Origin of the sequence: Spirosoma luteum DSM 19990, from assembly GCF_000374065.1 — a bacterium.
In the GTDB taxonomy this organism is placed as follows: Bacteria; Bacteroidota; Bacteroidia; order Cytophagales; family Spirosomataceae; genus Spirosoma; species Spirosoma luteum.
Genome location: NZ_KB893313.1, coordinates 1 through 115,343 on the forward strand (window position 1 = coordinate 1; position 115,343 = coordinate 115,343).

A 115,343-nucleotide genomic window follows, 5' to 3' on the forward strand; every position below is an offset into this window, starting at 1 on the left:
GTTACCCCGCCAACTAGCTAATCAGACGCAAGCCCCTCTTCTACCCATGAATGTTTACCCACCAGACCAGGTGATTCGGTGGGACCGTGCGGGTTTACCCCAGCTTTCGCCGGGCTATCCCCCAGTAGAAGGCAGGTTGCTTACGCGTTACGCACCCGTTTGCCACTAAAGCAGCCCGAGGGCTACTTCCGTTCGACTTGCATGTATTAGGCCTGCCGCTAGCGTTCATCCTGAGCCAGGATCAAACTCTCCATCGTAAATAATTGTGTCCCGCCCGAAAGCGGGACTATGTTGTTCAACCGGTGATCGAAATCACAAAGTTGCGTTTTTTGTTGTGCTGTCCGTTTGTCAAAGAACTTTTCGGGTGGCCCGTTGGCCGGCCCGAAGTGAGAAAGTGAAACCGTTGTTTCTGTGTTTCTCTGTGATTGGGAGTGCAAAGGTACGCTTTGTTTCCCGGATGTCAAGCAAAATCTGAAATTTATTTTTGGTACTGATTCTCAGATTGTTACCCTTAACTGCTTGACAGCCAGACTACTATCCGACCATTTCCCTCTACCTCCCCCGATTTCAGAATGCAAAGGTAGCCACTTTATACCCCTTTGTCAAGAGCCCTACCAAAAATAAATTTAACCACCCCAAAGATTAGTTAGTAAGTGGCCAATAATCAGCCACTTACTTCAACTACAAAAATTAAATTTTTTTCAGCAGGTGATTTTTCTTTCCTTTCGACACAAGTACATACTTCCCCTGAAGCCATTCCAGCTCAGCTGAAGAAGCAGGGTCAGCTACTTTTATTTTGTTGATACTAACTGCATTTTGGGTAATTGCCCGTCGGGCTTCTCCCTTAGATGCATACACTTCTCCCCTGCTGGCTATTGAAAGGAGGTCGGTTATGTCTTTACTGGTTGCCAATTCCTCCGGGGAAATCTCCGTTTGCGGTACGCCTTCGAAAATAATATCAAACTCATTGGCTTGAATGGAGCGTAGAGTTTCCAGCGTTGCTTTGCCAAATAGCACGTCTGATGCTTTAACGGCCAGTTCGTAGCCCGCCAGTGTGTGAACACGGGTAGTCACTTCTTTAGCAATGGCCTTCTGTAGAATACGCAGGTGGGGTGCTTCGGCATGCTGGCTTTCCAGTTCTTCAATCTCCTCGCGGGGCAATAACGTAAACACCCGAATCAGGCGGGGACAGTCAGCATCGGTCGTGTTGAGCCAGAATTGATAAAACTGGTAGGGTGACGTCATAGTTGGATCGAGCCAAACATTACCGCTCTCCGATTTACCAAACTTGGTACCATCTGCTTTAGTAACGAGGGGCGTTGTGAGGGCAAACGCCAGGTGGTCCTCCTGGCTGGCACTCTCGCCGGCTTCCTTCCGTCGGATTAATTCGGTACCGGTTGTGATATTGCCCCATTGGTCGGAACCTCCCATCTGAAGGCGAACACCTTTATTCTTATAAAGCCAGTAGAAATCGTAGCCCTGTAATAACTGGTACGAGAATTCGGTGAAGGAAATGCCTGTTTCAAGCCGCTTTTTCACCGAATCCTTCGCCATCATATAATTGACGGTTATGTGTTTACCTGCTTCACGAAGAAAGCCCAGGAACGAAATTTCCTTGAACCAGTCGTAGTTGTTGACCATTTCGGCGGAGTTACTCCCACCACTGAAGTCAAGAAACCGGCTAAGTTGCTGACGAATTCCGTCCTGATTACGCCGGAGTGTCTCCTCAGACAGGAATTCCCGTTCGGCGGCTTTGCCGGATGGGTCACCAATCATTCCGGTAGCCCCCCCCACCAAAGCAAACGGCTTATGACCGGCCCGCTGTAGGTGAACCAGTAACATGATGGTAGCCAGGTTACCAATATGGAGTGATGCGGCCGTTGGGTCGAATCCAATGTAACCCGCTGTCATTTCCTTCTGTAGTTGTTCTTCAGTGCCGGGGGTCATGTCATTCAACATGCCACGCCAGCGCAGTTCTTCGATAAAGTTCATATGTAGTGAAAGAGCAAAAAGGTGTAAAACCGATTGGCTTCACTCCGCTTCGGCTAACTCTTATTAAGTTGCAAACTTAGTGGTTTATGATAAAAGCAGTGATGAGTCGCCATAACTTAGGAAGCGATAGTCATGATCCAGGGCTTCTGCGTAAATCCGCTTCCAGTCGTCACCCAGCAACGCGGCAATCAACAGAATCAGCGTTGAACCAGGTTGATGAAAGTTAGTAATAATGCCTTTGCACAGCTTAAATTGATAGCCGGGCGTGATGTAAATACCCGTTCTAACAGCAACAGACTCTTTTTCTGTAGCCAGTAAGTAATCTAGAACTGCTGTTATTGACTCCCCTGCCGTTGGTTGCCTATTCAGTGGGCATTGATAAGCGTACTGTTGGTCCAGATAAAACGGATTGGTCTCCTTGTATACTAATTTGACGCCTATCCAGTACAGACTTTCCAGTGCCCGCATGGATGTTGTCCCAACGGCTATAAGCCTATCCAGGTTATTAAGCAGATTTTGCAGGTTTGTTTTTGTGTAAACGACCTGCTCGGTATGCATCTCATGCTGCCGAACGTCATTTGCCTTTATGGGTTGAAACGTACCAGCCCCTACGTGTAATGTTAAATAATCGTATGTTATGCCGTGCCTATCCAGTGCATCAAATATGGCAGGAGTAAAATGCAAACCGGCGGTGGGTGCGGCTACGGCCCCTTCCTGGGTTGAATAAATAGTTTGGTAGCTTTCCTTATCAGCATCCGTCGCATCCCGCTTTAGGTAGGGTGGCAACGGAATTTCGCCCGCGTACTGGATTAGCTGCGCAAACGTGAGATCGGCGGGTTCCCAGCTCAACTGAACGACGGACTTATCGTAATCATACCAAGTCGCCGATAGTAAGACTTCACCCCGGCCCATTGGCACTACCGCCTGCACTTCTTCACCGGGCTTCCATCGTTTTCTATTACCAATCATTCCCTGCCAGATGGACGAGCCAGTACCTTCCATTGCCTGACTAATGGGCAGGTCATTCGGAAAGGGATTTAGCAGGAACAGCTCAATTACGGCTCCGGTTGATCTGGTAAAATGCAACCTCGCCGGGATAACCTTCGTGTTGTTAAACACCAGAAAACTGGCAGAAGGAAGAAAATCAGGAAGGTTCCGAAATTGCTCATGACGAATTACCCCGTTTTGATAGATGAGCAGTTTTGACGCATCGCGCTGGGGCAATGGGTATCGGGCAATCCGCTCATCGGGCAGCTTGTACTGAAACTCACTCAGTAGTAATTCATCTGTTTTAGGCATCCTCACTGGGTTTCTGGAGCAAACGGATGGGCAGAGAAACCAGGACAGCCATGAAAATAGCCATCGTAACGGGCAGCAACCAGGCATAATCGTACGGCTGCATACTGCGGTCGCCCCGATTGAGTGACGACAACACGAACAACCCGAGTGCCGCCACGGTATTCACTGCGGAGGCAAGCGCGCTAAACCAATTGGTTATAATCTCGTTTAATTCCGAACGATGTACAGCCCATCGCTCCTGGACAAATGAAGGAAGGCTATTTATCGGAACCCGCACGAACAGTTTTGCCACGGCTCTCAGTAATGTATTATTGATGATGAACATAGCCGTTGCCAGATAGAATATCAGTTCACGGTCAATGGTTTGTACCGCGCGGTTCAATTCATCGAACCGAACCGCTACCGATTCAGGATAAGCGATGTAACTGATGAAGAGCGACAGTATAAATCCGAGAATTGACACGATGCGCCATACGCGGACAAAAAAAGTACCTGTTTTCATTAATGCGATAAGCGAATGAGTGACCCCGGGAGACCGACCAGGGGTTGTTCCTGCCGGGGAGTCCGTTTCACTTTATAAGAATTACTACTGGGTTTTCAAATCAGGGCGCAAAGGTACGGCCCGATTGCCTTAAATCCGTTAGCTTAGCCAATTGTTGAGCATTTTGGTTTAAAAACACGATGAAGATTTACACAAAAACGGGGGACAAAGGACAAACGGCACTCATTGGTGGAAGGAGAGTCAGCAAGGCCGATTTGCGCATTGATACCTATGGAACGGTCGATGAGTTGAACGCCTGGATTGGGCTGGTGCGCGACCAGCCAGCGAATGCGGGACGCAGAAATCTGCTGAAAGCAATTCAGGACCGGCTGTTTACGATTGGCTCTGAATTAGCCACTGACCCGAACCAGAGCGACGGAGCAATGGGAATGCCCGAAAAAACGACAAAAAGAGTCTTTCCTGCTATCAAACCAGACGATGTGTTCCTGCTTGAACAGGCCATGGACACAATGGATGCGGATTTACCTGGACTTCGGGCATTTGTGTTGCCCGGTGGGCATCAGTCCGTATCCTTCTGCCACCTGGCCCGAACGGTTTGCCGTCGGGCCGAGCGACTGGTTATTTTGCTGAATAATCAATCGCCCGTAGATGAACTGGTTATCCAGTACCTTAACCGGCTTTCCGACTACCTGTTTGTACTCAGCAGGATGATGGCTCAGGAATTAACGGCTGAAGAGGTAATCTGGAAGCCAGAAATATAATCTTGAAAAAAAGTTGTCTTGACAACTAAACTTACTCACGCTTATTCTTTAGCTTTGTCCCAGCCTGTTATTCCACGGGCTGACTCATTAAATTATACGCTGTTATGACGACGGACGCATTGCAAATTGAACTGCGGAAAGCGGAACGCTCCCGCCTTCAGGAGGTGGACTTTAATCATCTGCCTTTCGGAAAACATTTCTCGGACCACATGTTTGTAGCCGATTTCGTGGATGGCGAATGGCGGAATCAAATGGTGATGCCGTTTGAGGATTTCACCTTTAGCCCTGCTCTATCGTCACTACATTATGGCCAGTCTATTTTTGAAGGCATGAAAGCCTACAAAAACGAAACGGGTGAAGTACTGCTGTTTCGTCCGCAGGCCAACTTTGAACGGATGAACGAGTCAGCACGCCGGATGTGCATGGCTACGCTGCCCGAAGATGTATTTATGGGTGGACTGGATGCGCTGCTACGCGTGGATGCCAACTGGGTTCCGAGTACTCCCGATAGTTCCCTGTACATCCGTCCTTACATGTTCGCTACGGATACATTTTTAGGTGTGGCTCCTTCCAAAACGTATCGGTTCTGCATTTTCACCTGCCCGGTGGGTGCCTACTATACCAACCCGCCTAAACTAAAGGTAGAAACCGAGTACATCCGCTCGGCTCCGGGAGGAGTAGGCTACGCTAAATGTGCGGGTAATTATGGCGGTTCGCTATACCCTACCCTGATGGCCCAGCAACAGGGGTACGATCAGCTTATCTGGACGGATGCCATTGAACATAAGTACATTGAGGAGTCGGGAACAATGAACATACTGTTCGTCATTGACGGTAAATTAGTGACCCCCGCCACATCCGATTCGATTTTGAAAGGCGTTACCCGTGATTCAATTTTGACAATTGCCCGCAGTTGGGGCATGGAGGTTGAAGAGCGTAAGGTCTCCATCGAAGAAATTATTACTGGTATAGAAACGGGTCGGGTTACCGAAGCGTTCGGGGCCGGAACGGCCGTTGGCTCATCGCCCTACTCACTCATTGGGTATGAGGGAAAAGATTATATGCTACCTGAATTTGCCCCCGAAGAATCGGTTGCTATTCGGGTTAGAGATTACCTCAGCGATTTGCGTACGGGCAAGATTGCCGATGAATTTGGCTGGATGTACACCGTGTAGGGTTGCATTAATAGTTCTAAAAGCAAAAATCCCGACTCGTGAGTCGGGATTTTTGCTTTTAGGGTACAGGCTGACTTATTGACTAATGATACGTCTTACGCTTCACGGCATTACCCTTAAAATAACTCGCGGGCAATCTTCATAACGTTATCGGCCTTGCCCATCGTGTAAAAGTGAAGCACCGGTGCGCCAGCCGCCACTAACTCGCGGCCCTGTTGAATACACCACTCCACCCCAACCTGCCGGGCCTGCTGGTCATTCTCGCAGGCTTCTACTGCCCGAACGAGGTCGGCAGGCATTTCGAGGTGGAATAATTTGGGGAGTATCTGGAGTTGCTTACGAGTGCTAAGGGGTTTCAGACCAGGGATGATGGGTACGGTGATACCCTCCTGCCGACAGCGGTCTACAAAGTCGAGGTACTTTTTATTGTCAAAAAACATCTGCGTCACGATGTAGTCCGCTCCTTTGTCAATTTTCTGTTTCAGGTACTGAAAATCTATTTCGTGGTCGGCAGCTTCGAAGTGTTTTTCGGGATAGGCCGCTACGCCGATGCAGAACGCACTTGGTGCGAGTGCCGTGTCTTCTTCGTGCAGATAAACACCCCGGTTCATGTTGGCCACTTGCTCCACCAGTTCGCTGGCGTAGGTGTAGCCGTTTTCTTTCGCTTTGAAGGTGGTGAAGGGTTTGGCGGGGTCACCCCGTAATACCAGGGCATTGTCGATACCGAGGTAGTGCAGGTCGATAAGAAAATCTTCCGTTTCCTCGCGGCTGAATCCTCCGCACAGCACGTGCGGTACCGCATCAACGCCGAAACGATGCATGATGGCAGCACAAATACCCACTGTGCCGGGCCGTTTGCGGGTCACAATTTTTTGAATCGTTCCATCGGGCATTGGCCGTTCGATGTATTCTTCGCGGTGGTAGGTAACGTCAATAAATGGCGGCTTGAAGTCCATCAGCGGCTCGATATTGTCGAGCAAGCTTTTCAGGTTGTCCCCTTTAATGGGTGGAATCACTTCAATGGAGAAAATAGGTTTGCCGTTTGCGGCCTTGATATGCTCGGTAATTTTGGTCATTACTCAGATAAATACAGGCTGAATTAGCCGCCAAAGTTAACGTGAAAACACGGCCAGACTCAGGTAAATTCCATTGGCCTGCCCGGTACTCCACGGCTGCACGTCGAGCCGGCGGCCCAACTCGGTTTTGTTTTTTACTTCGTGCAGTTTCGGGATTCCCCAACCCACCAGCGAGCCGAACGCGGCTCCCGCCAGTAAATCCGTTGGGTAATGCTTACCAGCTTCGTAGCGTAAAACCGCCGTAGCCGTGGCCAGCCCCAGCGAACCAATCCAAACGACGGGCTTTAATTTCGATCGGGGGAAATAGTGGCGGAACACTTCACCCGTGAATACCGCCGTGGCAAACGCATTAGCCGCATGACCCGAAAAAAAAGATAGCCGGGCATCCCGATTCAGTTTGTCTGCCAGGGGCACGGCAGGATTATATACGAATGGGCGGACGCGCTGGGTAAGGCCCTTTGTTGTGCCTTCTACCCCATTAGCCAGAAAAACCGTTTCGATGTACATAACGGCAATCGTTTTGATGTCCTGCCGCATGGGACTGGCAACGAGCGTTAGCACACCCAGGATACCGGCATTCCCAACCGCCGTTGCATCACTCAGATGGGCGGCCCCCGCTGAAAAACGCTCGGTTGCTGTCCGGTCTAATGCATTGATACTAGCCGGACTTAGCGCCAGTACGTCGGTCGGCGTGAGCGGATCAGTGTTGTTTCGCAGCACGGCCGAGGTGCCTAAGGTAACAGCCCCAACACCCAGCCAGGTTAATTCCCGACCCGTTTTTAGGGCGTAGGGCGACTGGGCGTTGCCGGTAATGAACGAGGAATGATAAATGATGAATAGTAAAACAAGTTTCAATTTTCCTGCATTTACTAACCGCTTACCTGAGCGTTGCATACCTGTTCCAACAATCCATTTATCATTCATCATCGCTCCGGCGACCCGGTTTTCATTCATAATTTATTAACCCACCCGAACTACGTCCGGCTCGTCAGTCAGGTAGACAAGGTATCCCTCTACTTCATGATAACCCATTTCCCGGTACAGATTGTTAAAATATTTCAACGAGTCCGATGCGTCGGCCATGGGTGGAGACACCGGAACGGCCAGCGGCACCGACTCGTACTGCACCAGAACGATGTTTCCTTCCGGGTAATGCACCACCCGATGGGGGGCACCGTGTATGCGTTTCCGACTTAAAATACTGCGGTCGGTATCAATCCGAAGTGCGGGGTCAAACAGAGGTAACAGCGTTGGGTGATGCACGATGGATAACAATCGCTGCCTCAATTCAGCCCATTCTACTTTCCGAACCAGCCCCTCGCTCACCAGTTGCTGCAACACCCGGTCGATGCTGTCGGGGCCTTTGATTAAACTCAGGGCGGCCATCAGTTTCCGATCCCGTTCGCGGGTGCGTTCAAACGTCGCCACATCGAACATCCGGTCCGCCTGTCGGCGCAGTTGCAAATCCTGCCCCCGGCTGCCACTCACAATGTCGTCCAGAATGATTTCCTCCGGGGCATCATCCATTTTACGGTGTGTAAACGAGTCAGCACACAGGCTTATCTCGTAACTCAGACGGCCATCCTCCCAGGCGCAACCGCAGTTACGGGCCACCTCACTGTCCCGCAGGAATGCGTGCAGCCAGTAGCTGACATCTTTCTGATTACCCGGTTTTTCGAATGGAGATGCCTTAGCTATGACATACAGCCGGTCAGACGGGCGGGTGAAGGCCACGTACAGCAGGTTCATGTTTTCGATGAACGTGCGGGTCAGTTCCTCTTCGTACTGCGCCTTTATCGGAGCCGGTGTATTTTTTAGTGTGCCTGTTGTATTGGCCGGGGCCGACAGCAGCCGGGTCAGTTTCCCCGCGCTGTTTTCGTGTGAGAGCAGATCCGTACGGATACCACTGAGGTCGAGCCAGATGGTACTGTCGTTGATTGGTTCCACGCGCCAGTTGGCAAAAGGAATGATGACCACCGGAAACTCCAGCCCTTTCGATTTGTGAATCGTCTGGATATTAACGGCATTTCGGGCACTTCCTTCCACCGAAATCTTTTCCCGAACGCCATCCCAGTATACCAGAAAATCGCTCAGATGACCACTTCGTTTCTGGTTGAACGTCAGCACTTCATCCAGAAACCGGAACAGGAAAGGGTTATGTTCAGCCTGATTGAATAATCCAAACTGAGCCGTCAGCCGCTCGGCCAGTTCGTACGGGTTTAGTTGACCCAGTTCGTACGGATTGAGCGAATAACCTGCTTCTGTAAGGTGGTTGTAGGTATCCAGCACATCACCTTCTGCTACCTCCTGTAGTTTTTCCGTCAGGTTTTCATCGGGGAAAATGCCCTTTACAACCCGGTAAAACAGGTACAGCAGTTCGTAGCGAAGCAGTTGAAGGTCGGGCCGCTGGAGCAAACGCATGAGAGTGACGAGCCATTTTACTGGGTCAGAAAATTCCAGTGATAGTGAGTCGGCCGACACCAGTGGGATCCCCAGCGCATTCAATTCGTTGGCCAGTATCCGGGCGTGGGATTTCTTGCGGCACAGAATAGCCACATCACCGTAGCGATAGCCATCAGCGATGGCTTTATTCAAATGCGCAATGGTCGTTTCGAGCATCCGGGCCGTCAGATCTTTGTCGGCCTCTTCATCCTTGGCCACGAAGTCGATCTGGACGTGTCCCGCTACATTTGTTTTGGGCTGCGTTTTCTGATGGAACTGCTGTTCGGCATCGAACACGTCGGCCAGTTTAGGATGGTCGGCTTCAAACTTCCGGGCGGTAAAATCGAAGAACGTATTGTTGAATCGGATGATGGGTTCCGCGCTACGCCAGTTGGTATCCAGCAATTCCGGTTCCAGATGACCATCCAGCATGTCGATGCGGTCGGCCGTCCAGGAACCGGGGTTATGCGTCCCTTTCAGCGTTTCCAGGTCCTGCCGGTGCAGGGACACAATCTGATCCATGTCGCCACCCCGAAACCGGTAAATTGCCTGCTTGCCATCACCCACCGCCAGGTTAAAATGAGCGCCACCCAGCGAGTTCTCAATGAGGGGCAACAGGTTGGCAAACTGAAGGCGCGAGGTATCCTGAAACTCATCGATCAGGATATGATTGTATTTGGTTCCCAGCCGCTCGTACAGAAACGGTACCGGTTCTGAGGCCACGATAGCCAGGATTTTTTTGTTAAATTCCGAGATGTGGACCCGGCCATCCTTACGTAGCAGGTCGTCAAATTCCAGCCGCATCTGCTTGAGCAGGGATAGTTTCTGAAGGTGGGGCAACAGGCAGTTAAACAGTACCACCTGGTGACTGCTCTCCCCCCGGATGACCTCGATCTGATCCAAGCAGTTGCCCAGTTCATCCGTCAGGCTATTGATCAGGGACTGAACAGGGAGGGGCGTTTTTTTCGTGTACCATTCTCCTTTGTTCAGGGCATTGTATACCCGCGTGCCGGCTTCTTTTCCAGCGTTTCCTTCCGCAATACCTTTTAAATAGCCACCTACCCCACTCGCTCCGTAACTGAAGTCGGTCTCGTCCAGACCGGCATCGGCAATCAGTTTCCAGGCCCGCTTCCCCTGGTCGACGATGGTTGTTTCAATTCCTCGGTTATGTTCCATCAACTGCAACCGAATGGCGCGCAAGTCGTGCGGAGAGAGTTCCTGAGCAGCATTGACGGCCTCATAAAACTGGTCGGAGGTTAGGTTACGACCAAACTCTTTGAGCAGTTCAGGCAGTTGCGTCCAGCTTTTTCCTTCGCTGGCGACGTGGTTATAGTACTCGCTCAAAATGGTCGTAATCTCCCCCATCTCGTCGGTACCGGCTTTCTCAATCAGGTTGTCGATGGCCAGTTCAAGCACCTCATCAGTTTCCAGTTCTACCTCAAAGGAGTACGGCAAGCCAAGTTCATCGGTGAAGGCCATCACCACCCGTTGCGTGAATGAGTCGATGGTGGTTACGCTAAAATCGGCGTAGCGGTGCAGGATAGTTTTAAAAACAGCTTCGGCTTTACGCTGTAGTTCCGCTTTTCGGGCATCAAACAACGCGTCACCCGGTGTTACGCCGTACAGTTCCATGAGCAGGTCGTTCAGTAAAGCACTTTCCTCCCGATTAGCCAGTTCAGACAGCTTTTCCAGAATCCGGTTCTTCATTTCGTTGGCCGCTGCGTTGGTGAACGTAACGGCCAGGATATGCTGAAAATAATCGTCCTTCCTCCCCTCACCCGGCCCCAGGGCCAGTTTCAGGTATTCTTTCGTGAGCGTGTAGGTTTTACCCGACCCCGCCGAAGAACTGTATATCTTGAACATAGTACGGAGACCTGGTAGTCAGTATATGGTTTACGGTATTCCGCAAACCCTCTCTTAAAAGTTATACCTCAGCCCTAGGCCCGAATTTAGACTGAGAAAAAATGGTGCCTGCAGCAGTTCGACGTATCCGCCGGTTTCCAGGAAAAATGAATAGGGTTTACCCACCGGAAACACTTCCAGACCGGCAACACCCGACCCACCCAGGGACAGGGCATTTTCGTAATCACCATTGAGCCGGGGGGGATAATACCGGCGATTATTAACCTGACCCCCAAAGCCGTAATAACCCCGGATACTTTCGCTTTTAGTCAGGGCTTTGTGCCACAAATAATGACCCTGTATCGTTAATCCAACGCTTTTGTACTCGCCCGTCCGGTAACTGCGTTTCGTCCCGTACAAGCCTCCGTAGGTACCGATATTCAGGTCGAACGCGTGATTGGTGCCGAAATACTTGCGCACATTGATGCCCGATGGTTCTCCCAGCCGGAAACCAACTGACCAGTTATTGTACTGAGCTACAGCCGTGGTCGACAACTCGAAACAGGCCAGCACCGTCAAAAACAAAAGCATAAACAGTTTTCTCATGGGGCAAATTTATACTCTTCCCGTCAAAGTACGCTGGTTTGGCTGACCAAACGCCACATTCTGGAAAAATCAGGCGTTGGAAACCAGTTCGGGCTTGGTAGCTTCTCCGCCCGTTCCAAGTGGCAAATCAGTTGTTACCGGTGCGTTGTTCATGTGCCTGAGCACCGTCAGCAGTCGTTCATTCTCGACGCGGGTTCCTACCGAAATACGCAGACACCCCGCACACAAGGTCACCTTCGACCGGTCACGGACAATGACCTGCTGGTCAATCAGGTGCTCGAAAACGATCTTTGCATCGGGCTCTATATTACTCCCACCCGTTCCAAACTGAACGAGCAGAAAATTGGCATCGGACGGGTGAACGACCTGAACGCCGGGTAGTGTCCGTAAGTTTTCGGCCAGATATTGCCGTTCGGCCAGAATCTGACGGACCATGTCATTCTTCTCCACTTCGTGGTCGAGGGCTTCTAGCGCCAGTGCCTGGGTGGGTGCCGAAATGTTGTAGGGTGGCTTTATTTTATTGAGCACCTGAATTAACTCCACCGACGCAAAACACATGCCCAGTCGCAGACCCGCCAGTCCCCATGCTTTAGAGAAAGTTTGCAGCACAACCAGATTCGGATAATCGGCCAGTTTTCCCGTCCAGGAAAGTGTGTCGGCAAAATCGATGTAAGCTTCGTCCACAATAACCAGCGACTGCGTAGCTGCTTCCAGAATCGTCTGGATCGCACCGGCCTGAAGCAGATTCCCCGATGGATTGTTTGGGGAACATAACCATATTAGTTTGGTGTGTTCGGTAATAGCAGCCAGCACAGCATCCGTATCTACCTGAAAATCAGCCGTAAGCGGCACCTTAACAATGGGCACATCGTTCACAGCTGCCGATACTTCGTACATACCATAGGTGGGTGGCATGATCAGGATGTTATCGGAACCCGGTTTGCAGGTAGCCCGAACGAGCAAGTCGATGGGTTCATCGGAGCCATTGCCCAGAAAAATCTGCTCGGGTTGAACGCCCTTTATTGGGGCCAGTTTTTCTTTTATGGCCCACTGATGCGGGTCGGGATAACGATTATAGGCGTCCGCTTCGGTAGTTGACCCGAGAGGGTTCTCGTTTGCGTCCAGAAACACACCTTCCTTACCCGTGTACTCATCGCGGGCAGACGAGTAAGGCGTTAGTGACTGAATGTGGGGCCGAAGGATGGTTTGAAGATTAAAATAATTCATTCGTGTAATTTCTGAAAAAACCGGGTATCAAATTCGATAGGTTCTACGTCGATGACTTTTATTTCTGTAAATAGTTCGTGGGCCGGGTTCAGGAGGTAATTATACTCTGAGCGAACGATAACGGATGGTATGCGTAACAGTAGCGATGCTTTGGCAAGCAACCATTGGCTACCTGTTTGCTGGGTGCAAATTTCATTTTGTTTCCAGTCGTCGGGCAACTGCCGTTCCGTCATCAGCACGGCAGGCAGGGTATCGGGCACGTACAGTACAACCGCCCGATAGTCTGTTGGGGGCTGTGGCTGACGTAGATGAACCAATGTTTCCAGAATAGCCAGCGACCGACTACCAGCGGCATACAGGGCCGGGTATCCCAGTTCGTTCCATCGCCCTCCATTGATAGCCGCTCCGTTGCCCGATAGGTCATTTTGGTATTTCTGACGGGTAACCCGGTAAAGCTCCATCAAGCAAAAATTCCGTGTTCAATCCGCCCTAACTCCCGGTCGATGATGCCAATACCTTTATGCGTTTTTAGGAAATCAACGGGCCGTCGATTTCCTAGTGCCACGATTGACCCGCGCAACCAGTCGCGAAAATAGGCTTTGCCCAGTGCGTCTTCGCCATGCTCAAACAGTTCGGCTAAAGCAACGATATGGTCTGACACAGTGTCGCTGAGCCGGTCGCTGTCTTCATACCGTTGCAGGTTTCGGGGGGTAACGGGCAAATACTGCATTAGTTCTTTCGGCTCAATACCCAGCGATTCGGCCAGGTAACGAATCGTGGCCTTCGGAATCCCCTGCTCGATGAGTTGCATCATGTCCGCTTCCGTACGAACAGAACGCCCTAATACCTCTGCCCCCCCCATCCGGTCGGCAACCGCTATAATTGTCATACGTGGAATCATTTCCTTAAAGATACGGACATTTTTCTCAACCCCCAATTTATCAAGATAGGCACGATCCTATTCCCGCTGCCCTGCTTCCGGCGTTGGTCGCCACCGAAACGCTCGTTCGTCAACAGCCCGCATCGTGCAAAGTACCCCGTTCAGGTGATCGTATTCATGCTGAATCAGTTCGGATAGATTCCAGTCCGTGATAATCCAGTTTTGCGGTTGCCAGTGTTCATCCCGGTAGGTCAGCGTCAGGTGGCAATGTCGGCGAACACGTACCAGCAGGTTCGGAAAACTCATGCAATCGTCCCAGAGTTCATCCGTTTCGTCACTCACCGACACTAGTTCGGGATTGATGATGACCCTGGGGCTGTCGACATTCAGGTAGATGAGCCGTTTCATGATCCCAAGCTGGGGAGCGGCAATCCCCCGCCCGAACTGGTACTTCGCCCGGATCTCCTCCATCACATTATGCAGATCGGTCACCCAGCCCGGCACCAGTGGCAACTCCGATTCCAGCACCGGTTTGCAGGGTTGGTACAGGCGAGGATCGCCCAAAAGAAGCAGGTCGGCGAGGTGTTTCATGAGCTTATACTATCAAACTTTGAACTACTCAGACGTTTGCAGGTTGACTAAATTGTACACCTTAAACCGGAACAGTTATGAAGATGAACACCCAATCCCTCATAAACCTACAGATAAGCCTTGATGAGTTAGTGGATGCATTCGGGAAACTTCCCGACAACAAGGATAATCAACTTCATCATTTTTCTGTCAAATTCTCCGTCATTGATGATTTTGGTAAGGACTGCGAGCAGGATCTATTGTTTCAGTGGAATGAAGCAAATAAAGACTGGGAGTTAAATACAAAAGGTCACGATTTACTGATAACCGCTTCCAGCCGATAAGCGCTTCCCATTCGTTTTCTGACACGTACAAAAAAGAACGGTAGATTTTTTTCAGACTGGATTTGTCTAGTTTAAACTTGCCAGCCGCAGACTGACAGCCCGCTTGTGTGCCTCGAGCGATTCGGCTTCGGCCATCGCTTCAACCACGGGTCCAAGTTGCCGTATCCCTTCGGGGGTGATATGCTGCACGGTAATTTTCTTAACGAAACTGTCGAGTGACACGCCACTATACGCTCTGGCAAATCCGTTTGTCGGCAGGGTATGGTTGGTTCCCGATGCGTAGTCACCGGCTGATTCGGGGGTGTAGTTACCCAGAAAAATAGATCCGGCATTGATGATTTTATCCGATACCGATTCGGCGTCTTCAACACTCAGAATAAGGTGTTCGGCCGCGTAGGCATTCAGCAGCTCAATGGCATCCTGCTGACTGTCAACGAGTATCATCTTACTGTTTCCGAGTGCTTTTGCTGCCATAGATGACCGGGGTAATCGGCCCAGCTGACTGGACAGCGTCAGATTGACACAGTTGAGCAGCTTCTTGCTGGTCGAAACCAGTAATACCTGACTGTCGGCACCGTGTTCTGCCTGCGAGAGTAAATCGGCGGCTACGAAAGCGGGAATTGCCGAGTCATCTGCATACACGGCTACCTCGCTGGGGCCGGCGGGCATATCGATGGCCATACCCTCTTTGGCTACCAGCATTTTAGCCGCGGTAACGTACTGGTTCCCCGGCCCAAATAGTTTGTATACCTGTGGCACCGACTCTGTTCCGTAGGCCATGGCGGCTATGGCCTGAGCACCCCCGATGCGAAAAACCTTCGTTACGCCCACCAGGCGGGCGGCAAAATAGATGGCGGGATGGTTACTGGGCGTACACAAGATTACCTCCCGACAGCCAGCCAGCTGCGCCGGAATACCCAGCATCAGCACCGTACTAAACAGCGGAGCCGTACCACCCGGAATGTACAGACCTACTTTTTCGATACCCACGCTTTTGCGCCAGCAGGTAACGCCCGGCATGGTTTCAATTTTTTCAACTGGCTGTTTCTGACGTTCGTGAAAAAGCCGGATGTTTTGATAGGCCTGCCGGATAGCGGCTTTCAGTTCAGGACTGAGCTTCGCTTCGGCGTTATCCAGTTCATCATCGCCAACAACCAACTGACTGGCAGTTAAGTCAAGGTGATCGAACTTTTTAGCCAACTCGACCAGTGCGGCATCGCCCCCGGCACGTACCTGCGCCAGGATGGGCACTACGGCCGCTTCAATTTGCTGTGTCGATTGCACAGGCCGGGCCAGCAAGGCAGGCCACTCGGCACGGTCGGGAAATGGGATGATGTTCATGAACGATGACCGGGTCGCCGGTGCGATGATGAATGATAAATGGCTGTCCAGGTCAATCGCCAATGCGTCAGCCCGTTCATAATTCATCATTTATAATTAATTTAGTAGATCATTTTTTCAATGGGGATTACCAGAATACCTTCCGCACCAGCGGCCCGGATGGCTTCGATGTTTTCCCAAAACTCGTTCTCGTTCAATACCGAATAGACCGAACTCCAGCCTTCGGTAGCCAGTGGCGTTACGGTGGGGCTTTTCATGCCGGGCAACAAAGCCACAATCTTATCCAGGGCATGGTTGGGGGCATTCAGTACGATGTATTTGTTGTTCTTGGCAACCTGTACCGATTTGATCCGGAACAGCAGTTTATCCACCAATGCCTGCTTATCGGGGGCGAGTTCCGGGGGAGAAATAAGGATGGCTTCAGAACGAAATATCGTTTCAACTTCCTGCAACCCATTGCTCATCAGGGTACTACCTGAACTAACAATATCACACACTGCCTCGGCCAGCCCGATACTGGGGGCAATCTCCACCGAGCCACTAATCTCGTGAATGTTGGCCTGCACACCCCGTCCGGCCAGGTAATTACCCAGCAGATTCGGGTAGGATGTGGCAATATTTTTTCCGTTCAGGCTTTCAACCCCTGTCCACTCGTTGCCACGCGGAATAGCAATGGACAGGCGACATTTGGAGAAGCCGAGTTTATGGATCGTCTGCACGGGTCGCCCCGTTTCTACCGCAACGTTCTCGCCAACGATACCCAGATCCGCCACGCCGTCTTCCACGTACCCGGGAATGTCGTCGTCGCGCAGGAATAGAAATTCGGCGGGGAAATTAGAGGATACAGATTTGAGTTTGCCGGTTCCGTAGTCGAAGCGGATACCACACTCTTTAAAAAGCTGGTACGAATCTTCGCTCAGTCGACCGGACTTCTGCAGGGCAATACGTAATACTGAAGACATTGGTAGTTATATGATGTATGGCATAGGATGTATTCATTGCATCCTGACCTGATCGAAATTTGGCAAATTAGGGGCAAAAGTACGCGAAAAACAGAAAGCATTCGACGCATGGGCTTCAGCAATCGCACGAAGGGCGACAATGTCGGAGGGGAGAATGAGTGGCCCAGTGGGAAATCATGGCGCAAAGGTAATCACGAGTCAGGATTGGGGCAAATCAACTTGGCAGAATCCTTATCCTGCGAATGGTTCGTATCTTTGCCCCATGCTTCTGGAACAACAAACGACCGATACAACTACCCTGCCCGTTATGGAGGCTTTTTATACGCTTCAGGGCGAGGGGGCACACACGGGCCGGGCGGCTTATTTTATCCGGCTCGGGGGTTGCGATGTGGGCTGTTTCTGGTGTGACGTAAAAGAATCCTGGGATATTGACGCCCACCCAAAACGTACTATCGATTCGCTGGTAAGCGAAGCATTACAGTATCCGGGCCGAATGGCGGTCATTACGGGTGGCGAACCCCTTATGCACGACCTCAGCAAACTGACAGCAGCTTTGCAGCAGGCTGGTTTCCAGACAAACATCGAAACATCGGGTGTATGTCAGACCGTTACGGGGTCGTGGGACTGGATTTGTTTCTCACCTAAAAAGTTTAAAACCCCCAATCCTGAGATTTACAAACGGGCCGATGAACTGAAAGTTATCATTTATAATCAGTCAGACTTTGCCTTTGCTGAGTCATTCGTGCCTTTTCTACGACCCGATTGTAAACTCTTTTTGCAATCGGAATGGAGTCGTTCCAATGAAATGCTGCCTTTTATCGTTGATTACGTAAAAAATAATCCGCAATGGCAAATCTCGTTGCAGACGCACAAATTCCTGGCTATTCCGTAGGTGTGGCGCAGGGGAAAGGGGGTATAGGGCACAGGGCCCGCAAACTCGTTGCCTCTATCCCACTATTATTTATTTTATTCCAAGCCCTCTGCCCCGTGCTCCACGCTCAATCGGGTAAGGCGCAGGAGTTGTACGCCCAATCTATCAAACTGTTTGGCGAACGACGGGCCACCGATGCGATTCCGTACATGGAACAGGCGCTGAAAGAAGACCCCAGGTTTTTGGATGCGCACCTCAAGCTGGGTCAGTTGTATGAGTTTACGAAACGCTACGAACCAGCATTAGCCGCTTACCGAAACGCCATCAACTTACAACCCGATAGTCCGGCTTCCGGGGCTGCTTATCAGGCATTGAGCAATACCCTTCTCCGGCTGGGTCGCTACAGTGAGGCACTGCCTTATCTCTCAACATACCAGACGATGTTTGCACCGGAATCGTCGCAGGGGAAACGGATTGCCCGACAAATTGAAACCGCCCGCTTTGGTGAGGAAGCCGTAAAACACCCGCAGGCTGTCGATCCCAAGCCCATCTCGTCGGTATTGCAAACGACACCGTCGCAGTACTTCCCCGTTTTAACCGCCGATGAGCAGACGCTGGTCTTTACCGCGCTAAAACCCGAAGGTGACGAAGACCTGATGACGGCCACCTTCAATGGCGAAACCTGGTCACCCCCGGTTTCCCTGTCGCCTAACATTAATACCCCGGAAAATGAAGGAACAGCCAGCCTCTCGGCCGATGGACGTACCCTGGTATTTACAGCCTGTCAGGGGCGTAAAGGATTTGGCAGTTGTGATTTGTACATGAGCAGCAAAACGGGCAGCGACTGGTCGAAACCGGAAAACCTTGGACCAACAATCAACACCCGTTTTTATGAGTCACAGCCGGCCTTGTCTGCCGATGGCCGTCAACTCTACTTTGTTTCGGACCGGCCGGGTGGCAAAGGCCGGCGCGACATCTGGCGGAGCGCACTAAGCACCGATGGTGCCTGGAGCGAGCCGGTTAATCTGGGTGCACCGATTAATACACCCTCAAATGAGGCATCACCGTTTATTCACCCAAACGGACAAAGTTTATTTTTTGCGTCGGAAGGGCATATCGGTTTGGGTGGATACGACCTGTTCGTTTCGGACAATGAGCCAGCCAATGGCCAACAGTCTGGCTGGTCTGCGCCAACCAATTTAGGCTACCCTATCAATAATTCAGAGGATCAGGCATCGCTGTTTGTGTCACCAAATGGCAGCCGGGCTTATTACTCCTACGAAGAGCAGAAAGATGGCGTATCGCAAAAATCACGGCTGTATACGTTCGATTTGCCGGAATCCCTGCGCGAGCGGGTTAAACCAGTAAGTTATTTGAAAGGTATAGTAGCTGATGCAAAGACCAAAACCCCCTTGGCAGCCACGGTTGAGTTGATTGACCTGAAAACCAATCAGATGATTTCGCGTGTTCAGGCCGATGCCCAGACCGGTGCCTACACTGCCATTTTGCCCAGTGGTGGCGAATACGCCTTATATGTGAGTGTGCCGGGGTATCTGTTCAAAAGCCTGTCGTTCGATTTCACGCAGAAACCCAAAGAAGGGCAGCCTATCGGCACGGGAATGACGCTAAGCGTTTCGCTGGAACCGTTTGTTGATGGCACTTCGGCCAACGAAACCCTGAGCAACCTCTTCTTTGAATCCGGGCAATACACCCTGGCCGACAAATCGCGTACGGAACTGGACCGGCTGGCTGCGTTCATGCAGGCTAATCCAACCGTTAAAATCGACATATCGGGCCACACCGACGATACGGGAGAGGCAGCCGCCAATCTGGTTCTTTCGCAGAAACGGGCGCAATCCGTCGTAACCTACCTCACCAAAGCTGGTGTGGCTACCGACCGAATCCGGGCTATTGGCTACGGCAAAACCCGCCCGCTGGTACCAAACACAACGGAAGAAAACCGGCAGCTCAACCGGCGAATCGAGTGGAAGATAAGGTGAACGGGTTTACGGTTTGAGGTTTACGGTTTATGGTGGCTGACGCAACATAATTCTTCTGGCGTCAGCCACCATAAACCGTAAACCCCTTTGTTTGGACAATTCCATTGCCTTACACGGGATTTTTTTCAATTTTGTGTACGTTGTCCAGATATCCTCGCTTTTAGGGCGGGGGTATTTTTCATTTTTACGGCAATTCTTTTCCATTGCAATGACTCCTGAACACATAAAGTGCTTAATTATAGGGTCCGGCCCAGCGGGCTATACAGCCGCCATCTACGCTGCCCGGGCTAATATGAAACCCGTTTTATATCAGGGCGCACAACCTGGCGGGCAACTCACGATTACCACCGAAGTCGATAATTTTCCGGGCTACCCCGATGGGGTACAGGGGCCGCAGATGATGCAGGACCTGGAAGCACAGGCCCGGCGTTTTGGCACCGATATCCGTTACGGAATGGTTACCAGCGTACAGTTCACCAGCCTTCCGGGACCGGAAAATCCCCATCGCGTTGTTGTTGACGACAAACACGAGCTAACGGCCGACTCGGTTCTTATCTCGACGGGGGCATCGGCCAAGTGGCTCGGACTCCCCTCCGAAATGCGACTCAATGGTCGGGGAGTGTCGGCCTGTGCGGTTTGCGACGGATTCTTTTTCCGGGGGCAGGATGTTGCTATTGTGGGCGCGGGTGACACTGCCGCCGAAGAAGCCAGCTATCTCGCAAATCTTTGCCGCAAGGTCTACATGCTGGTTCGGCGCGACGAGATGCGGGCCTCCAAATTCATGCAGCACCGGGTCAAAACAGCGCAGAATATTGAAATTCTCTATAATACAACCACGGAAGAAGTGCTCGGCGATGAAGATGTGTCGGGTGTACGGGTAAAAAATACGGAAACGAATGAGGAGCGCGTTTTAGACGTGACAGGTTTTTTTGTGGCCATTGGTCACAAACCCAATACCGATATATTTGCGGAATACCTTGACTTGGACTCCAACGGGTATATACTGACGGAGAAGGGAAGTACCCGCACCAATGTGCCCGGCGTTTTTGCCTGCGGTGACGCGCAGGATAACATCTATCGGCAGGCAGTCACGGCGGCCGGAACTGGCTGTATGGCAGCCCTGGATGCCGAACGGTACTTGGTTACGCTGGAGATGCAGGATGAAGAAGTTGTCCATTAACTGACTAGTTTTCGGTTTATAATTACAGTTGGCTAACGCTAGACGGATGTTTTAGCCGGTCTGCCGATGCGGTCAGCCAGCCGTAAACCATAAACCGAAAACTCATTTTTTACGATAAATGAGAGAAACCGCTACACAATGGCTAATGGCCATTGGGTGCCTGTTTTTTACCGTAACGGTACAGGCCCAGGAGCGCGGGCGATTTAAAAATAACCTGCGTATTACCCCAAAAAATGGAGCAACACCCAATGCTCCGGTCGTTGATCAGCCGCAAAAAGCGGACGACCCGTTTGAACAGGAAACAACTCAGTTACGATTCAACAGCCAGTTTGAACCGAAGAAAGAACTAAATCCCGTTGCCAGCGAGGATACCAGTCAAATTGATTTAGGCGAAACCAGTGTTGTTGAAGTCATTGATTCAGCACTGATTGGTAACGAATGGGTCAAAATCGCCGATTATTATGCCGTCTGGGATTCGCATACCATCAACCCTTATAGCATTGACCCCCTTCAGTTCAACGAAGCTATTGATATTAAGCTCTACGATCCGCCCGCCAATCACTTCTGGTCGGCCCCGCTGGACGAAGGCAAAATGACCTCTAACTTTGGGTACCGATGGGGTCGCTGGCACACGGGTGCCGACCTTGACCTCAACACGGGGGAGCCAATTTATGTGGCCTTCGATGGCGTTGTTCGGGTGGTAGGCTGGGATGGGAATGGCTACGGACGTTACGTGCTGGTTCGGCATTATAATGGCCTTGAAACGCTGTACGGCCACATGTCGAAGCAAACCGTTGAAACCGGGCAGTTGGTAAAAGCGGGCGACCAGCTTGGATTGGGCGGCAGCACGGGCCGAAGTTCCGGCCCACACCTTCACTTCGAAACCCGGTTTGAAGGTAACCCATTCAGTCCCCTCAACATTTATTCGTTCCCGGAAAACACCATCAACTCCGACCATTTTCTGCTAACGGGTTCCGTTTGGGATTACCTGCGTGGCGGTGGTTCTTCGTCTTCGTCAGAATCCAGTGCCAAACCGCGCTTCAAACGAACGGTCATACACCGGGTTCGGTCCGGCGAAACGCTGGGTACCATTGCCGAAAAATACGGCGTATCGGTTTCCACCCTGAGTCGGCGAAACCATATTTCCTCCCGCTCCCGCATTCGGCCGGGTCAAAAACTGAGAGTACACTAAAAAAGTAGTGGCAGAGCTAAAATTTGCCGACCCGGGGTTTGAGGTTTATGGTAAAAACAGTACCTTTGCACCCTCATTTTCAATATATAACCAATACACATGTACGCAATCGTAGAGATCGCAGGGCAGCAATTCAAGATCCAGAAGGGTCGTTCCATCTATACCCACCGGTTAGAGGGCGATGTGGACGCTGCACTTGCCTCCGACAAGGTGAAAGTTCTCCTTGTTGATAACGAAGGGAGCATCACCATCGGAGCTCCAACCGTCGCCGGTGCGACGATATCGGCAAAAATTGTCGAGCATCTGAAAGGTGAAAAAGTACTCATCTTCAAGAAAAAGCGTCGGAAAGGCTACAAAAAGAAAAACGGCCACCGTCAATACCTGACGAAGGTCCTGATCGAAGACATAACTCTTTAACTGTTCATAGTTTTGGATTTGAGGTTTTCGGTCAGCTGACGCGTCATGATTTATGCGTCAGCTAACCGAAAACCTCAAACCCAAAACCGAAAACTTTCAAAAAAATGGCACACAAGAAAGGTGTAGGTAGTTCCAAAAACGGTCGTGATTCGCACAGCAAACGTCTGGGCGTAAAATTATTCGGCGGTGAGTCGGCTATTGCCGGCAATATTATTATCCGCCAGCGCGGCACAAAGCATCATCCCGGCAAAAACGTTGGTCTTGGTAAAGACTACACGATTTTCGCGCTGGTTGACGGTACCGTAAAATTCCGTCCCGGCCGCGATAGCCGCTCGTACGTAGATATTATTCCAACTGGGTCATCGGTGGTTGAAGCATCATCACCCGTTGTGACCACATCGACCAAAAAAGTAACCACTCCCGTACAAAAGCCAGCCGCTGAGGCAACTGCTCCCGCAGAGAAGCCAGCCGTTGAGGCAACTGCTGCGGATGACGATAGTGTTGTTTCAAAAGTGGCTGGTACTGTTGGAGCTGCTGCCGGTGTGGTAGCAGGGGTCACATCCGGCGCCATTGATGCGCTAAAAAGTATCATAGGCTCTGATGCTCCAGCGTCCGAGGAAACGAAAGCAGAGTAATTGATGCACTTTTGCAAAAAAAACCGCCTGGCCTAAGCCGGACGGTTTTTTTTTGAGCAAAAACTTAAAAAGTCTCCCGGTTGTTACTTATCAAACCATTGCTTAAAACAATTACGCGCTATGAATTCAACCCTCAATCGCCCGATTTCCATTTTCACGGAGGGAAGTCCCAATCCGAACTCCATGAAATTTGTGGTAAATTTTGAACTCGTACCAGCCGGACTCACGTTCGATTATGCTACGCCGGGCGATGCCCTCCTAGAAGGAAAAGCCTCGCCACTGGTGGTAGCGCTGTTTGGCTTCGACTTTGTGCAGCGGGTATTCATTTCGGGCAACTTCGTAACGGTTACCAAAGACGACGAAACCGACTGGGACGATGTCTTACTGGAAGTAAAACTATTTCTGAAAGATTATTTTGGTGAGCAAAAACCCGTTTTTGCCCAGCAGACTATGGATACCAATACCACAAAGCTGGATATGGACTCCGAGACGGTACAGAAAATAAAGGCGGTACTGGATCAATACATTAAACCCGCCGTAGAATCGGACGGGGGAGCTATCAGTTTTTATTCGTTTGATGAGTCCAGCGGTACGGTAAAAGTCTTGTTGCAGGGGTCATGCAGCGGTTGCCCCTCTTCTACCCTCACCCTCAAAGCGGGCATCGAGAATCTGTTGACGCGCCTGGTACCGGAAGTAAAACTAGTGGAAGCTGAAGGGGTATAGTCACTCCTTTTATACCATATTTTTCCTGCAAAACCGCCATTGGATAAACCCCAGTGGCGGTTTCGCATTTCGCCAGCCATGCTCAATACACACTCTATTTGGGTTTATCCAGTCAGCCGTTTATCTTAGAAAATCCATTTTCCGGTAGCGTATGCCTCCACTTTCCCGCCTGACACCGTTCGTTCTACAGGGTCTATTACTGCTTTCAGGCTGTCAGGTTCCGGGTATAGATTCCGAAGCGGATGATGGGTATTTTCCGCTCAAGACCGGCCACTACATCATTTACGCTGTTGAGGAGCAGCAATTCTCGCTGACTGCGCCCCCCGTTTCCCGAACGTATCAACTGAAGGAACGAATTGGTGATTCGTATACGGATGTGACCGGGCAAACGGCTTACCGGCTCTCCCGCTACCGACGAACCACGGTGAACCAACCCTGGCAGGCCGATTCGATATGGGCAGTTCGTCTGGTTAATAACGAAGCGATTCGTACTGAAAACGGCAGGGATTTTGTTCGGTTGACAGGACCGGTCGCCGATCAGTTGAACTGGGATAGTAACCGCTATAACCAGCTGGGCCGGGATGATTATACCATACGCAACGCGGGGCAACCGTACCGCGTACAGGATAAGGTATTCGATGAGACCGTTACCGTGTTGAACCAGTTGGATTCAACACTAATTTCAGTAAAAAAACGTATTGATGTGTATGCCCGGCAAGTAGGGCTAATTTATACAGAACGCGTAGCTATTCAGTTCTGTACGGCTACACCGGCTTGCAGCGGACGCAACCAGATTGATTATGGCACGAAGCAAGTCTATAGAATCCAAACGTATGGTGTTGAATAAAGCACTCCTGACACTCCTGCTATTGCTGCTGGGTCAGTTCAGCAGTTTTGGGCAGGCAACCCGCAAATACCTGGTTCTGTTGAAAGACAAAACGAACTCCCCTTTTAGCGTCAGTCAGCCCGACCGGTTCCTGTCGCAACGGTCTATCCTGCGTCGGCAGAAGCAGAACATTGCTCTGCTGGAACGTGACCTGCCCGTTAACCCGGCTTATGTCAGTCAGCTTCAGCAGGCTGGTGCTAAAATCTGGTTTACATCGCGCTGGCTCAATGGCGTGCTGATAGAGGCAACCGAAGCCACAATAGCCACAGTGCAAAAGCTACCCATCGTGAAAGGGCTTGAATTCGGACGTTCATTGGCCAATGCCCGGACTAGTGCCAAAAGCCAGTCCCCGTTAATGGAGCCACTAGCCAGTGCCCGCAAGTTTGGCGACGTGGCTCCCCTCAACTACGGAAACTCGCAAACCCAGGTCACGCAGCTTGGCGTCGACAAAATGCACCAGCAGGGTATTCATGGCGAAGGCATGCTCATTGGCGTGCTGGACGCCGGTTTTCTGAATGCCGACAGGGTGGGTTTTCTAAAACCTGTTTTCGATGAGAAACGCGTACTGGCCACCTACGATTTTGTCCGCAAGGAAACCAGCGTGTATGAAGACGATGCCCACGGGCTATCCTGCCTGTCGGCCATTGCCGCTACGGCTGATAATCAGCTGTATGGCACCGCCTACAAAGCCTCGTTTGTGCTGTTGCGCACCGAAGATGCCGGCAGCGAAAAGCAGATAGAGGAGGCAAACTGGCTTTTTGGTGCCGAATATGCCGATAGCGTGGGGGTTGATGTCATTAGTTCGTCCCTGGGCTACACACAGTTCGAAGATCCAGCAACCAGCTATACCTATCAGGATATGGACGGTAAAACGGCTCTTTCTTCACGGGCAGCTCAGATCGCGACCGAAACAGGGATGGTCGTGGTTGTGGCGGTTGGTAATGAGGGGAATGCCAACTGGCGTTACCTATCGGCCCCGTCTGATGCTGCGTCGGTGCTGGCCGTTGCTGCCGTTACACAGGCGGGCACGCGGGCTTCTTTCAGTTCGTTTGGCCCTTCGACCGATGGTCGGGTAAAGCCCGATCTGGCAGCCCGGGGTCAGGGCACCAGTATCGGTACTCCGGGTGGGCAGATTGTATTGGGCAATGGCACGTCGTTTGCCACGCCCCTGATGGCCGGGTTGGCGGCTGGTTTCTGGCAGGCGCACCCGACCCTGACAGCCACGCAGGTAACCGATGCTCTTCGTCGTTCGGGGAGTCAGTATGGTGCCCCAGACGATCAGTTGGGGTATGGAATCCCGAATTTTGAGCGGGCCTCCGTGCTGGCTGATGCCTACGGTTCATTGGTCGTATACCCCAACCCTTTCAGCGATGCCGACTTACTGGGTGTTCAGTGGGGGGAGATTGCCGTGAACACACCTCTCGATGCCACCCTGACCAATCTGGCGGGGCGGGTAATCTGGCAAAACCGGTACCTGTCGCCGGGACTGGCGGCTTTTGTGTTACCCCGGTTAAGCCTCTCAGCCGGCATGTACATTCTGACGCTCGTGTCGGGCGATAAGAAGCGGACATTGAAGGTGGTGAAGCAGTAGTTGATGGAATGCTGTTGTACGCTTACCTGGACAAAAGGCGATTTAACGGCTTACACGAGATTGACGTTTTAAGAAGCAAAAGAGGATGACAGCATTTATGCACTTCATGGTACGGATACTTTTAACTTGTACACTACTTATCGGATACGCAGGTGCTTCACAGGCTCAACCTGCCTTTGAGGAGGGTGTCTTACTTTACAAAGTTGATACGCTTGAGCGGCTTTCAGAAAACCCTACTCCCTTATCTATAGTCCAGATGAAGGTTTATAAAAAGGGGAATTTGGCCCGTCAGGAAATGATCATGGTAAACGCCAATAATCCTTCCGATACACTCCGGATGGTCCAAATAAGAAACGCCAACGGAATTTTCATCTGTATGGAAAATGAGAAAATGGCAATTCTGACCACTTATGAAGAGGAGAAAATGGACAAAGTGAACCGAGCCGCAAACGGCCATTTAGATACGTATAGAGTTGAGAAAACTGGTCAGGAAGTTTCACTAGCAGGTATAACCACCGAGCGAGTTTTTCTCAAAAATGCGGATAACACCAAATCATTTGAAGCGTTGGTCAGCGCAGACCTTGATTCACCAGTAACCTTGTTTTTCGAGCCACTGAGCCAACTAAAAGGCACGCCCCTTCAATTTTCGGAGCGGGAAGTGGATTGGGTCATCAGGTATACCGCAATCGCTGTTAAGCCTCAGCCAGTCGCTCCACAACTCTTTGATATAAATCCTGATTTTATGGTGATAACCATGAAGCAGATGTTAGAAATGGGCCATTCGAAGAACTAATCCACAATACAGTTATTCGTAGGATATGGCTAGATCCCTGCAGGGCTCCACTGAAGTATCAAAGCGATTTCCTGACAATCAGCCGAAACGGATTTTCGATGTGTTCGACGCTTTCAGTCAGTACCAGCCGGGCCGCCGTGCGACCCATCTGGGCAAAATCGGTCGACATCACCGTGATGCCTTCCAGTAGAAACTCCTTCAGGGGTGTTTCATTGTAGGACAATACGCCAACCTCCTGGCCCAACACGTAAGGGGTCTGCTTTATCTTCTTGATTAACTCAACCAAGTCTTCTTCCATCAGGTTGATATAGGCCTGCTCCGGTTCAATCGACTCCTCTTTTATATCCCGAATGACCCGGGTCTGAAAACCATGTTCGTAACAGAACTTATGATAGCCGTTCAGGATAGCATTGGGATGATAGGTATAAGACGGAAACAGCATACTCAACGTTTTGTATTTTCTCAGCAGCGGTAGGGCTTCAGTCAGTGCCTGGTACAAATCTTTCTCGAAGTTCTGAAACACGGCTGCGTAGTTCCCCGTGATACCTTCCAGAAACTTATCCAGAATGACTAGTTTGTGCTTGGGCAGGCTATTGATCAGCTCATCAGCTTTTTCGCCCCCTTCGAAAAAGTGGCCAATAATGACGTAATGCGTATGATTGCGGGTCTGGCGTTGAATCAGGTCCCGAAAAAGCCGGAAATCGTTGTTATAGATAAAAAAGTCGATGGCTACGGTTGGCCCCAGAATCTCGACGAATGAATCGTAGATAATTTTCTTGTGAACGCTTAACTTATTGAACAGCAGAAATATCTTCAGATTATGCCCCGTGGGCGTATAGTTAATATAGAAGCCTTTCCCCTTCACTGCCCCAATAATCTCTTTCTCTTTCAGTAGTTCGTAGGCCCGTTCTACTGTTCCTTTCGCCACGTCGAACTCAGCGCATACTTCGTGGATTGAGGGTAGTTTAGCACCCGGCAGAATGTCGCGATTCTCAATTCCTTCCACAATCGAGTTGTAAATCTGCTGGTATTTGGGCGTATTGGAGTAATCATTGATTTTAATGTTGTAAAGCATACGGCAGTCAAAAATTTTCGAATATTGTTTGAACAGGCTATTCGACAAAGGCACAGTAAAGTAGCCACCTACTTTTCGGACCGAAGATAAATGGTTGCCCGCCGACAGACAGGGCCAATACGCATGGTAGAATTACCAATTTTTCCTCTTATTACTACATTATATACGTGTAAATGACCATTCTAGTAGAATCATTTTGGCTTTGGCAGTTTCTGGGACGATTGCATCCGCTCATCGTTCACTTTCCCGTTGGCCTGCTCTGCATTGCTCTGTTGCTGGAAGGCATTAGCTGGTATCGACAATCAACAGAATTCAGATCGGGGATAACCGCCATGGTCTGGATTGGGACAATAAGCGCTATTCTGGCTGCGGCTCTCGGACTTATCCTTATCAACCAGGAAGACTATGCCGGCAAAGGCGTTACTATCCACCAATGGTCGGGACTAGCAACCATGACCCTGGCTATCCTAACGGTGTTGGCCCTTCGATCCGGGCGTATTTCTGCTTATCGGACATTGCTACTATTAACCGTCGTGGGTGTTAGTGTGGCCGGGCATTTCGGTGCCCTGCTGACGCACGGTGAAGACTACCTCTCCAGTGTATTGCCGTTTGGCAATTCCCCAACGTCACCGGGTACTGGCGATACAAAATTCGCGTTTGCCAGCGTTAGCACTGGTCAGCCCCTCTCGGCTAAACAGATTAGTGAACTCAATGTGGAGGTCCGTTCCATTCTGGCGCACAACTGCTACAGTTGCCACAGTGCGACCAAAACCAAAGGAGAATTACGGCTGGATAAAAAAGACCTGATCTTCAAAGGTGGTAAGCACGGTGCCATCCTGAAAGCCGGGCACCCGGAAGATAGTGAGATGATCCGCCGGATTATGCTACCCGCCGACGATAAAGAGTCCATGCCCACCAAAGGTAAACGCCTGACTGAAAAAGAAGTAGCCCTGCTGTCGTTCTGGATAAAACAGGGGGCTCCCTGGCCGAATGGGGCCGAAAAAAGCATTTACCGGGTGGCCGATTTAGCCCCCCGTCTACCGGTGTTGCCAGCCGCTACGGTCGATATTACCAACCCCATTGACCGATTGGTCAACGTGTATTTCCACAAAAACAAAATCGAGTGGAAAAGTGTGGTCGATGATCGGACGTATATGCGCCGAGTGTACCTGGACATAGTCGGGCTACTTCCTACGCCCGAGAAAATGCAGGTATTCGAGGCTGATACCCGACCCGACAAACGAGAGGCACTGGTGAAGGAACTACTTAACCGAAACGATGATTACGCCCAGCATTGGCTTACCTTCTGGAACGATGCTCTGCGGAACGACTACAGCGGCACGGGCTACATTACCGGTGGGCGCTACGATATTACGAAGTGGCTGTATGGGTCGTTGCAGAAGAACAAGCCCTACAACTGGTTCGTGCGTGAACTCATCAGCCCAACCAAAGAATCGGCCGGATTTATTAAAGGCATTAAATGGCGGGGCACCATCAACGCCAGTCAGCGGACGGAGATGCAGGCGGCCCAGAATGTGGCGCAGGTGCTGCTGGGTCTGAATCTGAAATGCGCGTCCTGCCACGATAGTTTTGTCAGCGACTGGAAACTGGCCGATGCCTACGCCTTCGCGAACGTTTTTGCCGATAGTACGCTGGAAATTAACCGGTGCGATAAACCAACGGGAAAGATGGCGGGCCGTGGTATTTTGTACAAAGAACTGGGTACGGTCAGCGTTGATGCGCCCACAGAACAACGCCTGCGTGAACTAGCCGATTTTCTGGTGCAGCCCAAAGATGGCCGATTGTACCGCACGCTGGTCAATCGAATCTGGGCGCAATTGATGGGCCGCGGTATTGTGGAACCGGTCGATGCAATGGATAACGAACCCTGGAGTCAGGATTTGCTGGACTGGCTGGCCTATGATTTTGTGCAGAATGGATACGACATCAAAAAGTTAATTTATACCATCACCACCTCCAAAACGTATCAGTTGCCTTCGGTTGGCATTAAAGACGAGGGGGTAATTATGGCCCCTTCCTACGTATTCAGCGGCATGGTGCGTCGGCGGCTGACGGCGGAACAGTTTGCCGATGCGGTTAGCGTGGCGTTCGTCCCTATCTATCAGGACACATCCATCGTGAAGATGCTCCCGAAAACGATTCAGAACGAAAAACGCTTTGCCCGGGCATCGCTGGTGAAGAACGACCCATTCCTGACGGCGTTAGGACGCCCTAATCGCGAAACAGTCAGCACCAGCCGCACCTCGCAGGCCAACCTGTTGCAGGCCCTGGAACTAACCAACGGCACCACGTTCAACGAAGCCCTGAAACGGGGGGCCGAACGCTGGAAAACGCAGTACCCAACGTCGGACTCGCTGGTAAAGGCATTGTATCGAAAATCCCTGGGACGCGATCCCATGCCAAAAGAGATACTGGTGGCCCGGAAGATTGTGGGCAGTCAACCCAGTGTAGAAGGCATCGAAGACCTGGTGTGGGCCATCGCGCTCCACCCGGAATTTCAACTGATTTATTGACCGTAACCAACGAAACGCTATGCTCAACAAATGGAATCGACGGGAGTTTCTTCAGAAAACAAGTGCCGCTACGCTGGCTGCTATGGCTGCCAGTGCACCGATACCGGCTCTACTGTCGGGTTGTTCCGGCGCTGGCAACGATAAAACGAAACTGGTGGGTCAGCGTGGAACGGCCGATACGGTCATCCTGATCTGGATGGCGGGGGGTATGGCCCATACCGAAACCTTCGATCCCAAACGCTTCACACCCTACGAAACGGGCATGGAAGGTAATCGAGTGCTGAGCACGTTCAAATCGGTGCCCACGGTACTGGATGGCATTCATTTCTCCGACGGGCTGCAATCCATCGGCAAAGTGATGGACCGGGGCACGCTCATCCGTTCGTATGTAGCCGCCGACATGGGTCATATTCTGCACTCGCGCCACCAGTACCACTGGCATACCTGTTACGAGCCACCCCAGACCGTAGCGGCCCCGCACATCGGTTCCTGGATTGCGAAGGAGTTGGGGCCGAAGAACCCGGTCATTCCCGCCTTTATCGATATTGGCCAGCGGTTTACCGTTGGGGAAGCCGAAGAGTTGAAAGCGTTCCATACTTCGGGTTTTCTGGGCAATGAGTTCGGGCCTTTTTTCATTCCCGACCCCAGTCAGGGACTGGAGAGCGTCCGGCCACCGGTGGGTATGGATGCCCGTCGGTTCGAGCGTCGGAATCAACTGTATAATGAACTGATCAGCAAGAGCCCGATGCGTGATTACGGGAGCGACTATCAGAAAGAATCCCTCCGCCGGTCGATGGAGCAGGCATATCGGTTGCTAAACTCCCCCGAAGCGAAAGCGTTCGATTTGAGCAAAGAGCCCAAAGACGTGTACGACCGCTACAATACCGGGAAATTTGGACTGGGTTGCCTGCTGGCCCGCCGACTCACCGAGCAGGGTGCCCGCTTCATCAGCGTTACCACCGAATACGAACCTTTCAAAGGCTGGGATACCCACGAAAATGGCCACACCCGGCTGGAAGAAATGAAGTGTCAGATTGACGGGCCCATTTCGCAACTAATTCTGGACCTGGAAAAAACCGGCCATCTGGACCGCACGCTCATCATCCTCGCCAGCGAGTTTAGCCGGGATATGATGGTGGAAGGCCGGCCCGATGCCAAAGTGCAGGAACAGGTTCAGCAACCCGATGTGTTGACGGACCCTAAGTTCTACGGCATGCACCGCCACTTCACGGATGGCTGCTCCCTGCTGATGTTTGGTGGAGGGATAAAAAAAGGGTTTGTATATGGGAAAACCGCCGACGAGCGCCCCTGCAAAACCATCGAGAATCCCGTTCGCATCGATGGCATTCACCAGACCATTTACCACGCGCTAGGTATCAATCCAGATACACAGTATGAAGTGGAACGGCGCCCCTTTTATACCACACCCGATGGAAAAGGAAAAGCAGTCATGGACTTGCTGATGTGAGAAACGTCATTTATCGTCATTCAAAAGTCATTCATCACTCCCGTACCCCAATGACTACTCAATGACAAGGATGACTTTACCTGCCCGATATGAAAAGACTACCGTATTTTCTGCTCGCCCTGACCCTTAGCGGGGCCTGGTTGATACAGGGGTGTTCCAGTCATTCGTCCAGCCTGGCCGATGAGGAAAAACTGCCGGATCAGGTTAGCTACAACTTCGATATTCGGCCTATTCTGTCCGATAAGTGCTCGGCCTGCCACGGCCCCGATGCCAACAAACGGGAAGCCGGTCTCCGGCTCGACCAGCCCGAAAGTGCCTTCAACGCGCTGAAAGAACACCCAACAGCCCATGCACTGGTAGCGGGAAAACCGGAGTTATCAGAAGTTTTTTTACGCATCTCGGCCACCGATACGTCAGTGATGATGCCGCCCCCCTCATCAAACCTGAAACTGTCATCCCGCGAGATAAAGCTGATTGAGAAGTGGATTAAACAGGGAGCTACCTACGAAAAACACTGGGCGTTTGTTGCCCCCAGGAAACCGACTCTGCCCACCGTCAGCCGGAAAGACTGGCCAAAGAATGACATTGATTACTTCATCCTCCAAAAGCAGGAGCAAAAAGGACTGGTCCCCAATGACGAAGCGGATAAAGAGCGGTTACTCAAACGATTGAGTCTTGACCTGACAGGTTTGCCCCCTACGCTGTCCATGATGGACCGGTTTCTGGCCGATAAGCGCCCCGATGCTTACGAAAAAGCCGTCGATGAATTGCTGAAAAATCCTGCTTACGGGGAGAAAATGGCTCTCCACTGGCTGGATGTGGCCCGGTACGCCGATTCACATGGCTATCAGGACGATGGCTACCGTACCCAATGGCCCTGGCGCGACTGGGTAATCCACGCCTTCAACAAAAATATGCGGTATAATGACTTTGTCACCTGGCAACTGGCGGGCGATTTACTGTCCAGTCCCAACGGTTTTGGTGGGCCGGGAACCCCTACAAAGGAGCAATTACTGGCAACGGGTTTTAACCGGAACCACAAAATAACCGAGGAAGGGGGCACAATACCGGAAGAATATCGAACGATGTACGTAACGGATCGCACGGATTTACTGGGCAAGGGACTCCTGGGTGTAACGATGGAATGCGCCCACTGCCACGACCATAAGTACGATCCATTTTCCCAAAAAGAGTATTACAAACTCTTCGCTTTTTTCAATAACGTGAAGGAAGTAGGCATCGAGTCGGTGATTGGCGGGCCGGACACCTACGCCAAAAAACCCCTGATGGAAATCTGCGACGAGGATATACAGGGTATCCTCTCCTTCGTGAATAAGCTGGACACCAACAAGTTGATCGTATCCGTAATGGGTGACCTGGATACAACCCGCAAAACATTTATCCTGAAACGGGGTGTGTACGATGCCCCCGGCGACGAAGTTCAACCCGGCACCCCGGCAGCTATTTTACCCTTCAACGAGCAGTATCCCAAAAATAGGCTGGGGCTGGCTAAGTGGATGTTCGACCGGAAAAACCCGCTCACGGCGCGGGTGTACGTCAATCAGGTGTGGCAGGAATTCTTCGGAAAAGGCATCGTCAAAACACCGAGCGATTTCGGGATGCAGGGTGAACTTCCCTCCCACCCCGAGCTGCTTGACTGGCTGGCGGTCGATTTTATGGAGCACGGCTGGGACGTAAAACGGCTGGTGAAGCAGTTGGTCACTTCGGCCACGTACCGGCAGTCGGCGGTGATTAGCCCGGTAAAACTACAGGCTGACCCGGATAATCTACTCCTGGCTCGTGGCCCGCGCTATCGTATTGAAGCGGAGTTTGTGCGGGACCTAGTCTTGAGCAGCAGCGGCCTACTGAACCCAACAATCGGCGGCCCCAGTGTAAAACCTTATCAGCCCGATGGCTTGTGGGAAGGGGCTACATCGGGCCGGGGTTTGTTGTCCATGTACGTCCAGGATCATGGCGGCAGCCTGTACCGGCGGGGCATGTATACTCTCATCAAACGAACGGTTCCTCCACCATCGCTGGCCATTTTCGATGCCAGCAACCGCGATATGTGCGAGATTCGACGGTTGAAAACCAACACCCCGCTACAGGCACTGGTCATGCTAAACGACCCAACCGTACTGGAGGCCTCGCGGGTGCTGGCCGCCCGGCTATTACAGGAACGGAGTGCCCCGGCAGACAAAATAAACCGGGCCTTCCGGCTGATTGTAAGTCGAAAACCAAACGAGAAAGAAACGGCTCTGCTGACGGCTTACTACAAAAAAGAGCTAAAAACGCTCACTAAATCCAGCGTTGAGAAATCACTGGCCGTTGGCGAGTACCCCATTCCTTCGCAGATTGACAGAACGAAACTCACGGCCCTGATGCGGGTAGTTACCACCATCTACAACCTGGAAGAAACCATTACCAAGTCCTGACGGCTATGGAAAAAGAAATTCTTGAACACGGACTGAATTTTAACCGGCGTCGGTTCCTGTCCCGGCTGAGTTTGGGCCTGGGCAGTGCGGCCCTGGGGTCGCTGCTGGTACCCGACCTGTTCCGGGGCAGTGGAGCAGACGAAGAAGGGTTTACACCCAGTATTCCGCACTTTGCGCCCAAAGCCAAGCGAGTCATCTACCTGTTCCAGAACGGGGCCCCCTCGCAGCAGGAATTATTTGATTACAAACCAAGGCTGCGGGAGCTGATGGGTCAGGAAATACCACCCTCCGTGCGGGGGGCGCAGCGACTAACGGGCATGACGGCCAACCAGAAAGAGTTTCCACTGGTCGGCTCCTTCGTTGATTTCAAGCAGTACGGCCAATCGCGGGCGTGGGTCAGTGACTTACTCCCCTACACAGCCAAGATTGTGGATGACCTCTGCATTGTGAAATCCATGTATACCGAAGCCATCAACCACGACCCGGCCCTTACATTTCTGCAAACGGGGTCGCAACAGGGTAACCGGCCCAGCATGGGTTCCTGGCTGAGTTACGGATTGGGTAATGAAAACAAAAACCTCCCTAATTTCACGGTGCTGCTATCGCGGGGTATTGGCAATGGGCAGGGGGTTTACTCTAAATTATGGTCGAACGGGTTTCTGGATTCTATCCACCAGGGCGTTCAGTTCAGCAAGGGCGAAGACCCCGTATTGTACCTGCGCGACCCGGAGGGCATGAACCGACAGGAACGCCGGGCCATGCTCGATAACCTGGCCCAGTTGAACGACCTGTCGTACCAGGAATTCGGCGACCCAGAAATAACGGCCAAAGTGAAGCAGTACGAGATGGCGTACCGGATGCAGACCGCCGTGCCCGACGTGATGGATTTATCGAAGGAGTCGGACGATATCATCAAACTCTACGGCCCCGATTGCCTGGTGCCCGGCACCTTCGCGGCCAACTGCCTGCTGGCCCGCAAGCTGTCTGAGAATGGCGTTCGGTTTGTGCAATTGTATCACCAGGGCTGGGATCAGCACGGTAATCTACCCTTCGAGATAGCCAAACAGGCGAAAGATGTGGATCAGGCATCGGCGGCCCTGGTAACCGACCTCAAACAACGCGGTTTGCTGGATGAAACGCTGGTAATTTGGGGGGGCGAATTTGGCCGTACCAGCTACACGCAGGGCAAGCTCACGAAAGATAACTACGGGCGCGACCACCATCCCCGGTGTTTTACCATCTGGATGGCTGGCGGGGGTATCAAACCCGGCATGGTATACGGCGAAACGGATGAAATGGGCTATAACATTGCCACCAACCCGGTCCACGTTCACGACTTTCAGGCAACCGTACTGCACCAGCTGGGGCTCAACCATGAAAAGCTTATTTTCAAACACATGGGCCGCCGGTACCGGCTGACGGATGTGTCGGGAAAAGTGATCAACGACATTATTGCCTGATCATCTGCGTAATGTCGAGTGGCTTTTGTCATCCCGACGCAGGAGGGATCTCAAGCGTTAGGATAATCGAGATCCCTCCTGCGTCGGGATGACAAAAGCCACTGGTATTCAGATAGTTAAGTTCTATTTTTTATCTTCATGCTTTATATTCCCCAATGCGTAACAAAGTAATTGGTTTGGCGGAGCGGGGTTTGTTTGCTTCGGCCGTATTTATCCTGTTTCTACTGCTGTTCGAGAGCAGACTGGAAATCCCGGTCTGGTTGCAACCCGTAGGGCGGATGCATCCGCTACTACTTCATTTCCCCCTGGTTATCCTGTTGCTGGCTGTTGGCATGGAAGCCTTCCGCTTCAATAAAGTGTACGCGACTAATGATTTTTATCAGGTCTTTTCATCTAATTTATTACTGGCCGGGGCTTTATCAGCTGCTATAACGGTCATTATGGGGCTGTTACTGGCTACCGAACCGGGCTATACCGGTTCGGTGGTGCAATGGCATAAGTGGGCAGGGGTCAGCGTTTTTTTGGTGGCCTGCTTTATCTACTGGTTTCGCACAAAGCCCTGGTACAACCGGGCCATCGCCCAAACGGGGGCGGCTTGTATGGGATTGATACTGATTGGCGCGGGGCACTACGGCTCGGTCATCACCCACGGAGCCGACTTCATTACGGAGCCAATTATCAAAACCCAGCGAGCCGCCCCGGTCGACTTTCAGCAGGCGATGGTTTTCAACGACGTAATCAAACCCATTTTTGAGCAGAAATGTACCACTTGCCATAACCCCGACAAACTGAAAGGTGAACTGAATCTGACGAATGCCGAGGCCATCCGTCAGGGAGGTAAATCCGGAAAGTTATTCGTGCCGGGGAAACCCGACGTCAGTTTATTGCTGCGACGGATTCACCTGTCCACTACCGAAAAGAAACACATGCCGCCGTCGGGGAGAGCCCAGCTTACCACCGCCGAAATCCGGCTTCTATCATTGTGGGTGAAGGGTAGTGCCGCGTTCGACAAGCGGGTGGCCGACCTACCCGTAACGGATTCATTACGCTTTATGGCAGCCGCTATGTTCAAACCAGCCGAAGCTGCTAAACCGGAGTTTACATTTGATGCGGCCGATGATGAAACGGTCAAAAAACTGAATACCGATTACCGAACCGTTGCGGCATTGGCCAGGGAGTCACCTGCCCTGGCCGTTAACCTGTACAACAAAGCAGCTTACTCGCCTAACCAACTGCGGGAACTAAGTCCCGTTAAAACGCAGGTCGTATCCCTTAACCTGACGAAGTTGCCCGTAAAAGATGCGGATTTAAGTCTGGTGGGTCAGTTTGAGAACATACAGAAACTGGACCTGAATTTCACCGATATTACCGGGAAAGGGCTAAAAGAACTGGTGCCGCTCAAACACCTCGAGAGCCTGACGCTGTCGGGGACAAAAGTAGCCTACACGGATGTGCGCGACCAGTTCAGGGCATTCAAAAATCTGAAAACCGTAACCCTGTGGGAAACACCCCTGACCGATACTGAAATCAGTCAGTTGAAAAAAGCAAATCCGAAAATCACCTTCATTGCCGGGTTCGATGGGGACAAGAGCGCGCCCATCAAACTCAACCCACCCCAGGTCAGGAACAGCTCCGTTATTTTCAGTCAGCAGCTACCGCTGAAAATAATCCACCCTATTCGGGGTGTTGAGCTTCGCTATACTACGGACGGCTCCGTACCGGATAGTATTCACTCGGCAATACTTACCAGTCAAAAGATGGTTGACCAATCCACATCGGTGAACGTAAAAGCGTATAAACCGGGCTGGTTCAGCAGTGATGTCGCCACGTTTACCTTTTACAAAAGTGCTTACAAACCGGATAGTGTACGCTTGTTGTTGCCGCTCAATCCAGTCCATCAGGCGGCTGGTGCCCATACCTTTTTTGACAGGAAACTAGGCACCTTCAATGCCAACAGCCCCGCCTGGGCCAACAACTGGGCCGGTTTCAGGAAAAACGACATGGTGCTGGTGTCCCTGTTCGATAAGCCGGTCAGTCTTTCATCCGTTGCCCTACGGGTGATGATAGAAGAAGAAACGAGTATTTTCCCACCGGGCACCATTGAAATTTGGGGGGGTGAAAATGAGGGTAACCTCCGTAAACTAACGACGCTCACGCCCGATATGCCCGTCAAAAAAAGTCCGCACGAACTCAAGGCCCTGGTGACCAGTTTTTCCCCTCAATCCGTTTCCTGCCTGAAAATTATTGCCCGGCCCCTGAAAGAAATCCCGGCCTGGCATCCAAATAAAGGCAAGCAGGCCCTGCTGCTGGTAGACGAAGTGTTTATTAACTAACCGGTTGGTCTCCTGTCGAGCCTTTACGGTATTCGTTCAGTAAATGGACAACGAGTTACCCAAAGTAACGTTCATCCAACATACCGAAGAAGCAGGCCGATAACGGCGGCTCCACCAATAACGCTCAGTTCGGGCAACTTCTTGAATCGGTACAGCAGGCCGATTGTTAGTAGCGCAATCAACACGGCAGGAACATCTACTAACTGGCGACGGGCCAACACAACTACCGCTCCCGCAATGGCACCAACAGCGGCCACGGTTATCCCATCCACAAACGCCTTCACACCCAGATGCTTCCCCCATCGTTTAAAGTAAGGTGCCGGTAGCACGGTGAACAAATAACAGGGTAAAAACGTAGCTAAAGCCGCTACGCAGGCGCCGGGAAAACCCGCTACCAGATAGCCAATAAATGCCACAGAAATGACGACCGGTCCGGGCGTAATCATCGCCACAGCAACAGCATCCAAAAACTGTTCTTCGGTCAGCCAGCCGTATTCCTTAACCACCCCTCCGTACAAAAACGGTACGATGGCAAGGCCACTGCCGAAGACGAACGCCCCCGCTTTGGTAAAGAAAACAGCCAGCTTCCATAAGACCGAGTCCGTTGGTTGGGCCAGCACCTGCAACAGCACCGGTGCCAGGCTGTGGCCCGTTCCTGGACGGAGTGCTTCGGGCGGAGCTTTTACCAGCCAGAAAATAACCCCCGACAACAGCACCAGCCAAAGCAATTCAGACTCCATAATGGCCGTACTTAGCGCAGATACGATAAATAAAACCCAACCTAAACCATCTTTTCCTACCGTCCTGGCAGTTAGCCTGTAGGTACCGATGGCGACAATACCAATGACAGCAGCACCAATACCGTAGAAAATAGCCTGCATCCAGGGTAATCCGCCGAAACGTACATACGCCCAGCCCAGCCCGATTACCATCAGGAAGGAAGGCAGAACAAAGGCGCCCCCTGCCAGGGTTGCGCCAATTATCCCGTAGTGAACGTAGCCGAGGTAAATGGCCAGTTGAGCCGCCAGTGGCCCGGGGGCTAATTGAGCCAGGGCCAACCCTTCCCGGTAGTCCTCTTCGCCAATCCACTGGCGATGCGTCACTAAGTCACGATGCATGGCGCTGACTAAGGCGGGCGGCCCACCGAAGCCAAAGGCGCCTAAGTGCAGAAAGTACCGTACCAGATCCGTTCTGGTGTAAGGGGACAGCGTCGGAGTGATCATGGCCAGGGTACTCAGTGTTTCATGGCACCAGTTTTCCCCTTTCCCAACTGATCCAGCGCTGCCCGGAATCCCTTCGCCAACTCTGTAGCCGGTCCCCGGCCGTAGTAGTGCAGAAAAACGGTGCGGGGCTGATCCCCCAGCATGTGGTGATGTAGTGCAACAACTTCCAGGTTGTTTTTCCGCAAGGCTTTTACCACGTCGTTTACTTCGCCCTCCAGCATGGCTATGTCGCCCGCAATGTGAGCGGCATCCTGCTTACCGGCAAACGACGCCCACGAGTTCAAGCCGATGGCGGCTGTCATTTCCGCACCCATGGCCACAATCTGCACATCGTCACGACCAACCGTGTACTTATACGTAGGCCCATTGACTACGCCTTTGTATTTAGTGATTTCATCCAGTACAGGCAGGTCGAAAAATTCTTTACCCGTTTGCGGACTGGGCGAAGGAGCAGAGGTGTTGCCGCTCTGTGCGGCTGGATTAGCGGTGGCCCCACCGCCCGGCTGGTTTGCCGGAAAGAGTTTCGTGTTGCGGATGGCGTTGGCGTACTTATTGGCCAGCTCAGCTACGTCGCCCATGCCATGCAGGTGCATGTAAAAAATGCGCGGTTGTTCGTAGAAGAAATGATTATGAATTGCACCTACTTCCAGGCCGGCCGCGTGCGTCGCGTCGATGAGCGGATTGACCTCGGCTTCGAGCAACACCGTATCGCTCATCATCACGGTTTTTTTGCCATCCAGCGTTTTCTTGAAGGCTACCCATCCCCCAAAACCGAATGGAATTGGCACCGGTTCGTCCTTTAGGCTGACCTTCAGGTCATTGCGGGGTAAGGAAACTGAGTATGTAGCCTGCGCTTCGTTGTAGGTACCTTTTTTACCCAGGGCTGCACTAATGGCCTCCTGTTCGGCCGTAGTCAGAGCGGGCGTTATGCCAGCCGGCTTCGGTAGGGCAGCCGTAAGCGAAGTGGTATTGTCGGATACACCACAAACAGGAATGGCACTCGCGGCAACGGCGGACTGTAAGAAATATCTGCGTTTCATAGCTCTGTAAAAAACTGTTTACCTATTAATTTGAGAAAATGAAGCATTAAAAAACCAGGCCCGCCTGCAAGCCAAGGGTGGCCGAAACAGGATGGTTATTGCCGACACGAATTGGAAGTGGAAAGGCCACAAAGTAACTGACTACCTGCCCATGCCGGACAATTTTGTTGATGACCGGGGTAATCCCATACCGACCAGATGTTTCAAACGCCAGCCGCCCGGCAAATGTTATATCATGACCCAGGTTAACCAGTATACCTGGATGAAACAGCACATTGGCTACCCGGCTGCTCCCGTTTTCAGCCCGGATGAGGGGAACTACCTCCATCGAAAAACCGACCCCTCTGGTTTTCCATAGATTCAATCCAATCGGAAAGCCCACCATGTAATAGTCCCTAAAGTTGGTTTCGCTCCCGTTCTCACTGACCGAAACGAGAGGGTGCAGTATGCCCAGGTAGCCTACCATCCGGGGATAGGTAAGCTGAGTTGGTGGAGGAGCCTGCGGCTGGGCCAGTACACTAGTGCTACTGGCCAGCACCAGCAAAAAGACAGTCAGGGCAAAAGAGGTTCTCATGGGATAACGCAATGTCTGGTAAAGACGGCTTGTTTTTACGGCAAGGATACACCCGATGATGACCGGAAAATAGAACGGATTTAACCTTTTGTATCAACTTTACTTTTTCGCTCCTGTTTTCGGTACTCCGATGGGTTTTGCCCCATTTGTTTTTTGAAAATGCGGGTGAAGTGGCTCTGGTCGGAGAAGCCCGTCAGGTAGGCAATTTCAGTGAGTGTATAGGTCGTTGTCTCCAGCAGATGCACGGCTTTGTCGATTCGGAGCTTGCGGATGTAGTCGCCAAACGAAAGGTCATCGAAGTAGCGGGCAAAGGTGCGGGATACATAGGCCGGGTTAACGTCCAGACTCTGGGACAAGTCGGTCAGACTGAGGGCTAGATTGGTATCGATCTGATCCTGAATCATCTCCTTCAGCTCACCAACCCAGGAAGGCGGTTTCCGTACACCTGACCGTTTGCCAGCCTGGAGGTACGTATGAAGGACTTCCAACAGCAGCCGCTCAGTAGGGCTTTGGGTATGTTTGACCGCTTGCAGATGCGTTGCCCAACTGTACAGGGCATCATAAAGAATCAGGCCCTGAGCCAGTAATTGCCCATCGTCCTGAATGTTGTGGGCCAGTCCAGCCGAAATAGCCCATAAGCCCGCTGATTGGGCAGCCAACCCATGATCGTCCGTATCAGCCCCCGAATAATTGGGGCAAGTACGTGCAGTGCCGGATCGGTAAGCTTATGCTTCTGCAAAAAATAATCGAACGTGCAGCGGTCTTCATAGTGCGTATAGTCAACACCAGGCAGGTCGAAAGGGATGGCCCCCAACGCTTGTGCCTGCTGGAGAACCTGGCTTTCCGGTACAAAATGAATTATCGCCGTCGGGTCGATGAAACGAAGAATGAGCCAGGGACAGGCCAATCGGTCAATCTTCGGGCGTTCCCGGGTTATCCAATGCATAAGTTTTAGTTTAGTAGTATCCCTACACTTGTCTGGCTCTCTGGAGAGGCAAAACAAATACACCGACTTTTGTACTGCCGTGGCTATTTACACGACTGAGCGTCAATGCGTCCTTGGTTTTATAGCCACGCCCGCCTGATAGAGTATGTTGTAGTGCCTTCGACAACTGCCCATTTAGCAATGATTCATACCCTGAAAAGTTGACCCAGACCGGATTTATGTAGTTTCTTCATCGCTAGAGCAAGATACGGTACATTTATAAGGTGATACATTTTCGGTACAGCTTTTTGGTGGCCAGCTTCCCCTCAACCCGTTGCCTGCCTGAAAATAATTGTTCGGCTTCTGAGGGAAATTCCGGCCTGGCATCCAAATAAAGGGAAGCAGGCTCTGCTACTGGTAGACGAAGTGTTTATTAACTGACGCGGATTACCTGCCTACCTGACATACTCCTATATTCCTCAGCCAGAATTCCCATCAAACGGGGTTCTGGCCGTTTCATTTCTACCCCGATCACCATTAGACGGCTCATTAAAAATTAAAGTAAATTATAGTAAAAATTACAAAATTGGGTAAGTATGGGAAAGTACTAACCAGCCTTCTGGTAATATTTGACGATTAATTTGGCGTAAAGGGCAGTAATTCTAAAAAATCTAAATCCTTAAATCCATGAACAGACTCTATCATCTAGCGGCACTAGGTTTACTGGCGGGAAGTATCCCCAGTTTTGCCCAGGAGGCCAGGCCCATTCTCCAGAAGTATACGCCTGTTACCAGTGGGCAATTACTGGCGCTCAACATACCACGGCCAACGCTGCTTCCTACCAGCGATGCACCCGTGGATGTAACTATATCGGGAAAGGTAACCGATGAAAAGGGAGAGGGCTTACCGGGCGTAAGTGTCGTAGTAAAAGGTACAACGCAGGGAACCACCACTGATGGCACAGGGAGTTTTAAAATAAATGCCCCTACTGCCAATGCAACATTGGTATTCAGTTTTGTAGGCTATGAAAAAAAGGAAGTACCCATTGGTGGCAAATCAACGCTGACCGTTACCCTGGCTCCCGGCGACCAGACGCTGAACGAAGTGGTCGTCGTTGGATACGGTAGTCAGCTGAAGAAAGAAATAACGGGTGCCGTGCAGACGGTAAGCGCGCAGGAAATTAAAGACTTGCCCGTTTCGCAAATCGGCCAGAAACTCCAGGGCCGGCTGGCGGGTGTTCAGATCAACCAGACAACGGGTAAGCCTGGCCAGGGGATCAATATTCGTATCCGGGGTCAGGTTTCGGTATCGGCGGGCAGCGACCCACTGTACGTGATTGATGGCTTCCCGATCACGGGAAGTATTGGGCAGCTCAACCCTGACGAGATTGACGACATCTCGATTCTGAAAGATGCCGCGTCTACCTCTTTGTACGGTTCGCGGGCGGCTAACGGGGTGGTACTGATTACGACAAAAAAAGGGAAACCGGGTCAGACCAACGTGAGCTTCAACACCTACGCGGGTATACAGAAGGTACCCGTCAGGGGCCGGGTAAAAATGCTCAATGCCGTTGAGTTTGCCCAGTATAAAAAAGAGTACTACGAAGATCAGGGGCAGGCTGTTCCGGACATTTTCCAGAACCCGGCTCAGTACGAGGGGAAAGACAATGACTGGTATAATGCGCTGCTCCGGGAAGCCCCCGTACAAAGCTACAACCTGAACATTTCCTCCAATACTGCCAAATCCAACACTTCGCTGGTGGCTGGCTATTTCAACCAGCAGGGAGTGGTGCTCAATAACGTTTACAAGCGGTATTCGCTGCGGATGAATACCAATTTCAACGTATCCGACAAAGTGGCCGTAGGCTTTAACCTGGCCCCATCCTATGTGTTCGATAACACCCCCCGCACGGATGGTGACCGGGGCACGGGTATTTTGTTCAACGCCCTGCACACCTGGCCCGTATACCCAATTTACGATAACAACGGGGAGCTAACCAAAGTCAATCAGCTTCCGGGCAACACCGGCAATATTTTCGCTTACCCAAACTGGGTGCGGGCCGCGAATGAATTGACCAACGAAACCAAAAATACAAACCTACTATCGAACGCCTACATCCAGTATAAGCCCATCAGCGGGCTCACACTCCGGTCGTCGATCAATGTAGAGTACCTGAATTCGAAGTTCTTCTTCTTCAACCCCTCCACGGCCACGAACTTTATCAACGTGCCTATTCCAACCACCGCCGTTTCTATCCGGCAGGCGACCGAGAATATATCCTGGCTGAACGAAAACCTGGCTACGTACAACCGGAGTTTCGGTGATCACAATTTCGAGTTACTGGCCGGTTTTACTAACCAGCACTTCCGCCAGGATTTCAGCCGGATTGAAGCCAATACCTACGCCGATGACCGTCTTCCAACCATCCAGGGTGCCCTCAACGTTAACCGGGGTGGCACGTTAAATGGAGTGAACGAATGGGCACTTACGTCGTATCTGTCTCGTCTGACTTACAATTACAAAGGTAAATATTTGTTCACAGCCGCTATACGGAGCGATGGGTCGTCCCGTTTCGGAGCAAATAACCAGTATGGCACGTTCCCCTCCGCTTCTGTTGGCTGGGTGGTATCGGACGAAGATTTCCTCAAGCCCATTCAGCAGATATCATTTGCCAAACTCCGGGCCAGCTATGGTGTAATTGGGAACAATAACATTGGTAACTACACCCAGTATGCGCTGGTTAATAATACGACCAATGCTGTTTTTGGTAACAACGTAGCCACGGGTGCTGTAGTAACGTCGTTGTCGAACCCCAATCTGGGTTGGGAAACAACCAAGCAGTTCGACGCCGGGATTGATCTGGGGCTGTTCAACGACCGCATTCAGTTCATCTACGATTTTTATACCAAACGCACAACGAACCTGCTGTACAATGTACAGATTCCCCAGGAGGCCGGGTTTGGTTTCTACACCGATAACATCGGTGAGATCAAGTTCTGGGGTCATGAGTTTTCGCTGACCAGCCGAAATACCACGGGCCGACTGAAGTGGACTACCAACGCCAATATTTCGTTCAACCGCAACTTAGTTCTCTCACTGGCACCGGGTATCGACCGGGTATACGGCACGTTCCACATCACCCAGGTAGGGCAGCCTTTTGGTCAGTTCTACGGCATGGTGAAGCAGGGCTATTACCAAAACGCCGAAGAACTTAAAAACTCGCCCGTCATTCCGGGCCGGTCGGCCGTAGGAACCATCAAATTCAAGGATGTCAATGGCGATGGGGTTATTACCTACGGCGGTGACCAGGACGACCGGGCTATCATTGGCAGCCCATTTCCCAAATTCACGTATGGTCTGGTCAACACATTCCAGTACGGCAAATTCGATTTGTCTGTTACCGGTTCTGGCTCGAACGGTAATCAGCTCTGGATACGGCACCTGTACAGCACCGCCAACCTGGACGGCGTATTTAACCTGGTAGCAGGCGTTAAAGACCGCTTCCGGGTAAACAAAGATGGTGCGGTGATTACCCCGGGGGCTGGCCAGTTCGGTGTCTCCAACGGAGGTGGTAACTTCACGGGTGTTGAGCGTGACTGGAACAGTTCGCAGTTTCTGGCCGACGCGTCCTACTTTACGATCAAGAATATCACGCTGGGCTATAACATCGGGGCCTTCGATAAATACTTCAAGTCTGCCCGGTTATACGCTTCTATCCAACAGGTGTACGTATTCACGAAGTATCGGGGTGGGCCTAACCCGGAAACCAGTGCTCAGGGCGACGGTAACGGCGATGGTGGTAACTTGAGTCAGGGCGTCGACCTGTCTAACTACCCCGTTCCCCGTACCTACACGTTAGGCATCAACCTGAATTTCTAAGCCATACAGGCTTATCAACCTTATTTTCAACATTCTTATCCAATTACAAGAATGAACAAAAGACTCATAGCGACCTGGATTTTAGGGATTGCCCTAACCGGTTGCAGCAAAGATTTCCTGACGATAGTGCCCGAAACGGCGTTGAGTTCGGCCACATTTTTCAAAACCCAGGCTGATTTTCAGCAGGCTGTCAATGGAGCCTATGTTCCCCTCCGCCCTATCTTTAACGAACGATGGTGGATTCTGGGCGAACTACACTCCGACAATGCCTACTATGCCCGAAACGTACTGTTCGGAGCGGTTGACCCCACGGAGAATATCGCCGATTTCGCGGTACCGACGGCCAACGGCGTTACCGCCAATGACAACGTACTGCAACAGTACCGGTATGATTACCAGATCATTGCCCGGGCCAATCAAGTCCTGGCCCTTATAGACGGGGTAACGTTTGATAGTGATGCCACAAAGAACAATTTGAAAGGCCAGGCTCTGTTCCTCAGAGGTTTTGCTTATTTTCAACTGGCTAGTTTGTTTGGTAAAGTTCCACTGCACCTGACACCCGTCACGGGTCGGGATGATGCCGCTTTACCGTTGTCTACAACGGCTGACATCTACGCCCAGATTGAAAAGGATGTTACGGCGGCTACTACCCTGTTGCCAAACAAGGCAAAACAGGAAGCGGGTCGGGCCACGTCGGGTGCCGCCAAAACCCTGCTGGCAAATTTGTATCTGGTGCAGAAAAAATGGGACAAGGTCGAAACGCTGATGCGGGATGTTATCACCAACGATGGGTACAGTCTGATGCCTAACTACGATAACGCTTTTTCGTTTTCGACGAGCAATAAGAACAACGCCGAGTCGGTGTTTGAAGTACAGTTTCTGGAAGGTTCGGCGGGGTATAACGGTAACCTTATCTACCGGATTGTGCCCACCCCTATCACCTCAGCCGAGCTGGGCGTCATCACCGGTACCTCGAATCCGCAGGGTCTTTCGGGTGAGAACAACATGATTCCAACCCCGGATATTATTGCGGCCTACGAACCCGGCGACAAGCGGAAGGACATCAGTATCGGCTTCGTAACCCTGAGTCAGAGTCTGCGGGCCAATAAGGAATACCCTTACGTGAAGAAATTTGCCCGCCCCCACGCGCTGCATCAGAACACGGGTACCAACTGGTCCGTTTACCGCTATGCCGAAGTACTGCTGTTCATGGCCGAAGCACTCAATGAGCAGGGGAAAGCTGCCGAAGCGGCCACGTACCTGAATCAGGTACGGACACGGGCGGGCCTGGCAGCTACCCAAGCAACGTCGCAGGCCGATATGCGAACGGCTATTTATCAGGAACGCCGGGTTGAATTGGCGTTTGAAGCCAAACGGTGGTTTGATCTGGTCAGAACAGGTCGGGTGAAAGAGGTTATCACCGCTTACGGAGCACGCATAAAAGCTAACCCAACCGCGTATTATTTCCCGGCGGGGGCTGTTCCCCCACCCAATGCGTTTACCGTACTGGATGATTACTATGGCCTGCCAGCCGTTGAAGCGGCTCTGACACCTTCTTTCTAAGATTAATTTCTGGTGTGTGCCGGGCAACATTGCCCGGCACACACCTTACTTATAGCAAAAGCACTTATAATAAATTAGTTATATACTAGCAGATTACCTTGCGGTTTACCTGCTCATCGGTCAGGATAGCGAAAGTAAAACAAGCTGAGTTTATAGGGTCTATCGAAACCGGCGGATTTACGGAACATTCACCCTAAAAAGTAGTAAAAAAGCCACCCATCTGACTCTTATTATAGAAGGGCATAAGCTCAAAGAGGGTGCTGGCGGAAAGACAGTAGCATACAGCCCAACTATCTAGTAAATTTTACGTACCAACTACTATGATTTCTCAATTCAACAAGGCAAAACTCGGGCTGGCGTTCTCCGTGCTCGTTTTGGCCGGTGCATCCTGGGTCAGCCTGCACTATCCGGAAACGGCCCGGCAGGGAGATGAAAATCCCAAGGCTCAAAACCTGAAACTTCAGCCGGGCTTTAAGGCGGAGCATCTGTATAGCATCTCCGAAAATAGCGATGGGTCGTGGGTATCCATGACGTTTGACGATAAGGGCCGAATGATCGCTTCTGATCAGTATGGCGGCTTATATCGATTAACCGTTCCGGCTATCGGTTCGGGCTCGACAACCCCAACCGTTGAGAAGCTGGCCATCGATAAGGATACCAGTGTTACTATGGGCTACGCCCACGGTTTGCTGTATGCCTTCAATAGCCTGTACGTGATGGTGAACAACCGTCCCAGCAAGCAGTTCCCTAAACCAAGTGGCCTATACCGCCTGCAGGATACGAATGGCGACGATCAGTACGATAAAGTGACCATGTTGCGGGAACTAGTAGGCGAAGGAGAACACGGACCGCACAGTATCATCCTGTCGCCCGACAAAAAGTCGCTTTACGTCACCAGCGGTAATCATACCGACGTGCCCAAGATGGATGCCTACCGGCTTCCATCCAACTGGCAGGAGGACAACCTGTTCCCGCTTATTAAAGACCCCCGCGGCCACGCCAACAACCGGATGGCCCCCGGTGGCTGGGTTGCGCAGGTTGACCCGGAAGGAAAACGGTGGGAGTTGATGGGTGCGGGCTTCCGCAACGAATTTGATATTGCCTTCAACGAAGCCGGTGATTTGTTCACCTACGATTCGGATATGGAGTGGGATTTCGGCCTGCCCTGGTACCGGCCTACGCGGATTTGCCACGTCCCCAGCGGAGCTGAGTTTGGCTGGCGTACCGGCAACAGCAAGTGGCTGCCCGCCAATCCGGATAACCTCCCGCCCGTACTGAACATTGGACAGGGGTCTCCTACCAACGTTTTTTACGGTCAGAATGCTAAATTCCCCCAGAAATACCGCCAGTCACTGTTTGCGTTCGACTGGAGTTTCGGCATCATTTACTCCATCCATCTCAAACCCAAAGGGGCTACCTACGAAGGTGAGCGGGAAGAGTTTATTTCGGGCTCTCCCCTACCCGTTACCGACGGCGTTATTGGCCCCGACGGTGCCCTGTATTTCATGACCGGTGGCCGTCGGCTGGAGTCCGATTTGTACCGGGTTTACTACGCGGGCACTGAATCAACGACCGCTCAGGCACCTGCCGTTACAGCCGAGAACAAGCTCCGGAAAAGCCTGGAGAAGTACCACGAAGGTCCGGATGCCGGTGCCCTGGCTGCGGCCTGGCCCAATCTAAATCACCCCGACCGTTTTGTGCGGTACGCGGCCCGGATTGCCGTTGAACACCAGCCCGTAGCTCAGTGGCAGGACAAAGCGATTGCCGAAACTGATCCACAACGGGCCACACAGGCCATTGTAGCGCTGGCCCGGCAGGGAACTGCCGACCTGAAAAGCAAAGCCATTAGTACGCTGCTGAAAATCAATTACGCTCAGTTGCCCGAATCGCAGCAGTTTGATATGTTACGGGCTTTTGAACTGATTTTCCTGCGAATGGGAGAACCCGATGCGGCCGACAAAGCAAAGGTAGTAGCGTATCTTAATCCGCACTACCCTGCTAAAACCGCCCTGCTGAATCGCGGTCTCAGTAAAGTCCTGATCTATCTGGAAGCACCAAACGTGGTGAACAAAACCCTGGCCCTGATGGATATCAAAGACGAGCCGGGCAGTAAGAACCTGGGTCTGGAACCCGCCACTGCCTCCTCCGACCTGATTCTGCGTAACCCGCAGTACGGGATGGATATCGCCAAAATGCTGGCCAAAGTCCCCCCCCTTCAGCAAACGTATTATGCGGTGATGCTGAGCCGGGAAGGTGCGGGATGGACACCAGAACTTCGGAATAAATACTTTAGCTGGTTCGGCAATGCCTTTAAGTACGAGGGTGGCCGTAGTTACGTAGGGTTTATTGACCGGGCCAGAAAGATGGCACTCACCCACGTTCCCAAAGAGCAGTTCGAGAAGTATAACAAAATGTCGGGAGCCGAACTGCTGACCAGTTCCGGTAATGATATTGCCATGAGTGGCTTTGCCCCAAAAGGGCCTGGCCGTCGCTGGACACTGGACAATGCCGTTGCGGCAGTTGATAGTGGCAAGGCGCACCTGGATTTTGAAACGGGCAAGAAAATCTATTCGGCTATTCTGTGCAAAAACTGCCACGCCATCCAGGGTTCGGGTGGGGATATTGGTCCGGACCTGACGCAGTTGGGTACCCGTTTCTCGAATAAAGACATTCTGGAAGCCATCATCAACCCCAGCAAAGCCGTGTCTGACCAGTATGCCTCCACGATTTTCTACCTTAAAAACGGGCAGTCTGTACTGGGACGGCTGGTGAATGAGGATAAAACGAACTATATGATTTCGCAGAACCCATTCGCGGCCGATCAGCTTCGGAAGGTTCCGAAGAAAGACGTTACCTCAAAGCGGTACTCGCCAGAGTCGATCATGCTGCCGGGCCTGATCAACAGCCTGAACCCGGAAGAGCTCCGGACCCTGATTGCTTACCTCAAATCGGGTGGCAATGAAAATAACGAAGTGTACAAAGCAGGTGGAAAATAAGTAGCACCACGCACTAAAAAACCGGTATTCATATGATTAAAAAAGTAACCAGCCACTCTCTGCTGACAGCGCTAACAATGATAGTGCTGTTCAGTGGTGGGTTGGCAACGTCCTGCACTGCCCAGAAAAAGGCTGCTCAGACGAATGAGAAAGGCTTCGTTTCAATCTTCGATGGAAAAACGCTCAACAACTGGAAAGGAGACCCTACCTACTGGCGCGTGGAAGACGGGACACTTACGGGAGAAATTACACCCAGCACCCTGCTCAAGACCAACTCATTCATCGTCTGGCAGGGTGGTGAACCCGCCGATTTCGAGTTTAAGGGTGAGTTTAAAATCACCAAAGACGGTAATTCAGGTATCAACTACCGCAGTGACCAGTTGACCGATGTGCCGTATGCACTACGCGGCTACCAGGCCGATATCGACGGAAAAATCAACTACACGGGCCAGAATTACGAAGAACGCAAGCGGACGACCCTGGCGTACCGGGGCCAGAAAACAACCATCCCACCCTATACGGGTGAGAATACGCCGGAAGCCGTTCGGGCCCACGTAAAACGGAACGCCTGGGATGGGCTAACCGTAACTAGTTCACTCGGCAGTTCCGATTCGCTCAAGACGCTTATCAAAAGCGAAGACTGGAACACATTTCGTCTGGTTATCAAGGGTAACCACCTCCAGCATTACATTAATGACGTACTGATGAGTGATGTGACTGACAACGATACGGTAAATGGCAAATCGAAAGGGTTGCTGGGCGTACAGGTTCACGTTGGTCCTCCCATGAAAGTACAGTACCGGAATTTGATGCTGAAGCAGATGTAGTTTCGGTTTGAGGTTTTTAGTTTACAGTTGGCTGACGCGTCAACATTTTTGCGTCAGCCAACCGTAAACTAAAAACCTCAACCTATAAACCGAATACCCTAAACCCCTTACTAACCCTTGTCTCCACAACCCTGGCATAACAAAGTAACGAATGCGGCACAGGTTGGCGGTATTGAAACCGCCGTGCTGGATAATGGCACTGGCCGGGGTACCCGCATTGCCTGGATAAATACCGGAACGGGACTGCGTTATAAAGTGGTCCTTGACCGGGCCATGGACATTTCCGATGCCTTCTACAACCAGCACAGTCTGACCTGGCTAAGCCACACCGGCATCACATCGCCCGAACCGTTCTCTGACCGGGGAGCCGACTGGCTCCGTACGTTTGGCGGTGGCTTACTCACTACCTGCGGCCTCTCGCACGTGGGTGGTCCCGAACAGGATGCTTATGGTGAACGGGGACTGCATGGACAAATCAGCAACAGTCCGGCCGAGTTAGAGTCCATTATCCAACCCGACCTCCTGACGGGTAAACTGGATATGAGTATTACCGGACGGATAAAAGAAACCAAAATTTTCGGCCCCAGTCTGGAACTGAAACGAACCCTGTCCGGCGTACTGGGGCAACCCATTATCCGGATTCGCGATGAGGTGACCAATCGGGGTAACACCACGGTACCGCACATGCTGCTGTACCATTTTAATTTCGGCTGGCCTTTTGTGGACGAAGGAACCCGTTTTGTGTGGCGGGGCAACTGGCAGGCACGCGAGGGCGGCATCAACAACCAGATTTTCCGGGATGGGTATGACTTTAAAACCTGTCCGGCCCCGTTGAACAGCCATAGCGGCACGGGCGAAGCTGTAGCGTTTATTGATGTTGCCCACGATGGTATGGGGCAATGTACGGTTGGCCTGTACAACGCCAAACTCGGGCTGGCCGTCTCGATGCGCTTTCAGAAAGCCCAGTTGCCCTGGCTCACCAACTGGCAGCACTGGGGAAAAGGTGAGTACGTCACCGGTCTTGAACCCGGCACCCATCCCCCTATTGGACAGGCTAAAGCAAGGGAACAGAATACCCTGCTATTTCTGGAGCCGGGCCAAACCCGAACCTACGACCTGGAACTGGAAGTATTGACGGATGAAACAGTAATTGACAGAATATTGAAAGTATAGTGGCTTAATCGATTTATTCATGGAAACAACCTCAGCAGTAAGCGTAGCCGAAAAGGCATTGGAAAAGGGAAACGGTATTTTGCGGCTCACCCCAACCTGGGTGCCCCGGTCGTTCTGCGTACCGGGTCGACGTATTAAGCTCCATCCCGATGATTATTATGTGTTGGGTGGCGAACGCGGTGGTATCGACGAACGCTGGTTCTCGTCTACCACCCCCGCCAAAAATGGCCCCTTAACCGGCGAAAACGAAGGATTGAGCCATGTCGTTTTTGACGATGAGGGCAATGAAGTCCAGTTTTTGCTCAAAGATGCTATCGATGAACTAAAGGGCGAATTGATTGGCGACCGGCTCTGGAATGAATACGGTGCATGGCCTATGTACTCCAAGTTTTTCGATAACATGGGACCGTTGCCCCACCACCTGCACCACAACGACGAGCAAGCCGCGCTGATTGGGCAGTTGGGCAAACCGGAAGCGTATTATTTCCCCCCTCAGGTCAATAACCACGGGGGCGATTTTCCGTACACATTTATCGGGATTGCCCCCGGCACCACCAAAGAGCAAATCAAGGAGTGCCTACAAAATTTCACCAAAGGCGATAACAAAATTACCAATTACTCTTCGGCGTTTCGGCTCGAACCCGGCACGGGCTGGGATGTTCCACCGGGTCTGCTCCACGCACCGGGTAGTCTGTGTACGTATGAACCGCAGAAAGCCTCCGACGTTTTTGCCATGTACCAGTCGCTGGTGAACGAGGCAATCATTCCGGAAGAGTTATTGTGGAATGGGACCCCAAAAGACCGAATGGGCGATTACGACCAGCTCATGGAAGCCATCGACTGGGAACTCAATACCGACCCGCAGATGATGGCAAACCGATTCATGGCGCCTAAACCCGTTCGGGACGAGGCCGAAATGAAAGCGGCCGGTTACCGTGAAGTGTGGGTCTGCTATAAGTCTGATGCGTTCAGTGCCAAGGAATTAACCGTGATGCCCGGCCAGACCGTTACCATCAAAGACAGTGCCGCTTATGGCCTGATCATGATGCAGGGACACGGCAAAATGGGCGTGTGGGACATCGAAACACCCGCCCTGATTCGCTACGGACAGTTAACGAACGACGAGTTTTTCGTGAGTGAGAAAGCGGCTACGGAAGGGGTTACAATCGTGAATCACTCCACCACCGACCCCATCGTGATGCTCAAGCATTTTGGCCCGGCAAATCCAGAACTCAGTTTATAATTTACGGTATTCGGTTTGAAGTTCTCGGTTGGCTGACGCACACTAATTCCTGATGCTTCAGCCAACTGAAAGCCTCAAACCGAATACCGTAAACTAATAACCATAAACCATAACTATGAATAATTACCCCAAACTCCACAACGCCATGTGGCCGGGTGTGGTGGGCAAAGGCCCCGATTCCGAACCGGTTGTTGGCTTCGACAAAATGCTGGAAATGACCGCTGCGGCTGAAGTCGATGGCGTAAAATTCGATGGCGTCGATTTAGCACTATTTGAGCATATCGATGTCAATCTGTCGGATGATGATATTAAAAAACTGGCCGACAAAGTAGGAGGCCACGGCCTGAAAATTGGCTCGCTGGTAGCCCCCATCTGGGGTGGCCCGGTGCTGGGCTCCGACGATGACCGGAAAACGTTTATCGATATGGTGCGAAAATCGTGTCATATCGGCCAGAAACTGACCGAATTCGGCATTCGTCCCAGTGGCGTGGTTCGTATCGACTCCGCCAGTTCTCCGCACCAGTGGGATGCAGACCCGGCTGGCAGCACTAAACTCATTGCCCAGACCTTTCGCGAAGCCTGCGACGTAGCCGCCGAATACGGCGAGAAACTGGCCGCCGAAGGTGAGATTTGCTGGGGAGGTATGCACAGTTGGAAAACCATGCTGGAAACGATGGAAGCCGTTGACCGGCCCAACATGGGTTTTCAGGCCGATATGGCGCATACCCTGCTGTATACCCTGGGCTACAACCGCGAGCAGGACCGTATTCTGCCACCCGACTTCGACTGGAACGACCGCAAAACGCTGGAAGAAGCCCTCGTCACCATCACGAATGCCCTGCGCCCCTGGACCAGCGACTTTCACGTGGCCCAAAACGACGGAACTGTATTTGGCTCCGGCTCGCACGATAAAACGGGACGGCACTGCCAGGCACTAGACCCCAACGGAAAACTCGATGTGGTTCACGATGCGGGCTACTGGCTGCGCGACGAGAATGGAAAGCTCACTAAAGCCTTCAAACACATTTGCTGGGACGGCTGTATGTTCCCGAATGACGTGATGACTAATCAACAGACCTGGAACGACATCCTGGCAACCATGATCAAAGTCCGCGAAGCCCACGGCTGGAGTGAATAACAACGTAGAGACCGGTACGCCGGTGCGGCAATACCTTGCGTCTCATGTCCGGATGGGTTTGTTTCGACATTGCTGTCGCGAATGAGACGCAAATATGCGTCTCTACCTATAATCTCAATCAAACAGAAATGACCTCTAAAAAAGAACTACGCATTGGTCTGATCGGTACCGGATTTATGGGCCGGACACACTCCAATGGCTATAATCGCGTACCAAACTTTTTCCCTGACCTGGCGTACAAGCCCGTCCTGAAAACCGTTTGTTCCCGTAATGCCGAAAAGGTGCAGGCTTTTGCCGATCAGTGGGGCTACGAATCCATCGAGACTGACTGGAAAGCCGTTATTGCGCGGGATGATATTGACGCCGTCGATATTTGTACACCCAACGACACCCACGCCGAAATTGCCATTGCTGCCGCCCAGGCGGGTAAAATGATTCTGTGCGAAAAACCCATTGCCCGCAATATGGAAGAAGGGCAACGCATGGTGGATGCTGCCGGGAAAGCGGGCGTGAACACAACAGTCTGGTACAACTACCGCCGTATTCCGGCGGTTACACTGGCCAAACAGATTATTGATTCGGGTAAGCTGGGCAGGATATTTCATTACCGGGCTAATTTCCTTCAGGACTGGACCATCAACGCCGATGTACCCCAGGGGGGCGCTGGCACCTGGCGTATGGATGTTGAAGCGGCCGGTTCGGGCGTGACCGGCGATTTGCTGGCGCACTGCATCGACACCGCCATGTGGCTCAATGGAGCCATCACGGATGTGTCGGCGGTAACGGAAACGTTCGTTAAAGAACGTATGCACGCACTAACCGGCAAAGTACAGCCGGTCGGTATCGACGATGCCTGTATTTTCCACTGTCACTTTGCAAATGGGTCACTTGGTCTGTTTGAATCGACGCGCTACGCCCGTGGCCACAAGGCGCTGTATACGCTTGAAATCAACGGCGAAAATGCCTCCATCCGGTGGGACCTGCACGACCTCAACCGGCTCGAATACTACGATTACTCCGATGAGGGAATCGTGCGGGGCTGGCGGTCCATCCACGTAACCGATGGCGACCAGCCTTATATGGATAAGTGGTGGGTGCCGGGTCTGGGCATTGGTTATGAGCATAGCTTTATCCATCAGGTGGCTGACTTCCTGAAAAGCCTTGAAACTGGCGAACCCTGCTCGCCTACCTTTCAGGATGCGCTGGAGACCCAAAAAGTATGCGAAGCGGTTATTGACTCCGCTAACTCGAGAAGCTGGCGGGATACGGGCGTTGAGTCATTTGCCGGTTTCAATCCTTAAGTTGCTCTTTCCTTTGCCTGTTCAACTGCCAGCCCTGCCCCTGCGGGACTGGCAGTTGCTAATTTAGCCCGTCGACGTTTTCTTTGCTCCATGATTCCACAGCCCTACATGCTGGAAGTAACTGACCTTACGAAAACATTTTCGGGCGTTGTAGCCCTGGATGCGGTTCAGTTGCGCGTGCGGCCGGGCGAAGTGCATGCCCTCATGGGTGAAAACGGCGCGGGAAAATCGACGTTTATGAAGTTACTCATCGGGCTGCTCACACCCGATTCGGGCGAAATCCTGTTTGAAGGCATCAGCCTAAAAGCGGCTAACGTCCACGAGGTGCTGAAAAAAGGCATCTCCATGATTCACCAGGAAATGCTGAATGTGCCGGAGTTGACTGTAGCGCAGAATATCTTCCTGGGTCGGGAAACAACCGGTGGTCTCTTCCGCTGGCTCGACGACAGTGTCCGCAACAAACAGGCGGCAGCGCTACTGGCACACCTGGGCGTTTCAATCCCGCCCGATGCCAGAATGAAGCACCTGAGCGTGGCCGAAATGCAGATGGTCGAGATTGCCAAAGCAATTTCCAATGATGTGAAGGTGCTGATTATGGATGAGCCTACCTCTGCCCTGGCCGATGCCGAAGTGACAATCCTCTTCGGTATCATCCGCGAACTGACCCAGAAAGGCGTAGCCGTCATTTATATCTCGCACAAGATGGATGAGATATTCACCATCGCCGACACTATCACGGTATTGCGCGACGGTCAGTACATTGGCACTTATCCCGCCACCGAGCTGACTGAAAATAGCCTGATAAAGTTGATGGTTGGCCGTGAACTGGACCGGCTATTTCCCGAATCGACCACACAGCCGGGCGTGGAGGTGCTATCCGTACAGCACCTTAGTCGGAAGGGGGCCTTTTCGGACATTAACTTCGCCGTTCATGCTGGTGAAGTGCTGGGACTGGCCGGGTTGATGGGTGCCGGACGAACGGAGGTTGCCCGCGCCATTTACGGATTAGACTCTATTCAATCGGGCGAAATTCACCTGAAAGGCCAGCCGATAACCATAAAATCGCCACAGGATGCCATCCGGCAGGGTATCGGCTACGTGAGTGAAGACCGTAAGCAACTGGGTCTGATTCCGGCTCTCTCGGTCAAGTATAATATTACGCTGGGCAACTTATCGACTTATGCGGACGGTGGGTTTATTCGCAGTCAGCGCGAGTCAACGGCGGCTGTTGATGTAATGGCTGGTTTACGCATAAAAGCGGCCGGTCCCGACCAGCCGGTGGTTTACCTGAGCGGGGGTAATCAACAGAAAGTCGTTATCGGGAAAGTACTACAGGCTAACCCGGCTGTAGTGATACTGGATGAGCCAACCCGGGGTATCGACATTGGTGCCAAGTCGGAGATTTACAAACTGATTCATGAATTGAAGGCGTCGGGAATCGCCATTATCCTGATTTCATCCGAACTTCCCGAACTACTCGGTCTCAGCGACCGGATAGTGGTGCTGGCCAAAGGCAAGCAGACGGCACTCCTTTCAAAAAAGGAAGCTACCCAGGAAACAATCATGCGCTACGCCATGCAGCCTTAACCCACTACGATTTTACCCATAACGATGAATACTAGTTTTACGCAGGTTACACAATCAACAAAAACCCGTTTTGGGCGGTTGGGGCAATATGGTCTGCTGATTGCCTTTGTGGGCATCTGCCTGATACTCTCGCTGACGACGCCCCGCTTTTTTACCGTGCAAAACCTGATGATTATCGTCACGCAGGTTTCCATAAATGCCCTGCTCGCCTTTGGCGTTACGTTTATCATCATTACGGGCGGCATTGATTTGTCCATCGGTTCTATGGTAGCCGTCACGGGGGTAGCGGCCGCGTCTTTTGCGCACCCCGACACCTACCCGGTGGTGGTTCCGGTCCTGATTGGTCTGCTGGCCGGGCTTTTCTTCGGGGCGTTCAACGGTTTCGTCATCACTCGCAGCCACGTTCCGCCCTTTATCGTTACGCTGGGTACTATGACCATTGGGCGGGGGCTGGCCCTGATTCTGAGCAAGGGTCGGCCCGTATCCAACCTGTCGGACTCATTCAACTTCATCGGCGGGGGTAAAATCCTGGGGGTACCAACGCTTATCCTCATCCTGGTTGTAGCGTTTATCGGTTGCTCTATCCTGCTCAAAAAGACCGTTATTGGTAGATATATGTACGCCGTTGGCGGAAACGAACAGGCTGCTCGGGCGTCGGGCATTCCCATTGGGCGGGTAAAAATGATCGTTTACACGCTTGGCGGACTACTGGCGGCCTTAGCCGGCATTTTGCTTACCTCCCGTATCACCACCGGGCAGCCCAATGCCGGGCAGGGCTTTGAACTAGACGCCATTGCGGCCGCCATCATTGGCGGTACCAGTACCTCGGGCGGCACCGGCACCATGACGGGAACCCTACTCGGTGCGCTGCTCATCGGGGTTATCAGCAACGGGCTGGACCTGCTCAACGTAACCTCGTATTATCAGGAGGTGGTAATGGGCGCCATCATCATCGGGGCTGTCGTGCTGGACAGTATGAACCGAACCAACAAAAACTAAGTATTTTTCTCCCTCCGTTTGTATGAAACGCCAACGAACAACGCTTACCCTTTCCCTCCTGTACACTGCTCTACTGATGGCAGGTTGTAATCAGTCAACCACCAGTGAAAAAAACGACGACGGCAGCAAAAAGCTCGTTATCGGAGCTACGATGCTCAGTATGCAAAATGAGTTTATCGTGAATGTGTACGATGAAATAGAAAAGAAAGCCGGAGCCGATGGGGTTGACCTGATTACGGTTGATGCGGAACGGTCGGCATTAAAACAGGTGGAGCAGGTAGAAAGCTTCATTGCCCAAAAGGTGGATGCCATCATCATGAATCCCTGCGAAGTGGAAGCCAGTTCGCCCGCCGTAGCGAAGGCACTGGCCGCCAATATTCCCATTATCAACGTCAACTCCGAAACCAGTGCTAAACCTTCCGCTTTCGTTGGTTCCGATGATGTGGAGTCGGGCCGGATTGCGATGAAATTCATTGCCGATAAACTAAAGGGCAAAGGTAATGTGGTGATGATTCACGGCTACATGGGTCAGGCAGCCCAGATCAAACGGGAACAGGGAGCCCGCGAGGTACTGAAGCAATACCCCGGCCTCAAACTGCTGGCCCACCAGACCGGTGAGTGGGACCGGGCGAAGGCCATGTCCCTGACAGAAAACTGGATTCAGTCCTACGGTTCGCAAATCAATGCCGTTTTTGCCCACAATGATGAAATGGGGCTGGGAGCCGCCAAAGCACTACTGGATGCGGGTATGAAGGATAAGGTCATTGTGGTCAGCATTGATGGTATTCCTGATGCCTTACAGGGCGTAAAGAAAGGGACGCTGGATGCTACAATTTTTCAGAATGCCGAGCAACAGGGCTCGAAAGCCATCGAAACGGCGATAAAAGCGGCTAAAGGAGAAGCCTACGAAAAACAAACCCTCATCCCGTTTCAATTAGTTACGAAAGACAATCTGGCCTCGTTTCTCAAGCCGTAAAACAGCGCTCTACGTCCTGTTCTGACAACGTATGGATAGTTCCACTGCCGAAACCCGCGAAGTATGGCTACGCGGCCCATTGCCCGATATACCGCCCCTGCTGCAACCCATCGCCCACGCATTGATGCAGGCACGCGAGGAAGTAGTGACGCTGATGCGCAATTTTCCGGAGGAAAAACTCTGGGAACGGCCCGCCGGTGTGGCCTCCGTCGGTTTTCATTTGCAGCACCTGACGGGCGTCTTGGACCGACTGTTTACGTATGCGCGAGGTGAAGCCTTGTCTTTGGAACAGATAACGTCTTTGGCAGGTGAAGGAAAAGAGGACCAGACAACCAACACCGCGCAGGAACTGGTTCGGCGGTTTGATACTCAGGTCGACAAGGCCATCACTCAGCTTCGCATGACAGCTGAGCTTACCCTGACCGAGGTGCGGGGTGTGGGGCGGGCTTCTATTCCTTCCACAGTTATTGGCCTGTTGACGCATTCCGCTGAACACACCATGCGCCACATTGGGCAGTTGTCCGTTACGGTGAGAGTTATAACATTCTAATCATAAATATTTGACAGTTAAGTATTTATGATTAGAATAAGGTCCAAAAATCGGTAATCCCTCATAAAAAAGCGATGAACCAACTGGTTCATCGCTTTTTTATGAGGGATTACGAAACAAACCTACATACCGGCAGAGTATTTTTTTACTTCACCGCCAAAATCTTGAATTCTGTCCGGCGGTTTTGCTGATGCTCGTGTTCCGAGCAGTTTACCCCATCAACGCAGCCATTAATAATTTCGGATTCGCCATACCCATTGGCCGACAACCGACTGGCCGGAATACCACGCGACACAAGATAGTCCATGGCAGCCCTGGCCCGGTTTTCCGACAACCGGATATTGTAGACATCGCTGGACCGGGCATCGGTGTGCGAGCGAAGTTCAATTTTCATTTGTGGATACTCCTTCAGTAAATCCACAACGTGATTAAGTTCGCGGGCAGCATCGGCCCGGATGAAGAACTTGTTCAGGTCGTAATAGATGTTCTTGAGTTGAAAAATATCCCCTTCCCCATACAGGCCCAACGAGTCGGCAACGCTGTTTGATTTACGCTTCGTTTTGCTAAACTGCGTTTTCTTGGTCGCGTAACGGTCTTTCTGAGCCGTGATTGTGTAGGGAGCGTTAGGCTTCACATCAAATTCGTAGCCACCATCCGGCCCGGTCGTTACGGTCTGTTCCGATTTATCTTTCTCGTTCCGCAACGTCACCTTCACGCCCGTTGCCGGCTTTTGGTTGACCTCCGTTTTAACAACCCCTTTCACCAGTGTATTCTCCGACCGTTCGAGGTAAATGGACACATTCATGACCGGCTTAGGTGACTGCGTGAGGGTAGAGAAGCGGATACTGTTCATCGCGTATCCTTCTTTGATAGCTTTAAATTCGTACTCCGTGTTGGAATCCAGGCAGAGGTCCATCTTGCCCTGCACATCCGTCAGGCGGATCTCCTGGTTCGTACCATTCCGCAGAATCCGGACATCGGCGTTCTCCAGCGGGGTATTGGTTTTCGCGTCGAACACCAACACATTGAGTTGTTTGCACATGCGCCGGAATGAGTAGATATCGTCATCACTGATACCCTTTTTCCGGTTGCTGCTCACGTAGCCAGTCGTACGGTTTTTATCGGTGATGAACCCAAAATCGTCTTTTTCTGAGTTGATCGGTGCCCCAACGTTCTGAACGCCCCGGTAAGCAATACCATCTTTTAGTTCGGCCACGAATACATCTAGCCCCCCCAATCCTTCATGCCCATCGGAGGAGAAGTAAAGGCTTTCATCTTCAGACGCGAAGGGAAACATCTCATTACCTTCCGTATTGATCTCTTTACCCATATTTACGGGCGTTCCCCACTGGCCATTATTGTACTCCACTACGTAGATGTCCGTACCGCCGTAGCCACCGGGCATATCCGAAACAAAATACATTTTAGTGTTGTCGGCCGAAAAAGCCGGGTGACCCACCGAGTACTCATTGCTGTTGAAAGGGACTTCCTGAATATCAACCCATTTACCGCCCTTGTTCACGGAAGAATACAACTTCAATTTCCGTACGCCGTCTGAACTTTTTCCGGACTTTCCCTTGCTGGAGTTGTTGCGGGTGAAGACGATAAAATTCTGGTCTTTCGTAAAGGTCATTGGCCCTTCGTGGTACTTGGTATTTAAGGTACGGCTAAAAATCTCCGCTTTCGTTAAGGGAGTTGTCTCTGCTTCTCCTTCAGCTACTTCCGTTTTCACGTCGCCCCCACCGCCCAGCACAGAGGATTTTACGATACGTACCGGTTCAGGATTGGGCACCCGCAACTGGTTGGTATCGGAGTGGAAATACAGGTCAAGGAAAGGTGTTTGGTTCCAGCTAAATACGCGCTTCACCGGTCCGGATTCGTCGCGGGCCGACACAAACACCAGGCCTCCCTTATAGTACATCGGGCTAAAATCGGCCTGCCGCGAGTTAATGGGCAGGTCGTACAACTTATAAGATGACGAATCCTGATAGAATCGGTTCATGTCCATGTACGAGACCGTAAAACGACGGCCACGCAGGTCCTGGCCCTGTTTCTCCCCGTACTGACTGTACATTTTCTGCGATTCACGGTACTTTTTATTAGCCGCCAGTGACTGCGCGTAGTACAGATAGATTTCGCTATCTAGATCGGTATAGGCTTTTACTAACTCGCCATAAACCCGCTCGGCATTACGAAAATCATTTAACCGACGGTAGCTGTACCCAAGTTTAATCATAGCCTCGCGGGTTTCGGCGGGGTCTTTCTTCTTATCAACCCGCAAAAAATCCTCATAGGTGCGGACCGCACCCACGTAGCTAAGATTTTCAAACTGTTTATTAGCCGTTCGTAGCCGCGCACTTTGTGCCTGAACAGTCAGACTCCAGAAGGCAAGTCCCAGGAAAAACAGGACACGTACAATTCGGTTCATGGTGTTAGTAAGTTGGTAAAAACTTGGGTCTGTTCATAACCCTACAAATAGAATGCCAACTTTATAAAAGCTAGCAGACGTCCCATTACAAAGCTATAAAATTAGCCGTTGATTGCGGTAAAAATTCAATTTACTGTTTTTTCAGGAGACTACTCAGGTTGCCACGCATCAAAACGCAATTGAGCAATCCGTTGTGTTTCAGACACGATTCGAAAGCAGTGATCAATCCGGCGGCCAATGATCCAGGCTATCTCGTGGCCGGACACCAGTACGGCGGTCTGCTCCCGTTCTGTTCGGCTCAGCTTCATGTCATTCAGGACATCGCTGACCAGCTTGTGCCCACCCATGCCCAATGGCCGCATCCGGTCTCCCTGCCGCCAGAGACGAATATTGAGTGGAAATTGCAGTTTATCAGCATCCAGATAGGCGATGGCTGGGTCTGCTAACGGTTCGAACGGAATGGACTTGGGAATCACCTCGACAGTGAGCGTAAACCGTTCGGGTACAAGAATAGGAGTCTGGGGCCAGTCGGGCAGATAAATTTCGTAATTGGCTGGCACAGGCAATGATTCAAGAACCAACCCATCCCGCTCGTGCATTACCCGGTGAGTAGCGGACGTAAACAGCTGCCCAACCGGTTTGGTCAGGCAGTCGACCATCTTCCCGGTCTGATCGGCCGTGAAACCAAACGGCTTTAGCCACTCGGTAAGATGAAACACCGGTTCGGGCAAACCGGTGAGTACAGCTGCGGGCAGCAACGTCTGTGCCCCCCGTTGCACAGTCGTTTCCCGCCAAGACCGGGCGAGTTCGGTTTGCATGAGTACTTCGGCCGCCCGCAGCCGTTCAAGGGTATGCGGCAGGGTTTGCCAAAGGCCGGGGTTAAGCTCCGTCAATACCGGTACTACGTGGTGACGAATTCGGTTACGGGCATACTTATCTTCGGCGTTGGAGCTATCCTCCCGGTACGCCAATGCCTGTTCATCGGCGAACGCGGCCAGTTGGGCACGGGTGGCAAACAGGAGTGGGCGCACCACCCCGTCCTGATACCGGGCAATACCGTGTAAACCAGCCAGCCCGGTACCCCGTGTCAGATTAAACAGCATGGTTTCCAGCACATCGTTCAGGTGGTGCGCGGTAGCGACACCGGTATACCCGTGTTCGCGAATCAACCGGGCAAACCAGTTATAACGGAGTTCACGGGCAACCATCTGAATGGATACCTTCCGGGCATCAGCCAGTGCAGCCGTGTCAAAGTGGGTCAGATGAAACGGAACCCCGTAGTCATTAGCCTTGTTTTCAACGAAGAGAGCATCGGCATCAGAGTCGGCCCCGCGCAGGCCAAAATGGACATGGGCAATAGCGAACGGCTGTTTAATGCGGTGAACCAGTTCGGCCATCACCATCGAATCCAGCCCTCCGCTCACGGCCAATAGCACTCGCTTAGTGGTATCAAACAGGTGATTATCGTTAATAAATGCTAAAAAATCCTGTTCCAACATCCGGTATCGGCCCAAAGCCGTAGTTTTGTTGTTATGAATCGTATGTCTGTACGCTTTTTATTTATCGTTATCGGTCTTTTCCTGTTGGTAACATCCAATGAGGTAATGGCTCAGTTTGGCGTGCCGCCGGCAACCGGCGGCACCGACGATAAAGTAGAACTTTTTGGTGCCGACAGCCTGGTTGTGCTCAATGTACCGGGTGAGTCAGTCCGTAAACTGTATAACAATGTTCGGCTGCGTCATAAAGGCGTCCTGATGTATTGTAACCTGGCCATCCAGAACGTAACGACCAACGTGATTGAAGCGTACGGTAACGTTCGGCTCGTGCAGGGCGATACCATCAATATACGGGGCGACACCATGTTTTATTACGGCAATTCCCGCCAGGCTAATATGCGGGGTCATGTAATCATGCGCGACCGTAAGATGACACTAACCACCCGGCAGCTCGATTACGATATGCTGTCGGGCATTGCCCATTATCCTACCCCGGGCCGTATTGTGGATAAAGACAATGTGCTGACCAGCCGGGAAGGCTATTACGATACGCGCTCCAAATTATTTATTTTCCGGCAGAACGTTGTATTGGTAAACCCCAAAGGTACGCTTACGGCCGATTCGCTGCTGTACAATTCACTTACCCGGATTGCCACGTTTCAGGGGCCAACGCGCATCAAAAATAAAGATGGTGTCCTTACGGCCATTGCCGGGCAGTACAATACCATAACGGGTATCTCTAATTTCGAACGCCGGGCCACGGTTGAAACGCCCAGGTACCGGCTCACGGGCGACACGCTTTACTACGATAACCCATCCGAACTTGGTATTGCCAGAGGCAATGTTATTATGGTGGCCAAAGACCGGAAAGTAATTATTACCGGCGATCATGTTCGTTATAATGGCAAGGTGGGAATATCGCGGGTAACGGGCCACGCCGTTGCCAAAAGTATGGCGAATGAAGCCACCAAAGACACGCTTTATTTACGGGCCGACACATTATTTTCCTTCGATAACAAGGTTACCAACACGCGTAAATTAGTAGGTCAGAAAAACGTATTCGTCTACAAATCCGATTTGCAGAGCAAGTGCGATTCACTCATTTATGACGCGGCCGATTCGACCATTTATTTTTACAAAAAACCCATTGTCTGGAGTCAGAATAAATACCAGATGGAAGCTGATTCAATGCGAATTTTGCTCAGAAACAATAAAATACATACGATGTTTTTGAAGACGAAATCATTCGTCGTTTCGCTCGATACGCTCAAAAATTTCAATCAGGTAAAGGGACGTACCATCACGGCGTATTTCGCCACAAAACTCGTTAATCCCGATACACTTTTGCCGGATACACAGAGCGGAAAAGAGGGCCAGCAGGCTATACTGACGGCCACTACCCGGCAAAATATCCCTTCCGCTGCAACGAATAGAACCCCAAAAGACGTATCAGTAAAAAAGAGCCAGACGGCGTCTCCGGATACCATACGGCTACAGGAAAAAACAACGCTCGAACGGGTACTGGTTGATGGTAACGGGCAAAGTATTTACTACGCCCTGAGTGAAACAAATAAGCTGATTGGGTTAAACCACGTCGAATGCAGCCGAATGAATATTGAATTCAACGATAGTAAAGTCGGCAAAATTCGATTTTATGGGCACCCGGATTCGCAGCTTATTCCGCCCAAGGAATTCACCGGCGAGACGCAGGAATTGGATGGATTTCGATGGCGCGAATCAGAAAAACCAACGAAAGCGCAGGTCTTGTGGCAGGAAACTCCTCCGGATGAGCAGCCAAAGGCAAAAAAAACAGTAAAAAACAAGGGAGCGATTAAACCTTTGGCTCAAAAATTGGTTCAAAAGGTTAATAAATGACCCCTTTAACAATTTTTTAAGTAGTCTCCCGTTGACATTGTCTTTTTTGATGGATAGGTTTGTGTTGACTAGTTGTATACCTGTAATCGACATTCATGAAAAAAATTATACTTATTGGTGTAGTATCGGGCTTGCTGATGGCAACGATCCCCCTCCAGGCGCAGGTCGCCCAGCGGGATTCGGACAGCCGGAAAGGTAGCCGACTGGAACTGGGCCGAACTGCTTCTACACCGAAAACAAGCGCGGCTCGTTTGCCCGTCAGCCGGTTTTCTATTGTGGCCAACCCGGCTTTATCATCGGGTCTGGACCGCTCCATAAATGTTAATAAGAACGCGGCTATCAACGAACATTACCGGTCCTTGTTGATACCTCGCTCCAGTGCTAAAGCAGCCGCCCGAACGGGAGCGGGTGACAACACTCCCGTTGCCGCAGCCGATTCCCGCCCGGCACCCGCTTCGGAAGGAAAGGGCGACAGCCGGTTGTTCAGTAATGACAAGTTGTGGGTTTCCAATGCGTACCCAAATCCGGCCGACGATGTGGCTGAACTGGACTATCAGATTACAGGCTCCGTGTCCGAAGCGAAGCTGGTTTTACTAAATGTGCTGGGCACCCCCGTCCCTGGGTATGAACAGATAGAACTGGACCGGAATAATAACAAGGTTCGGATTGTTACCCGGCCATTGGATACGGGTTATTACCTGTATCAATTGACCGTCGACGGTAAAAAAGTAGCCACAAAGCGGCTGCTCGTTCGCCATCAGTAGACCCCGGTCTTTTTGTTAAAATACGCTAAATAAGGTTGTGCATAACGTTTTTAGGTAATACGACAGGCTACATCGCCGTTTTAACTGATGTAGCCTGTATTTTTTTTGTATCTTTGCGCACTTATGCAACACCGTCATATTGGTACGTTTCTACTGGGAACCTGGCTCCTGTTCCTGCTAAGTTCATGCAGTCCGTTTTCAAAATTACAGAAGAGCGGAAACGACGAGGAAAAGTATAAAGGGGCTGTTCAGTATTATAACAAAGGGGAATGGTATAAGGCAGGTCTGTTATTTGAGGAGTTGATCCCCGTTTTGAAAGGGAGCACCGAATCAGAAATGGCCCAGTTTTATTACGCTTACACGCAGTTTCGTCAGAGTCAGTATCTGCTGAGTGCTACGTTGTTCAAGAAGTTTTACGAAACGTTTGCCCGCTCCGATTACGCGCAGGAAGCGATGTACATGTACGCGTACTCGTTGTATAAAGATACGCCCTCGTTCAACCTCGACCAGTCCAATACCTTAACGGCAACGGCGGCCCTGCAGGATTTTATCAACATTTATCCGGACAGCAAATACCGGGACGATGCCACCAAACAAATTCTGGAACTGAGGGAAAAACTGGAGCGCAAAGCCTACGAAAAAGCCAAACTCTATTTCAAAACCAGTGGCTTCAATATTGCGTCCTACAAATCGGCGGTTATTTCCATCAATAATTTTCAGCGCGAATTTCCCGACTCTGAATACAATGAAGAGTTGGCCTACATGAAAGTAGATGCCGAATTCAGTCTGGCTCAGAACAGTCTGGAAACCAAGCAGAAGGAACGTTATCAGGATGCCATCAGTTATCATCAGGCATTTATCGATAAATATCCAAACAGCAAGTACCTGAAGCAGTCAGAAAAAATGTTTGAGACCAGTCAGAAAGAGATAGACCGGCTGAACACACTGGAGCAGGAACGAGAGAAGGAAAAAGAAAAACTAAAGAACCCGCCGGCAAAAGTAACGGCAGCAAATTAAGTCAGTGTAAGGTTTTCGATTTATCGTTTACGGTCCTGGCGGGAAACTGCAACTGAAAACGATAAACCGAAAAGCTTAAACGATAATCTACTATTATGGCAACCAATCAATCGATTATCACCCGCAACAACGATAAGATTGCGGAAAAGACCGGCAACCTGTACGAATCGGTATCCATCATATCGAAACGTGCCCGGCAGATTGCCTCTAAAAACAAAGAGGAACTCAGCAACAAACTATCCGAGTTCGTTTCAGCCGTCGATAACCTCGAAGAAGTATTTGAGAACCGCGAGCAGATCGAGATCTCCAAGTTCTACGAGCGGATGCCAAAGCCTACGTCCATTGCAACCGATGAGTTTCTGGAAGGGAAAGTTTACTGGCGTTACAACGAAGAGCCTCTGCCGTAATGCTGGCTCATTGATTGCTTTTCACGACCGCACGGCAAGACTACCCGTGCGGTTTTGGTGTTTTAAGACAGCCGACGAATACCCTTAGTTTTCGGACAATAAAGCCATCAGTACCTATCATGTCAATTGCGGACAAACGGATTTTACTGGGCGTAACGGGTAGCATCTCGGCGTATAAATCGGCCCTTCTGGTGCGGCTTCTGGTTAAAGCAGGTGCCGAAGTACAGGTTGTCATGACTGAGTCGGCACAGGCATTTATTACCCCGCTGACGCTGGCCACCCTGTCGAAGCGACCCGTGCTATCGACCTTTACAGACAACTCAGGTAACGGGAACTGGAATAACCACGTAGAATTGGGGTTGTGGGCCGATGCCCTCATTATAGCTCCTGCTTCAGCCCGTACGCTGGCCCGGTGCGCCACCGGCCTGTGCGATAATCTGCTATCCGCCGTGTATCTGTCGGCCCGGTGCCCGGTGTTTTTTGCGCCTGCTATGGATGTCGATATGTACCATCACCCCAGCACGGTTGACAATCTGCGCCGGCTCGAATCCTTTGGTAACCACATCATCCGGGCCGAACACGGCGAACTGGCCAGTGGCCTGATTGGCGAAGGCAGGCTGGCCGAACCGGAAACGATTGTTCAGAAGCTGGAAGAGTTCTGGGAGCCGGAAAAGGAGGCAACCAGGAAGGAAACATCCCTGTCTACTCTCTCCAGCAAACGGGTGCTCATAACGGCGGGGCCGACGCAGGAACCCCTTGACCCGGTTCGCTACATTAGCAACCATTCTACCGGGAAGATGGGCTACGCCATTGCCCGGGCTTTCGCGAAGGCCGGTGCCCACGTTACCCTGGTGAGTGGCCCCACTGCCTTACCCCTCCCCGCCCCCACGGTGAATCGCATTCCGGTACAGTCGGCACAGGATATGTTCCGGGCAACAGAGGCTGCTTTTGCGGAGGCTGATATTGTAGTGCTCAGCGCGGCCGTTGCCGATTATACACCGGCTCACCCGGCCAGCCAGAAGATAAAAAAGAAGGACGCTGTTTTTTCACTTGACCTAACAAAAACCACCGATATTGCCGCGACGCTGGGTCGCCGGAAAAAGCCCGGACAGTGGATGATGGGCTTTGCGCTCGAAACGGAGAATGAACACGCGAATGCCGTTAAAAAACTTCATTCAAAAAACTTGGACTGGATTGTTCTGAACTCATTACGTGATGCGGGAGCTGGTTTCGGGCACGATACCAACAAGATTACGGTTATTGATAAAGACGAACAAAGTCACGAATTTGCGTTGAAATCGAAAGACGAAGTAGCCTGGGATTTAGTGAATCTGATTGCCGATACGCTAAAGACCCGGTAATTGTCGTTGACGAAGATGGCTTACTACACCCTATTAATTAACCAGCGGCTGACCCTCGTTTCGGGTTGACCTACAGCGTCATCCAACATGAAAATAGTAACGATTGTAGTTTTCCTAGTCTGCTGGGGTTGTGTGGCCCAGGCCCAGGAGTTGAACTGTCAGGTAACCATCAACTCCGACCAGTTATTTGCCCAGCAAAAAACGGACTTTGCCTATGTAAGTCAGTTGAAGGGAATTATTACGGAGTTCATGAACAACCGGCGTTGGAGTAACGACCAGTTCGCGGTGAATGAGCGAATCAACTGCGCCATGAACATCAACCTGGTGAAATCGCTGGCGCAGGGCGTTTTTGAAGCTACTGCCCAGATTACGGTATCGCGACCGGTGTACGGAACGGGTTATGAAACCACCACATTTACCTACGTAGACCGCGCCTTCAACTTCGTCTATTTACCCACAACGCCTGTCTATTTCCGGGAGAATCAGTTTTCGGATGACCTAACCTCACTGCTGGCGTATTACGCCAATATCATCATGGCTGTTGACTACGATACATTCAGCAAGCAGGGTGGTAATCCATTCATACAAAAGGCTTACTCCATCACGAACCTGGCGCAGCAGGGTTCGCCCAATGCATCCTGGCAACCCAATGGCGACCGGCGAAACCGGTACTGGCTCGTCGAGAATATGCAAAACCAGCAATTAATTCCCTTCCGGGATGGCATCTATACCTACCACCGGTTGGGTCTGGATGTTTTTGCGGCTAATCCGGTGCAGGTGCGCAAACAGACACTCAATTTGCTGACTACTATCCGAACCATTGGGCTACAACTTCCAAACTCGGTGTTGATAAGTTCTTTCTTTGATGCCAAATCGCAGGAACTGTACAACATTTTGTTTGAAGGCACATCGGCAGAGAAGCAGAAAGCCTTTGAATTACTGTCTTATCTGGACCCGGCCAAGACTGAAAACTACCGAAAATTAATCCAGTGAATGACCAACGGCCGGTTAGAGTGAGTAATTTTGTTTTTACTTGCCAGCGCTCGACCCGGGCTGACACACTTCCTTTTCACGGCTAATTGCTTACTGATTTTGCTATCGCATTTACTCATAAAAAATTACGCACTGATTGACGAACTCGAACTTTCTCCCGACCGCGAACTCAACATCGTAACGGGCGAAACGGGGGCGGGGAAATCGATTATTCTGGGTGCCATCGGGTTGTTGCTGGGTAACCGCGCCGATACCCGTGCGCTATACAATCCCGAAAAAAAGTGTGTTATCGAAGGCACCTTTGGGGTATCCGGCTACGCTATCGAGCGGGTTTTCGAAGAGGAAGAACTAGACTATTCTCCTACGTGCATCGTTCGCAGGGAGATTAGCGTGAGTGGTAAATCCCGGGCGTTTGTGAATGATACACCCGTCAACCTGGAAACGCTCCGGCGCGTCACGAGCCAGTTGATGGACATTCACTCGCAGCACGACTCAGTCCTGCTTGGTTCCAATGACTATCAGCTGGAAATCGTTGATACGTACGCACAGAACACCGACCTGTTACACACCTACCGAACTGACTACCAGGATTATCGAGTGAAAAAGGTGGCTTATGATCAGTTACAGACTGAAGCAAAAGCCATGCGAAAAGAGTTCGACTATAATAATTTTCTGTACGAAGAATTAGCTAAAGCCCAGCTACAACCCGACGAGCAGGAACAACTGGAGAACGAACTGACGATACTGGAAAATGCCGAAGACATCAAAGAGCGACTACAGCTGGCCTACGAATACCTGGATAATGCGGAGCAGTCGGTCATTGACTTTTTGAAGGGTACGGTTAGCAATCTGGCTTACATTAGCAAACTGTCGGGCCAGTACGAACAACTGCATCAGCGGGCCCAGAGCAGCCTGATCGAACTGCGCGATATTGCTGACGAAATAAGCAGCGAGCAGGACAGCGTAGAGGTAGATGATGCCCGCGTGGAAACCATCCGCGAACGGCTGAACCTGATCTATCAGCTACAAACCAAGCACCAGGCCAGTTCTGTACAGGATTTGCTGGTTCTTCGGGATGAGCTGGGGAGCAAGGTAAGCAAAGTACTAAATCTGGATGATGCGCTGGATGCGGCCAAAGCGCAAACCACGGCGGCTTACTCGAAGCTCCTGGCCAGTGCCGAAACCCTGTCAGCTTCCCGGCAAGCGGCCCTCTCGCCCATAGAAAGCGAAATTGGTGCGTTGTTGCACGACTTGGGCATGCCCAATGCATCGCTGAAGATTCAGGCCGAAACAACCAAACCCATGCCGGCCGGTGTGGATACAATCGAGTTTTTGTTCAGTGCCAACAAAGGTATCAAGCCGCAACAGTTGAAGACGGTAGCTTCGGGGGGTGAATTTTCACGGCTGATGATGGCCATCAAGTACATTTTGGCGAGTAAGCGGTCGTTGCCCACCATTATTTTCGATGAGATTGATACGGGGGTGTCGGGGGAAATTGCGATCAAAATGGGCAATATGATGCACGACATGGCGCACAGCCACCAGATTATTGCCATTACCCACCTCCACCAGATTGCCGGGCAGGGAACCGCCCATTACTTTGTGTATAAAGACCATTCGGCCGACAAAACGGTGAGCCGGATTAAAAAGCTAACCCTTGATGAGCGAATCAGTGAAATTGCCCAGATGATTGGTGGAAAAAACCCATCGACCAGCGCGGTAAAGAACGCCCGCGAAATGATAAAACAACGGGCAACGGTAAAATGACGCTCAGGCAGGAGGGATCATATAGGATGTATCCTGTTTGCCTTTTTCACATGGTCCAGGTACCTCACATTCTCCTCCAAAAAAGACCCTATTCCCTTTCAACTTATGAACAGTACAACTAAAACGCTTGCTTTTTTGCTCACGGCTGCAACCGTAGTCTGCTCCTGTAACGGTGATAAAGAGTCGGTTAAAGCCGCCGAAAATGAAGTTTTTGCTATTCACGATGAGGTAATGCCCAAAGTAATGGGTGACCTTGTCAACCTGAAAAAACAACTCAACAAGCGCATTACCTCGCTGGACAGTGTAAAAGCCAGCGGTTCGGCAGCAGCAGTCCTGCGAACTGATGAGGAGAAAGCACAGGTTATACAGTTGAATCAGAACCTGACCATAGCCGACAGCCTGATGAACCACTGGATGGCACAATACAATGGGGATACGCTTGATAAATTACCATCCGATCAGGCTTTGTATTACCTGACTACCCAAAAAGATATAATTACAGATGTTAAAACAAAAGTTAATTCCAGTATTGAACAAGCCCGTCAGTTTTTGGGTAAGAAATAAACAATGGCTGGTATTCTCTGGCCTCCTTGCCCTGTTGTGGGCTTGTGGCGGAGCGGACAGCGACCGACTTCCGATTCTGGGACAACGGGAGGCCGTGACAAAAACAGTAGATGGAAAACAGGTAACTGATTCAGTCTATCAAACCATTCCCGATTTTGCCTTCGTCAGTCAATATGGGGATACGGTTACGGCCAAAAACCTCGATAATAAAATATACGTAGCCGATTTCTTTTTTACGAGTTGCCCCACCATCTGCCCAAAGATGAAGGTACAGTTGAAGCGGGTCTACGAAAAGTTTAAAGGAAATCCTGATGTAATGCTGCTCTCGCACACCATTGACCCCGCCCACGACTCGGTAGCAGTGTTACATGAATTTGCCCAGAATCTGGGTGTAACAGGGCGGCAATGGTTATTTGTAACGGGCGACCGGGACAAGATTTACGACCTCGGCCAGAAAAGTTATATGGTAACCGCACAGGCCGATTCAACCGCGCCGGGGGGGGTTATTCATAGTGGCGCTTTTATTCTGGTCGACAGAGACAAACACATCCGGGGTATCTACGACGGCACGACCGAAGAAGGCGTCGATAAATTAATGACCGACATGGATCGGCTACTGGCCGAACCGAAGTCGGTCGCATCTAAATCATGAGTAAGCTTCCCCGTCTGATAGCCGGTTTCTTGGCCTGCGTTTCTTTCGTTTCCTGCCAGAGTCAGGAAGAGATAAAACGGGAAAGGTACATTACAGAAGGCATTCTGGTATACAAAGCCAACTGTGCCAACTGCCACCAGACCAAAGGTGAAGGACTGGCGGCACTTTACCCGCCCATTGCCAATTCGGATTATCTGGTCAACAAAAACAAAGTAATCTGTTTAATTCGGTACGGCCAGCAGGGCAGGATTATAGTCAACGGCAACCAATACAACCGCCCCATGCCCGCCCACCCGCAACTCAGCGACCTCGAAGTAGCCGAGGTCGTTACGTACATCTACAATCAGTGGGGAAATGAAAAAAAGGTGACGGATGTAAAAATGGTTGCCCCCGTGCTGGAGCAGTGCCGAACCGAGCTGAACGGCCCGGTAACGAACTAGTTACCAAACGCCTAACCGTCAGATACCACCCTGCACGTTAAATACGCCATTCACCTTGCGGATGGCGTACTTAGAAAAATCCTGATTGGCATCCAGGCCCGTTCCGTATAGTTTTTCGCCCGTTAGCTGGCTCAGGATGGATACATCCCTGTCGGTGTACACTTTTTTGGTCACGGGATTCCAGGTCAACTCGGGCGTGAGCAGCTTTTCCTGCTTTTGTTTGTTGACGACCACCACGTGGCCCATCACAACGTACACATCCTTCGCTTTGTCGTACCGACCGGAATCAGAATCGATAGTCGTTATTTCCTGCCCGGCCGGGTTATAAAACAAAATGTGGACCGGTTTGGGATAACGCCGGTTCTCGTTTTCGTACCGTAGCTGTTTCGCCGTGGTGAGTTTTACCTTTACCACCGCTCCCTCGCTATACAGCAGCTTTACATCATTGATTTCCTCAATTGGCCCGCTATAGGGAACCACTTTTTTGTTTTGTTTCGGCTCACCGCAAGCGAAAAATAATGATGAATGAAGAAGGATGAAGAATGAATAGAGGGCTGTTTTTACCAACCCTTTTATCCCAGCATTATTTTTATATTCTTCATTTTTCATTCTACACGCTTCATCAAAAAGTTAGTCAACCACCTGTTTCCGGAACCACCAGTCGTTCAGCGAGAAGCCCACACCTATACGTACGTAACGTTCCCGAATCTGATTACCCGTCAGCACCCCCCGCTGNCCAGCCACTACCGATACACTGATGTGATTAACCAAATAAGAACCCAGTGGCAGGGAGAGACCCAGGCTGCCGTTTACATCGTTTATTTTCAAACCCGATACCAGATAAGGCATCTGATTATACTGGAAACCTGCCCGGTACGTAATCAGGTCGCGGTAGCGGCTCGACGTGGGCTTGGGGGTAAATTCGGCACCGGCCGCTATGTTCATGGCATCGACCAGGTTAGCTGGTTTACCATCGGGTGTGCGATATTGGCTCCATTGCTGTAACCCTACATCGACACCAACCAGTAGGGAGCTTCCCTTTTCCAGGCTTATGCCGAAACGCACCTGCTGGGGCAGCGTAGACGCCCCGGTGGAGTTAAGCCGCAGGGTATCGGGAGCCGCCACTACCTGCTGATCTGTGCTGGTTTGCTGATAAATGTCTGTTTGTTGCGCTCCAACACGCATCTGCGGGTCGAACGTAGCCCCTACGTTCAGCGTCAGTTTCTCAGACAGTTTAGGACGCCAGGCAGCACCAAGTTTCAAGACAATGTCGCTGTAGTTCGTGCGGTTCAATCGGTTAATAAGTACATCCTCATTGCTACCCGTAAACACTCTGGAACTGGACGTATGCGTGATGTTACCGAAAAGGAAAGAGGCTTCCACACCCGCATAAATATTTTTCGTGATGCGAACGCCATTGGCTATCGATGCTTTATTTAAGCCTCCACGACCCGTATATTCATAACGGGTGGGGTATACCGTTCCCGGCACGGTAGAGGTTTCCTGCGTGTTGTAATTAACAAACGTGTAGGGTCGCAGGCTGATTGATATATTCCAGCGCGAATTGGCCGGAAAAGCCAGTGCCAGATAACCCAGGTTCCCGGACACGTCACGCTGATTCTGTAACTGATTACCGATGTTCTGGCTAAGTCCTTTCGTTTGACCGAGCAGGCCCACCTCAAACACCGTGAAACGGGTCCGGCGAGCGAGCAGCGCCGGATTTTGCAGATTCAGGTAGAATGGGCTGGCATTGCTGATGCCCACCTCCCCCATGGCCATATTCGTTACATTGGCCGGACTGTACAGTTCACCGACACCCAGTGCCGAATAAGGTGAGTTGCCTAATCCCTGGGCCAGTACCATTGGCGATGTAACGGCTACAACCAGCAGGCTAAGCGTTAATGTCCGGCGTATTCGCCTGTATAGTTTCAACATTATAGCGTAAAATTCGATTCAATCCCATGAGCACTAATTCGGGAACTACAAATATCGGGGGTTTAAGACGACTTTCAAAGGCGGGGGCATCCCCCCCGCAGAGTAATACCACCAAACCGGGCCGCTCCCGCCGGTAACTTTCCACGATACCCGTCAGTTCAAAAGCCAATCCATTCATCACCCCACTATGCAGGGCTGCCTGCGTATTTTTAGCGGTCAGGCCGGGCCAATCCTGGCCGGACCAGTCAGCGAGTGTTTCCACCAGTGGAAGCCGGGCCGTTTGTTCGTGCATGGCTCTAAACCGCATGCGTAACCCCGGCGAAATCAATCCGCCCTGAAACACCGAATCCCGGTCTACGAAGTCGGCCGTGAGGCAGGTGCCAAGGTCAAGAACCAGGCAATCCTGTCCCGGAAACAGCGTACTAGCCCCCACAGCCGCAGCTACGCGGTCGGCACCGAGGGTGGCGGGCGTTTCGTACGCTTTACGCAGGGGTACGGGTGTTTGGCTGTCGAATACGATAAGACCCGCTTTTATTCCTGCCAGTCGTTCCCTGATTTCTTCGGCCGGCCGACTCGTTGAGGAAACGATTAACTGAGTCACCAACCGGTTAGCAAGCGTCGTTACCAGTGCGTCCATATCGGCATACTGCCCCGTTTCAACTAAGTCTGTACCGGTAAACCAGCCTGTTTTCAGGCGCGTATTCCCCCAGTCGATAACCAGATTTGTAGCGGTTGGCATATAGCTTTTTCAAATGCAGTACGGAAGGGCAACGTATGTACCGAAAACAAATTGGCGATTTCCGGTTGATTTAAGCTTTTTTAACGACAATTCGTACCTGTCTGGACTGCCCGTAGTTACTACGGTTGACTTTTTGATCCTGGCCGCTTCCATTGTTGGCTTCACCTTGCTGTTCCAGCGTAGACAACGGGAAAACCTGCGGGGAAAAAGATGTTACAATTCCAGTATGATCAGGCAAGACCAGAGTCTCAAATTGAGACACAAAACCAAACGCTACAGACGGTTGGGCAGGAGTCACATAATAATATTGGCCAGATTTTAACCGTAGCCCAGCTGCATTTAAACACGCCCGTACTACCAACATTGTGGTTTCCATTCGGTATGCCTACATGGGCTCTACCATTAAAATAAAGTTCGGATTTGTCGGCAAGAACGGTTTTACTACCGCAAAAACCAGGAGTATCTGCCGAAGATTTCAATGATTAGCCCCTACTTTCCCTCTGCTTTGGGCTGTAGGGAGCCACGGGCGATCGGTTCGGGTTTTGATTGGGGGGTTGTGTATCGAAGCAGGGTAGCCGTTGGGTAGTCCGATTTTGGTGGGCGCGTGATGACCAGCTGGTAGGAACGGGTACCCACAATCAGGTTGGAATAGGCCATTTCTTTAGTCTGTTCCTGAAGCAGGCTCCAGTTAGCTATAGGTTCTTTGGCCAGTAGGGCCTGGTCCTCCTTCGAGAGGGCAGCAAAAGCGGTGTCGGCCACAAACCGTTTGCTGGTCAGGCCTTCAATAACCGAAGCGATGGGCGACGGAACGGCCACATCGGGTTTTGTTTGCGCGATAGCTGATCCACCCAACAACAAAAACAGGGCACATAGTCGGTTCATAGCGTTTCGTTAGTTAGCTGATCCTGGAACCAGGATTCAGCTAGTAAACCCAGGCAGGACCATTTGGTTGATAAATCATTACGGAAAGGCCGGCTAACGCACAAATACCCGGAAAACGAACCGGCTATGGGCATCTACGGCTAGCACCGTTTGGCTGAAATAGTAGTTACTCACTGATCGGTTGACCTACTACGCAGTTTCATCACGGAACTCTGCCGGCAGCGCGACGGTATTCAACCAAAATTGACATACCCGCTCGATAACCTGGACCAGTGCTCCCTGATTGTCAGACAGCGAAATGACAGAATTTGCCTTTCTTTCGTATGCTTCCGTTACAGATTGATCGGTATTGGAAACCAGAAGAATCAAGGGTATCCGACTCAGTTTCGGGTCTTCTTTTAGGTGCTGTAAGGTTTGCATTCGTTCCTGCGTTCTGGTTCGGGCATCCATCAGGATCAGGACCGGATATTTACGGTAAGATAAGGGCCTAAATACGTCTGCCAGATGGCTGCTTTGTTGAGTTGTGTGCAGCTGATAGGCTGGCCATCTTTCCTCAATCAGCTGCCTGGCAAATATGGCAATCGGTTCGTCATCGGTCACCAGAAGTACAGAGCGCGTTGCCACTTCATGCTGCGGAACAGGTGTCTTCGAAACGGAGTCGACAGCGGTATTTTTGGCAGAAATCGAACCAGCCGACGCCAGGCAGTATTGGAGAGAGTCAGCTACCTGAGTCCAGCGTCGGCGACTAACGGGAAATACTTCCCCACTGTCTAACCGAATTTCGCCTGCCATTTTCTGACGCACTGGCTGGTGCAGGCTTTTCACGCAAGCCGGGTTGATCAACACCGTTTTATGAGCCCGTATAAAACGGGGAAGTTTATTAGCCAGATAGCTGATCGATTTAGCCAGCAATTTCTTTTCGCCATTCCGAAAATGGAGCCAGCTGTAATTATTGGCACCTGAAAAGTAAGAAATCAATTCCGGATGTTCCAGGGCTGGTTTGATGATACTCATAAGCAAACGTGCTAACTGGTATAATTCCCCTGACAGCAGTTGACAGGGACAGTATGGTACTAACCCTATCAGGGTTATTCGTCGTTCGACAGGCATTTCCCCTTCCTGATTCTATCCCTGCCGAAGGTCCGGCAAATTGGTGGCTTTACTGAACACTTGCCAAACCCTGTCAGGTATACCATCATCAACAACCCGATGGTGGTAACGGTTTAATGATCTCCACTCCGCTGGCCTGCCCAATGAGAAAATAACGACACGGTACGTCTGGCAGACAACGGCAAAACGGGGGCCATCCGTATAAGTATTGAGTAGCCCGCACGGCGGAATCACCCTGTCACTGTCGGGAGTAAATTCACCAGCAGTTGCCCCTCCCGAGAACCCACGCGATTTATAGATTATAATGTCGCCATGAATCTATCCCTGCGTTACGATTGTCTGCCGTAGGGAAGGAATTGTAGTGGTGAACAACCAACAGCACCAGGTCGCGCTGGCCGCTTTTACCCTGTATCAGCAACTTCAGAAACAGATTTTCAAGCATCTTCGTATTGACTATCAACCAATTAACTTCATTCATAGATGACAGGCAATACTGAATGGCAGAACCATAACCGCCACTTTCTACGGTAGTTTTATAAGCTTTCATGTAGCCAGATTTTTCTTTTAAAGTGGATTCTATTCGTAGATTTATAAACGCATTTCAGTCAGACCACTTGCTTTCCGCCTGGTTTCCCGGTGGGAATTTATCCCCTCCGTAGCGAACCGCATAACCGAACGCTGGTTATCAGCCTAACCAGACTTATCCCTATGTCAATCATTCCTCCCGGTATCTCTCAGCCCCTGGCTGAACTTGTCTCTTATTTTTTTACCCGCCGGGAAGTTATTTTACAGAACTGGCGAACCGCCTGTGAAGAAGACCTTGCCCTGAGTAAAATTTCATCGCTGAGCCGGGAGGAATTCAACAATCTGTTGCCCATTATTTTAGATATCCTTGAACAGCGCTTACTACGTCAAACGCCGGAAGCCGACCCGGTCCTGATGGCCAGTTTGCACGGTTTGCAACGGTGGCAACGGGCCTATGCCTTACCGGAAACGCTCCGGGAACTGAATCACTTAACGAGGATTCTGTATCAGGAACTTCAGCTTTTTCAGGAACTTATTCCTCAGGCCAATGCCAGCATGCTGCTCCAGGTACAACAGCAGATTAGTCAGTTGATGAGCGAGACAATACTGAGTAGTGTGCAAAAGTATGATGAACTTCAGCGCCTGGAGGCCGTTAATCGGGTTTCTACCCTCCGGGAAGCTATCGATCAGATGCAGGAACTGTCCCGGCAGCGGAGCGATATGCTACGGACCTCCTCCCATGATTTACGGGGTAGTTTCGGGCTTGTTAACAGTGCTGCTCACCTGCTGAATACGAAAGGACTAAATGAGCAGGACCGGGAGCAGTTTCAAAACATACTGAATCGAAATCTGGGGAATATCAAGTCGATATTAAATAACCTGATGGCCTTGTCGCGCCTGGAAGCCGGTGAAGAACTACTCCGGATAGAGCCTGTTGATGTTGGTAAGCTACTAACCGAACTCGTAACGGATGCTCAGGTACTGGCCAACGATCGTGGGTTGATTCTTCAGGCCAATGGGCCTGATACGCTGGTGCTTGAAACTGATGCGGCTAAACTCCAGCGGATTGTACAGAATTTACTCATGAATGCGTTGACTTATACGCCTGCTGGTTTTATATCAGTTTCCTGGTCAAAGTCAGACAACAACTACTGGCTGGTTAGTGTGCAGGACTCAGGACCGGGTTTGCCTGCTGGTTTGACAAGCCTGTTAGCCTCACAATTGAAACCAGTGACTGAAGCCACCAGTGCAACCGGAATCGGTCAGCCAGAACCGTCGGTGATGCCTGCTTCTGATGAGCAGCACATCCCTCCCGGTCCGGAGCTGGCCAACCGGGCTAACCAGGGAGAAGGAGTTGGCCTGCAGATTGTTAAACGACTGTGCGATTTACTGGATGCCAAGCTGGAGATTGAAACTCACACTGGCCGGGGTACGCTCTTCCGCATTCGCCTGTCCATTCATCAGGCTGGCTGAAGCAGTACTATGTCAGGGAAGCGGCAGGGTGACCGTGTCCCACCAGTATTGCCGGAGAGACTGGAAATAGGCCCGCCATTGATCGTAATTGACCGGCTTAACGATGTATGAATTGGTGCCCAGATCGTAGGACATCCGTACGTCTTCCGGCAATTCGGAATGGCTAAGCACAGCAACGGGAATTAATCGATAAGGGGACGTACTTCCTTTGATCTGCTTCAGCAAATCTAACCCGTTGGTTCGCTTTGGCAAATAGAGGTCCAACAAAATAAGCCGGGGAATTCGTTTATGTATCTGATTATCCTGGCTGAGTTGATGCAAAGCCTCTTCAGCAGTTGTGGCTACAACCAGTTTAACTTTCGGCATACAGTCAAAAAGTACCCGCTTAATGATCAGGAAATCGTCCGGATTATCTTCAATTAATAAAATTATAGCCTCTCGTGAACTACGTTTATGCGTGCTGTACTGATCGTTCATACAAAAGGGAATAAACAGGTTGGTACTGGTTGTAACTATAGTGGGAAGGGTGTGAATACACTACTTTTTGTCATACGCCGGGGTTAAGTTACGCCAAAAACAGGACAGCAGAGACTTTGCTTCTTAAAATAAATGAGGTCAACAAATCGACTTATACGGTAAGGAGTTAGTTAGTGTAATGGTTCAGGCAGGCATACTAAACAGAAAATCCTGCGTTCCAGTAAAAACGCTTTCACTTTGAACAGAATAAGCCATGATGATGCTGGTCGTAAACGGAATAATTCGGGGGATTCAGTGTCCAGATATCGTCTTTTGGGTCAATGATTATGAGTCAGCGTTTGAGTTATTGACCCAGTTAGTAGCAGACCAATGGACTTTACGGCAGGCAACCCTCATTGACGGCATGGAACGGATGCCCCTGCCCACAGAAGCCTTTGATGGACAGGCATTTCGGGCACCTGTGAAGTCCTTAGAGCAGCAATGGAAACAAATCTTATCCACTCAGTCCACCCCGTCGACTGCGTTGGGCAAATACCGATTAAAAGACTGGCACTGCCGACTGGATGTATACTATGGTCAGCAACTTACTCAGCTACAAACAACAGGATTAGCTTTAAGAGAGAAACTAACCAGACTAGTTGCCCTGCAAAATCCATCCTTGCGGCTCCGTTTATGGGACCAATACAATCGTTTACTGGAAAGTAACCAGCGAATGCTGAGTCAGACAGTAGTTAACCGGCAAAGAAATCAGGACCGCTTAGCTAAGCTGGAAAAGAGCTAACGTACTCTGCTGTCGACACAACCGGCCCTATTTAGCCAACACGTTTGAGGAAAAATACAACAATTTTGCAATCCATTGACTGGATAGATTGTTACTATAGTTACTGGTAATACAATCTTCCTTTATGAAAGTAAATAATGATTCCTCCGCCCGGAAAGCAAACTTCAGACGGGCAAAAGTACTGGTCATAGATGATAATAAAGATCACTGGGTAGTAATCCAGAAAGCCATGCTGACGATTCTTCCGGAAGTAACGCCCGTATGGGTCGATACTCCTGAGCAGGCTCTGGCGCTTCTTAAGGAAGCCAGCTACCAGGAATGGGACATGCCCAAACTAATTCTGCTGGATTTGTACCTGCCTGAGCGTAATGATGGCTGGCAGCTGCTAAAACAGATAAAAGCAATGTCGTCCCCCTTTGATCATATCCCGATTGTTATGCTTAGCTCGTCGGAGACCAACATTGACATTACCGAAGCTTATACGCTGGGCATTTCTTCCTATCTGGTAAAGCCCATTGATTTTAAGGATTGGCTGACGTATTTCACCGAAATTCGGCAGTACTGGTGGGAAACCGTTACGCTGCCCCTTTTACAATACAAACTTTAATGCAGTCAGTGCAACAAATGGTTCGCTACGTTCAGGGGTGTGGAAAAAGACGTGTTATTTTTGTGATACCCAGCACCAAAACACGCCTTTATGCCAGCCCGTTTCTGTTCGTTTACCAATAGGACGCCCGCTCCGGATTCAGGCCCTACGCTGAGACCCTGGTTTGAAACGATTATTGTCAATGAATCAATTCCCCTGGCCGGTTACCGCTACAGTGGGCCAGGAGGTTATTTTTTGACAACGCTTATCTCGCCATTACGCTCAATAAATGCCTGCTCAATGTTGTCGGGAGTGGCTTCCTGGCCCTTGAGCCGCACCGCTTCCTCTATATCCCGCTCACTAACCAGCATAGATGTCATATTGGCCCGGTTAAATTGCCCGTTCACGTAAAGTACATTAGCTTCTCCACTCACCAAACGACTTAAAATGCTGCTTTTGATAGACAGATAGGCCAGCAGTCGATGTAGGATAGCCAGCACTAAACAGGCACCCAGGGTACCGGTAAAGGAGGAAGCCCCCACAATACCCCGACTTAACGTAGCTCCCAGCAGAAGCGAAATAACCGTGTCGAACGGGGAACGCATCCCAAAAGCACGCCGACCCGCTAAGCGCACCAGAATAATAGCCAGCAGAAAGACTACAAAGGCCCGACAGGCCATTTGTCCATCGGTTATCAACTCATCTTTATGCCACAAATCCCCTAATAATTGGTCTATCATACCCTTTAAGGAATTTTTCGTCGCTGCTCATGTCGTTCTATCCAGTATACTTATGTCCGACTAAGTGCCCGCGTTTTTCTTCCGTGTAGCAGCTCCTTTTTTAGCCGAAGCAGATCGTTCTTCCGCTGTGCGCGAAGCCGAAGCGCCCCCCCCTTTCTTGCCACCCGTCTGTTCTGGTTCTTTGTTTTCTTTATGCCCGCGCCCCGAACCGCTTTTTTTACCGCCCCCAGACGTTTTGTTGACCGTAGACCAGGCGCGACGCTCCGCTTCATCGGTAGATACACCCCGGTCCTCATAACTCTCTTCAATGTGTTCGGCCTGCCGCTTTTGCTTGTCGGTGTAAGCCGATTTGTCTCCTCGTGGCATCGTTTTTTCTAGTTTAGTGTCAACTGTTGAGGCTAAACGTACAAGCGTATGGGTTTGTATTTTTAGATGAGGAAACGGTCCCCACTGTTTCAGCCCAGGGCCTTATTGCTTACTGTCTTCCAGGTAAACCATCTCTCTGGCTTCGTTCCTGCACGCCCAAAACCGTATCGGTCAACTTACCTGACGCTAGTAAAACGGGCAAAGGGGTAGAGAGCATCGTCGGTTTTCGCAAAGCTAGTTTATAGTGCATCCCTAAATTTGTACGGTGATGTACATACGAACGCTGTTTTTCATCGTACATTGAAATCGTATGGTACGAAGACTATTTCTGGCAGTTCAATGGCTATTGACAACCCTTGTCGCCACCGCCCAAACCCTTCCTGTTCTCGATCAAAACCCAACCAGTCTGCACTGGTACCGGTTATCCACTCCGCACTTTCGGGTGCTGTATCCCAATGGACTCGATTCGACGGCGCAACGAACGGCCAATAGGCTCGAAAGTCTCTACGAACCGGTCAGTGCATCATTGGGTAAACAACCCCGACGTATTTCGGTCCTGCTGCAGAATCAAACCACCAATAGCAATGGATTTGTAACGTTGTTCCCGCGCCGGTCGGAGTTTTCTGCCATTCCCCCACAGGCTCCGGCTACGCTGGGCACCTATAACTGGCTCGATCTGCTGGCCGTTCATGAATACCGACACGTCGTCCAGAACGACAAGGCATTGCAGGGCTACGGCCGCGTGCTGTATGCACTGTTGGGTAATGTAGGCCTGCAGTTTCCCCTGCTGACCGTACCCGACTGGTTTGCTGAGGGCGATGCCGTTAGCAACGAAACGCTCCTGAGCAGCAGCGGACGCGGACGGATTCCCAATTTCGATTTGGGGATGCGGGCGAATCTACTGGCAGGAAAGGAGTTTGCTTATCCCAAAGCAGTTGGCGGTTCCTATCGGGACAACGTCCCCAATCACTACGTGCTGGGTTATTTTCTGACCACCTACCTCAAGCGCACCTACGGCCCCGATGTTTGGAGCCGGGTGCTCACCCGCAACTACCGCCGGTTTCCGTGGCCATTTGCGTTTTCGGCCAGCATCAAAGACGAAACCCAGTTACGAACGGACGATTTGTACCGGAAAACGATGGACGACCTGACCGAAATCTGGCAAAAACAACAGGCAGGACTAACGGTAACCCCGGCAACCCTTTACCCAACGAACGGAAAAATAGAAAAGCAGTCGGCCGCCCATCCCGTTTATACCAACTACCGGCATCCGCAATTCCTGACCGATTCAACTATCCTGTGCGTAAAGAGCGGCCTGGGCGATACCCCCCGCCTGGTTGTCTTGTCTGGCAATGGACAGGAGAAAACTCTCCATGTACAGGGTTTTCCCAACGACCCGGACCTGCTCTCGGCTACCGCAACTAAGGTATGCTGGATTGAGTTTGGCTACGACCCCCGCTGGGGGCAGCGGGATTATTCCAATATCCGGATGCTCGACCTGAAAACTGGTAAACTCACCCGGCTCACCCACCGCACCCGGTATACGGTGGCTACGCTCTCCCCCGACAACACGAAGCTGGTGGTTGTGAACAACACTGACCGGTCTAAAACTTTCCTACAGGTGCTCGATGCCCAAACAGGGAACGTGCTTAAAACTATTGCCAACCCTAATAACGTCTTCTACCAGCACCCCCGCTGGGCGGAAGATAACCAGACGGTTGTGGTGGTTACGCTGAAAGACAACCAAAAAACCATTGCGCAAGTTGATACCCGGTCAGACACCCATACGGCCCTGCTCCCACTGGCCAATGAAAACATCAGTCATCCCCAGTCCTGGAACAATTACGTGTTGTACAATTCGCCCCGGTCGGGAATCGATAATGTGTATGCGGTCGATGTACGGTCAAAGCAGGTATTTCAGGTCACGTCGCGGCCGCTGGCGGGGTACCACGCGGCCGTATCACCATCGGGAAACCGGCTGGCCTTTGAGGATTTCTCGGCCACCGGCTACCGTATTGCCGCTATGCCCCTCACTCCTGCTACCTGGACACCCCTTTCGGGACCAGTGCCGGAGTCAAAGCTCATCCGGTACTTCAGCCCCCTAACCAAACTGGAGCCGGGTGCCGCGCAGGGCCGTCTTATTTTGGCTGATTCGGCCACGATTGATACCCTGTATAAAGCGAGCCGGTTCCGGCGGCTGGCCAATGCCATTAATGTCTATAGCTGGGGGCCAACGGTTACCAGTACGGGGCAGGCCTTGTCTGTAGGGCTGAGTTCGCAGGATTTACTGAGTACTACCCAGCTAGGTGTGGGCTACACCTACAACCAGGCCGAGCGGGCCGGCAACGCCTATGCCCTGCTCAGCTATCAGGGGCTTTATCCTATTATCGACGTAAGTTTCCAGCGCGGCACCCGCCGTACTTCCTTATACGTCGACCGGATTTTACCCCTGGATAGCCTACGGTCGGATAGCTGGCAGTACAATCAGTTGACGGCTGGCGTTCGGTTACCGCTGCAACTGACCAATTCCAAATACAGTCAGACTGTAAACCTGTCAGCCTACTACAACTATCTACAGGTAACGGGCTACGACCTCCCCTTTCGGTACGCCACTGAAGTTGGCTCGGCAGGGACGCTCAATGCGCTCACGTACGGATTCAGTTATTCTCACCTGCTCCGGCAGAGCAAGCGCGACGTTGCTCCGCGCTGGGGGCAGACTATTTCTGTCAATTACCGAACAACACCCTTTGGCGGCAAGTTGACTGCCGAACAGATTGGTATTCAGGGAAATCTATTTTTCCCCGGCCTGCTGAAACATCATTCCCTGCGGCTGCGGGGTGGCTATCAACAGCAGGCCAAAGGTACCTACACGTTTGGTCCACTAGTCTTTTTCCCGCGGGGCAAACTGTACCTGACCGACGACCAGATTAAGGCGGGCAGTGCCGAATACCGCTTCCCCGTTGCCGATACGCACTGGTCGCTGGGGCGATGGCTGTACGTACAACGTATCAAAGCCAACGTTTTTTACGACCAGTCGATGGGGCAGAGTTCGGTGGAGGTACGGGATGTGTACGGACGGGTACGTGGCTACGAAACCCAGCGTCACGATTTCCAGACCACGGGGCTGGATGTATCCTTCATTATCAATGCACTCCGGTTCCGTACCCCCTTTGAAGTCGGTTTCCGCACCATATACAGCATTACCGATGGGCAATGGATTGTGCAGCCGTTGGTGATTGATATAGGGTTTTAAGGTTTACGGTATACGGTTTAACGTATACGGTGAGCTGACGCTAGTTTTTGTCTCGCGTCAGCTCACCGTATACCGAAGACCAAAAACCGTAAACCTCCTTTTAGCCTTTATAAAACACCCATTTCGAGAGTTCGCGGAAGGAGGTTTTCTTGCCGTACATCAGGATACCTACGCGGTAAATCCGGGCGGCCAGCCAGGTGGTGCCGATAAAGCCCAGTATCAACAGCCCCATCGATACGGCCAGTTGCCAGCCGGGTACTCCGAACGGAATACGAACCATCATGACCACGGGCGAGGTGAACGGAATCATGGATGTCCAGACCGCCAGGGGTCCATCGGGGTCGCGGACGGCAATCTGGGCGAACGCAATGGCCGCGATGATGGGCATCATAATCGGGAACATAAACTGCTGCGTCTCCGTTTCGCTATCCACAGCGGCTCCAACGGCCCCAAATAAAGCACTATACAGCAGATAACCACCCAAAAAATAGAACAGGAAACAGCCAATAATCAGGGGAATGTTCAGGGTGTCAATGGCTTTCATCACATCGGCAACAGGGTTATTCCCATTGGCCATTTTTTTCTGAACATCATCCTGACCGGGCATCGCTCCCATCCGGCTATCCATGGCCGAAGTCGCCTTTTCTTTTGGTTGGCCAATCAGTTTGGTACCGATGGTAAACAGTCCGGCCGTGAGCACAATCCAGAGCATAAACTGGGTCAGCCCTACCAGCGCCACGCCAATAATTTTGCCCATCATCAACTGAAAGGGTTTCACCGACGAGATGATGACCTCCACAATCCGGCTCGTTTTCTCTTCCATCACGCCCCGCATCACCTGCGTTCCGTAAATGAGGACGGAAATGTAAATCAGGACGGCGCAAAAACCGCTGATAATGGTGGTAACGATGCCGTTACTGCTTTTCTCCCCGGCATCGCTCAAACTAATCGTCTGCGCATCGACGTTGACTTTGGCATCCTGAATTATCTTCTGGGTGATGCCCGCTTCGCCCAGCTTAATGGTTTCGATCTCTTTGGCAATGTCCCGTTCGATATTACTTTGCAGGGATAAGCTAACACTCTTTTCGGCAAAAATCTGGACCGTTTTCGGCTGTTCGATTACGTCTTTCGGAATAAAAACCAGGGCGTTGTAATCGTCTTTCACAAACGTCTTCTTGGCCGTTGCCAGTGGCGTTTTCAAAAAGGAATATGCCGTTTCATCGTCGTTTTTAAACTTTCCATCAAAGCGGCCACTCTCGTCGATAACGGCGATTTTCTTTTGGTTGATGGAGCTGACAGCGGCCCAGCCAATAATAGCATAGAAACCAAATATGAGCAATGGTCCCAGAATCGTCATGATAATAAACGATTTTTTACGCACCCGGACCAGGTATTCGCGTTTGATAATCAGGAAAATTATGTTCATAGTTGTAAAGAGTGAATGAGCGAAATTATGCCGCCGATGCGGCTCGAACGAGTGAAATCAGACCGCTGAAGCGAAGCGAAAGATTCCGTCATGAGATGACTTTCGCTCAGTCTATCAATCATTGTTGTCTCCTACTGTCTGGATAAAGATTTCGTTGATGCTGGGGATATTTTCGCCGAAGGAGCGGATAGCCACCCGGTCGAGCAGGTGCCGGACCAGGTCATTGACGGCGGCATCGGGGGGAATCTTTATGTCGGCCCGAATAAAGCCATCTTCGGTCTGGCGGGTATTCATCACCGTAAAAGCCGTTGGCAGATCGTTCAGTGTACCCTGGTATTCAACGTGGTAGGTATTGGTTTTAAATTGCTCCTTAATGTCGCGCTTAGCCCCATCGAGTACTTTGCGGGATCGGTTGATAAGCGCAATATAATCACACAGCTCTTCTACCGATTCCATGCGGTGGGTGGAAAAAATAATGGTCTTGCCTTTGTCGCGCAGCTCCAGAATTTCGTCTTTTATCAGGTTGGCATTGATGGGGTCGAACCCGGAAAAAGGTTCATCCAGAATAATCAGGTCGGGTTCGTGCATAACCGTAGCCACAAACTGAATTTTCTGCTGCATCCCTTTGGATAAGTCCTGCACCTGCTTCTCCCACCAGGTCTTGATGTCGAACTTGACAAACCATATTTTCAGCTTGTCCATCGCCTGCTTTTCGGTGAGTCCTTTTAATTGGGCCAGATAAAGCAACTGCTCGCCCACCTTCATTTTTTTGTACAGCCCCCGCTCTTCGGGCAGGTAGCCAATACGTTTGATGTGGTCGGGCTTGAGTCGCTCACCGTCCAGAATTACCTCGCCCGAATCGGGAGCCGTAATCTGGTTGATGATACGAATAAGGGACGTTTTACCGGCTCCGTTGGGGCCAAGCAACCCAAAAATACTGCCTTTGGGTACAACCAGACTGACATCGTCCAATGCCCGGTGGGCGGCATATTGCTTGACGATGTGATGGGTTTCAAGGATATTATCAGTCATTTAGAATAGGGAAAGACCGGGAAACGATTACCAATGGCCAAACTACGCCCGGCTACCGTGTATTGGCAACTAATTTACGGATGAACAGTCAACCGGTCGTACAAACGGTGATAAAAAAAGCCCCAACCGGCAAAGGGTGGGACTTTCATTATCTGTAGGCTGGTACGCATCAAACTTTTTATGCTTTGACAACGATGGTCTTCGCCCATTTGTCGCCGAATCGTTTCCGGTCATCGCTAAATACCATCAGGGCATCGATAAGATTAAAAAACGGAATCAGCAGGGATACCTGCCGGGTTATAGCAGTACCATAATCTCCGACCAAACTCGCCCCGGTATCTTCTTTAACCGCCTTGATGCCCATCAGTTTTTTGCCGACACTCTGCCCGCCCAGAAAACCAGCCGTTTCGGGCAACGCATCTTTCGTCAAGGCGTAGGCAATGGCAATAAAGTAGCCAATCACGACCAGTTTGTAGGAAACAACGAGCAAAAGCCACGCGGGCAGATACCCGATGATTCCGTCAATGAAGACGGCCACGAATCGCTGCAATGGACTGGCTTTTACAAGGGTACTGACGGAGGTGTACGAAGATGGCTGCACAGGCATACGGGGTTTATAAGTAGAATAATCGATTGATTGTCAATTGACTGCCTAACCTACAAAATCACCCGCAAATACCCGGGCTATATTTTATTAAACGGCAATTTCATCCGTTTCAACAGGTTGCGTCCTGAATTCTCCCTCCCATTTGGACACGATACAGGTGGCTACCGCATTACCCGCTACGCTCGTTGCCGAGCGCCCCATATCCAGTACCTGGTCGATACCCAACAGCAGGGCCAGCCCCTCGATGGGTAAATTGAACAGCGACATCGTACCGGCAATGACCACCAGAGAGGCTCTGGGTACCCCGGCAATTCCTTTGGAGGTAATCATCAGCGTGAGCATCATCGTTATCTGCTGTTCAACACTGAGCGGCACGTGATACGCCTGCGCGATAAAAGCAGTGGCGAAGGTCATGTAGAGCATGGACCCATCCAAATTAAAGGAGTACCCCAGGGGCAGCACAAACGAAATAATCCGTTCGGAGCAGCCAAACCGGCGCAGTGCTTCGATGGTTTGCGGAAACGAAGCCTCCGAACTGGCCGTACTGAACGACAGGATAATAGGTGCCCTGATTTCGCGCAACAGAGCCAGATACGGAATACGGGCCACCAGACAAATGACCGCCAGAACGACGAAGACAAAGAAGAGCAAGCCGCCAAAAAAACACAGAATCAGGTACACATACCCGCCCAGAATACCCAGCCCCTCGCGGGCTACTACGGCTGCAATGGCACCCAGCACGCCAAAGGGAGCGAAGGCCATAACATAGCCCGTTACCTTGAACATGATGTGCGAGAGGGCATCCAGTGCCTTAACCATAATTTTACCCTGCGCCCCAACCGACCCGACGGCAATGCCAAAGAAGATGCTGAACACCACAATCTGAAGAATTTCGTTGGTGGCGAGCGCGTCGATAAAACTCGTTGGAACGATGTGTTCGATAAAGTTATTGAAGGTCAGTTTTTGAACCTCAACCCCCGTATCCGTACCTTTGGCGGGCAGGGGCAGACTCATTACTTCGCCGGGTTTCATAATATTGACTACCAGCAATCCGACAATTAGGGACAAAATAGTGGCAAAATAGAAGTAAGCCAGGGTTTTCAGCCCAATACGCCCTACCGTACCAAAGTCACCCAGTTTGGCAATGCCCACAACCAGTGTGGCAAATACCAGTGGCCCAATGATCATTTTGATGAGCCGAAGAAAAATCTTGGACAGGATGTTCAGGTCGGTACCCGAAAAGCCCGACCCATCGTCCGGGAAAAAATAACCAATGGCGATACCCAGTACCATGCCCAGGAAAATGCGTGTTGTCAGATTGGGAAGTTTCATTCAGTAAAATAGATAGCCTGTTTAAACAAATGTAAAAGAATCCAGCCGTTTCCTGAAACTGTTTTGGCTTCAGAAACGGACCGCAAGTCCCTTCAATAGCTTTTGGTACTATGCCGAATACACCATTTTGTTGTTCGCTAAATCTCCCTGCCTTAATTATGCAACTTAATCAGTAGGGTAACTTATGTAATTTTTTACGTTATGGATGCCCAAATACCCGCTTGTACACCGGTTTCCGGCACGCAAATTGTAGCCATAATACCGGATAAAGGAGATAATCGGCCAAACGGAAGGGGCCGCGAAAGGTGATGTCATCAACGATAATGGTTTGCTCGTTGCCGGTATGGTCATCCGTAGCGCGCAGCAGCCGGTGTTTGTGATGCCAGTAACCCAGAAAAAAAGGAAGCTGAGTACCCTGGTCGATAAAGTAAATCTCCTCCGGGCTGGTTTGCTGTTCGATGATGGTACTAATCCAGCTCTGACGAAAAAGGATGAAATTCAGCTGTAGATGAACAATGTCACCGGGCATACACCCATCGAACCGGATTACTTTTACGGGAGGGAAGGCGGGGGAAAGACGTTCAAACAGCACTCGGTCAAACCCAGCCCATACGGTTGCCACTGGTTGATTGACCCGGGTTTTAAGTATAATGTGCATAACAGGTAATTAAATTGTGAAGCTCATAACGGAGAAATATACATACTTTTTTGTCGATGAACGTTTTGAAAAATGGTCAGGGACGCCGGTGTGTATACGTTTGCGTTGGTATCTACATGCCGGAGTTCGATTAGTTGACCATACGCGTGACCAGTTGATACCCCGAAACTGGCTAATCTGTTTGCTTATTACGGGCTTACTCACCCTGCCCGTCCGGGTTTTTGCCAGCACACCAGAGCCGGAGTACCTCACCGTACGAAACGGTTTACCACAGGGGTTCATCAGTTCGATCATCCAGGACCAGCAGGGATTCATCTGGCTCGCCACGCGCGATGGTCTTTGCCGGTATGATGGTATTCACTTCCGTATCTATACCCACATTCCCCAACAGACGCATTCCCTTTCTTTCGGGAGCATCTACGAAATAAAGCAAGATACTACCGGTAAGTTATGGATTCGAACGGAGAACAACCATATCGATTATTTTGACCCGGTAACGGAGCGGTCGAATCGAATTTCTAACACCAGTGCATTCAGGCAGGCACTGGGTCGGGATAAACTCGTTGGTATCCAGCCCGATGAAGCAGGAAACGTTTGGGTAGCGACCCAGACGAATGGTTTTTTTCGATTGAATGCAAACGGTTCGATTTCGCACCAACACCGGACCTTTCAGCGCGACGCCGTTCAGCCTGTACTGCACAGCTTGCTGGTCGACCGCCGGAAACGGGTCTGGTTAGCCACGCAGGACGGACTTTTCCGGTACGACTCCGACACCAAGCAGCTAACGCCCTTTCAGCAGGCACAGGGGTTACCCCAGAATGAGGTGTACCAGGTACACGAACGAAAAAACGGCGAGTTCATGCTCGGCTTTCCCGGCTATTTTGCCCTGTTCGACCCCGTGAGTGGCCGCGTTCGGCAGGTAGTGGATTTGCCCAATGAACCCGGCTTACCCCTGTTTGCTACCGACTCGCACGGCGTTGACTACGTCAATCAAAATCGCTATACCGACAAAAAAGGACTGGTTTCGCTCTTCGGGAGCCCATCCTTTCAATCGCCTAAACTCGCCCGATTCTCTACAATATCCCTGCTTATCGACCGGACCAATGTCCTCTGGCTTGGCCTCAACGGCGACGGAGTAATAAAATACGATTTAAACAAACGCCCCTTCCAGACCTGGCCACACAGCCGTAATTTCCAGACCGACTGGCTAACCCAGCAACTGGGCATCCCCAATGATGCTATTCCGGGGGCTATCCGGCAGCAGTCCCCCGCCAGTATCCGGTACCAGTTCGACGGACGTGGTGTGCTCTGGATAAGCAGTCGGCAAACTGTCCCCTACCAGTACGACGCTTCCCGCCAAACCTTCACTCCAATAGTACCTACCGGTATCGAAACGCGCTGGCTCAAAAACGGCAATTTTCGGTTTACAGCGATGGCTACCGGAGCACAGGGTGAACTTTGGGGCCTGCTGGGGCCCGACAATCAGGCGGTTGTGCGCTACAACCCCGATAAAAAGAGTTTTACGGCCTTTCCGCTGCCCATACCACCCAACCACCCTTATGTTATAACGGCGATGGTGGTGGATGGCGGGCGCGTTTATCTGGCAACCGAAAACCAGGGACTGTTACGGGCCGACCTGTCCCAAAAGCGGCTTATTCACTGGAATAGTGTACCGGCTGATCCCCAGTCTTTACCGGGCAACTCACTGCTGTGCCTCGTTCAGGACCCAAGGCACTATAACTTCCTCTGGATTGGCACGTTTGGCGAGGGCCTTTGTCGGCTGGATAAGATAACGGGGCAGATTAAGCGGTTCACCATTGGGCAGGGCTTATCTAATAATGTCATTTACGCCATCCAAACCGACAAGCAGGGTCATCTGTGGTTAAGTACCAACCGGGGTCTGGGCCGGTTCGACACCCGCACGTACGAAGTGCGAAGCTACATGAGTGATGATGGCTTACCGAGTGAAGAATTTAAGCAGTTCCATGATGTCGCCCTACCCGATGGCCGCCTGATTTTTGGCGGTATTGGTGGTTATACCGTGTTTAATCCGGTCCGGATTCGGGAAGATGCGGTAAAAGCGGTAGTGGCCCTAACGGGACTCCGCATCAATAACCAACTGGTCACGGCTGCCATGCCGGATTCACCCCTCCAGAAGGTCATTAACGAAACAGCTGAAATAGTCCTGTCCAGCGGGCAAAACTTTTTATCCATCGACTTCGCAGCCCTTGAATATAACCAACCGTATAAAAATCAGTACCGGTACAAACTCATTGGTCTGGATAAAGACTGGGTATACAGTGGAAATGTATCGACGGCTACGTATACTAACCTGCCCCCAAATAAGTATACATTCATTGTCAATGCCTCCAACACATCGGGCGTCTGGAGTCCGTCCAGTCATTCGCTGGGCATCGTTATCAAACCGCCCATCTGGGCAACCTGGTGGGCCTACTTGGGTTACGCATTGCTGGTGGCAGGTGGAATTGTGCTGTTTCTCAGGGTTCGTATCCGTCGTATGCAACAGAAGGGTCAGTTGAAACTGCGGGAACAGGAATCCTTGCAGTTAAAACACCTGGATGAGGTAAAAAGCCGGTTTTTTGCCAATATCACTCATGAACTGAGAACACCTCTGACCCTGATTCTAACACCGTTAGAACAGGTAATCCAGGACTCGGTCAACTCGCCTTACTACAACCGTCTTTCGCTGATCTACCGTAATGCCAGCCGTCTGCTGCGGCTTATCAACGAGTTACTCGATCTGGCCAAACTCGACGCCGGCAACCTGACAATAACACCTACCCCCGCCGATTTGCCGGAGTTTATCCAGCGTACGGTCGGCTCCTTTATGGAAGAAGCAAAACGAAAGCGCATACGGTTACAGTTGACGAGCACTTTCGAGCAGCCTTATTACTGGTTCGATCCGGATAAAATTGAAAAGATAGTGAGTAACCTGCTATCGAATGCACTAAAATTCACGGATGAAGACGGTTCGATAAACGTGTTTGTTAAGGCGACTCCGATTGATTCGGCACTGGCCAATTCAATGAACAGTGACCTGGTGAAACTCATTGTTCAGAATACCGGTACTGTAATTCCGGATCAAAAACTGCCGCGTATTTTCGACCGGTTTTACCAGATTGACCCACAGGCAGAGGGAGCTATTGGTGGCTCAGGTATTGGCCTGGCCCTGGTGAAAGAATTAGTTGAGATGATGCAGGGTACTGTGCTGGTAGCCAGTCAGCCCGGCCACGGAACAACCTTCACCATTGAGTTGCCCTGCCGACAGGCCCGGGCGGGTATGGTAGCCGAAATAAAACCGAGTGAACCCTCATCGGCAGGTATCGCCACGGTACCCGCTACCGACTATACCGACACGGCCGATGAAAAAGTGTACCGAATTCTACTGGTAGAGGATAATGATGAACTGGCCGACTATATCCTGTCTACCCTGAAAACGGAAGGCCGTATAAAGCGGGTCAGCAATGGTCGGCTGGGGGTATCAGCCGCCCTGGCCGATGGTCCCGATATTATTGTCAGCGACGTGTTGATGCCCGAAATGGATGGCTACGAATTATGCCGCCAATTGAAGGGGAACCCTATCACGAATCACATACCGATAATTCTGCTCACGGCTAAAGCGTCAGTTGATAGTCGGCTGGAGGGATTGATGGCGGGTGCGGATGATTATTTGGCCAAGCCATTTCAGGTCGACGAGTTACGGGGGCGGGTTCGCAACCGGCTGGAACTCCAGGCACGAACGCGTCAGCATATCCGGACCCAGCTCCTGGGAGCCGGTAACCTGCCTACCACCAGCAAGGACCCGCAGGATGAATTTATGAACCGGATTTATAGTCTGCTGGAAGAACGGCTGGACGATACCACATTTGGGGTTGAACCCCTGGCCATGGCAATGAACATGAGCCGGATGCACCTGAACCGAAAAGTAAAAGTAATGACCGGACTGACTCCCATTGAACTTATACGGGTCATACGGCTTCGAAAAGGGGCTGAACTGTTGCTCTCCGGTATGTCGGTATCGGAAACGGCGGACCGGGTTGGCTTCGATACCGCAGCTTATTTTTCAAAAGTATTTAAGGAACAGTACCACCTAACCCCCTCTGACTATATCGATCAACACCGCGATGAAGTAGCCCGGAATCAATAAACGCGGGACTTGCCCCTTTTTTCGTGTCTCAAAACGGTTTTCCCTGCCTTTTGCCCTTTATTTCCCTCTTTTCAGCGGGCGCGGGCATCCTATGTTACAAACTTTATAGACCTTGTTACAAATGAGCAGGGTGAGGGTAGACATTAAACTTAGTATTGCATCAGTATTATCCTCTAAATACTCTGCGCTCATGTCAACCTCTACTTTACCCTTTTCCAGCCGTTCCGCATCAATAGAGTGGCCCCCTCTCAAACTCTATCTTCGGGAAACGGGCCGTCAACTTTTCTCCGTCACTGACCTAGTTTACCTCCAGGCCGTTGCCAACTATAGCTGGCTGAACTGGGCCGATGGCCGGCGTATGCTCATGCCCCGTACCCTTAAATATTATTCCCCCCAGTTACCACCGGAGATGTTCGTCAGACTCCATCGAAACTGCGTAGTCAACCGGTTCTTCGTTGACCGGCTGGAGCGTACGGATACGGGTGGACTGGTTCATCTGAGCACCGGCGAGGTGCTACCCGTTTCGCGCAGACGATGGACCCAGGTAAGACGGCAGTTTGCTGCCTACCGAATGAATGTGAATTAACTACCAACGGCTTCTTATCAACAACAAAGCAGGTTCTCGCATCGAACTAGTTCAATGCGAGAACCTGCTTTGTTGTCCCTCTACGATTCCCCGAAAATTACCAGCCTGTTTTAATCCGCGCCATCCGCGTTTCAGGCTTTACACACTATCAGGCAACGGCCTCCAGGGCCCGCTGCAAATACACGCTGGCCAGGTGTACCCGGTATTTCTCCGAGGCAAAATTATCCGACATGATGGACTGCCCCCTACCAACGGGTCCGGGTTCCTGGCCGCTATTCAGATTTCCCTCCACGTCCGTGTCCCGAAATGGCGTATCCGATACCCCAGAAAAGGCAACGCTTACCTGTCCATCGGCCTGTTTTACAATCGCACAGCCAACGAGGGCGTAGCGGGAGGCAGGCTGTGCAAACTTCTGATAGGTCGATTTACTACCTGCCGACACCGGCACCCGAACCTGCGTAATAAGCTCATCCTCGTGCAACGCGGTACTGAACAGGCCCGTAAAGAAATCGGTGGCGGGAATGGACCGCTCTCCGTTGGAGCCGGTCACCACAATGGTGGCGTTGGCCGCCAGCACCAGCGCGGGCCAGTCGGCGGAGGGGTCGGCGTGGGCCAGGGAACCGCCAATGGTTCCCCGGTTTCGTACGGCCGGGTCACCAATGTGGGCTGCGCCCTCGGCAAACAGTGATAGTTTCTCTTTCACCAGTTGCGAGTCGGCAATTTCGGCGTGGGTCGAACCGCCCCCAATCACCAGTTCGTCGCCATCCATCGAAATTCCTTTCAGTTCAGGTATCCGGCCCACATCCACCAGCGTGTCGGGCATGTTCAGGCGCAGTTTCATGGAGGGTATCAGGCTATGTCCGCCCGACAGGGCTTTTCCGCCCCCGGCCAGCATGGATACCGCTTCGGCAATGCTGCTGGCCCGTTTGTAGTCAAAAGGGTAGGTTATCATGGTAGTTTAGTTCATGGCCTGCCACACCCGTTCGGAGGTGAGGGGCATCAGGATATCTTTCGGTTTATGACCGGCACTCCAGAGTGCGTCGATTACAGCGTTCACTACGGCGGGGGTCGAGCCAATAGCACCGGCCTCCCCGGCTCCTTTCACACCCAGTGGGTTATGCGGGCAGGGTGTCACCTGACGGTCGGTCTCAAACATGGGCAGGTCGTCGGCGCGGGGCATGCAGTAGTCCATGTATGAACCATTGGTCAACTGCCCGTTTTCGTCGTAGATAGTTCCCTCAAACAACGCCTGTCCGATTCCCTGTGCCAGACCACCGTGAATTTGGCCGTCCACAATCATCGGGTTAATCACGTTACCCACGTCATCCACCGCAATCATGCGTTTCAGCGTTACCTTACCCGTTTCTTTGTCCACTTCCACCACTGCAATATGGCAACCGAAGGGATAGGTGAAGTTGGCCGGGTCGTAGAAACTGGAGAAGTCAAGTCCTGGCTCCAGCCCCGCCGGATAAATGTGTGGTACGTAGGCCGTCAGGGCCACATCGCCAAAACTGATGGATTTGTCGGTGCCTTTCACCGTCCATTTCCCTTCGGCGTATTCAAGGTCCCCTTCGGCGCATTCGAGTTTGTGAGCCGCAATTTTGCCCCCCTTTTCCAGAATTTTATCGATACTTTTCACGATGGCCGAACCACCCACCGCCAGCGACCGCGAGCCGTAGGTCCCCATACCAAACGCGATGGTGTCAGAATCACCGTGAACAAGGTCAACATCATCCATGGGGATACCGAGCTTATCGGCCACTACCTGCACGAAGGTTGTTTCGTGGCCCTGCCCGTGCGAGTGCGAACCGGTAAATACGCTCACTTTCCCCGTGGGCTGCACCCGCACCTGCGCCGACTCGAACAAGCCCGCCCGCGCACCGAGGGAACCCACCACCGCCGAGGGCGCAATACCACAGGCTTCGACGTAGGTCGAGAAACCAACGCCAAGAATCTTATTGGTTTTGGCCGCTTCAGCCTGCTCTTTCCGGAAATCGTCATAGGCCAGCATTTCCAGCCCTCGTTTCAGCACAGCCTCGTAGTTGCCCGAGTCGTATTGCAGAGCCACCTGCGTCTGGTAACCCGGCTGCTCCACGCCATCGAAGGGGGGAATAAAATTCTGGAACCTGAGTTCGGCCGGGTCTCTACCCATTTCGAGCGCGGCCAGGTCCATCAGGCGTTCGAGCAAGTAGGTTGCTTCGGGTCGTCCGGCTCCCCGATAGGCATCGACGGCAACGGTGTGAGTGAACACACACGTCATGTCGATGTTGATTTTGGGGGTCGTGTACAGTCCCTGCAACAGTGTACCGTGCAGGTACGTCGGAACAGCGGGCGCAAACGTAGACAGGTACGCGCCCATGTTGGCCACCGTCTTTATCCGCAGCCCCAGAATGTTCCCGTCGGCATCGAAGCCCATCTCAGCTTTGGTGGCGTGGTCGCGGCCGTGGGCGTCGGTCAGAAACGCTTCCGACCGGTCGGAGGTCCATTTTACGGGTTGCCCGAGTTGCTTCGACGACCAGGTTACCAGCGCTTCTTCGGTATAATGATAGATTTTCGACCCGAAGCCACCACCCACATCCGGCCCCACTACCCGCACTTTGTGTTCGGGAATACCCAGCACAAAAGCGCACATCAGCAGTCGAATCAGGTGCGGATTCTGGGTGGAGGTGTACAGCGTGTACTTGTCGAACGTTTCATCGTAAGAGCCGATGTAGGCACGGGGTTCCATGGCATTGGGCACCACCCGCTGGTTGACGAATTCGAGTTCGGTGATATGGGCCGCCTTTTCCATGGCCGCATCTACCTCTTCAATGGGGTTGCCAAAGGTCCAGTCGAATGCCTTATTATCCGGGAACTGCTCGTGTACTTTGGGAGCATCGGGCAAAAGGGCGTCGGCGGGTGCTGCTACAGCGGGTAGCTCCTCCCACTCCACCATCACCAGTTCGGCGGCATCGATGGCAATATCTTTAGTTTCGGCAATAACCACTGCTACGGCATCTCCTACGTGTTTGGCGGTGCTGCCCGTCGGAATCAGCATGGGGTGTTTAGGCTCCCGCATGGCTTCGCCATCGCGGAAATTCACCTGCCAGCCGCACGGTACCCCGTTGACATCGGCCAAATCGTCGCCGGTATAAATGGCGATAACGCCCGGCATGGCTTTCGCTTCGTCCAGGTCAATGCTACTGACGCGGGCGTGGGCGTAGGGGCTGCGTACAAAGTGGGCATGGAGCATGCCGGGTAGTACGATATCGTCGGTGTACCGCCCTTTTCCGGTAATAAACCGCTTGTCTTCCCGGCGTTTTATCGACTGTCCTATGAATTTATTACTCATGGTTCGCTTAGTTAGTGGGTTTCTACGACTTCGCCGGTTGTTACATCGTTGGTGAACAGGTGTTTGTCAGCGTCTATCGGCTCTTCCTGTTGGTTGGGTTCAGGTTTCGTCGTATGCGTAGCCGCCCATTGAATCGACTTCACAATGTTGTGGTAGCCCGTGCAGCGGCAAATGTTACCCTCCAGCGCGAATCGAATTTCCTCTTCCGAAGGAGTAGGGTTCCTCTTAAGCAGATCCGCAGCGGTCATAATCATGCCCGGTGTACAGTAGCCGCACTGTAGCCCGTGACACTCTTTGAAGCCTTCCTGCAACGGATGAAGTTGCATAGTCGTGGGGGTATCCTGGATAGCCAGCCCTTCAATGGTCGTTACGGAGCAACCATCTGCCTGAGCCGCCAGCAGGGTACATGACTTTACGGCTCCCCCATCCAGGTGAACCGTACAGGCTCCGCACGACGATGTATCACACCCAACATGGGTGCCGGTCAGCTGCAGCGTGTCGCGGAGAAAATACACCAGCAGGGTTCGGTCTTCGACCTCGGCCTTACGGGCTTTCCCATTTACGTTAATCTCGACTTGCATAGTTAGTTTACTGGTTTAGAGACGAATGAAGAGTCAATGATGAATTATAAATGATGAATTATACCCACTGGCAAACATTCATCATTCATGTATGAGGGCTTCGTCGAAGTTGGCGAAGAACTGTTTGGTGAGGGTATTGGCAACGCCCGAAATAACCCGCTGACCCGTGCGGGCCAGTAAACCCGACAGCCGGGCGTCGCCATCGAAAGTCAGTTCGGTCTGGTCGTTATCGAGGGATTTTAGCGCGATGTTGATGAGCGCGTCGGCGTTGCCTATTTTGCTGGTCTGCTTGACGTGCAGACTATAGCCTTCATTTTCGCGAATGTTCAGCAGCGACAGATTACCCGAAAAGGAACCACTTACGGGGCCCATTTTGATTTCGGCCAGGGCTTTGTACTGGTTGTCGTCAATCTGTTCGAGGGAGGATACGGCGGGGACAATCCGGGCTAGGGTCACCGGGTCCATCAACATAGTCCAAACTCTGCCGACGGGGGCATTCAGCACATGGGTTCCGGAAAGTTGCATGGTAAGTTAAAAACGAGCGTTGGTCCTAAAACACGGTATTAGGGGCAATATACCTACTGCCTGTCTAACTATAGCCCAATTTTATCGTTTTTTTATACCATCCGTTTTTTTGTGCAACTTTCTGAATGAAAATGGGGTAAACCCTTCAACAAAGCCGGTTGACAACGGCTGTTACGTGCCGGATGGCAGCCTCTACTTCAGCTTCGGTGGTAAAGCGTCCCAGACTAAACCGTACCGAACTGTAGGCCAGGTCGTCGGAGAGTCCCATTGCTTTCAGTACGTGTGAGGGGTCGGTGGAAGCGGAGGTGCAGGCCGACCCGTTGGAAACAGCCAGCTCGTTCAACAGCAATAACAGTAACTCGCCATCCACGCCCGGAAAGCAGATATTGGTGGTATTGGGTAACCGGTGCTCCCGGCTCCCGTTGATCGTCGCACCGGGAAGAGTAGCCAGAATACCCGCTTCGAGCTGGTCGCGCAGGGCTGAAATTCGTTTGGCTTCGGTAGGTAAGTGGCGTTGCGCCAGTTGGGCCGCTTCGCCCATGCCAACGATACCCGGCACGTTGAGGGTGCCCGACCGGTGGCCCCGCTCGTGCCGTCCGCCATCCTGCTGGGCACTCAAAGGCACCTGCCTGCGGACGAGTAAAGCCCCTACCCCTTTGGGACCGTAAAATTTGTGCCCCGACAAACTCAGCAAATCAACAGCACTATCGGTAAACGAAAAGGGCATTTTGCCGATAGCCTGAGTAGCATCGGTATGAAACAAAACACCGTGTTTGTGCGCGATTTCGCCAATTTCCTGAATGGGTTGCAGCACGCCCGTTTCGTTATTGGCCGCCATGACCGATACCAGTACGGTGTTTGGCTGAATGGCGGCTTCAACCTGGTCTGCCGCAATCAGGCCATCGGTACCGGGCTGGAGATACGTGATTTCAGCACCCCGCCGGGACAGGTGTTCGCAGGTATCCAGAACGGCTTTGTGCTCCGTGCTGACGGTGATGATATGGCCGGGTTGCTGGCTCGCTCCCTGGTGCCGACTGGCTTCCCAAACGCCTTTAAGGGTCAGATTGATGGATTCTGTGGCCCCACTGGTGAACACTACCTCTTTCGGACTGGCATCCAGCAAATCGGCCAGTTGCTGCCGGGCATCCGCAACGGCCTCTTCGGCTTTAGCCCCGAAAACATGCGTGCGCGATGCGGCATTGCCAAAATGCGGGCCAAAATAAGGCAGCATCGCTTCCAGCACCAGCGGGTCGACGGGGGTAGTTGCGTTGTAGTCGAAATAGGACGGGTAGTTCATGGCGTGTCCTGATTGATCCCCTGATTACAAGTCAAAACAAAAAACTATCTCCTCAGGCACAAGGCTTTTAGTAGTACTGGTATTGGCAATTGGGCGCTTGAACCTGACTCAATGCCATTTCATGTCCCTACCTGATTTCCTTCGTTGGTAAAAAACCCCCATTCGTCGGTAAAAAACCGGAATTGGGCGATTTATTTATACTAGCAGTAGATTATTTCCTTATTTTCGGGTTGGGTTAACTTCCTGACAGGGTTAAGTTAACATTTCCACCGGCTTGTGCTTAGTACTCAATTCAACATTTGCTCTGCTTTCCGCGACTTCTCCACCTAATCAGGTTTGATGAAACCCTGTCGAAAAACGGGTTGCCCTGGGGCAACCCGTTTTCTTTATCCGATTAATCAGCACGATACGCACTGCGTTCAACCGCAACGGTTACTCCCACTCAATGGTGGCGGGTGGCTTGGAGGATATATCGTACACTACCCGATTTACACCTTTCACCCGATTAATAATTTCATTAGAAATATCGGCCAGGAACTCGTAGGGCAGGTGCGCCCAGTCAGCGGTCATGCCATCCACGCTCGTTACGGCCCGCAGAGCCACTACCCGTTCGTAGGTTCGTTCGTCGCCCATAACCCCAACGGACTGTACGGGCAGTAGCATGGCTCCCGCCTGCCAGACCTTGTCGTACAGCCCATCGCGTTTGAGACCGTCGATGAACAGCGCATCAACCTGCTGGAGAATAGCTACCTTTTCGGGGGTAACATCGCCCAAAATCCGAATGGCCAGCCCCGGTCCGGGGAACGGGTGCCGACCCAGAATGGCTTCGGGTAGTCCCAGAGTCCGGCCCACGGCCCGTACTTCATCTTTAAACAGGGTATTTAGTGGCTCAACCACTTTCAGTTTCATAAAATCGGGCAGGCCACCCACGTTGTGGTGGGATTTGATGGTAGCCGACGGCCCTTTGACCGATACCGATTCAATGACGTCGGGGTAGATGGTCCCCTGCCCCAGCCACGACACCCCTTCAATGAGGTGCGCTTCCTGGTCGAACACGTCGATGAACGTTTTACCGATGGCTTTCCGTTTGGCTTCGGGATCGGTCAGGTCAGTCAGGGCGGTGTAGAACTGTTCCTTCGCGTCAACGCCTTTTACGTTTAGTCCCAGCGTTTTATACGACTCCAGCACCCCCGAAAATTCATCTTTCCGCAGCAGGCCATTGTCCACAAAAATGCAGTACAGGTTCTTGCCAATGGCCTGATGAATGAGCATGGCGGCTACCGACGAATCGACGCCCCCCGACAGGCCCAGAACAACCTTATCGTCACCAATTTTTTCTTTCAGCTGCGCCACCGTCGATTCAGCAAACAGTTCCGATGTCCAGTCCTGCGCACAGCCGCAGATATCCACCACAAAGTTGTGGAGCAGGGTTTTGCCTTGCAGGGAATGGGTAACCTCCGGGTGAAACTGAATGCCGTAGGTTGGTTCATCTGCTACTTGAAAGGCGGCTACCCGCACGGTATCGGTAGAGGCAATAATCCGGAAAGTATCGGGAACCGTGGTAATCGTATCCGCGTGCGACATCCACACCTGCGAGTGCGGGTCGATGCCCTTCATGAGTGGATTTCCGGCCTCGACGGTGCCGAGTTTGGCCCGGCCGTACTCGCGGATGGCCGATGCCTGCACCTCCCCCCCGCTGGTATGCGCCAGCAGTTGCGCGCCGTAGCACACCCCCAGAATGGGCAGTTTGTGCCGGAAAGCAGCCAGTTGTACCTCGGGAGAATCGGCATCCCGAACGGACGCCGGACTGCCGGAGAGAATGATACCCTTTACATCGGACGTAATTGCAGGGAGGCTATTATAGGGATGGATTTCGCAGTAAACGTTCAGTTCGCGCACCCGACGGGCGATAAGTTGGGTGTATTGCGAACCGAAATCCAGAATCAAAATCTGTTCGGTGGCCATGATAGGTCTCTAAAATGCAAAGGTAAGCCAAAGAGTGAAAGAGCGAAAGAATGAATGAGTTAAAGATGCCCGCTCCACTCATTCACTCATCCGCTCTTTCACTCTTTGGTACTTTCGCTCTTTCAATCCGGATACAGCAGGTATTTCTTTCGCTTTATCTTATACGCGTTCAGGGCGGGTTGCCAGCTTTTGCGGATTTTGGCGGGTGATACGCCTGCCAGCAGTTGAAGCCGGAGCTGGTCGGTGCCCGCCAGTCGGTCGATACCATTATTAGCCAGAAAGAACTTACTTTTATTGGTAGACCGGTTGAAGAAGTCGAAGAAATAATCCAGCATCAGCCCGTCTTTCGGGATAGCTACCTTCGTCAGGTCGAGACCGTAGCAAAGCTGCCCTTCGAGGGGGGGATTGATGGCACCCGGTTTATCGACGGGGGTAAACGTGTAGGGGCCGTATTTGGTGTAGGGCGAACCGATTACCTGAAACTGTTTGTCCGTTCCGCGCCCCACGCTAACCACCGTCCCCTCAAAAAAGCAGAGGGATGGGTATAGTAAAACCGCCTGCTGGTTGGGCAGATTGGGAGACGGCGGTATGGGCAGCGTATAGGGTGTATTGTGCGTGTAATTTTTCAGAGGTATTACCGTGAGGGCACAGGTCTTAGACCCGGCCAGCCAGCCTTCGCCATTGACCATCCCGGCCAGTTCGCCAATGGTCAGGCCGTACGCAACGGGGATGGGGTTCAGACCAACGAATGATTTGAACTTCGGTTCGAGTACCGGTCCATCCACGTAATGCCCATTGGGATTCGGGCGGTCCAGCACAATCATGGGTTTGTTGGCTTCGGCGCAGGCTTCCATAGCATACTGCATGGTACTGATAAAGGTATAAAAGCGCACGCCCACATCCTGAATATCGAAGACAACCACATCCAGCGAATCCATCTGCTGTCGGGTCGGCTTGTAGTTTTTACCGTACAGCGACGTAATCATGATGCCCGTTTTAGGGTCGCGTTCGCTGTTGATTTTTTCGCCGTCGGTAGCCTGCCCCCGGAAGCCGTGTTCAGGGGCAAAAATAGTTTTAATGGTAATGCCCCTGGCCAGCAGACTATCGACCAGGTGGGAACGGCCAACCCGCGAGGTATGGTTGACGACCATACCCACCCGCTTACCCTGCAACGCAGGCAGGTACAGGTTCATCTGGTCGGCCCCGGTCTGGATTGACCCAGTCTGGATTGACCCAGTCTGGATAGTTCCGGTTTGGTTAGCTCTCTCAGCCGGTGTCCGGCTCGTTTGCGCCTGACAGTTAACCATCAGGAGCAGGAAGCCACTAAAAATGAGTTTTCTCACAATAAGCATACGTATACAAAGTAAACCAGGGGCAAAGAAAAGCCTGCGTGTAGGGTTGAACGACGAATTTTCCCCGAAAGGTATTGTTCTTTTCTGAACGGTTTAAAAGGACTAAGCAAAGAAACCTGAATAAACGACTTGTCTCGCCTTGTATCCTAGGCCTGGCTCGGTATCATCCGCATAAGTTCCTGGAGCGGGTTTACGGGTTCGCGCGGCTTCACTTATTCACTTGTGTCCATGCCTCCTTCCCTTACTCTGACTAAACTCGATAGCATTACAGGTAGATTTAGTAGAACATACCCCTGATTTTGTTCACCAAAGGGATGTCTTTAAGTGAATAAACGGAGTGCACCACCTATCAATTTGGGACATTTTTTGGTCAATTTGGGACATTCCGCTCTCCTCGGACTATCGCCTGTTTGTTCGTTAGAAAATTGTTCATACGTTTAACTCAATCAACTCGACAACCACTTTCCGGCAGTGGTGAAACCCGCACCTACTTGTACTTTTCAGGCGGTGCAAATAGTCCATACTTTAGTCTGGCCATCGTTAACTATTTGGTGTATCACTAAACCTAATAAATTACCCAATCAAACCCTTTTCTCAACTATTTCACCACAGTTTTATGAAAACTATCTACCGTTTACCCGTCCGCCTTTACGGATTCCTGCTCCTGATGGGGGCAATGGCTTTGGCCCTCGCAACGACGGCAACGGGCCGTACTCCCTTGGCCGACCCGCTGGCACTCATCCAGCCAACTTACGATTGCGCAACGGGCGCTTTTAAATTCAACACCACCGGGGGCGATGGCTCGACCATCACCTACTTTGCTCCTGGCATCACCGGGCCTACCACTAATCCTAACCAGTTTGTGGATGCCGGACTGCGGCAGGCCGCCGATGCCAAACCCATTTCCCTTTCGGCCACCCAGAGCGGAGTAACGGCCACCTATGTGTTCGACCTGCGGGCCACCTGCCCGGTTGGGACCAATCCCCCGGGCAAACCAATCAGGACCGGGCCATTCTGGTAGAACTTTATAACGCCACCAACGGCCCGAACTGGACAAATAGAACCAACTGGCTGCAGGGTGACAGCCCCTGTAACTGGTTTGGCGTAACCTGCGACGGAAACGGTCGGGTTACAAAACTTAACATGGTCAACAACAACATGACGGGGATACTCCCTGCCAGTTTGGGTAATCTATCGCAATTACAATCGCTCGTTATTTTCCAGAACCCAATAGCGGGGACTCTACCAGCCAGCCTGGGCAATCTAAGTCAGTTAACGAGCCTTAACATTGAATATACTCAGATAAACGGCGAAATTCCGGCCAGTTTGGGCAATCTTCCCAGGTTGACCAGTCTATTCTTGGCACAGAACCAACTGACTGGTATAATCCCGGCGAGTCTGGGTAAGTTAACACAACTGGAAAATCTTTATCTATTTGGCAACAGTCTTACTAAGTGCATTCCAGCCGAGTTAGCTTCGCTGTGCGGAAAAGATGTACTTATAACATCAGGGGCAAAGCCCGATAGTTATTTCACTACCTTCTGTAGCAATGGAACCGGAACCTGTTCCACTACGCCAACAACGGGTAATTTGACCCTCACTCAGCCCACGTATGACTGCGCTACGGGAGCTTTCAAATTCAACACCACCGGGGGCAATGGCTCGCCCATTACGTACTTTGCCCCCGGTATCACCGGTCCTACCACCAACCCTAACCAGTTTGTGGATGCGGGCCTACGCCAGGCGGCTGATGCCAAACCCATTTCCCTTTCGGCCACCCAAAGCGGTGTAACGGTGACGTATGTGTTCGACCTGCGGGCCACCTGCCCAATTGGACCCAATCCTCCTGTGCAAACCAACCCCGACCGGGCCGCCCTAGTAGAGCTTTACAACGCTACGAATGGGCCGGGATGGACCAGAAAAACTAACTGGCTTCAGGGTGACAGTCCTTGCAACTGGTTCGGAGTAAAGTGTGATGGTACCGGACGGGTGACCGAACTTAGTTTGAGTGGCAATAATCTGAATGGAACACTGCCCGCCAGCTTTGGCAACCTGTCGCAGTTAACCTATTTGAACCTGGGACAAAATCAGCTAAGCGGTTCAATTCCCGTCACGCTAGGCAATCTATCGCAGCTGAAAAGCTTCTTACTACCTAACAATCAACTGACTGGCTCTATTCCGGCTAGTTTGGGAAACCTGTCGCAACTCACATACCTAACCCTACAAGTCAATAGATTGACCGGTCCCATTCCCGCCAGTTTGGGAAACTTAGCCAATGTGCAATTCCTCCTTCTGGATAGCAATCAGTTAAGTGGGACTATCCCCGCTAGTCTGGGCAACCTATCGCAGGTATTGTATCTCCAGTTATCAGGTAATCGGTTAAGTGGTAACATCCCAAACGAGTTAAGCAATTTACCTAAGTTAATAGGACTTTCTCTCTTGAGTAATCAATTGAGTGGGTCTATTCCCGCCAATTTTGGCAATTTATCTCAGTTAACTTCCCTCCAACTACAAGATAACCAGTTGAGTGGTCCTATTCCTCCTTCGCTGGGCAACCTGACACAACTACAGTCCCTTAGCCTGTTTAACAATCAGTTAAGTGGTTCTATTCCCGTCGATCTGGGCAGATTGACCCGGCTGTTAAACATGTCACTTAGTAATAACCAGCTGAGTGGCTGCTTTCCAAACGAACTGGCTTCCTTATGCGGTAAAAGCGTTTCCATGTCGAACAACCCCGGCCTGCCGGGTGGTGGTAATTTCGACAATTTCTGTAGCACCGGAACAGGCTCCTGCTCCCCTCCGTCAAGCAGCTCACTTACACTCACTCAACCCACCTACAACTGCACTACCGGAGCCTTTACATTCAACACCACCGGGGGCAATGGCTCGACCATTACCTACTTTGCTCCTGGTATCACCGGGCCGACTACCAACCCCAACCAGTTTGTGGATGCCGGACTGCGGCAGGCCGCCGATGCCAAACCCATTTCCCTTTCGGCCACCCAGAGCGGGGTAACGGCCACCTATGTGTTCGACCTGCGGGCCACCTGCCCCATTGGGCCCAATCCCCCCGTTCAAACCAATAATGACCGGGCTATTCTGGTAGACCTCTATAATGCAACCAAGGGGCCAATTTGGGTAAACAAAACCAACTGGCTACAGGGCGATAGTCCCTGCAACTGGTTTGGCGTGAGTTGCAATGAGAATGGACGGGTCATAAAACTTAGCTTAGGAAGTAACAACCTAACCGGTACACTCCCCGCCAGTTTGGGCAACCTATCGCAGTTGGAAAGTCTCATCTTACGAAGGAATGAATTGAACGGCTCTATTCCAGCCAATTTGGGCAGTTTATCCAGTTTAATTGATCTTTATTTAAACAATAACCAGTTAAGTGGGAACTTGCCCGCGAGCTTAGGTAACCTCTCGAAGGTCGCGTATTTCCAACTCGAAGCTAATAAACTGACGGGATCAATTCCGGCCAATCTAGGAAATTTATCACAGGTACAGTCTCTTGGGTTAAACGATAATCAGCTGACGGGAGAAATTCCAGCTGAGTTAGGTAATTTAAAGAATTTGACAGGTCTTAACCTGAATGACAACCAGTTAAGTGGCCCTATTCCAGCCAGTTTGGGAAATCTGTCAAAAGTGTTAGTCCTCTATCTATCGGTCAATAAATTAAGCGGCTCCATTCCAGCCAGCCTGGGTAGCCTCAGCCAAATACAGTACATTAATTTTTCCGGAAACAGGCTGACCGGATCTATTCCGGCCAGCTTGGGCAATTTATCGCAGATAAAAAGTCTACTTCTAATCAACAATTCCCTGAGTGGCTGTTTCCCAGCCGAGTTGGCCTCTTTATGCGGCAAAGATGTATTATTACTAGGTAACCTTGGCCTACCGGGTGGTGGCGACTTTGCCAGTTTCTGTATCAACCGAACCGGGGCCTGCACCGGTACGCCGACACCGGGCAATCTTGCACTCACGGCTCCCACCTACGACTGCACTACGGGAGCTTTTACATTCAACACCACCGGAGGGGATGGCTCGACCATCACTTACTTTGCTCCTGGCATCACCGGCCCTACTACTAACCCCAACCAGTTTGTGGATGCCGGACTGCGGCAGGCCGCCGATGCGCAACCTCTTACCCTGTCTGCCACCCAGAGCGGGGTAACGGTGACGTATCGATTCGATCTGCGGGCCACTTGCCCCATTGGTACAAATCCTCCTGTACAATCTAATCCCGACCGGGCAATCCTGGTCGACTTATATAATTCCACCAATGGACCAGGCTGGAGACTCAATAACAACTGGTTACAGGGCGATAGCCCCTGTAATTGGTTTGGGGTTAAGTGTGATGTTACTGGACGAGTGACCGAACTTAGTTTAAGCGGCAATAATCTAAATGGAACACTCCCTGCCAGTTTAGGTAACCTGTCGCAGTTAACCTATTTGAGTCTAGGACAAAATCAGATAAGTGGCTCGATTCCCGCCACGTTGGGTAACCTGTCGCAGTTGAAGAGTCTTTTATTGTTTACTAATCAGCTAAGTGGTCCTATTCCAGCTAGTCTAGGTAACCTGTCGCAACTCACGTACCTAACCCTACAAACCAATAGGCTGACCGGTATCGTCCCTGTCAGTTTGGGAAATTTAGCCAATGTGCAATACCTCCTCCTGGATAACAACCTGTTGAGTGGCCCAATCCCGGTTAGTTTAAGCAATCTATCACAGGCACTGTACCTGCAATTATCAAACAATCAGTTAAGTGGCAACATCCCGGGAGAGTTGAGCAATTTACCTAAGTTGGTAAGTCTTATTCTCTTTGGGAATCAATTGAGTGGGTCTATCCCCACCGGTTTGGGCAACTTAACGCAGTTAGAGGCTCTCCAGCTACAAAGAAATCAGTTAAGTGGTCCCATTCCAGCTACGCTGGGTAACCTTACTCAACTAAGGTTCCTTTTTCTGGACAATAATCAGCTGAGCGGTTCTATCCCCGCCAGTTTGGGCAGATTAACCCAGCTAGTGAACATATCGCTAAATACTAACCAACTAAGTGGTTGCTTCCCAACGGAGTTGACTTCCCTATGCGGCAAAAGCGTTCTGATGACGGGTAACCCTGGCCTGCCCGGTGGTGGTGATTTTGCCAGTTTCTGTAGCAACCGAACGGGAGCGTGTCCTGTGACACCAACCACGGGCCTGTCCCTTACCCAGCCTACGTACAACTGCGCAACGGGAGCGTTCAAATTCAATACCATCGGGGGTAATGGCACTCCCATCGAGTATCAGGCACCCGGCATTACGGGCTGGACGACCAACCCAAACCAGTTTGTCGATAAAGAATCCCGCACCGCCAACGACGTGCAGCCCTTTATGCTCATGGCCCGCCAGAGTGGTACCGTCGCTACCTACACCTGGAACCTGAAGCAGGCCTGCGGACGGGCACGCGTAGCCACCGAAGAAGTGGGTACAACCTTGTCGCTTCAGGTATTGGGCAACCCCGCCCGTGAGCAGGTGCGGGTACTGATTACCGGAGCCGAAGGGCAGCCCGTGCAGTTACGGCTTACCGACTTGCAGGGTCGCCTGCTGGAAAGCCGCACGGTGGAGCAGGCAGGCGCATCCGAAGAGCAACGGTTCCAGCTGGATCAGGCCGGGCCGCACCTACTCCTGTTGCAGGCAACTAAGCAACAGCAGGTTCGCACCGTCAAGATTGTCCGGCAGTAACCGCCCTCCCATTATATGCACTACTGTCAACAGGCTCCGGGTTCCCCAGGGCCTGTTGGCAGTAGTGCGTTTTGCGGCTATAAAGGCGTAGTTGTGCCAATTTGCAAACACATCTAAGCCAATAAACAATTTTCGATGAAAGCAATTCACGTAATTCTATTCTCTCTGATAGGTCTACTAACTCCGGTGTTGGCCCAGTCGACAACATCCACCAGTATCTACCTATATAGCCTTCCCAACAACTCATTACTCACCAGCGCTAACCCCGTGTCTTCTACAAATCCCAAACTAACTGTCATTAGAAATTGAGCCAACCAGATCAAACCGACAAGAAGATCCCTCGCTTATACCCTATTCAAAACATATAATAAACGGAGTACGTTTACTGGTTAACCGTAGTCAAATTCTTACTCAGCAGCGATGAAAACATTACTTTGATGTGCACTGATAGTGCTGGCCGTATCTTGCAAAAAGACGGAATCGGATACTGTGGATCCACAGTATGACACCATAATGGCTGAGTACCCTGACTGGTATACGCTCAAAGCGCCCGTTGACAAAGAAATTCAGGGAGTGTGGGGAAATCGAGACAAAACCCTGCTGATCTCAACCGGTAGTGCCATCTTCCGCTCGACCGATCAGGGGAATCACTGGCAACAAGTTCATCAGCAGTCAGTCGGTATGTTTGGTATTGTTCAGTATCGGGACACACTTTTTACCATGAATGGGTTGCTCAATTATCGAGTACTCACCACAGCCGATAACTTTAGTGTAGATGATGGTAAGAGCTGGCAGCCCTATCAAAGAAGAGGTAGTTTGGCATTCGATTATTATCCGTTAATGGGCTACAATGGGTTTCCAATTAACCCTGTAACGGCCTCCAATGGTGTAAACTATAAGATCAATCAAGTTTTCCTGAATGGTCCAACTGCGACGACGGGCATTTTTGAAACGCCGGGCATTATCACCTCCGATGGTCGACGAATTGATCTACCTCAACTTCATCAACTCCATAGTTTGTATCTGGACGATCAGCAACGACTTTATATCTCGGGTACGGATGCAGTTTGTAGCCGGGGGCACTCAGGAGAAAGTTTTTCTTTCTGCAACAGCCAACAAGGCAGGGGTGTTGTTTACATTTCCAAATGGCCATTGCCTTAGTTTCCAGACAGCTTTTTACACTTTGCCCTAGCCTTCAAGCAGCAATCTCTTCAAAGTGGTCAATCTGGTTCTAACTATTAATCGATCCGCTGGTAGCAGAATTATGCGGTAGCACCCCCTTTCATCCTATGTACACCAACACCAGCAGACTTTGGGTAAACCGGGAGCCTGCTGGTGTCGGTGCTATCCATAGCGGGTCTCGCTGCTACCAATAAAACGCTTACTTTTACGAATCAAGCAAACGGTATTCGGTTTACGGTTTGTGGTTGGCTGACGCGAGCATGCAAATGCGTCAGCCAACCACAAACCGTAAACCAAAAACAGTAAACCAAAAATCACGTTGAACGTCCCCGTTTTTCTGGCCCGTAAGGTCCGCCACGCGCCCGAGGGCAGTTTTTCGGCCACCGTTACCCGCATTGGTATCGCCAGTATTGCCCTCGGTCTGGGGGTGTTGATTGTCGCCTTTTCGGTACTGTACGGCTTCAAAAACACCATTCAGCAAAAGATATTCCTGTTCGGTGCCCATTTGCAGGTGAGTAAGTTCACCAACAATATGTCGTACGAAGACACCGCCCTACCCCTGACCACCCGCCTGTACCGCGACAGCACCCGCATTCCCGGCGTGCGGCACATTCAGGCGGTGGCCCAGAAAGCGGGTATCCTGAAAACCAAAGAGGAACTGGCCGGGGTAGTACTGAAAGGCGTGGGGAAAGACTACGACTGGAACCTGTTCCGGGGGTCGCTGGTAGCCGGGACGGTGCCCGAGGTCGGGGCCGATACGGGGAACGGCTCCACCCAACTGCTGCTCAGTCAGTACATGGCGAATCAGCTACAGGTGAACGTGGGCGACAACGTACCGTTATATTTTTTGGGCAATCCGCCCCGCGCCCGGAAAATGACGGTGGTCGGCATTTACGAGACGGGGTTGGAAGAAGTGGACAAAACCGTTGCCCTGGGCGATATCCGGCTCATTCAGCGACTCAACAAATGGGGCCCCGACTCAGTGGGAACCTACGAAATTTTCGTCAACGACTTCACAAGAGTAGAACAGACAGCCGCCCGCGTGTTCGATGTGCTGTCGCCCGATATGCGGCTCACCCGCGTCACGGACCAGTACCGTCCCCTGTTCGACTGGATGGTCCTCCTCGACCGGAACATGGTCATCTTACTCAGCCTGATTACGTTCGTCGCTTCGTTCAACATGGTATCCGTACTGATCGTACTGATGATGGAACGAACTCCTATGATTGGATTGCTGAAAGCACTGGGTGGCCCCAATTCACTGATTCGGGGCATGTTCGTCTTTGTGGGACTAAACATGGTGACCTGGGGTTTGTTGATTGGCAACGTGGTTGGGCTGGGTATCTGCTTCCTGCAGGACCGGTTCAAGCTGATTCCCCTCGACCCCAAAAACTACTTCATGAGCTACGTACCCATCGTGTGGGACTGGCCTACCATCCTGGCCCTGAACGGGGCCACCATTCTGCTGATTGCGCTGGTACTCTGGATACCCACTATCGTGGTCAACCGGATCCAACCCGTAAAAGCCCTGGCCTTTAAGAAGTAGCTAAAAGGAGTCGGGGAGTCAACAAAGCCCCGGTACTGCCTAATTCAGATGATTTCTATTCAGCCATCCGGTTCATATTTCGTTATTTTTACTGTTTCTTACCAGGGCAGATAGTGAATGCTCCTAACATACAACGTACATCAACTATGCTAAAAATCGTATTGACGGCTTTGCCCATCGCCCTGTTGGTAACGGCTTACGCCCAACCGCAACCGGTGCTAACAGCTAAAGACTACGAACAGGCCCAGCGGTTCCTCGGCCCCAATGCCGAACAACTTATCGACAACGGCCCCGTTCGCCCAAACTGGTTACCCGACAACCGGTTCTGGTATCGGAACCTGACGGCCAGCGGTAGTGAGTTTATCCTGGTCGACCCCGCCAAAGGAACGCGAACGGCCGCTTTCGACACCCGGAAACTAGCCAGTACGCTAGTGAAAGCAACGGGCAAAACTTACGAAGCATCGCGCCTGCCTTTCCAGCGAATCAGTGTTGCGCCCAATAACCAATCCATCGGTTTTCAGGCCGGGGGTAAATCCTGGCAGTACACCCCGCAGAGCGACCAGCTCACTGCCGACACCACCAACCCACCCATGACCAGCGCCGACGAGCAGCGGCCGGGCCGGGGCGACAGCGGGAACGAGGTGCTCTCGCCCGACAAAAAACGGGCGGCTTACATCAGGGATTATAACCTGTGGGTGCGGGATGTAAAAACCGGCGCAGAAACTCAGTTAACGACTGATGGTATCAAGGATTTCGGGTACGCCACCGACAATGCCGGCTGGAAATCGAGCGACCGGGCC

General features: G+C 51.5%; 92 protein-coding genes, 1 rRNA gene and 2 pseudogenes (1 of these 95 running past the window's edge). 51 read left to right on the forward strand and 44 right to left on the reverse strand.

The window, feature by feature from the left end; all coding sequences use genetic code 11:
- The 4 genes from B156_RS0127885 to B156_RS0127900 all read right to left on the reverse strand — a co-directional run.
- Positions 1 to 257: ribosomal RNA gene (locus B156_RS0127885) — 16S ribosomal RNA — on the reverse strand; the annotation flags it as partial.
- Positions 258 to 690: 433 nt separating this feature from the next.
- The gene (gene tyrS, locus B156_RS0127890) at positions 691 to 1,992 is read right to left on the reverse strand and encodes a tyrosine--tRNA ligase (protein ID WP_018623103.1); all 1,302 of its coding nucleotides are present in this window, start codon (positions 1,990 to 1,992) and stop codon (positions 691 to 693) included.
- Between the two features lie 84 nt (positions 1,993 to 2,076).
- A complete protein-coding gene (locus B156_RS0127895; RefSeq protein WP_018623104.1) occupies positions 2,077 to 3,291 on the reverse strand; it encodes an S-adenosylmethionine:tRNA ribosyltransferase-isomerase in 1,215 nt (404 codons plus the stop codon).
- A complete protein-coding gene (locus tag B156_RS0127900) occupies positions 3,284 to 3,793 on the reverse strand; it encodes a hypothetical protein (protein ID WP_018623105.1) in 510 nt (169 codons plus the stop codon). The genes B156_RS0127895 and B156_RS0127900 overlap by 8 nt, the downstream gene beginning before the upstream one ends.
- A 179-nt stretch (positions 3,794 to 3,972) precedes the next feature.
- Between B156_RS0127900 and B156_RS0127905 the strand changes: the two genes are divergently transcribed.
- Positions 3,973 to 4,554 (forward strand): cob(I)yrinic acid a,c-diamide adenosyltransferase, encoded by a 582-nt coding sequence (locus tag B156_RS0127905; RefSeq protein WP_018623106.1) that lies wholly within the window; start codon positions 3,973 to 3,975, stop codon positions 4,552 to 4,554.
- Positions 4,555 to 4,658: 104 nt separating this feature from the next.
- Positions 4,659 to 5,729, forward strand: a complete 1,071-nt coding sequence (locus B156_RS0127910) for a branched-chain amino acid aminotransferase (RefSeq protein WP_018623107.1) — start codon at positions 4,659 to 4,661, stop codon at positions 5,727 to 5,729.
- Positions 5,730 to 5,845: 116 nt separating this feature from the next.
- Here the strand turns inward: B156_RS0127910 and metF are convergent, their stop codons facing one another.
- From metF to B156_RS0127950, 8 genes are all read right to left on the reverse strand, one after another.
- Positions 5,846 to 6,805 (reverse strand): methylenetetrahydrofolate reductase [NAD(P)H], encoded by a 960-nt coding sequence (gene metF / locus B156_RS0127915; RefSeq protein ID WP_018623108.1) that lies wholly within the window; start codon positions 6,803 to 6,805, stop codon positions 5,846 to 5,848.
- Between the two features lie 36 nt (positions 6,806 to 6,841).
- Complete coding sequence (locus tag B156_RS0127920) at positions 6,842 to 7,759, reverse strand: phosphatase PAP2 family protein (RefSeq protein ID WP_018623109.1); 918 nt, start codon at positions 7,757 to 7,759, stop codon at positions 6,842 to 6,844.
- Positions 7,760 to 7,765: 6 nt separating this feature from the next.
- Positions 7,766 to 11,110 (reverse strand): UvrD-helicase domain-containing protein, encoded by a 3,345-nt coding sequence (locus B156_RS0127925; protein ID WP_018623110.1) that lies wholly within the window; start codon positions 11,108 to 11,110, stop codon positions 7,766 to 7,768.
- 54 nt (positions 11,111 to 11,164) lie between these two features.
- A complete protein-coding gene (locus B156_RS0127930) occupies positions 11,165 to 11,695 on the reverse strand; it encodes a hypothetical protein (protein ID WP_018623111.1) in 531 nt (176 codons plus the stop codon).
- Positions 11,696 to 11,764: 69 nt separating this feature from the next.
- Positions 11,765 to 12,922 carry a histidinol-phosphate transaminase gene (hisC, locus tag B156_RS0127935; protein ID WP_018623112.1) on the reverse strand — a complete coding sequence of 386 codons (1,158 nt, stop codon included), beginning with the start codon at positions 12,920 to 12,922 and terminating at the stop codon, positions 11,765 to 11,767.
- Positions 12,919 to 13,383 carry an RES family NAD+ phosphorylase gene (locus B156_RS0127940; protein WP_018623113.1) on the reverse strand — a complete coding sequence of 155 codons (465 nt, stop codon included), beginning with the start codon at positions 13,381 to 13,383 and terminating at the stop codon, positions 12,919 to 12,921. The genes hisC and B156_RS0127940 overlap by 4 nt, the downstream gene beginning before the upstream one ends.
- Positions 13,383 to 13,811, reverse strand: a complete 429-nt coding sequence (parS, locus tag B156_RS0127945) for a type II RES/Xre toxin-antitoxin system antitoxin (protein WP_018623114.1) — start codon at positions 13,809 to 13,811, stop codon at positions 13,383 to 13,385. The genes B156_RS0127940 and parS overlap by 1 nt, the downstream gene beginning before the upstream one ends.
- A gap of 69 nt (positions 13,812 to 13,880) precedes the next feature.
- Positions 13,881 to 14,393: a peptide deformylase gene (locus tag B156_RS0127950; protein ID WP_018623115.1), complete on the reverse strand. Its 513-nt coding sequence runs from the start codon at positions 14,391 to 14,393 to the stop codon at positions 13,881 to 13,883.
- A gap of 77 nt (positions 14,394 to 14,470) precedes the next feature.
- On the opposite strand from B156_RS0127950, the gene B156_RS0127955 reads away from it, so the two are divergent.
- Positions 14,471 to 14,716 (forward strand): hypothetical protein, encoded by a 246-nt coding sequence (locus tag B156_RS0127955; protein WP_018623116.1) that lies wholly within the window; start codon positions 14,471 to 14,473, stop codon positions 14,714 to 14,716.
- A gap of 66 nt (positions 14,717 to 14,782) precedes the next feature.
- Here the strand turns inward: B156_RS0127955 and hisD are convergent, their stop codons facing one another.
- Together hisD and hisG are read right to left on the reverse strand one after the other, a co-directional pair.
- Entirely contained in the window at positions 14,783 to 16,057 is a 1,275-nt protein-coding gene (gene hisD, locus B156_RS0127960; RefSeq protein ID WP_026261111.1) for a histidinol dehydrogenase, read from the reverse strand.
- A gap of 101 nt (positions 16,058 to 16,158) precedes the next feature.
- Positions 16,159 to 17,019, reverse strand: coding sequence for an ATP phosphoribosyltransferase (hisG, locus tag B156_RS0127965; protein WP_018623118.1), 861 nt, complete (start codon positions 17,017 to 17,019; stop codon positions 16,159 to 16,161).
- A gap of 262 nt (positions 17,020 to 17,281) precedes the next feature.
- Between hisG and B156_RS0127970 the strand changes: the two genes are divergently transcribed.
- The 10 genes and pseudogenes from B156_RS0127970 to B156_RS0128015 all read left to right on the forward strand — a co-directional run bounded on the left by B156_RS0127970 (position 17,282) and on the right by B156_RS0128015 (position 27,307).
- Positions 17,282 to 17,911: a 7-carboxy-7-deazaguanine synthase QueE gene (locus B156_RS0127970; protein WP_018623119.1), complete on the forward strand. Its 630-nt coding sequence runs from the start codon at positions 17,282 to 17,284 to the stop codon at positions 17,909 to 17,911.
- On the forward strand, positions 17,866 to 19,890 hold the full coding sequence (locus tag B156_RS0127975; RefSeq protein WP_018623120.1) for an OmpA family protein: 2,025 nt from the start codon (positions 17,866 to 17,868) through the stop codon (positions 19,888 to 19,890). Before B156_RS0127970 ends, B156_RS0127975 begins: the two co-directional genes overlap by 46 nt.
- A 208-nt stretch (positions 19,891 to 20,098) precedes the next feature.
- A complete protein-coding gene (trxB, locus tag B156_RS0127980; RefSeq protein ID WP_026261112.1) occupies positions 20,099 to 21,070 on the forward strand; it encodes a thioredoxin-disulfide reductase in 972 nt (323 codons plus the stop codon).
- Positions 21,071 to 21,188: 118 nt separating this feature from the next.
- The gene (locus B156_RS0127985) at positions 21,189 to 22,262 is read left to right on the forward strand and encodes a peptidoglycan DD-metalloendopeptidase family protein (RefSeq protein WP_026261113.1); all 1,074 of its coding nucleotides are present in this window, start codon (positions 21,189 to 21,191) and stop codon (positions 22,260 to 22,262) included.
- Between the two features lie 99 nt (positions 22,263 to 22,361).
- On the forward strand, positions 22,362 to 22,679 hold the full coding sequence (rplU, locus tag B156_RS0127990; protein ID WP_018623123.1) for a 50S ribosomal protein L21: 318 nt from the start codon (positions 22,362 to 22,364) through the stop codon (positions 22,677 to 22,679).
- Between the two features lie 104 nt (positions 22,680 to 22,783).
- Positions 22,784 to 23,059, forward strand: a pseudogene (rpmA, locus tag B156_RS30145) (50S ribosomal protein L27); the annotation flags it as partial.
- A 375-nt stretch (positions 23,060 to 23,434) separates the two neighbouring features.
- Positions 23,435 to 24,037, forward strand: a complete 603-nt coding sequence (locus B156_RS0128000; RefSeq protein ID WP_018623125.1) for a NifU family protein — start codon at positions 23,435 to 23,437, stop codon at positions 24,035 to 24,037.
- Positions 24,038 to 24,188: 151 nt separating this feature from the next.
- Positions 24,189 to 24,884 (forward strand): hypothetical protein, encoded by a 696-nt coding sequence (locus tag B156_RS0128005; protein ID WP_018623126.1) that lies wholly within the window; start codon positions 24,189 to 24,191, stop codon positions 24,882 to 24,884.
- Complete coding sequence (locus B156_RS0128010; protein WP_026261114.1) at positions 24,838 to 26,514, forward strand: S8 family peptidase; 1,677 nt, start codon at positions 24,838 to 24,840, stop codon at positions 26,512 to 26,514. The genes B156_RS0128005 and B156_RS0128010 overlap by 47 nt, the downstream gene beginning before the upstream one ends.
- A gap of 85 nt (positions 26,515 to 26,599) precedes the next feature.
- Complete coding sequence (locus tag B156_RS0128015; RefSeq protein ID WP_018623128.1) at positions 26,600 to 27,307, forward strand: DUF4412 domain-containing protein; 708 nt, start codon at positions 26,600 to 26,602, stop codon at positions 27,305 to 27,307.
- Positions 27,308 to 27,365: 58 nt separating this feature from the next.
- On the opposite strand, the gene B156_RS0128020 is transcribed toward B156_RS0128015, so the two are convergent.
- Complete coding sequence (locus B156_RS0128020; RefSeq protein WP_018623129.1) at positions 27,366 to 28,382, reverse strand: GntR family transcriptional regulator; 1,017 nt, start codon at positions 28,380 to 28,382, stop codon at positions 27,366 to 27,368.
- 173 nt (positions 28,383 to 28,555) lie between these two features.
- Here B156_RS0128020 and B156_RS0128025 point away from each other — a divergent pair, with 173 nt between their 5' ends.
- From B156_RS0128025 to B156_RS0128045, 5 genes are all read left to right on the forward strand, one after another.
- Entirely contained in the window at positions 28,556 to 30,916 is a 2,361-nt protein-coding gene (locus B156_RS0128025) for a DUF1549 domain-containing protein (RefSeq protein ID WP_018623130.1), read from the forward strand.
- A gap of 19 nt (positions 30,917 to 30,935) precedes the next feature.
- Positions 30,936 to 32,384, forward strand: coding sequence for a DUF1501 domain-containing protein (locus B156_RS0128030; protein ID WP_018623131.1), 1,449 nt, complete (start codon positions 30,936 to 30,938; stop codon positions 32,382 to 32,384).
- 89 nt (positions 32,385 to 32,473) lie between these two features.
- The gene (locus tag B156_RS0128035) at positions 32,474 to 34,819 is read left to right on the forward strand and encodes a PSD1 and planctomycete cytochrome C domain-containing protein (protein WP_018623132.1); all 2,346 of its coding nucleotides are present in this window, start codon (positions 32,474 to 32,476) and stop codon (positions 34,817 to 34,819) included.
- A 5-nt stretch (positions 34,820 to 34,824) separates the two neighbouring features.
- On the forward strand, positions 34,825 to 36,279 hold the full coding sequence (locus B156_RS0128040) for a DUF1501 domain-containing protein (RefSeq protein WP_018623133.1): 1,455 nt from the start codon (positions 34,825 to 34,827) through the stop codon (positions 36,277 to 36,279).
- 155 nt (positions 36,280 to 36,434) lie between these two features.
- Positions 36,435 to 38,612 carry a c-type cytochrome domain-containing protein gene (locus B156_RS0128045; protein WP_018623134.1) on the forward strand — a complete coding sequence of 726 codons (2,178 nt, stop codon included), beginning with the start codon at positions 36,435 to 36,437 and terminating at the stop codon, positions 38,610 to 38,612.
- Positions 38,613 to 38,683: 71 nt separating this feature from the next.
- Here the strand turns inward: B156_RS0128045 and B156_RS0128050 are convergent, their stop codons facing one another.
- From B156_RS0128050 to B156_RS32360, 5 genes and pseudogenes are all read right to left on the reverse strand, one after another.
- Complete coding sequence (locus B156_RS0128050) at positions 38,684 to 39,835, reverse strand: chromate transporter (RefSeq protein ID WP_018623135.1); 1,152 nt, start codon at positions 39,833 to 39,835, stop codon at positions 38,684 to 38,686.
- Positions 39,836 to 39,846: 11 nt separating this feature from the next.
- A complete protein-coding gene (locus B156_RS0128055; RefSeq protein ID WP_018623136.1) occupies positions 39,847 to 40,875 on the reverse strand; it encodes a DUF1259 domain-containing protein in 1,029 nt (342 codons plus the stop codon).
- 46 nt (positions 40,876 to 40,921) lie between these two features.
- Positions 40,922 to 41,449: a hypothetical protein gene (locus tag B156_RS0128060; protein ID WP_018623137.1), complete on the reverse strand. Its 528-nt coding sequence runs from the start codon at positions 41,447 to 41,449 to the stop codon at positions 40,922 to 40,924.
- Positions 41,450 to 41,529: 80 nt separating this feature from the next.
- Entirely contained in the window at positions 41,530 to 41,853 is a 324-nt protein-coding gene (locus B156_RS32715) for a helix-turn-helix domain-containing protein (RefSeq protein ID WP_425423324.1), read from the reverse strand.
- A gap of 198 nt (positions 41,854 to 42,051) precedes the next feature.
- Positions 42,052 to 42,395: pseudogene (locus B156_RS32360) on the reverse strand (chromate resistance protein ChrB domain-containing protein); the annotation flags it as partial.
- A 666-nt stretch (positions 42,396 to 43,061) separates the two neighbouring features.
- On the opposite strand from B156_RS32360, the gene B156_RS0128070 reads away from it, so the two are divergent.
- The 12 genes from B156_RS0128070 (at position 43,062) to B156_RS0128125 (ending at position 60,606) form a co-directional block, all read left to right on the forward strand.
- Positions 43,062 to 46,253 (forward strand): SusC/RagA family TonB-linked outer membrane protein, encoded by a 3,192-nt coding sequence (locus tag B156_RS0128070; RefSeq protein WP_018623138.1) that lies wholly within the window; start codon positions 43,062 to 43,064, stop codon positions 46,251 to 46,253.
- Positions 46,254 to 46,304: 51 nt separating this feature from the next.
- On the forward strand, positions 46,305 to 47,816 hold the full coding sequence (locus B156_RS0128075; protein WP_018623139.1) for a RagB/SusD family nutrient uptake outer membrane protein: 1,512 nt from the start codon (positions 46,305 to 46,307) through the stop codon (positions 47,814 to 47,816).
- 320 nt (positions 47,817 to 48,136) lie between these two features.
- Positions 48,137 to 50,812 (forward strand): c-type cytochrome, encoded by a 2,676-nt coding sequence (locus B156_RS0128080; protein ID WP_018623140.1) that lies wholly within the window; start codon positions 48,137 to 48,139, stop codon positions 50,810 to 50,812.
- A 32-nt stretch (positions 50,813 to 50,844) separates the two neighbouring features.
- Positions 50,845 to 51,639 (forward strand): 3-keto-disaccharide hydrolase, encoded by a 795-nt coding sequence (locus B156_RS0128085; protein WP_018623141.1) that lies wholly within the window; start codon positions 50,845 to 50,847, stop codon positions 51,637 to 51,639.
- A 117-nt stretch (positions 51,640 to 51,756) separates the two neighbouring features.
- Positions 51,757 to 52,812: an aldose 1-epimerase family protein gene (locus B156_RS0128090; protein WP_018623143.1), complete on the forward strand. Its 1,056-nt coding sequence runs from the start codon at positions 51,757 to 51,759 to the stop codon at positions 52,810 to 52,812.
- A gap of 19 nt (positions 52,813 to 52,831) precedes the next feature.
- Positions 52,832 to 54,055, forward strand: coding sequence for a class I mannose-6-phosphate isomerase (locus tag B156_RS0128095; protein ID WP_018623144.1), 1,224 nt, complete (start codon positions 52,832 to 52,834; stop codon positions 54,053 to 54,055).
- Positions 54,056 to 54,170: 115 nt separating this feature from the next.
- Positions 54,171 to 55,193: a sugar phosphate isomerase/epimerase family protein gene (locus B156_RS0128100; RefSeq protein ID WP_018623145.1), complete on the forward strand. Its 1,023-nt coding sequence runs from the start codon at positions 54,171 to 54,173 to the stop codon at positions 55,191 to 55,193.
- A 128-nt stretch (positions 55,194 to 55,321) separates the two neighbouring features.
- On the forward strand, positions 55,322 to 56,494 hold the full coding sequence (locus tag B156_RS0128105) for a Gfo/Idh/MocA family protein (RefSeq protein ID WP_018623146.1): 1,173 nt from the start codon (positions 55,322 to 55,324) through the stop codon (positions 56,492 to 56,494).
- A 90-nt stretch (positions 56,495 to 56,584) separates the two neighbouring features.
- On the forward strand, positions 56,585 to 58,081 hold the full coding sequence (locus B156_RS0128110; RefSeq protein ID WP_018623147.1) for a sugar ABC transporter ATP-binding protein: 1,497 nt from the start codon (positions 56,585 to 56,587) through the stop codon (positions 58,079 to 58,081).
- Between the two features lie 24 nt (positions 58,082 to 58,105).
- Positions 58,106 to 59,080, forward strand: coding sequence for an ABC transporter permease (locus B156_RS0128115; protein ID WP_018623148.1), 975 nt, complete (start codon positions 58,106 to 58,108; stop codon positions 59,078 to 59,080).
- A gap of 22 nt (positions 59,081 to 59,102) precedes the next feature.
- Positions 59,103 to 60,056 (forward strand): sugar ABC transporter substrate-binding protein, encoded by a 954-nt coding sequence (locus B156_RS0128120; protein WP_018623149.1) that lies wholly within the window; start codon positions 59,103 to 59,105, stop codon positions 60,054 to 60,056.
- Between the two features lie 31 nt (positions 60,057 to 60,087).
- Positions 60,088 to 60,606 carry a DinB family protein gene (locus B156_RS0128125; protein ID WP_018623150.1) on the forward strand — a complete coding sequence of 173 codons (519 nt, stop codon included), beginning with the start codon at positions 60,088 to 60,090 and terminating at the stop codon, positions 60,604 to 60,606.
- A gap of 145 nt (positions 60,607 to 60,751) precedes the next feature.
- Here B156_RS0128125 and B156_RS0128130 read toward each other — a convergent pair whose 3' ends face one another.
- Positions 60,752 to 63,034 carry an OmpA family protein gene (locus B156_RS0128130; protein ID WP_018623151.1) on the reverse strand — a complete coding sequence of 761 codons (2,283 nt, stop codon included), beginning with the start codon at positions 63,032 to 63,034 and terminating at the stop codon, positions 60,752 to 60,754.
- Positions 63,035 to 63,183: 149 nt separating this feature from the next.
- Positions 63,184 to 64,548: a tRNA lysidine(34) synthetase TilS gene (gene tilS / locus B156_RS0128135; protein WP_245563880.1), complete on the reverse strand. Its 1,365-nt coding sequence runs from the start codon at positions 64,546 to 64,548 to the stop codon at positions 63,184 to 63,186.
- Between the two features lie 27 nt (positions 64,549 to 64,575).
- Here tilS and B156_RS0128140 point away from each other — a divergent pair, with 27 nt between their 5' ends.
- The 10 genes from B156_RS0128140 to B156_RS0128185 all read left to right on the forward strand — a co-directional run bounded on the left by B156_RS0128140 (position 64,576) and on the right by B156_RS0128185 (position 74,370).
- A complete protein-coding gene (locus B156_RS0128140; protein ID WP_018623153.1) occupies positions 64,576 to 66,405 on the forward strand; it encodes an OstA-like protein in 1,830 nt (609 codons plus the stop codon).
- A 95-nt stretch (positions 66,406 to 66,500) separates the two neighbouring features.
- Positions 66,501 to 67,169: a T9SS type A sorting domain-containing protein gene (locus B156_RS0128145; RefSeq protein ID WP_018623154.1), complete on the forward strand. Its 669-nt coding sequence runs from the start codon at positions 66,501 to 66,503 to the stop codon at positions 67,167 to 67,169.
- A 123-nt stretch (positions 67,170 to 67,292) separates the two neighbouring features.
- Complete coding sequence (locus B156_RS0128150) at positions 67,293 to 68,186, forward strand: outer membrane protein assembly factor BamD (RefSeq protein WP_018623156.1); 894 nt, start codon at positions 67,293 to 67,295, stop codon at positions 68,184 to 68,186.
- 95 nt (positions 68,187 to 68,281) lie between these two features.
- Positions 68,282 to 68,593: a DNA-directed RNA polymerase subunit omega gene (locus B156_RS0128155; protein WP_018623158.1), complete on the forward strand. Its 312-nt coding sequence runs from the start codon at positions 68,282 to 68,284 to the stop codon at positions 68,591 to 68,593.
- Positions 68,594 to 68,712: 119 nt separating this feature from the next.
- Entirely contained in the window at positions 68,713 to 69,954 is a 1,242-nt protein-coding gene (gene coaBC, locus B156_RS0128160) for a bifunctional phosphopantothenoylcysteine decarboxylase/phosphopantothenate--cysteine ligase CoaBC (protein WP_018623159.1), read from the forward strand.
- 87 nt (positions 69,955 to 70,041) lie between these two features.
- Positions 70,042 to 70,947, forward strand: a complete 906-nt coding sequence (porD, locus tag B156_RS0128165) for a type IX secretion system protein PorD (protein WP_018623161.1) — start codon at positions 70,042 to 70,044, stop codon at positions 70,945 to 70,947.
- Between the two features lie 99 nt (positions 70,948 to 71,046).
- Positions 71,047 to 72,714, forward strand: coding sequence for a DNA repair protein RecN (recN, locus tag B156_RS0128170; RefSeq protein ID WP_026261116.1), 1,668 nt, complete (start codon positions 71,047 to 71,049; stop codon positions 72,712 to 72,714).
- Between the two features lie 105 nt (positions 72,715 to 72,819).
- Positions 72,820 to 73,278, forward strand: coding sequence for a hypothetical protein (locus B156_RS0128175; RefSeq protein WP_018623163.1), 459 nt, complete (start codon positions 72,820 to 72,822; stop codon positions 73,276 to 73,278).
- Between the two features lie 34 nt (positions 73,279 to 73,312).
- Positions 73,313 to 73,930 carry an SCO family protein gene (locus B156_RS0128180; RefSeq protein WP_018623164.1) on the forward strand — a complete coding sequence of 206 codons (618 nt, stop codon included), beginning with the start codon at positions 73,313 to 73,315 and terminating at the stop codon, positions 73,928 to 73,930.
- Positions 73,927 to 74,370: a c-type cytochrome gene (locus B156_RS0128185; protein WP_018623165.1), complete on the forward strand. Its 444-nt coding sequence runs from the start codon at positions 73,927 to 73,929 to the stop codon at positions 74,368 to 74,370. Before B156_RS0128180 ends, B156_RS0128185 begins: the two co-directional genes overlap by 4 nt.
- A gap of 18 nt (positions 74,371 to 74,388) precedes the next feature.
- On the opposite strand, the gene lptC is transcribed toward B156_RS0128185, so the two are convergent.
- The 7 genes from lptC to B156_RS0128225 form a co-directional block, all read right to left on the reverse strand.
- Positions 74,389 to 74,850 (reverse strand): LPS export ABC transporter periplasmic protein LptC, encoded by a 462-nt coding sequence (gene lptC, locus B156_RS0128190; protein ID WP_157627214.1) that lies wholly within the window; start codon positions 74,848 to 74,850, stop codon positions 74,389 to 74,391.
- Between the two features lie 150 nt (positions 74,851 to 75,000).
- Positions 75,001 to 76,305 (reverse strand): BamG family beta-barrel-assembly machinery protein, encoded by a 1,305-nt coding sequence (gene bamG, locus B156_RS32740; protein WP_483852521.1) that lies wholly within the window; start codon positions 76,303 to 76,305, stop codon positions 75,001 to 75,003.
- Complete coding sequence (locus tag B156_RS0128200) at positions 76,262 to 77,044, reverse strand: type III pantothenate kinase (protein WP_018623168.1); 783 nt, start codon at positions 77,042 to 77,044, stop codon at positions 76,262 to 76,264. Before B156_RS0128200 ends, bamG begins: the two co-directional genes overlap by 44 nt.
- A 70-nt stretch (positions 77,045 to 77,114) precedes the next feature.
- Positions 77,115 to 77,420: a hypothetical protein gene (locus tag B156_RS31680; protein WP_157627215.1), complete on the reverse strand. Its 306-nt coding sequence runs from the start codon at positions 77,418 to 77,420 to the stop codon at positions 77,115 to 77,117.
- A 113-nt stretch (positions 77,421 to 77,533) separates the two neighbouring features.
- Positions 77,534 to 77,926, reverse strand: a complete 393-nt coding sequence (locus B156_RS0128210; protein ID WP_018623170.1) for a hypothetical protein — start codon at positions 77,924 to 77,926, stop codon at positions 77,534 to 77,536.
- A gap of 189 nt (positions 77,927 to 78,115) precedes the next feature.
- On the reverse strand, positions 78,116 to 78,940 hold the full coding sequence (locus B156_RS0128220) for a LytTR family transcriptional regulator DNA-binding domain-containing protein (RefSeq protein ID WP_018623172.1): 825 nt from the start codon (positions 78,938 to 78,940) through the stop codon (positions 78,116 to 78,118).
- A 388-nt stretch (positions 78,941 to 79,328) separates the two neighbouring features.
- Complete coding sequence (locus B156_RS0128225) at positions 79,329 to 79,583, reverse strand: hypothetical protein (protein ID WP_018623173.1); 255 nt, start codon at positions 79,581 to 79,583, stop codon at positions 79,329 to 79,331.
- A 161-nt stretch (positions 79,584 to 79,744) separates the two neighbouring features.
- Between B156_RS0128225 and B156_RS0128230 the strand changes: the two genes are divergently transcribed.
- Positions 79,745 to 81,034 (forward strand): sensor histidine kinase, encoded by a 1,290-nt coding sequence (locus B156_RS0128230; protein WP_018623174.1) that lies wholly within the window; start codon positions 79,745 to 79,747, stop codon positions 81,032 to 81,034.
- A 12-nt stretch (positions 81,035 to 81,046) separates the two neighbouring features.
- Here the strand turns inward: B156_RS0128230 and B156_RS0128235 are convergent, their stop codons facing one another.
- Entirely contained in the window at positions 81,047 to 81,511 is a 465-nt protein-coding gene (locus B156_RS0128235) for a response regulator (RefSeq protein ID WP_018623175.1), read from the reverse strand.
- 253 nt (positions 81,512 to 81,764) lie between these two features.
- On the opposite strand from B156_RS0128235, the gene B156_RS0128240 reads away from it, so the two are divergent.
- Positions 81,765 to 82,292, forward strand: a complete 528-nt coding sequence (locus B156_RS0128240; protein ID WP_018623176.1) for a hypothetical protein — start codon at positions 81,765 to 81,767, stop codon at positions 82,290 to 82,292.
- 124 nt (positions 82,293 to 82,416) lie between these two features.
- Positions 82,417 to 82,899: a response regulator gene (locus tag B156_RS0128245; RefSeq protein ID WP_018623177.1), complete on the forward strand. Its 483-nt coding sequence runs from the start codon at positions 82,417 to 82,419 to the stop codon at positions 82,897 to 82,899.
- Between the two features lie 227 nt (positions 82,900 to 83,126).
- On the opposite strand, the gene B156_RS0128250 is transcribed toward B156_RS0128245, so the two are convergent.
- Both B156_RS0128250 and B156_RS32720 read right to left on the reverse strand, forming a co-directional pair.
- Entirely contained in the window at positions 83,127 to 83,618 is a 492-nt protein-coding gene (locus tag B156_RS0128250; RefSeq protein ID WP_157627216.1) for a DUF421 domain-containing protein, read from the reverse strand.
- 60 nt (positions 83,619 to 83,678) lie between these two features.
- Positions 83,679 to 83,984 (reverse strand): hypothetical protein, encoded by a 306-nt coding sequence (locus B156_RS32720; protein ID WP_018623179.1) that lies wholly within the window; start codon positions 83,982 to 83,984, stop codon positions 83,679 to 83,681.
- 310 nt (positions 83,985 to 84,294) lie between these two features.
- Between B156_RS32720 and B156_RS0128260 the strand changes: the two genes are divergently transcribed.
- Complete coding sequence (locus B156_RS0128260) at positions 84,295 to 87,237, forward strand: TolB-like translocation protein (RefSeq protein WP_018623180.1); 2,943 nt, start codon at positions 84,295 to 84,297, stop codon at positions 87,235 to 87,237.
- A gap of 100 nt (positions 87,238 to 87,337) precedes the next feature.
- Here the strand turns inward: B156_RS0128260 and B156_RS0128265 are convergent, their stop codons facing one another.
- The 5 genes from B156_RS0128265 to B156_RS0128285 form a co-directional block, all read right to left on the reverse strand.
- Complete coding sequence (locus tag B156_RS0128265) at positions 87,338 to 88,663, reverse strand: ABC transporter permease (RefSeq protein WP_018623181.1); 1,326 nt, start codon at positions 88,661 to 88,663, stop codon at positions 87,338 to 87,340.
- 114 nt (positions 88,664 to 88,777) lie between these two features.
- Complete coding sequence (locus tag B156_RS0128270) at positions 88,778 to 89,695, reverse strand: ABC transporter ATP-binding protein (protein WP_018623182.1); 918 nt, start codon at positions 89,693 to 89,695, stop codon at positions 88,778 to 88,780.
- A 178-nt stretch (positions 89,696 to 89,873) separates the two neighbouring features.
- Complete coding sequence (locus B156_RS0128275) at positions 89,874 to 90,302, reverse strand: RDD family protein (protein WP_018623183.1); 429 nt, start codon at positions 90,300 to 90,302, stop codon at positions 89,874 to 89,876.
- An 87-nt stretch (positions 90,303 to 90,389) separates the two neighbouring features.
- Entirely contained in the window at positions 90,390 to 91,634 is a 1,245-nt protein-coding gene (locus B156_RS0128280; protein WP_018623184.1) for a dicarboxylate/amino acid:cation symporter, read from the reverse strand.
- A gap of 199 nt (positions 91,635 to 91,833) precedes the next feature.
- Positions 91,834 to 92,292: an SRPBCC family protein gene (locus B156_RS0128285; protein ID WP_018623185.1), complete on the reverse strand. Its 459-nt coding sequence runs from the start codon at positions 92,290 to 92,292 to the stop codon at positions 91,834 to 91,836.
- Positions 92,293 to 92,392: 100 nt separating this feature from the next.
- Between B156_RS0128285 and B156_RS0128290 the strand changes: the two genes are divergently transcribed.
- Entirely contained in the window at positions 92,393 to 96,460 is a 4,068-nt protein-coding gene (locus B156_RS0128290; protein WP_245563882.1) for a hybrid sensor histidine kinase/response regulator transcription factor, read from the forward strand.
- A 190-nt stretch (positions 96,461 to 96,650) separates the two neighbouring features.
- Positions 96,651 to 97,046 (forward strand): LytR/AlgR family response regulator transcription factor, encoded by a 396-nt coding sequence (locus B156_RS0128295; RefSeq protein WP_018623187.1) that lies wholly within the window; start codon positions 96,651 to 96,653, stop codon positions 97,044 to 97,046.
- Positions 97,047 to 97,194: 148 nt separating this feature from the next.
- On the opposite strand, the gene B156_RS0128300 is transcribed toward B156_RS0128295, so the two are convergent.
- From B156_RS0128300 to B156_RS0128330, 7 genes are all read right to left on the reverse strand, one after another.
- On the reverse strand, positions 97,195 to 97,998 hold the full coding sequence (locus B156_RS0128300; protein WP_018623188.1) for an FAD binding domain-containing protein: 804 nt from the start codon (positions 97,996 to 97,998) through the stop codon (positions 97,195 to 97,197).
- Between the two features lie 6 nt (positions 97,999 to 98,004).
- Positions 98,005 to 100,377, reverse strand: a complete 2,373-nt coding sequence (locus B156_RS0128305) for a xanthine dehydrogenase family protein molybdopterin-binding subunit (protein WP_018623189.1) — start codon at positions 100,375 to 100,377, stop codon at positions 98,005 to 98,007.
- Positions 100,378 to 100,388: 11 nt separating this feature from the next.
- Positions 100,389 to 100,958, reverse strand: coding sequence for a (2Fe-2S)-binding protein (locus B156_RS0128310; protein WP_018623190.1), 570 nt, complete (start codon positions 100,956 to 100,958; stop codon positions 100,389 to 100,391).
- Positions 100,959 to 101,039: 81 nt separating this feature from the next.
- A complete protein-coding gene (locus tag B156_RS0128315) occupies positions 101,040 to 101,483 on the reverse strand; it encodes an SRPBCC family protein (RefSeq protein WP_084757936.1) in 444 nt (147 codons plus the stop codon).
- A gap of 145 nt (positions 101,484 to 101,628) precedes the next feature.
- Positions 101,629 to 102,780, reverse strand: a complete 1,152-nt coding sequence (locus B156_RS0128320) for a cysteine desulfurase family protein (RefSeq protein WP_018623192.1) — start codon at positions 102,778 to 102,780, stop codon at positions 101,629 to 101,631.
- A gap of 432 nt (positions 102,781 to 103,212) precedes the next feature.
- Entirely contained in the window at positions 103,213 to 104,745 is a 1,533-nt protein-coding gene (guaA, locus tag B156_RS0128325; RefSeq protein WP_018623193.1) for a glutamine-hydrolyzing GMP synthase, read from the reverse strand.
- 122 nt (positions 104,746 to 104,867) lie between these two features.
- On the reverse strand, positions 104,868 to 106,097 hold the full coding sequence (locus tag B156_RS0128330; protein WP_018623194.1) for an exo-beta-N-acetylmuramidase NamZ family protein: 1,230 nt from the start codon (positions 106,095 to 106,097) through the stop codon (positions 104,868 to 104,870).
- A gap of 616 nt (positions 106,098 to 106,713) precedes the next feature.
- Here B156_RS0128330 and B156_RS0128335 point away from each other — a divergent pair.
- From B156_RS0128335 to B156_RS0128360, 5 genes are all read left to right on the forward strand, one after another.
- Positions 106,714 to 107,118 carry a hypothetical protein gene (locus B156_RS0128335; protein WP_018623195.1) on the forward strand — a complete coding sequence of 135 codons (405 nt, stop codon included), beginning with the start codon at positions 106,714 to 106,716 and terminating at the stop codon, positions 107,116 to 107,118.
- A gap of 122 nt (positions 107,119 to 107,240) precedes the next feature.
- Positions 107,241 to 111,815, forward strand: coding sequence for a leucine-rich repeat domain-containing protein (locus tag B156_RS32020; protein ID WP_018623196.1), 4,575 nt, complete (start codon positions 107,241 to 107,243; stop codon positions 111,813 to 111,815).
- 513 nt (positions 111,816 to 112,328) lie between these two features.
- Entirely contained in the window at positions 112,329 to 112,976 is a 648-nt protein-coding gene (locus B156_RS0128350) for a beta propeller repeat protein (protein ID WP_157627217.1), read from the forward strand.
- A 340-nt stretch (positions 112,977 to 113,316) separates the two neighbouring features.
- Positions 113,317 to 114,543: an ABC transporter permease gene (locus tag B156_RS0128355; protein WP_018623198.1), complete on the forward strand. Its 1,227-nt coding sequence runs from the start codon at positions 113,317 to 113,319 to the stop codon at positions 114,541 to 114,543.
- Between the two features lie 146 nt (positions 114,544 to 114,689).
- Positions 114,690 to 115,343, forward strand: the 5' portion of a protein-coding gene (locus B156_RS0128360; RefSeq protein ID WP_018623199.1) for a S9 family peptidase. 1,686 nt of this gene lie beyond the right edge of the window; only the first 654 of its 2,340 coding nucleotides appear in the window; it begins with the start codon at positions 114,690 to 114,692; the stop codon falls past the right edge of the window.

Coding starts and splice junctions, on each gene's coding strand:
- B156_RS0128155 (WP_018623158.1), top strand. CDS start 68,282: ATGGCAACCAATCAATCGATTATCACCCGCAACAACGATAAGATTGCG.
- B156_RS0128100 (WP_018623145.1), top strand. CDS start 54,171: ATGAATAATTACCCCAAACTCCACAACGCCATGTGGCCGGGTGTGGTG.
- hisD (WP_026261111.1), bottom strand. CDS start 16,057: ATGAACATCATCCCATTTCCCGACCGTGCCGAGTGGCCTGCCTTGCTG.
- B156_RS0127905 (WP_018623106.1), top strand. CDS start 3,973: ATGAAGATTTACACAAAAACGGGGGACAAAGGACAAACGGCACTCATT.
- B156_RS0128350 (WP_157627217.1), top strand. CDS start 112,329: ATGGCTGAGTACCCTGACTGGTATACGCTCAAAGCGCCCGTTGACAAA.
- B156_RS0128050 (WP_018623135.1), bottom strand. CDS start 39,835: ATGATCACTCCGACGCTGTCCCCTTACACCAGAACGGATCTGGTACGG.
- B156_RS0128175 (WP_018623163.1), top strand. CDS start 72,820: ATGAACAGTACAACTAAAACGCTTGCTTTTTTGCTCACGGCTGCAACC.
- B156_RS0128105 (WP_018623146.1), top strand. CDS start 55,322: ATGACCTCTAAAAAAGAACTACGCATTGGTCTGATCGGTACCGGATTT.
- B156_RS0128300 (WP_018623188.1), bottom strand. CDS start 97,998: ATGATAACCTACCCTTTTGACTACAAACGGGCCAGCAGCATTGCCGAA.
- B156_RS0128145 (WP_018623154.1), top strand. CDS start 66,501: ATGAAAAAAATTATACTTATTGGTGTAGTATCGGGCTTGCTGATGGCA.
- metF (WP_018623108.1), bottom strand. CDS start 6,805: ATGACCAAAATTACCGAGCATATCAAGGCCGCAAACGGCAAACCTATT.
- B156_RS0128210 (WP_018623170.1), bottom strand. CDS start 77,926: ATGAACCGACTATGTGCCCTGTTTTTGTTGTTGGGTGGATCAGCTATC.
- B156_RS0128280 (WP_018623184.1), bottom strand. CDS start 91,634: ATGAAACTTCCCAATCTGACAACACGCATTTTCCTGGGCATGGTACTG.
- B156_RS0128030 (WP_018623131.1), top strand. CDS start 30,936: ATGCTCAACAAATGGAATCGACGGGAGTTTCTTCAGAAAACAAGTGCC.
- B156_RS0128035 (WP_018623132.1), top strand. CDS start 32,474: ATGAAAAGACTACCGTATTTTCTGCTCGCCCTGACCCTTAGCGGGGCC.
- B156_RS0128130 (WP_018623151.1), bottom strand. CDS start 63,034: ATGAACCGAATTGTACGTGTCCTGTTTTTCCTGGGACTTGCCTTCTGG.
- B156_RS32715 (WP_425423324.1), bottom strand. CDS start 41,853: ATGATTCAGGATCAGATCGATACCAATCTAGCCCTCAGTCTGACCGAC.
- B156_RS0128070 (WP_018623138.1), top strand. CDS start 43,062: ATGAACAGACTCTATCATCTAGCGGCACTAGGTTTACTGGCGGGAAGT.
- porD (WP_018623161.1), top strand. CDS start 70,042: ATGAAAATAGTAACGATTGTAGTTTTCCTAGTCTGCTGGGGTTGTGTG.
- B156_RS0128335 (WP_018623195.1), top strand. CDS start 106,714: ATGAAAACTATCTACCGTTTACCCGTCCGCCTTTACGGATTCCTGCTC.
- B156_RS32020 (WP_018623196.1), top strand. CDS start 107,241: ATGGTCAACAACAACATGACGGGGATACTCCCTGCCAGTTTGGGTAAT.
- B156_RS0128075 (WP_018623139.1), top strand. CDS start 46,305: ATGAACAAAAGACTCATAGCGACCTGGATTTTAGGGATTGCCCTAACC.
- B156_RS0128140 (WP_018623153.1), top strand. CDS start 64,576: ATGTCTGTACGCTTTTTATTTATCGTTATCGGTCTTTTCCTGTTGGTA.
- B156_RS0128095 (WP_018623144.1), top strand. CDS start 52,832: ATGGAAACAACCTCAGCAGTAAGCGTAGCCGAAAAGGCATTGGAAAAG.
- B156_RS0128275 (WP_018623183.1), bottom strand. CDS start 90,302: ATGCCTGTGCAGCCATCTTCGTACACCTCCGTCAGTACCCTTGTAAAA.
- B156_RS0128055 (WP_018623136.1), bottom strand. CDS start 40,875: ATGAAACGCAGATATTTCTTACAGTCCGCCGTTGCCGCGAGTGCCATT.
- B156_RS0128040 (WP_018623133.1), top strand. CDS start 34,825: ATGGAAAAAGAAATTCTTGAACACGGACTGAATTTTAACCGGCGTCGG.
- B156_RS0127895 (WP_018623104.1), bottom strand. CDS start 3,291: ATGCCTAAAACAGATGAATTACTACTGAGTGAGTTTCAGTACAAGCTG.
- guaA (WP_018623193.1), bottom strand. CDS start 104,745: ATGGCCACCGAACAGATTTTGATTCTGGATTTCGGTTCGCAATACACC.
- B156_RS0128005 (WP_018623126.1), top strand. CDS start 24,189: ATGCCTCCACTTTCCCGCCTGACACCGTTCGTTCTACAGGGTCTATTA.
- B156_RS0127930 (WP_018623111.1), bottom strand. CDS start 11,695: ATGAGAAAACTGTTTATGCTTTTGTTTTTGACGGTGCTGGCCTGTTTC.
- B156_RS0128115 (WP_018623148.1), top strand. CDS start 58,106: ATGAATACTAGTTTTACGCAGGTTACACAATCAACAAAAACCCGTTTT.
- B156_RS0128230 (WP_018623174.1), top strand. CDS start 79,745: ATGTCAATCATTCCTCCCGGTATCTCTCAGCCCCTGGCTGAACTTGTC.
- tyrS (WP_018623103.1), bottom strand. CDS start 1,992: ATGAACTTTATCGAAGAACTGCGCTGGCGTGGCATGTTGAATGACATG.
- B156_RS0128310 (WP_018623190.1), bottom strand. CDS start 100,958: ATGCAAGTCGAGATTAACGTAAATGGGAAAGCCCGTAAGGCCGAGGTC.
- B156_RS0128200 (WP_018623168.1), bottom strand. CDS start 77,044: ATGCCAACCGCTACAAATCTGGTTATCGACTGGGGGAATACGCGCCTG.
- B156_RS0127920 (WP_018623109.1), bottom strand. CDS start 7,759: ATGAATGAAAACCGGGTCGCCGGAGCGATGATGAATGATAAATGGATT.
- B156_RS0127940 (WP_018623113.1), bottom strand. CDS start 13,383: ATGGAGCTTTACCGGGTTACCCGTCAGAAATACCAAAATGACCTATCG.
- coaBC (WP_018623159.1), top strand. CDS start 68,713: ATGTCAATTGCGGACAAACGGATTTTACTGGGCGTAACGGGTAGCATC.
- B156_RS0128285 (WP_018623185.1), bottom strand. CDS start 92,292: ATGCACATTATACTTAAAACCCGGGTCAATCAACCAGTGGCAACCGTA.
- B156_RS0128315 (WP_084757936.1), bottom strand. CDS start 101,483: ATGCAACTTTCCGGAACCCATGTGCTGAATGCCCCCGTCGGCAGAGTT.
- B156_RS0128235 (WP_018623175.1), bottom strand. CDS start 81,511: ATGAACGATCAGTACAGCACGCATAAACGTAGTTCACGAGAGGCTATA.
- B156_RS0128245 (WP_018623177.1), top strand. CDS start 82,417: ATGAAAGTAAATAATGATTCCTCCGCCCGGAAAGCAAACTTCAGACGG.
- B156_RS0128020 (WP_018623129.1), bottom strand. CDS start 28,382: ATGCTTTACAACATTAAAATCAATGATTACTCCAATACGCCCAAATAC.
- B156_RS0127910 (WP_018623107.1), top strand. CDS start 4,659: ATGACGACGGACGCATTGCAAATTGAACTGCGGAAAGCGGAACGCTCC.
- B156_RS0128295 (WP_018623187.1), top strand. CDS start 96,651: ATGTCAACCTCTACTTTACCCTTTTCCAGCCGTTCCGCATCAATAGAG.
- B156_RS0128060 (WP_018623137.1), bottom strand. CDS start 41,449: ATGAGAACCTCTTTTGCCCTGACTGTCTTTTTGCTGGTGCTGGCCAGT.
- B156_RS31680 (WP_157627215.1), bottom strand. CDS start 77,420: ATGGAAACCACAATGTTGGTAGTACGGGCGTGTTTAAATGCAGCTGGG.
- B156_RS0128305 (WP_018623189.1), bottom strand. CDS start 100,377: ATGAGTAATAAATTCATAGGACAGTCGATAAAACGCCGGGAAGACAAG.
- B156_RS0128110 (WP_018623147.1), top strand. CDS start 56,585: ATGATTCCACAGCCCTACATGCTGGAAGTAACTGACCTTACGAAAACA.
- B156_RS0128265 (WP_018623181.1), bottom strand. CDS start 88,663: ATGAACATAATTTTCCTGATTATCAAACGCGAATACCTGGTCCGGGTG.
- B156_RS0128000 (WP_018623125.1), top strand. CDS start 23,435: ATGAATTCAACCCTCAATCGCCCGATTTCCATTTTCACGGAGGGAAGT.
- B156_RS0128220 (WP_018623172.1), bottom strand. CDS start 78,940: ATGAGTATCATCAAACCAGCCCTGGAACATCCGGAATTGATTTCTTAC.
- B156_RS0128250 (WP_157627216.1), bottom strand. CDS start 83,618: ATGATAGACCAATTATTAGGGGATTTGTGGCATAAAGATGAGTTGATA.
- B156_RS0128125 (WP_018623150.1), top strand. CDS start 60,088: ATGGATAGTTCCACTGCCGAAACCCGCGAAGTATGGCTACGCGGCCCA.
- B156_RS0128150 (WP_018623156.1), top strand. CDS start 67,293: ATGCAACACCGTCATATTGGTACGTTTCTACTGGGAACCTGGCTCCTG.
- B156_RS0128015 (WP_018623128.1), top strand. CDS start 26,600: ATGACAGCATTTATGCACTTCATGGTACGGATACTTTTAACTTGTACA.
- hisC (WP_018623112.1), bottom strand. CDS start 12,922: ATGAATTATTTTAATCTTCAAACCATCCTTCGGCCCCACATTCAGTCA.
- hisG (WP_018623118.1), bottom strand. CDS start 17,019: ATGTCTTCAGTATTACGTATTGCCCTGCAGAAGTCCGGTCGACTGAGC.
- B156_RS0128320 (WP_018623192.1), bottom strand. CDS start 102,780: ATGAACTACCCGTCCTATTTCGACTACAACGCAACTACCCCCGTCGAC.
- trxB (WP_026261112.1), top strand. CDS start 20,099: ATGACTCCTGAACACATAAAGTGCTTAATTATAGGGTCCGGCCCAGCG.
- B156_RS0128010 (WP_026261114.1), top strand. CDS start 24,838: ATGGCACGAAGCAAGTCTATAGAATCCAAACGTATGGTGTTGAATAAA.
- B156_RS0127970 (WP_018623119.1), top strand. CDS start 17,282: ATGCTTCTGGAACAACAAACGACCGATACAACTACCCTGCCCGTTATG.
- rplU (WP_018623123.1), top strand. CDS start 22,362: ATGTACGCAATCGTAGAGATCGCAGGGCAGCAATTCAAGATCCAGAAG.
- B156_RS0128260 (WP_018623180.1), top strand. CDS start 84,295: ATGGTACGAAGACTATTTCTGGCAGTTCAATGGCTATTGACAACCCTT.
- B156_RS0127900 (WP_018623105.1), bottom strand. CDS start 3,793: ATGAAAACAGGTACTTTTTTTGTCCGCGTATGGCGCATCGTGTCAATT.
- B156_RS0127925 (WP_018623110.1), bottom strand. CDS start 11,110: ATGTTCAAGATATACAGTTCTTCGGCGGGGTCGGGTAAAACCTACACG.
- B156_RS0128185 (WP_018623165.1), top strand. CDS start 73,927: ATGAGTAAGCTTCCCCGTCTGATAGCCGGTTTCTTGGCCTGCGTTTCT.
- B156_RS0128120 (WP_018623149.1), top strand. CDS start 59,103: ATGAAACGCCAACGAACAACGCTTACCCTTTCCCTCCTGTACACTGCT.
- B156_RS0128080 (WP_018623140.1), top strand. CDS start 48,137: ATGATTTCTCAATTCAACAAGGCAAAACTCGGGCTGGCGTTCTCCGTG.
- parS (WP_018623114.1), bottom strand. CDS start 13,811: ATGACAATTATAGCGGTTGCCGACCGGATGGGGGGGGCAGAGGTATTA.
- B156_RS0128240 (WP_018623176.1), top strand. CDS start 81,765: ATGATGATGCTGGTCGTAAACGGAATAATTCGGGGGATTCAGTGTCCA.
- B156_RS0128330 (WP_018623194.1), bottom strand. CDS start 106,097: ATGCTTATTGTGAGAAAACTCATTTTTAGTGGCTTCCTGCTCCTGATG.
- B156_RS0128045 (WP_018623134.1), top strand. CDS start 36,435: ATGCGTAACAAAGTAATTGGTTTGGCGGAGCGGGGTTTGTTTGCTTCG.
- B156_RS0127985 (WP_026261113.1), top strand. CDS start 21,189: ATGAGAGAAACCGCTACACAATGGCTAATGGCCATTGGGTGCCTGTTT.
- B156_RS0127950 (WP_018623115.1), bottom strand. CDS start 14,393: ATGAAACACCTCGCCGACCTGCTTCTTTTGGGCGATCCTCGCCTGTAC.
- B156_RS0128025 (WP_018623130.1), top strand. CDS start 28,556: ATGACCATTCTAGTAGAATCATTTTGGCTTTGGCAGTTTCTGGGACGA.
- B156_RS0127975 (WP_018623120.1), top strand. CDS start 17,866: ATGGCAAATCTCGTTGCAGACGCACAAATTCCTGGCTATTCCGTAGGT.
- B156_RS0128270 (WP_018623182.1), bottom strand. CDS start 89,695: ATGACTGATAATATCCTTGAAACCCATCACATCGTCAAGCAATATGCC.
- B156_RS0128225 (WP_018623173.1), bottom strand. CDS start 79,583: ATGAAAGCTTATAAAACTACCGTAGAAAGTGGCGGTTATGGTTCTGCC.
- B156_RS32720 (WP_018623179.1), bottom strand. CDS start 83,984: ATGCCACGAGGAGACAAATCGGCTTACACCGACAAGCAAAAGCGGCAG.
- B156_RS0128085 (WP_018623141.1), top strand. CDS start 50,845: ATGATTAAAAAAGTAACCAGCCACTCTCTGCTGACAGCGCTAACAATG.
- B156_RS0127955 (WP_018623116.1), top strand. CDS start 14,471: ATGAAGATGAACACCCAATCCCTCATAAACCTACAGATAAGCCTTGAT.